General features: G+C 56.2%; 108 protein-coding genes, 1 tRNA gene, 1 pseudogene and 2 riboswitches (1 of these 112 cut by a window edge). Of the genes and pseudogenes, 55 read left to right on the top strand and 55 right to left on the bottom strand.

The genetic code is table 11. From position 1 onward, the window contains the following. Positions 1–215: the final stretch of a zinc-dependent alcohol dehydrogenase gene (locus GM154_RS09505; protein ID WP_219652056.1), read on the top strand. Its footprint begins 955 nt before the window's first position; the window shows 215 of its 1,170 coding nt (coding positions 956–1,170); its start codon lies off the left edge, out of view; it ends in the stop codon at positions 213–215. Positions 216–228: 13 nt separating this feature from the next. After that, complete coding sequence (locus tag GM154_RS09500; RefSeq protein ID WP_125889015.1) at positions 229–903, top strand: sulfite oxidase-like oxidoreductase; 675 nt, start codon at positions 229–231, stop codon at positions 901–903. A gap of 31 nt (positions 904–934) precedes the next feature. On the opposite strand, the gene GM154_RS09495 is transcribed toward GM154_RS09500, so the two are convergent. Both GM154_RS09495 and GM154_RS09490 read right to left on the bottom strand, forming a co-directional pair. Further along, positions 935–1,291, bottom strand: a complete 357-nt coding sequence (locus GM154_RS09495; RefSeq protein WP_019365010.1) for a response regulator — start codon at positions 1,289–1,291, stop codon at positions 935–937. Beyond that, positions 1,288–3,153 (bottom strand): PAS domain S-box protein, encoded by a 1,866-nt coding sequence (locus GM154_RS09490; protein WP_219652054.1) that lies wholly within the window; start codon positions 3,151–3,153, stop codon positions 1,288–1,290. The genes GM154_RS09495 and GM154_RS09490 overlap by 4 nt, the downstream gene beginning before the upstream one ends. Positions 3,154–3,308: 155 nt before the next feature. On the opposite strand from GM154_RS09490, the gene GM154_RS09485 reads away from it, so the two are divergent. The 3 genes from GM154_RS09485 to GM154_RS09475 all read left to right on the top strand — a co-directional run bounded on the left by GM154_RS09485 (position 3,309) and on the right by GM154_RS09475 (position 5,853). Beyond that, positions 3,309–4,007 carry a DUF421 domain-containing protein gene (locus tag GM154_RS09485; protein ID WP_233432144.1) on the top strand — a complete coding sequence of 233 codons (699 nt, stop codon included), beginning with the start codon at positions 3,309–3,311 and terminating at the stop codon, positions 4,005–4,007. Beyond that, on the top strand, positions 4,008–4,742 hold the full coding sequence (locus GM154_RS09480) for a DUF421 domain-containing protein (RefSeq protein WP_219652053.1): 735 nt from the start codon (positions 4,008–4,010) through the stop codon (positions 4,740–4,742). It begins immediately after the preceding gene. Positions 4,743–4,869: 127 nt separating this feature from the next. Continuing rightward, complete coding sequence (locus GM154_RS09475) at positions 4,870–5,853, top strand: NAD(P)/FAD-dependent oxidoreductase (RefSeq protein WP_258019783.1); 984 nt, start codon at positions 4,870–4,872, stop codon at positions 5,851–5,853. Between the two features lie 53 nt (positions 5,854–5,906). Here GM154_RS09475 and GM154_RS09470 read toward each other — a convergent pair whose 3' ends face one another. Beyond that, positions 5,907–6,413 (bottom strand): ferritin-like domain-containing protein, encoded by a 507-nt coding sequence (locus GM154_RS09470; RefSeq protein WP_010798096.1) that lies wholly within the window; start codon positions 6,411–6,413, stop codon positions 5,907–5,909. Positions 6,414–6,970: 557 nt separating this feature from the next. Between GM154_RS09470 and GM154_RS09465 the strand changes: the two genes are divergently transcribed. After that, positions 6,971–8,137, top strand: coding sequence for a hypothetical protein (locus GM154_RS09465; RefSeq protein ID WP_150347533.1), 1,167 nt, complete (start codon positions 6,971–6,973; stop codon positions 8,135–8,137). Between the two features lie 9 nt (positions 8,138–8,146). Then, a complete protein-coding gene (locus GM154_RS09460) occupies positions 8,147–8,884 on the top strand; it encodes a ferritin-like domain-containing protein (protein ID WP_219652052.1) in 738 nt (245 codons plus the stop codon). 52 nt (positions 8,885–8,936) lie between these two features. Here the strand turns inward: GM154_RS09460 and nadE are convergent, their stop codons facing one another. The 4 genes from nadE to GM154_RS09440 all read right to left on the bottom strand — a co-directional run bounded on the left by nadE (position 8,937) and on the right by GM154_RS09440 (position 12,001). Beyond that, positions 8,937–9,770: an ammonia-dependent NAD(+) synthetase gene (gene nadE / locus GM154_RS09455; protein ID WP_074825458.1), complete on the bottom strand. Its 834-nt coding sequence runs from the start codon at positions 9,768–9,770 to the stop codon at positions 8,937–8,939. Positions 9,771–9,774: 4 nt separating this feature from the next. After that, positions 9,775–10,278 (bottom strand): CinA family protein, encoded by a 504-nt coding sequence (locus GM154_RS09450; protein ID WP_010798092.1) that lies wholly within the window; start codon positions 10,276–10,278, stop codon positions 9,775–9,777. Between the two features lie 84 nt (positions 10,279–10,362). Further along, positions 10,363–11,010 carry an NTP transferase domain-containing protein gene (locus tag GM154_RS09445; protein ID WP_219652051.1) on the bottom strand — a complete coding sequence of 216 codons (648 nt, stop codon included), beginning with the start codon at positions 11,008–11,010 and terminating at the stop codon, positions 10,363–10,365. Position 11,011: 1 nt separating this feature from the next. Next, complete coding sequence (locus GM154_RS09440) at positions 11,012–12,001, bottom strand: XdhC family protein (RefSeq protein WP_219652050.1); 990 nt, start codon at positions 11,999–12,001, stop codon at positions 11,012–11,014. A gap of 185 nt (positions 12,002–12,186) precedes the next feature. On the opposite strand from GM154_RS09440, the gene GM154_RS09435 reads away from it, so the two are divergent. From GM154_RS09435 to GM154_RS09425, 3 genes are all read left to right on the top strand, one after another. Continuing rightward, positions 12,187–13,092: a Ku protein gene (locus tag GM154_RS09435; RefSeq protein WP_197870317.1), complete on the top strand. Its 906-nt coding sequence runs from the start codon at positions 12,187–12,189 to the stop codon at positions 13,090–13,092. Between the two features lie 11 nt (positions 13,093–13,103). After that, positions 13,104–15,671: a DNA ligase D gene (ligD, locus tag GM154_RS09430; RefSeq protein WP_219652049.1), complete on the top strand. Its 2,568-nt coding sequence runs from the start codon at positions 13,104–13,106 to the stop codon at positions 15,669–15,671. Between the two features lie 91 nt (positions 15,672–15,762). Then, a complete protein-coding gene (locus GM154_RS09425) occupies positions 15,763–16,503 on the top strand; it encodes a PIG-L deacetylase family protein (RefSeq protein ID WP_010798087.1) in 741 nt (246 codons plus the stop codon). 3 nt (positions 16,504–16,506) lie between these two features. Here the strand turns inward: GM154_RS09425 and GM154_RS09420 are convergent, their stop codons facing one another. Together GM154_RS09420 and GM154_RS09415 are read right to left on the bottom strand one after the other, a co-directional pair. Next, positions 16,507–17,133 (bottom strand): trimeric intracellular cation channel family protein, encoded by a 627-nt coding sequence (locus tag GM154_RS09420; RefSeq protein ID WP_019365025.1) that lies wholly within the window; start codon positions 17,131–17,133, stop codon positions 16,507–16,509. Positions 17,134–17,144: 11 nt separating this feature from the next. Continuing rightward, positions 17,145–17,936 carry a helix-turn-helix transcriptional regulator gene (locus GM154_RS09415; RefSeq protein WP_019365026.1) on the bottom strand — a complete coding sequence of 264 codons (792 nt, stop codon included), beginning with the start codon at positions 17,934–17,936 and terminating at the stop codon, positions 17,145–17,147. 83 nt (positions 17,937–18,019) lie between these two features. On the opposite strand from GM154_RS09415, the gene GM154_RS09410 reads away from it, so the two are divergent. Further along, entirely contained in the window at positions 18,020–19,033 is a 1,014-nt protein-coding gene (locus GM154_RS09410; RefSeq protein ID WP_219652048.1) for a bile acid:sodium symporter family protein, read from the top strand. A gap of 63 nt (positions 19,034–19,096) precedes the next feature. On the opposite strand, the gene gorA is transcribed toward GM154_RS09410, so the two are convergent. Together gorA and galU are read right to left on the bottom strand one after the other, a co-directional pair. Then, positions 19,097–20,458, bottom strand: coding sequence for a glutathione-disulfide reductase (gene gorA, locus GM154_RS09405; RefSeq protein WP_219652047.1), 1,362 nt, complete (start codon positions 20,456–20,458; stop codon positions 19,097–19,099). 130 nt (positions 20,459–20,588) lie between these two features. Further along, positions 20,589–21,419 (bottom strand): UTP--glucose-1-phosphate uridylyltransferase GalU, encoded by an 831-nt coding sequence (gene galU / locus GM154_RS09400; RefSeq protein ID WP_010798082.1) that lies wholly within the window; start codon positions 21,417–21,419, stop codon positions 20,589–20,591. Positions 21,420–21,695: 276 nt separating this feature from the next. Between galU and GM154_RS09395 the strand changes: the two genes are divergently transcribed. Then, a complete protein-coding gene (locus tag GM154_RS09395; RefSeq protein ID WP_100217730.1) occupies positions 21,696–22,217 on the top strand; it encodes a hypothetical protein in 522 nt (173 codons plus the stop codon). Here GM154_RS09395 and GM154_RS09390 read toward each other — a convergent pair. The 4 genes from GM154_RS09390 to GM154_RS09375 form a co-directional block, all read right to left on the bottom strand. Further along, a complete protein-coding gene (locus GM154_RS09390) occupies positions 22,211–22,546 on the bottom strand; it encodes a hypothetical protein (RefSeq protein WP_219652046.1) in 336 nt (111 codons plus the stop codon). The genes GM154_RS09395 and GM154_RS09390 overlap by 7 nt on opposite strands. 351 nt (positions 22,547–22,897) lie before the next feature. Next, positions 22,898–23,761, bottom strand: a complete 864-nt coding sequence (locus GM154_RS09385; protein WP_010798079.1) for a DUF3618 domain-containing protein — start codon at positions 23,759–23,761, stop codon at positions 22,898–22,900. Then, positions 23,758–24,195: a phage holin family protein gene (locus tag GM154_RS09380; protein ID WP_219652045.1), complete on the bottom strand. Its 438-nt coding sequence runs from the start codon at positions 24,193–24,195 to the stop codon at positions 23,758–23,760. The genes GM154_RS09385 and GM154_RS09380 overlap by 4 nt, the downstream gene beginning before the upstream one ends. Positions 24,196–24,197: 2 nt before the next feature. After that, positions 24,198–25,112: a hypothetical protein gene (locus GM154_RS09375; protein WP_010798077.1), complete on the bottom strand. Its 915-nt coding sequence runs from the start codon at positions 25,110–25,112 to the stop codon at positions 24,198–24,200. 318 nt (positions 25,113–25,430) lie between these two features. Here GM154_RS09375 and GM154_RS09370 point away from each other — a divergent pair, with 318 nt between their 5' ends. Together GM154_RS09370 and GM154_RS09365 are read left to right on the top strand one after the other, a co-directional pair. After that, on the top strand, positions 25,431–25,865 hold the full coding sequence (locus tag GM154_RS09370) for an NUDIX domain-containing protein (protein ID WP_125888000.1): 435 nt from the start codon (positions 25,431–25,433) through the stop codon (positions 25,863–25,865). 46 nt (positions 25,866–25,911) lie between these two features. Beyond that, positions 25,912–26,541: a DsbA family protein gene (locus GM154_RS09365; RefSeq protein WP_219652043.1), complete on the top strand. Its 630-nt coding sequence runs from the start codon at positions 25,912–25,914 to the stop codon at positions 26,539–26,541. Between the two features lie 5 nt (positions 26,542–26,546). Here GM154_RS09365 and def read toward each other — a convergent pair whose 3' ends face one another. Together def and GM154_RS09355 are read right to left on the bottom strand one after the other, a co-directional pair. Beyond that, complete coding sequence (gene def, locus GM154_RS09360) at positions 26,547–27,086, bottom strand: peptide deformylase (RefSeq protein WP_074825436.1); 540 nt, start codon at positions 27,084–27,086, stop codon at positions 26,547–26,549. Between the two features lie 34 nt (positions 27,087–27,120). Continuing rightward, complete coding sequence (locus GM154_RS09355) at positions 27,121–27,969, bottom strand: S1 RNA-binding domain-containing protein (protein ID WP_150347545.1); 849 nt, start codon at positions 27,967–27,969, stop codon at positions 27,121–27,123. 243 nt (positions 27,970–28,212) lie between these two features. Here GM154_RS09355 and GM154_RS09350 point away from each other — a divergent pair, with 243 nt between their 5' ends. The 3 genes from GM154_RS09350 (at position 28,213) to GM154_RS09340 (ending at position 29,344) form a co-directional block, all read left to right on the top strand. After that, positions 28,213–28,422, top strand: coding sequence for a cold-shock protein (locus GM154_RS09350; RefSeq protein ID WP_010798072.1), 210 nt, complete (start codon positions 28,213–28,215; stop codon positions 28,420–28,422). A gap of 78 nt (positions 28,423–28,500) precedes the next feature. Then, a complete protein-coding gene (locus GM154_RS09345) occupies positions 28,501–29,109 on the top strand; it encodes a hypothetical protein (protein ID WP_219652041.1) in 609 nt (202 codons plus the stop codon). Between the two features lie 85 nt (positions 29,110–29,194). Beyond that, entirely contained in the window at positions 29,195–29,344 is a 150-nt protein-coding gene (locus GM154_RS09340; protein WP_010798070.1) for a hypothetical protein, read from the top strand. 24 nt (positions 29,345–29,368) lie between these two features. Here the strand turns inward: GM154_RS09340 and GM154_RS09335 are convergent, their stop codons facing one another. Together GM154_RS09335 and GM154_RS09330 are read right to left on the bottom strand one after the other, a co-directional pair. Next, positions 29,369–30,508: a PQQ-dependent sugar dehydrogenase gene (locus GM154_RS09335; RefSeq protein WP_219652039.1), complete on the bottom strand. Its 1,140-nt coding sequence runs from the start codon at positions 30,506–30,508 to the stop codon at positions 29,369–29,371. 311 nt (positions 30,509–30,819) lie between these two features. Next, entirely contained in the window at positions 30,820–30,966 is a 147-nt protein-coding gene (locus GM154_RS09330) for a PA1414 family protein (RefSeq protein ID WP_010798068.1), read from the bottom strand. A gap of 210 nt (positions 30,967–31,176) precedes the next feature. Here GM154_RS09330 and GM154_RS09325 point away from each other — a divergent pair, with 210 nt between their 5' ends. Continuing rightward, positions 31,177–32,103: a DUF6279 family lipoprotein gene (locus GM154_RS09325; protein WP_219652037.1), complete on the top strand. Its 927-nt coding sequence runs from the start codon at positions 31,177–31,179 to the stop codon at positions 32,101–32,103. 327 nt (positions 32,104–32,430) lie between these two features. Then, positions 32,431–33,159 carry a TorF family putative porin gene (locus GM154_RS09320; protein ID WP_219652035.1) on the top strand — a complete coding sequence of 243 codons (729 nt, stop codon included), beginning with the start codon at positions 32,431–32,433 and terminating at the stop codon, positions 33,157–33,159. Between the two features lie 45 nt (positions 33,160–33,204). On the opposite strand, the gene GM154_RS25925 is transcribed toward GM154_RS09320, so the two are convergent. From GM154_RS25925 to GM154_RS09305, 3 genes are all read right to left on the bottom strand, one after another. Continuing rightward, positions 33,205–33,810, bottom strand: a complete 606-nt coding sequence (locus tag GM154_RS25925; RefSeq protein ID WP_374940310.1) for a methyl-accepting chemotaxis protein — start codon at positions 33,808–33,810, stop codon at positions 33,205–33,207. Positions 33,811–34,850: 1,040 nt separating this feature from the next. Further along, positions 34,851–39,221: a DEAD/DEAH box helicase gene (locus GM154_RS09310; RefSeq protein WP_219652031.1), complete on the bottom strand. Its 4,371-nt coding sequence runs from the start codon at positions 39,219–39,221 to the stop codon at positions 34,851–34,853. 116 nt (positions 39,222–39,337) lie between these two features. Further along, on the bottom strand, positions 39,338–40,831 hold the full coding sequence (locus GM154_RS09305) for an MFS transporter (protein ID WP_258019782.1): 1,494 nt from the start codon (positions 40,829–40,831) through the stop codon (positions 39,338–39,340). 202 nt (positions 40,832–41,033) lie between these two features. Between GM154_RS09305 and GM154_RS09300 the strand changes: the two genes are divergently transcribed. The 4 genes from GM154_RS09300 (at position 41,034) to GM154_RS09285 (ending at position 46,733) form a co-directional block, all read left to right on the top strand. Further along, positions 41,034–42,251 (top strand): carbohydrate porin, encoded by a 1,218-nt coding sequence (locus GM154_RS09300; RefSeq protein WP_026003839.1) that lies wholly within the window; start codon positions 41,034–41,036, stop codon positions 42,249–42,251. 198 nt (positions 42,252–42,449) lie between these two features. Beyond that, on the top strand, positions 42,450–43,733 hold the full coding sequence (gene egtB, locus GM154_RS09295) for an ergothioneine biosynthesis protein EgtB (RefSeq protein WP_374940309.1): 1,284 nt from the start codon (positions 42,450–42,452) through the stop codon (positions 43,731–43,733). A 2-nt stretch (positions 43,734–43,735) separates the two neighbouring features. Then, positions 43,736–44,695, top strand: coding sequence for an L-histidine N(alpha)-methyltransferase (egtD, locus tag GM154_RS09290; RefSeq protein ID WP_219652029.1), 960 nt, complete (start codon positions 43,736–43,738; stop codon positions 44,693–44,695). 214 nt (positions 44,696–44,909) lie between these two features. Further along, positions 44,910–46,733, top strand: a complete 1,824-nt coding sequence (locus GM154_RS09285) for a sensor domain-containing phosphodiesterase (RefSeq protein ID WP_219652027.1) — start codon at positions 44,910–44,912, stop codon at positions 46,731–46,733. Positions 46,734–46,775: 42 nt separating this feature from the next. Here GM154_RS09285 and GM154_RS09280 read toward each other — a convergent pair whose 3' ends face one another. The 5 genes from GM154_RS09280 to cobW form a co-directional block, all read right to left on the bottom strand. Continuing rightward, positions 46,776–48,095, bottom strand: a complete 1,320-nt coding sequence (locus GM154_RS09280) for a DEAD/DEAH box helicase (protein ID WP_374940308.1) — start codon at positions 48,093–48,095, stop codon at positions 46,776–46,778. 73 nt (positions 48,096–48,168) lie between these two features. After that, entirely contained in the window at positions 48,169–48,873 is a 705-nt protein-coding gene (locus tag GM154_RS09275; protein ID WP_219652023.1) for a VWA domain-containing protein, read from the bottom strand. Further along, positions 48,855–49,865 (bottom strand): ATP-binding protein, encoded by a 1,011-nt coding sequence (locus GM154_RS09270; protein WP_219652021.1) that lies wholly within the window; start codon positions 49,863–49,865, stop codon positions 48,855–48,857. The genes GM154_RS09275 and GM154_RS09270 overlap by 19 nt, the downstream gene beginning before the upstream one ends. A gap of 42 nt (positions 49,866–49,907) precedes the next feature. Beyond that, a complete protein-coding gene (cobN, locus tag GM154_RS09265; RefSeq protein ID WP_219652019.1) occupies positions 49,908–53,657 on the bottom strand; it encodes a cobaltochelatase subunit CobN in 3,750 nt (1,249 codons plus the stop codon). 4 nt (positions 53,658–53,661) lie between these two features. Further along, complete coding sequence (gene cobW, locus GM154_RS09260; protein WP_019365050.1) at positions 53,662–54,714, bottom strand: cobalamin biosynthesis protein CobW; 1,053 nt, start codon at positions 54,712–54,714, stop codon at positions 53,662–53,664. A gap of 122 nt (positions 54,715–54,836) precedes the next feature. After that, a riboswitch (cobalamin riboswitch) is annotated at positions 54,837–55,027 on the bottom strand. Positions 55,028–55,085: 58 nt separating this feature from the next. Further along, a riboswitch (cobalamin riboswitch) is annotated at positions 55,086–55,302 on the top strand. A 95-nt stretch (positions 55,303–55,397) separates the two neighbouring features. Between cobW and GM154_RS09255 the strand changes: the two genes are divergently transcribed. The 11 genes from GM154_RS09255 (at position 55,398) to GM154_RS09205 (ending at position 64,104) form a co-directional block, all read left to right on the top strand. Further along, the gene (locus GM154_RS09255) at positions 55,398–55,583 is read left to right on the top strand and encodes a CbtB-domain containing protein (protein ID WP_019365051.1); all 186 of its coding nucleotides are present in this window, start codon (positions 55,398–55,400) and stop codon (positions 55,581–55,583) included. Positions 55,584–55,592: 9 nt separating this feature from the next. After that, positions 55,593–56,279 carry a CbtA family protein gene (locus GM154_RS09250; RefSeq protein ID WP_219652017.1) on the top strand — a complete coding sequence of 229 codons (687 nt, stop codon included), beginning with the start codon at positions 55,593–55,595 and terminating at the stop codon, positions 56,277–56,279. Continuing rightward, positions 56,279–57,307 carry a sirohydrochlorin chelatase gene (locus GM154_RS09245; protein ID WP_219652015.1) on the top strand — a complete coding sequence of 343 codons (1,029 nt, stop codon included), beginning with the start codon at positions 56,279–56,281 and terminating at the stop codon, positions 57,305–57,307. The genes GM154_RS09250 and GM154_RS09245 overlap by 1 nt, the downstream gene beginning before the upstream one ends. A gap of 4 nt (positions 57,308–57,311) precedes the next feature. Beyond that, positions 57,312–57,953, top strand: a complete 642-nt coding sequence (locus GM154_RS09240; protein WP_019365054.1) for a precorrin-8X methylmutase — start codon at positions 57,312–57,314, stop codon at positions 57,951–57,953. Then, positions 57,950–59,212 (top strand): precorrin-6y C5,15-methyltransferase (decarboxylating) subunit CbiE, encoded by a 1,263-nt coding sequence (gene cbiE, locus GM154_RS09235; protein ID WP_219652013.1) that lies wholly within the window; start codon positions 57,950–57,952, stop codon positions 59,210–59,212. The genes GM154_RS09240 and cbiE overlap by 4 nt, the downstream gene beginning before the upstream one ends. After that, positions 59,209–59,907 carry a precorrin-2 C(20)-methyltransferase gene (gene cobI / locus GM154_RS09230; protein ID WP_010798046.1) on the top strand — a complete coding sequence of 233 codons (699 nt, stop codon included), beginning with the start codon at positions 59,209–59,211 and terminating at the stop codon, positions 59,905–59,907. The genes cbiE and cobI overlap by 4 nt, the downstream gene beginning before the upstream one ends. Next, positions 59,901–60,665: a cobalamin biosynthesis protein gene (locus GM154_RS09225; RefSeq protein ID WP_219652011.1), complete on the top strand. Its 765-nt coding sequence runs from the start codon at positions 59,901–59,903 to the stop codon at positions 60,663–60,665. Before cobI ends, GM154_RS09225 begins: the two co-directional genes overlap by 7 nt. Next, complete coding sequence (gene cobJ, locus GM154_RS09220; RefSeq protein WP_122042739.1) at positions 60,662–61,426, top strand: precorrin-3B C(17)-methyltransferase; 765 nt, start codon at positions 60,662–60,664, stop codon at positions 61,424–61,426. Before GM154_RS09225 ends, cobJ begins: the two co-directional genes overlap by 4 nt. Beyond that, positions 61,423–62,211 carry a precorrin-4 C(11)-methyltransferase gene (cobM, locus tag GM154_RS09215; RefSeq protein ID WP_219652009.1) on the top strand — a complete coding sequence of 263 codons (789 nt, stop codon included), beginning with the start codon at positions 61,423–61,425 and terminating at the stop codon, positions 62,209–62,211. Before cobJ ends, cobM begins: the two co-directional genes overlap by 4 nt. A gap of 79 nt (positions 62,212–62,290) precedes the next feature. Further along, a complete protein-coding gene (locus tag GM154_RS09210; RefSeq protein ID WP_219652007.1) occupies positions 62,291–63,382 on the top strand; it encodes a cobalt-precorrin-5B (C(1))-methyltransferase in 1,092 nt (363 codons plus the stop codon). After that, entirely contained in the window at positions 63,379–64,104 is a 726-nt protein-coding gene (locus tag GM154_RS09205) for a cobalt-precorrin-6A reductase (protein ID WP_219652005.1), read from the top strand. Before GM154_RS09210 ends, GM154_RS09205 begins: the two co-directional genes overlap by 4 nt. On the opposite strand, the gene GM154_RS09200 is transcribed toward GM154_RS09205, so the two are convergent. From GM154_RS09200 to GM154_RS09190, 3 genes are all read right to left on the bottom strand, one after another. Next, positions 64,105–64,839: a ScpA family protein gene (locus GM154_RS09200; protein WP_167517283.1), complete on the bottom strand. Its 735-nt coding sequence runs from the start codon at positions 64,837–64,839 to the stop codon at positions 64,105–64,107. A gap of 119 nt (positions 64,840–64,958) precedes the next feature. Next, entirely contained in the window at positions 64,959–65,591 is a 633-nt protein-coding gene (locus GM154_RS09195) for an L-threonylcarbamoyladenylate synthase (RefSeq protein WP_150347565.1), read from the bottom strand. Further along, positions 65,588–66,460: a PHP domain-containing protein gene (locus GM154_RS09190; protein WP_010798038.1), complete on the bottom strand. Its 873-nt coding sequence runs from the start codon at positions 66,458–66,460 to the stop codon at positions 65,588–65,590. Before GM154_RS09190 ends, GM154_RS09195 begins: the two co-directional genes overlap by 4 nt. 62 nt (positions 66,461–66,522) lie before the next feature. On the opposite strand from GM154_RS09190, the gene GM154_RS09185 reads away from it, so the two are divergent. The 4 genes from GM154_RS09185 (at position 66,523) to GM154_RS09170 (ending at position 69,836) form a co-directional block, all read left to right on the top strand. Next, a complete protein-coding gene (locus GM154_RS09185) occupies positions 66,523–67,107 on the top strand; it encodes a septation protein A (RefSeq protein WP_019365064.1) in 585 nt (194 codons plus the stop codon). A 78-nt stretch (positions 67,108–67,185) separates the two neighbouring features. Continuing rightward, positions 67,186–67,863 (top strand): response regulator transcription factor, encoded by a 678-nt coding sequence (locus tag GM154_RS09180; RefSeq protein WP_010798036.1) that lies wholly within the window; start codon positions 67,186–67,188, stop codon positions 67,861–67,863. 130 nt (positions 67,864–67,993) lie between these two features. Then, complete coding sequence (locus GM154_RS09175; RefSeq protein ID WP_150347567.1) at positions 67,994–68,440, top strand: Spy/CpxP family protein refolding chaperone; 447 nt, start codon at positions 67,994–67,996, stop codon at positions 68,438–68,440. A 61-nt stretch (positions 68,441–68,501) separates the two neighbouring features. Then, complete coding sequence (locus GM154_RS09170; protein WP_219652118.1) at positions 68,502–69,836, top strand: HAMP domain-containing sensor histidine kinase; 1,335 nt, start codon at positions 68,502–68,504, stop codon at positions 69,834–69,836. On the opposite strand, the gene GM154_RS09165 is transcribed toward GM154_RS09170, so the two are convergent. Next, positions 69,817–70,377: an NAD(P)H nitroreductase gene (locus GM154_RS09165; protein WP_219652003.1), complete on the bottom strand. Its 561-nt coding sequence runs from the start codon at positions 70,375–70,377 to the stop codon at positions 69,817–69,819. The two genes, GM154_RS09170 and GM154_RS09165, sit on opposite strands and share 20 nt — an antisense overlap. Before the next feature lie 223 nt (positions 70,378–70,600). Here GM154_RS09165 and GM154_RS09160 point away from each other — a divergent pair, with 223 nt between their 5' ends. Continuing rightward, positions 70,601–71,986: an adenylate/guanylate cyclase domain-containing protein gene (locus GM154_RS09160; protein ID WP_010798032.1), complete on the top strand. Its 1,386-nt coding sequence runs from the start codon at positions 70,601–70,603 to the stop codon at positions 71,984–71,986. 31 nt (positions 71,987–72,017) lie between these two features. Here GM154_RS09160 and GM154_RS09155 read toward each other — a convergent pair whose 3' ends face one another. The 3 genes and pseudogenes from GM154_RS09155 to GM154_RS09145 all read right to left on the bottom strand — a co-directional run bounded on the left by GM154_RS09155 (position 72,018) and on the right by GM154_RS09145 (position 75,462). After that, positions 72,018–72,671 (bottom strand): thiopurine S-methyltransferase, encoded by a 654-nt coding sequence (locus tag GM154_RS09155; RefSeq protein WP_019365068.1) that lies wholly within the window; start codon positions 72,669–72,671, stop codon positions 72,018–72,020. A 94-nt stretch (positions 72,672–72,765) separates the two neighbouring features. Then, positions 72,766–74,473, bottom strand: a pseudogene (locus GM154_RS09150) (DEAD/DEAH box helicase). 239 nt (positions 74,474–74,712) lie between these two features. After that, positions 74,713–75,462, bottom strand: coding sequence for a spermidine synthase (locus GM154_RS09145; RefSeq protein WP_219652002.1), 750 nt, complete (start codon positions 75,460–75,462; stop codon positions 74,713–74,715). A gap of 125 nt (positions 75,463–75,587) precedes the next feature. Between GM154_RS09145 and GM154_RS09140 the strand changes: the two genes are divergently transcribed. Continuing rightward, on the top strand, positions 75,588–76,934 hold the full coding sequence (locus GM154_RS09140) for a class II 3-deoxy-7-phosphoheptulonate synthase (RefSeq protein WP_125887972.1): 1,347 nt from the start codon (positions 75,588–75,590) through the stop codon (positions 76,932–76,934). Here GM154_RS09140 and GM154_RS09135 read toward each other — a convergent pair. Next, complete coding sequence (locus tag GM154_RS09135) at positions 76,915–78,144, bottom strand: winged helix-turn-helix domain-containing protein (RefSeq protein WP_219652000.1); 1,230 nt, start codon at positions 78,142–78,144, stop codon at positions 76,915–76,917. The two genes, GM154_RS09140 and GM154_RS09135, sit on opposite strands and share 20 nt — an antisense overlap. A gap of 52 nt (positions 78,145–78,196) precedes the next feature. Beyond that, a complete protein-coding gene (locus GM154_RS09130; protein WP_150347573.1) occupies positions 78,197–78,427 on the bottom strand; it encodes a DUF1127 domain-containing protein in 231 nt (76 codons plus the stop codon). A gap of 99 nt (positions 78,428–78,526) precedes the next feature. On the opposite strand from GM154_RS09130, the gene GM154_RS09125 reads away from it, so the two are divergent. Then, a complete protein-coding gene (locus GM154_RS09125; RefSeq protein WP_219651998.1) occupies positions 78,527–79,387 on the top strand; it encodes a LysR substrate-binding domain-containing protein in 861 nt (286 codons plus the stop codon). On the opposite strand, the gene GM154_RS09120 is transcribed toward GM154_RS09125, so the two are convergent. The 3 genes from GM154_RS09120 to earP form a co-directional block, all read right to left on the bottom strand. Then, the gene (locus GM154_RS09120; RefSeq protein WP_125887970.1) at positions 79,388–80,134 is read right to left on the bottom strand and encodes a sulfite exporter TauE/SafE family protein; all 747 of its coding nucleotides are present in this window, start codon (positions 80,132–80,134) and stop codon (positions 79,388–79,390) included. Between the two features lie 91 nt (positions 80,135–80,225). Next, on the bottom strand, positions 80,226–80,792 hold the full coding sequence (efp, locus tag GM154_RS09115; protein ID WP_010798023.1) for an elongation factor P: 567 nt from the start codon (positions 80,790–80,792) through the stop codon (positions 80,226–80,228). Between the two features lie 30 nt (positions 80,793–80,822). Further along, entirely contained in the window at positions 80,823–81,971 is a 1,149-nt protein-coding gene (earP, locus tag GM154_RS09110) for an elongation factor P maturation arginine rhamnosyltransferase EarP (RefSeq protein WP_219651996.1), read from the bottom strand. A gap of 433 nt (positions 81,972–82,404) precedes the next feature. On the opposite strand from earP, the gene bcsR reads away from it, so the two are divergent. From bcsR to GM154_RS09075, 7 genes are all read left to right on the top strand, one after another. After that, positions 82,405–82,626 carry a BcsR/BcsP family cellulose biosynthesis protein gene (bcsR, locus tag GM154_RS09105; protein WP_010798021.1) on the top strand — a complete coding sequence of 74 codons (222 nt, stop codon included), beginning with the start codon at positions 82,405–82,407 and terminating at the stop codon, positions 82,624–82,626. Between the two features lie 3 nt (positions 82,627–82,629). Then, positions 82,630–83,361 (top strand): cellulose biosynthesis protein BcsQ, encoded by a 732-nt coding sequence (gene bcsQ, locus GM154_RS09100; RefSeq protein ID WP_010798020.1) that lies wholly within the window; start codon positions 82,630–82,632, stop codon positions 83,359–83,361. Beyond that, positions 83,358–85,946 (top strand): UDP-forming cellulose synthase catalytic subunit, encoded by a 2,589-nt coding sequence (gene bcsA / locus GM154_RS09095; RefSeq protein WP_219651994.1) that lies wholly within the window; start codon positions 83,358–83,360, stop codon positions 85,944–85,946. Before bcsQ ends, bcsA begins: the two co-directional genes overlap by 4 nt. A gap of 2 nt (positions 85,947–85,948) precedes the next feature. Beyond that, a complete protein-coding gene (bcsB, locus tag GM154_RS09090) occupies positions 85,949–88,204 on the top strand; it encodes a cellulose biosynthesis cyclic di-GMP-binding regulatory protein BcsB (protein WP_219651991.1) in 2,256 nt (751 codons plus the stop codon). Positions 88,205–88,209: 5 nt separating this feature from the next. Next, positions 88,210–89,313: a cellulose synthase complex periplasmic endoglucanase BcsZ gene (gene bcsZ, locus GM154_RS09085; RefSeq protein ID WP_219651989.1), complete on the top strand. Its 1,104-nt coding sequence runs from the start codon at positions 88,210–88,212 to the stop codon at positions 89,311–89,313. After that, positions 89,301–92,756 carry a cellulose synthase complex outer membrane protein BcsC gene (gene bcsC / locus GM154_RS09080; protein WP_219651987.1) on the top strand — a complete coding sequence of 1,152 codons (3,456 nt, stop codon included), beginning with the start codon at positions 89,301–89,303 and terminating at the stop codon, positions 92,754–92,756. The genes bcsZ and bcsC overlap by 13 nt, the downstream gene beginning before the upstream one ends. A gap of 132 nt (positions 92,757–92,888) precedes the next feature. Continuing rightward, positions 92,889–93,929 carry an NADP-dependent oxidoreductase gene (locus GM154_RS09075; protein WP_150347580.1) on the top strand — a complete coding sequence of 347 codons (1,041 nt, stop codon included), beginning with the start codon at positions 92,889–92,891 and terminating at the stop codon, positions 93,927–93,929. A 48-nt stretch (positions 93,930–93,977) separates the two neighbouring features. Here the strand turns inward: GM154_RS09075 and bcsG are convergent, their stop codons facing one another. The 3 genes from bcsG to bcsE all read right to left on the bottom strand — a co-directional run bounded on the left by bcsG (position 93,978) and on the right by bcsE (position 97,511). Further along, positions 93,978–95,663, bottom strand: a complete 1,686-nt coding sequence (gene bcsG, locus GM154_RS09070; RefSeq protein WP_219651985.1) for a cellulose biosynthesis protein BcsG — start codon at positions 95,661–95,663, stop codon at positions 93,978–93,980. 89 nt (positions 95,664–95,752) lie between these two features. Continuing rightward, positions 95,753–95,956 (bottom strand): hypothetical protein, encoded by a 204-nt coding sequence (locus tag GM154_RS09065; protein WP_010798013.1) that lies wholly within the window; start codon positions 95,954–95,956, stop codon positions 95,753–95,755. Beyond that, positions 95,946–97,511 carry a cellulose biosynthesis protein BcsE gene (gene bcsE / locus GM154_RS09060; RefSeq protein ID WP_219651982.1) on the bottom strand — a complete coding sequence of 522 codons (1,566 nt, stop codon included), beginning with the start codon at positions 97,509–97,511 and terminating at the stop codon, positions 95,946–95,948. Before bcsE ends, GM154_RS09065 begins: the two co-directional genes overlap by 11 nt. 430 nt (positions 97,512–97,941) lie before the next feature. On the opposite strand from bcsE, the gene GM154_RS09055 reads away from it, so the two are divergent. Further along, positions 97,942–98,226 carry a hypothetical protein gene (locus tag GM154_RS09055; protein WP_010798011.1) on the top strand — a complete coding sequence of 95 codons (285 nt, stop codon included), beginning with the start codon at positions 97,942–97,944 and terminating at the stop codon, positions 98,224–98,226. A gap of 83 nt (positions 98,227–98,309) precedes the next feature. On the opposite strand, the gene GM154_RS09050 is transcribed toward GM154_RS09055, so the two are convergent. After that, positions 98,310–98,399 (bottom strand) — tRNA-Ser (locus tag GM154_RS09050). A 202-nt stretch (positions 98,400–98,601) separates the two neighbouring features. On the opposite strand from GM154_RS09050, the gene GM154_RS09045 reads away from it, so the two are divergent. Further along, positions 98,602–99,297, top strand: a complete 696-nt coding sequence (locus GM154_RS09045) for a crotonase/enoyl-CoA hydratase family protein (RefSeq protein ID WP_010798010.1) — start codon at positions 98,602–98,604, stop codon at positions 99,295–99,297. 356 nt (positions 99,298–99,653) lie between these two features. Here the strand turns inward: GM154_RS09045 and GM154_RS09040 are convergent, their stop codons facing one another. The 9 genes from GM154_RS09040 to aroC all read right to left on the bottom strand — a co-directional run bounded on the left by GM154_RS09040 (position 99,654) and on the right by aroC (position 106,755). Next, positions 99,654–100,541, bottom strand: a complete 888-nt coding sequence (locus tag GM154_RS09040) for an AEC family transporter (RefSeq protein WP_019365085.1) — start codon at positions 100,539–100,541, stop codon at positions 99,654–99,656. A gap of 150 nt (positions 100,542–100,691) precedes the next feature. Further along, the gene (locus GM154_RS09035) at positions 100,692–101,027 is read right to left on the bottom strand and encodes a ribonuclease E inhibitor RraB (protein ID WP_010798007.1); all 336 of its coding nucleotides are present in this window, start codon (positions 101,025–101,027) and stop codon (positions 100,692–100,694) included. 250 nt (positions 101,028–101,277) lie between these two features. Beyond that, the gene (speE, locus tag GM154_RS09030; RefSeq protein ID WP_219651980.1) at positions 101,278–102,138 is read right to left on the bottom strand and encodes a polyamine aminopropyltransferase; all 861 of its coding nucleotides are present in this window, start codon (positions 102,136–102,138) and stop codon (positions 101,278–101,280) included. Positions 102,139–102,240: 102 nt separating this feature from the next. After that, on the bottom strand, positions 102,241–102,456 hold the full coding sequence (locus tag GM154_RS09025) for a PLD nuclease N-terminal domain-containing protein (protein WP_010798005.1): 216 nt from the start codon (positions 102,454–102,456) through the stop codon (positions 102,241–102,243). Positions 102,457–102,550: 94 nt separating this feature from the next. After that, positions 102,551–103,234 carry an acireductone synthase gene (gene mtnC, locus GM154_RS09020; protein ID WP_219651978.1) on the bottom strand — a complete coding sequence of 228 codons (684 nt, stop codon included), beginning with the start codon at positions 103,232–103,234 and terminating at the stop codon, positions 102,551–102,553. Next, complete coding sequence (locus GM154_RS09015) at positions 103,231–103,782, bottom strand: acireductone dioxygenase (RefSeq protein ID WP_197870237.1); 552 nt, start codon at positions 103,780–103,782, stop codon at positions 103,231–103,233. Before GM154_RS09015 ends, mtnC begins: the two co-directional genes overlap by 4 nt. After that, entirely contained in the window at positions 103,779–104,396 is a 618-nt protein-coding gene (locus tag GM154_RS09010) for a methylthioribulose 1-phosphate dehydratase (RefSeq protein ID WP_197870235.1), read from the bottom strand. Before GM154_RS09010 ends, GM154_RS09015 begins: the two co-directional genes overlap by 4 nt. Beyond that, positions 104,356–105,537, bottom strand: coding sequence for an MFS transporter (locus tag GM154_RS09005; protein WP_019365090.1), 1,182 nt, complete (start codon positions 105,535–105,537; stop codon positions 104,356–104,358). Before GM154_RS09005 ends, GM154_RS09010 begins: the two co-directional genes overlap by 41 nt. Positions 105,538–105,663: 126 nt before the next feature. After that, on the bottom strand, positions 105,664–106,755 hold the full coding sequence (gene aroC / locus GM154_RS09000; protein WP_219651976.1) for a chorismate synthase: 1,092 nt from the start codon (positions 106,753–106,755) through the stop codon (positions 105,664–105,666). A gap of 175 nt (positions 106,756–106,930) precedes the next feature. On the opposite strand from aroC, the gene GM154_RS08995 reads away from it, so the two are divergent. After that, the gene (locus GM154_RS08995; protein ID WP_181123585.1) at positions 106,931–107,896 is read left to right on the top strand and encodes an alpha/beta hydrolase; all 966 of its coding nucleotides are present in this window, start codon (positions 106,931–106,933) and stop codon (positions 107,894–107,896) included. 57 nt (positions 107,897–107,953) lie between these two features. Beyond that, positions 107,954–108,760, top strand: a complete 807-nt coding sequence (locus GM154_RS08990; protein ID WP_219651974.1) for a hypothetical protein — start codon at positions 107,954–107,956, stop codon at positions 108,758–108,760. 182 nt (positions 108,761–108,942) lie between these two features. Here GM154_RS08990 and GM154_RS08985 read toward each other — a convergent pair whose 3' ends face one another. Further along, on the bottom strand, positions 108,943–110,436 hold the full coding sequence (locus GM154_RS08985) for a RimK family alpha-L-glutamate ligase (protein WP_019365094.1): 1,494 nt from the start codon (positions 110,434–110,436) through the stop codon (positions 108,943–108,945). A gap of 197 nt (positions 110,437–110,633) precedes the next feature. On the opposite strand from GM154_RS08985, the gene GM154_RS08980 reads away from it, so the two are divergent. Together GM154_RS08980 and GM154_RS08975 are read left to right on the top strand one after the other, a co-directional pair. Then, a complete protein-coding gene (locus GM154_RS08980) occupies positions 110,634–111,752 on the top strand; it encodes a GNAT family N-acetyltransferase/peptidase C39 family protein (RefSeq protein ID WP_219651972.1) in 1,119 nt (372 codons plus the stop codon). Between the two features lie 101 nt (positions 111,753–111,853). Beyond that, complete coding sequence (locus tag GM154_RS08975; RefSeq protein WP_010797995.1) at positions 111,854–112,033, top strand: hypothetical protein; 180 nt, start codon at positions 111,854–111,856, stop codon at positions 112,031–112,033. A 76-nt stretch (positions 112,034–112,109) separates the two neighbouring features. Here GM154_RS08975 and GM154_RS08970 read toward each other — a convergent pair whose 3' ends face one another. After that, positions 112,110–112,799 (bottom strand): CatB-related O-acetyltransferase, encoded by a 690-nt coding sequence (locus GM154_RS08970; protein WP_219651970.1) that lies wholly within the window; start codon positions 112,797–112,799, stop codon positions 112,110–112,112. 112 nt (positions 112,800–112,911) lie between these two features. Next, entirely contained in the window at positions 112,912–114,201 is a 1,290-nt protein-coding gene (locus GM154_RS08965; RefSeq protein ID WP_219651968.1) for a mechanosensitive ion channel family protein, read from the bottom strand. Positions 114,202–114,412: 211 nt separating this feature from the next. On the opposite strand from GM154_RS08965, the gene GM154_RS08960 reads away from it, so the two are divergent. Continuing rightward, complete coding sequence (locus tag GM154_RS08960; protein WP_037030876.1) at positions 114,413–115,315, top strand: AraC family transcriptional regulator; 903 nt, start codon at positions 114,413–114,415, stop codon at positions 115,313–115,315. Positions 115,316–115,343: the final 28 nt, after the last annotated feature.

Below are 115,343 nucleotides of genomic sequence, written 5' to 3'. Positions count from 1 at the left end.
CCATGGGTGCCATCGTCAACAAAGCCCTTACGGTTCGCTCCGGCCAGCAGCCAGGCCAGCGGTATGCCAATAAGCTGTTCGAGCACATTCAGAAAGGCGAGCTGGATCCGTCCTACCTGCTGACGCACCCGATGAGTCTGGAAGATTCACCGCGCGGTTATGCCATGTTCAAGGAAAAGACCGAGGACTGCATGCGCGCGGTATTCATGCCGTAAATGGGAGTTGTGCATGGACGATGAAAAGGATCACCCGCCTCCAGAACCCACCAAGCTGACCCAGTCCAAAGAGCGCTGGGTCAGTGAGGGGCGCTATCTGACAGGCCGTATTTCACGGCCTGAAGAGGAGCGTTTACCGCCCGGTCAACATTTGGTCAAGAACTGGCCCATACTGGATCTGGGCGTCAGGCCCACCGTTACTCGGGAACGTTGGCAGCTAAACGTGATCGGCGCAGTGAAAAACCCGCAGAACTGGAACTGGGACGCCTTTATGGCGCAACCCCAGTCTCGATTAGTCAGCGATATTCACTGCGTAACCAGCTGGTCTCGCTACGACAATCAATGGCAGGGTGTAACCACGCAGGACCTGCTGGATCGTGTACAGCCGCACCCGGACGCGCGTTTTGTACTGCTCTACTCCAACGACGGGTATACCACCAACCTGACGCTGGAGGATTTCGCAGCTCAGGGCGCCCTGCTTGCCCACTCCTGGGAAGGTAATCCCCTCTCAACCGAGCACGGCGGGCCGGTACGCCTGATCGTACCCCACCTGTACTTCTGGAAAAGTGCCAAGTGGATCAGGCGAATCCAGTTTCGGGTCAGCGATGTGCCCGGCTATTGGGAAGAGCGCGGGTATCACAATCGTGGTGATCCCTGGCAGGAAGAACGTTATTCCGACGATGAGTGATGCCTGAAGGCATCACTCACTCTTGTTTTCATCAAGGGAAGTTGGCCTGTAATGCCCTTTCCAAATCGTCAGGCTTGAACGGCTTGGCCAGAACCGGCCGATTTTTCCACTCTTCCGGCAACCCGTAGGCCCCATAACCAGTAGAGAACATAAAGGGGATGTCGCGCGCGGCCAGCTGCTCGGCAATCGGAAAAATTTCACGCCCACCTACATTCACATCCAGAATGGCCAGATCGAAGGTTTCTGAGCTGGCCAGCCGCATGCCTTCATCAAAATCAGCCGCGCTACCTGCCACGTCGTAGCCAAGCTCATCTAGGATATCTTCAAGCAGCATGGCGATCAGTGTTTCGTCTTCGACAAGCAGGACACGTTTACGGGTAGTGGTCAAACGAAGCTTCCTTTGGGCCTGACCTGCAGGCACAACAGCGGGATGGATAAGTGACATTCGAGGCCTTGCGGTACGAATGTGGTTACGACGCGCCCTTTCAGTTCACGCGTAATGCTGCGATCGATCAGGCGAGAGCCAAAGCCTTTGGTCTGGGGAGTCTCGACAGTGGGACCGTCGCGCTCCAGCCAGCTGAGTTCCAAGCAATCATGCCCCGTATGCTCATCTTTACCGACATACCACTCCAGCTGCAAGCGCCCTTCCGGGACGGAGAGTGCACCGTATTTTGCGGCATTGGTGATAAGTTCATGAAAGACCATGGCCAAGGCCAGTGCTTCTCGGGGCTCAAGCGCATAATCACTGCCAAAAAGCGCAATGCGGTCAGACTTTTCCTGCTCAGTATAAGGCGCAATCTCCTGCTCGATTACCGCTCGGAGTTGAGCCCCTTGCCATTGCTCATGGGTCAGCAGGTCGTGGGCCTTGCTCAAAGCCAGCAAACGGGCATCGAATGTTTCGCGGAATCGAGACTCGGCATTTGCGCTACGCAGGCTATAGGTTGCAATGGACTGCACCGTCATCAGCGTGTTTTTCACCCGGTGGTTCAACTCATTGATAAGCTCGCGCTGCTGAGCCTCCGCCTTCTTGTGCCGGCTGATATCCACACACATATTGACAGCGCCGGTGATTTCACCTTGCGCGTTACGCAAGGGGGACGGGTACGCCGCGAATGGAACACGCGAGCCATCCTGCCGCAGAATAAAGCCTTCTCCACCTTGTATGGCCTTACCATCGCTAAGTACTTCAGCCATGAAGCATTCATCATGGTTCAGCTCACGACCATCCGGCCACTGCATCTTCCAAGAGCCGCACCACTGGGCCTTACCCAATCGGGGACGATACCCCCAAAGCTCCACTGCGGCTTCGTTGTAAAAGGTCAGGTAACCCTTCGCGTCGGTGGTGTAAACGGCCACGGCAAGTCCATCGAGCAGCTCACTCAAATGCCGCTCGCTTTCGCGCACGGCTTGCTCGTCTTTTATCCGCTGGGTGATGTTATGGGTCACGGCCAGATGAACTCTACGACCATCCGGCAGGCGCAGCGGAACCGCATGGGTTTCCATGTTTACCCGGGAGCCAGCCAAGCCAATGATGTCGTAGGTCCAGCTGAGCTGCTCACCGTTGCACACGCGCAGGTGATTCGCGATCCATATCTCCCGATGCTCGGGCACGATGAGATCGAATACGCAAGACCCCTGTACCGCTTCAAGGCAGTCGGCCTCAATCATGGCAAGGCCGGCCCCGTTCATCTGCATCAGCGAGCCGTCTTCGGTTACGATCTTGATGCACTCGGGCGTTGCATCAACGATAGCTTGAAGAAAAGCCTGACTTTCCTGCAATTTCCGCTCGCTTTCCTTGCGCTCGGTAATATCCTGAAAGCAGTTGATGGCACCCTTGATCTGCCCGATCTCGTCAAAAATCGGCGAAATATTGATCAGTGCCCAACGCTCCTGCCCCACCAGGCTCTGAACTCGCAACTCATGATTGCGCACCGGAGCACCGGTGCGCAGCACGCTGGCCATGGGCGACTCTTCGGGTTGCATCACACGTCCGTCGACATGAAAAATTCGATCGATCCCGATATAGTAGGTTTCGCCAGGGACAAGCTCCCGCCCCCAGAATTCCGCTGCCTTGCGGTTATAACGAACAATGGCGCCCGTTGCGTCACAGACGAACGCAGCGGCCGGTAGAAGCTCGAACACCATATCGTTCAAGACATCTGACGACAGCGATGGCATCGGAGCAGGATCAGGGGAAGAGACTTCCAGCGTGCAGTTCATAATCCAGGAGGTGCTCAACAAGCCGGCCATAAAAGGTCGGTATTTTACAGTTTTGTGCCTTGAGCGCGTCATGCCCGTCTCGACAAACGGTCATTAATCGATCAAAGGGTTGCCGCCTCGTCGGAGCAAGCGAACCGATTTGCCATTTTCTGCTTCAAACATGGCGTATTGATGTTGAGGCCGTTATGCAAGCTAAGCAATTTTCCCTGGCAGACTGGCACCGCATTCTCATCGGCGAAACACCTTGGACGTTCCTGATAGAAGTGGTTATCCGGGCTGGGCTAACCTATGTTCTGATCATGATGGCCATGCGGCTCCTCGGGCGGCGCGTGGCTTCCCAATATACGCTCTTCGAACTCTCTGTAGTCGTTACCCTGGCCGGTGCAATTGGTGTACCGCTGCAAGCGCAGGAGCGCGGCATGTTGCCGCCTCTGATCATCATGGCAGGCGTCATTATCTTTCAGCGAGTAACTGCGCGTCTGACCATGCGCCATCCCAAGGTAAACCATGCCGTCTCGGGCAGTGTGATGACTGCCATCACCAATGGGCGACTGGAACTGGAGGTCTTGCGAAAGACTGTCCTGTCTCGGGAAAAAATCTTTGCACTACTGCGCATGCGCAACATTCAGCACCTGGGCCAGCTCAGCCGCGTCTATATCGAGCCTTCCGGCTCCATTTCCATCGTACTGACTGACCAGCCCTGCCCTGGGCTTTCTATTATTCCGGAGATCGACACCGAGTTGCGGGAAGCAGTAGCCAGCCGGGACCATTTTTCCTGTACGAGCTGCGGGTACACACTCAAGACTCAGCAAGAACCGCAATGTGCCTGCGAATACTGCAAGGCTGAGCGCTGGATGCCAGCCGCTGTAGAGCTGGAGGACTGAATGCTGAACATCACATCCTGGGATTGGCACCGTATTTTGCTGGGCGAAACACAGTGGCCGTTCATGATCGAGGTGGTGCTGCGTACCGGCGTGATCTACCTGCTTCTGCTCATGATGATGCGCATGATGGGCCGCCGTGTCGCCGCTCAGCTCAGCATCTCGGAACTGGCCGTCATGATTACGCTGGGTGCGGCGATTGGTGTGCCCCTGCAGACACCGGAAAAAGGCATCCTGCCTGCTGCTGTTCTCTTGCTGACGGCTCTGATTTTTCAGCGAGGCCTGTCGTTTCTGTCATTCAAGAGACGCTCGGTAGAAGTGGCGACCCAGGGGGACTCAACCATTCTCGTCAAGGATGGCCGTCTGGTCATCGACAACATGGTCAAGGCCCGCCTCTCGCCCGAACGTATTCACTCGGAGCTGCGCGCGCAGAATATCCAGCATCTGGGGGAGGTTCGCCGTGTCTACCTGGAGTCATCCGGCCACTTCAGCCTGATTAAATACCGTACGCCGCACTATGGACTCTGGCTGCTGCCAACGCCAGACGATGAAATGAGTGAGCGTATCCAAGTCAACAGCCACTATGCCTGCTCACGATGCGGTCACGTAACGGAGTGCAACCCTGCGCCTGAAGATCAGGAGTGCGACTGCTGCGGCAACAAGGAATGGCTACCCGCTGTGAGGCGTCTAGGAGTAAAGATGCAGGAGAAAGAAGACGACCAGAAAGCATCGGAGTAACCCTACCGCACGCCAGACAATAATAATTGTGGAGAACTTTCAAACGTGCGCAGCCTTCTACTTCTCATAGGTGGTCGACAGCCCTACTGGGTGTGATCTTAACCATACGCAACAGGGCCTCCCCATCATGAAAGATTATGAGCAGATATTTGACCAACCTGAGTCCATTACAGGTACCAGCGCAGCCGATGAGCTGGATTGCGTTATTGTGGGCGCAGGGCCAGCGGGCCTTACAGCTGCCATCTACCTGGCACGCTTTCACCGCAAGACGCTGATCGTCGACGACGGTGCCAGTCGTGCCGCCTTGATTCCCCTCTCTCATAACTATCCCGGTTTTCCACCCGGCATTTCGGGCAAAGGTCTGCTGGAGCGTTTGCGGGAGCAGGCAACGACCTATGGTGCTCGTTTTGAAAATGCCCGAGTCGATGACATCCAGCAGCGCCCGGAAGGTTTCGAAGTGTTCTTCAATGGCCAGAGCGTGTTGACCCGTCGTGTATTGCTGGCCACCGGTATACAGGATGAATTGCCCGATATGCCTAGTGTGTACGAGGCCATTGCAGCATCTTCCGTGCGCCTGTGCTCGATCTGTGATGGCTACGAGATCAATGGTGATAATGTGGCGGTGTATGGCGAGGCAGAATGCGCCATCTCACACGCTGTATTCCTGCGCACGTTTACGAATCGGGTGACCGTTGTCATACACGGAGAGCCAAAGGCCTGTGAGGAAGCGTTTGCTCTGGCCGAACATTATGACATTCGCCTGATCAGTGATCGCGTTGAAGGCATCCGCCTGCTGGAAGACCAGCAGGTAGAACTCAGGACCTGCAAGGGCGAGACTCATCGGTTCGACATCGTTTACCCGTCTTTGGGTTCTAGAGTCCGTTCCGAGCTGGCCATACGCCTGGGCGCCGAAGCCGACGATACGGGAGCATTAATTGTTGATGAACACCTGCGTACTTCCATTCCAGGCCTGTATGCGGCAGGCGATGTCGTCAAATCACTCAAGCAGATCAGCGTAGCGACCGGCCACGCCGCACTCTGCTCGACGGCCATTCACAGCAGTCTTGAGACCAATCCCTGGACAGCGCGGAACGCGGCCCCGACACAGTAAGCATGCAACAAAAAGGGCCAACCGTATGGTTGGCCCTCGATACAACAGAATACTTACTTCTTGGCAGTTTCACCGGCTTCGGAGCGCGCCATGAACGCCATGGTGACTTCCGGCAGATGCTCTCTCACCCACTCGGCCATGGCAATTTCCTGTGGCAGGATTTGCTCACATACCCGCTTGGTTTCCAGATCGCCAGCCGCTTCGGCGGCAGAGATCAGCACGGTGTACATGGCGATCTCGACGTTCTCAAAGACATAACTGGCCATGGACCCCTTGACCACTTCGTCAGTCATGAACATGCCGCCCATCGCCTGCCCCATGGCCATGAACTTACCGGTAAAGTCCTTCATGGTAGAGGGGCTGGTACCCAGACGGGTCAGGCAGCCTTCGATCAGCTGAAGCTGGGACTGGGTTTCTTCGATGTGCTGCTGAATACGGGCGGAAAGCTTAGGATAATTCTCAAGACGTTCCAGCTGGCCCTTCAGCATTTTGTCTGCCTGCTGTTCCATACCATGGGCATCTTTGAGCCAGTCGATCAGATGTTCTTGACGAGTAGTCATGTCTCTTCACCTTTTGGTCAGGGTAGAAGTTAGTTAAGCGAAGCGAGCTTTCCAACTTAAGCGGCTAAATCCGAAATACATAAGCGGCTGTTATTACTTAAAGTTTTACAACTCTTGTATTAAGTAATGCACAACGCCTTAGTTTCTTCGCTATCCACTTCTGTTTAGTCAACTGCCCTTCTCACTAAGTTCTCACCAACCATCGCATTATGACCGGCTGAAAAATACATACCCACAGACATAATACCTTCAAATCCCATTCTAGAGCGCTCTGTTAGCAATGAAGCGCCATATGTCTATAGCGAGACGACTTGAATTTATACAAGATTTATACAACAGCCTAGTCGACTCTTTAGTCATAAATGGACTAATCAAATCTAAAAATAAAGTTTCCTCAAAGTACATTCCACTGGTCAGTTATTTTGTGGCAAGAGGAATGCTATGACGCCTCAAGAGTCCATCCTCAGGTGCCACTATTGTGTGCAACCGTGACTATTACTGACGAGGCGATAAAGGGAATTAACCCTCTCCCGAAGCGATTAAACCTGGGGGACAAGATGGATACATTTGCTGGACTTCTGGATATGAAAGGCACGCCGCTGGATAAGCAGCGGTTTACCTGGCGTGAAATGGCCACTCGGCCGATCAGCAAGTTGGATGACGATGCGACGACTCGCATCCGCATCATTCTCATGAATGGCATTGAAACCGAAGCCCTTCGACTCAAGCATATCGGCGCGCGATTCCACAAGGAGCTGCAACCTCATCTGGCCCATATCCGCCGCGTAGAGCACCATCAAGCTACCGCCATCAACTGGCTGATCTCGGGTGACCACTCCCCGCTGGAAACAACCATTGCCTACGAGCAGGTGGCTATTGAAGTTACGGCGGCAGTCGCCCAGAACGAGCCTGACCCCTACCAGGCACAGTCATACCGCTTCGGACTTCTGGAAGACTTCGATCACCTGTATCGCTACTCGGCCATGTATGACCGACTGGAGGGCAAGGATCCGAACAATATCCTGCAAGGGTACACGGACATCATTCCGGGTCGTCCGACCAGCCAGCACCACCGGAATCCCAGTGACGATGTACGTGACAGCTATGACAAAACTACCGCGCAGCTGATCACTAAGATCCATGCGGCGATGATTACCAGCTCGGAATACCAGACTCACGATTATTACATGAATATCGGCAACACGTTTGCCGATCCGGTTGCACGCGCGCTGTATGCGGAAATCGCTTCGGTTGAAGAGCAGCATGTGACCCAATATGAGTCCCTCATGGATGCCAGCGAAACCTTCATGGAAAAGTGGCTGGTTCATGAGGCGATGGAAGTGTATGCCTACGCGAGCTGTGCCGAACAGGAAGAGAACCCGCGCATCAAGGCCCTGTGGGAGCGCTTCCTGGATTACGAACTGGGCCACCTGGAATTTGCCTGTGACCTGTTCAAGAAATACGAGCGTCGCGATCCGGCTGAAGTGCTGGTTGGCGAGCTGCCCAAAATGCGCCCCTTGAAGCGCAACCGCGATTTTGTACGCGAGACCCTTTCGAAAGAAATCGACCTGCGCGCCCACGGCATCCATTACGTACCAAAAGAGCAGGAAGACAGGGCTTCTCAGGATTACCGCAACCACCTGAACTCAGAAGGTATCCCTTCGGATATGGCCTCGGCAGGTTATATCTGGACACCCGGTACCGAACTCTTTCGTAAACCTTGAGGACTCGCCATGACTACTTCTGCACCCATGGGGTTGAATCGCACCGGCGCACAAATGTCCCCGGAGGACACCAAAAGACAAATTGAGGCTACTGAGCAGTTCCGCCAGGATATCCCCCCAGGCGATGCCTCGCGCATTACTGAGGAGCGCGTCAAGTTCATTCGTGAGCATGAAGCTATTGATGAGCAGGTCGGTTCCGTTCCTCCACCAGGCTCGGTGAAAGGCGTACTGAAAACCGGCCTGGACAAAATGATGGGTAAAAACCCTGAATTGCTTCTCGACAAACTAGGCGAGCGCCTAGCCTACGAGCGCACCGGGGTTCGTCTGTATGAAGCCTTCATTGCCAAGGTCGCCGCAGCACCCGATGCCCGCCCGGAGCTTCTGGAAACGCTCAGGACTATCCAGCAGCAGGAAGCCGAGCACATGCAGCTGCTACGTGACTCCATCGAAACACTGGGTGCGGACCCTACTGCCATGACGCCTTGCGCCCATGTCTCTGGCACCATGGCTCAAGGAATTATCCAGGTACTGACAGACCCCAGAACCAACATGGCGCAATGCCTCAATGCCATGCTGACCATCGAGCTGACAGACAATGCTGCATGGGAGTTGCTAATCGAGCTGGCTCGCCAGGCGAACCATCCCAATATTGCTTCCAGCTTCGAAGTGCCTATGCGCCATGAGGAAGAGCACCTCATCAAGATCAAGACGATGTTGCGTGACGAACTCAAGGCCCAGCTCAGCTGATTGAGTATTGCCTTGGCAGAAGGCCCGCATGATGCGGGCCTTTTGTTTGGTCTCAGGAATACGGCGTGACAGGTAGGGCTCGCTTATGATGCGAACCGCTGTAGTATTTGAAAATAACCTGATAGGCATGGTCACTGACCTTCTTGCCTTCAAGGAAATCATCGATTTCGGCGTAGCTAATGCCAAACGCCTCTTCGTCCGGCTTACCGGGCGACAGTGATTCCAGATCCGCCGTGGGAACCTTGTGCACAAGATTGTCAGGCGCACCCAGGTATTCGCAAATCATGCGTACACGGCGCTTGTTCAACCCATGCAGCGGAGTCAGGTCGCAGGCACCGTCGCCAAACTTCGTGTAGAACCCCATCAGTGCTTCCGCACCATGGTCAGTCCCGATGACCAGCCCCTTGCGGGCACCCGCCACCGCATACTGAGCAATCATGCGCTGACGCGCCTTGACATTGCCCATGACGAAATCCTGCTGCCCCTCATCACGAAAGGCCAGCTTGCTGTCCTGCAAGCCCTGCAGCATCCCGTCGGTAGCCGGCTTGATATTCACGGTCAGCACCTCGTCCGCCTGAATGAAGCCTAATGCGCGCTGGGCATCTTCTTCATCCTTCTGCACGCCATAGGGCAGCCGCATGGCAATGAAGCGGGCGTTGTGACCTTCACTACGAGCCTGCTCGACGGCCAACTGGGCGAGACGACCTGCAGTCGAGGAATCTACCCCTCCGCTGATACCCAGCACATACGCCTCCATGCCGGTCTTGATCAGATAGTCCTTGAGAAATTTGATACGCAGCTCGGCCTCACGCTGGGCATCGAATTCGGCGGGTATTTCGAGTGCCTTGATAATGTCACGCTGAATGGATTCGTAATCGTCTGACATGCGTTTAGCCTCTCTCTCCGCGTAATAGTCGTGCATGGAATAATGGAATATTCGTCAAACTGTAGACGGCTGCTGCCAATTGCACGTCCTCCCGGCCACCAAAGAACCGCTCGGTTCGGGAGAAGACTACCAGCTCGCCCTGATAACGAAAGCCCCAGCCAAAGCATACGGTGCCAGGAGGTATTCCATCTACTCCATCCGGGCCTGCAAGCCCCGTGTTAGAGATGGCGACCGCTGCATCACTGTCATGCAGAGCACCGATGGCCATTTCCCGCGCCACCTCTTCACTCGTCAGGTTGAACGTATCGATCGTGTACGGGTGAACGCCCAGCAAACGCTGCTTGGCAGCAGGAGAATAAACGACATAACCGGCATCAAGACAGGATCCACTGCCTGGAATTTCAGACAGCAGGTGAATAACCCGCCCTGCCGTGCAGGACTCGGCTGTCACCAGCAGCATGTCGTACTCTTTCAAATAATCGAGAACCGGTTGGATATCTGACCTCATGGATGCTCCCACGAAACGAAGTGCGCATTTTCGTTATGAAAGGCAGCCGCCGCGCAAGTTCGATTGGAAGAAGCTTACGTACCGTCAGGTGCGATTCAAATCGTCAGGCACATCCACGTCACGATAGATGCCGGGATCACTGCACTCTACCCAGCGTAGCTCACCTTGCCCAAACAGCCCTCGCCCGCCACGGTCGCCCGTGAGCGCACACAACGCCTTGAAGTAACGACGGCCAAACGCCACCGGATTGCCGGCCACCGGAGTGCCGGCCACAGGAGTGCCGTCTGGAGAATTACTGGATGCTTGTGAAACGCTGTTCTTTAGAGGGCAGAACGGCACGGCAATCACGTCCTCTGACACCGCCTCGGCTATCTGACGGAACGTCTCCGGCTGTATAAACGGCATGTCGCCCAAGGCGATCAACCAACCTCGATGATTTGGCTCGGCCGCAATCGCCTGCGCCAGTGTTTCGCCCATCCCCTGAGTTTGTACGGCCAGTACGTCAAAGCCTTCGCGTCTGGCGAGAGCCGCCACCTCTCCGTTATCCGGTCGGGTCACGACCACCCGCCGCTGCCCGATACCCTTGAGGTTGCGCAAAGTTTGCTGAAGCACGCGGGTCGACTCGCCTACCCCAGTTTCATACCTGGCCAGCAGCTTGTCAGTCCCAGCCTGGGCGCGAAAGCGACTGCTCTGCCCGGCCGCCATCACGATCACACACAGCGAATCAGCCACGTCAGGCCACTTGATCGACAACAGGCTTGGGCTGTTTCTTTTGTGTCAGCGCAACACCATTTTTTACAGCGACCACTTCGGCCAGCAGTGAAACAGCAATCTCGGCCGGCGTATGGCTACCGATATGCAGGCCAATAGGGCCGTGCAAGCGATCGATTTCATCCTCGCTCAAATCAAACAAGGCCAAGCGCTCCCGACGCTTACGACTGTTACCCAACGAGCCCAGCGCGCCGACATAGAAGGCCGAGGACTTGAGCGCAGTCAGAAGCGCCATGTCATCCAGACGCGGATCGTGAGTCAGCGCCACGATCGCCGTCCGCTCATCAGGAACAATGGAAAGCACCGCATCGTCTGGCATACCCGGGACGAAACGCGCCTTTGAAGTCTCCCAGCCGTGGTTGAATTCCTGCCGCGGATCGCAGATCAACACGTCGAAATCCAGCATGTGAGCCATTTCGGAAACGTAGCGGGACAGCTGACCTGCGCCAATCAACAGCAATCGCCAACGCGGGCCATAGACGACACGCAAGGTCTGCCCATCCAAATGCAGGGCGTCGTCCGCCTGCGCCGAAAACAACTGAACGGCTCCGCTGCCAAGCTCAAGCTGCCGGGCCACCAGCTCGTGATTGTCACAGCGGCTCAGTAGATCGGCAATCCACTGTGGATCACCTAAAGGCTCCTGCACCAAACGCAGCGTTCCGCCACAGGGAAGCCCGAACCGAGCGGCCTCCTCCTGCGTCACACCGTAGGTGATGAGTTCTATTCCAGTTTCGGGAATCCGGCCATCATGCATGCGCTCAATCAGATCATCTTCGATGCAGCCGCCAGAAACCGAGCCGGCAGCACGACCATCGTCCCGCAGAGCCAACATGGCACCCGGTGGACGCGGGGAGCTTCCCCAGGTCTGAACCACCGTAAACAACACAACGCGATGCCCTTCCCGACGCCAAGCCAAGGCGCTGCGCAACACGCTCGAATCCACACTATCCATTCAATTCACTCAATCGGTAAGCCAGAAGGCCATGCGCTGCCAGTGTATAGCAGGCGCGCTTTGCCTCGACAGTCACGGGTAGAGCCTTTGAAACGTATCTGGTTCCCCGTCCGTCATGGCGCTTTGGAACCTCGGACGCAGCGGCCAACTCAAAACTGGAAAGCACACACCTGGAGGTAACCGGTATGCCACGTTCGATTTGGAAAGGCGCCGTCAGTTTTGGACTGGTCAATATTCCGGTTTCCCTGGTATCCGCCACCTCCAGCCATGGAATCGATTTCGACTGGCTGGACAAGCGCAGCATGGACCCGGTGGGCTACAAGCGCGTCAACAAGAATACGGGCAAAGAGGTCTCGCGGGAAAACATCGTCAAAGGTATCGAGCACGAAAAAGGCGAGTATGTCGTGCTTAGCGACGAGGAGATTCACAACGCCCTGCCGGAAGCCACCCAGACGATCGATATTCTGGCATTTGTCGAGGCCAGCGAGATTTCCATCCTGCACTTCGAAAAGCCCTATTTTCTATCTCCTGAGAAACACAGCGAGAAGGTATACATCCTTTTGCGAGAGACACTCAAACGCACCGGCAAGGTTGGCGTAGCCAACGTCGTGATGCACACCAAGCAGCACCTTGCTGTAATCATGCCCTTGGGCGATACGCTCGTGCTCAACACCTTGCGCTGGGCCAACGAGGTTCGCTCAGCCGAGGACGTGGGTCTTGAAGACCTGGACGCCAAGGTGTCCAAGCGCGAGATCGACATGGCCGAGCGCCTGGTTGAAGACATGACCGAGTCGTGGGATCCGGAGCAATACCATGACACCTTCGAAGACAACGTCATGAAGCTGGTTGAGCGCAAGGTACGTGAGGGCAAGCTTGAAACGCTTGAAGCGCCTGAACAGGAAGCACCCAAACGTACGGCCGATGTCATTGACCTTACCGAGCTGCTCAAACGTAGCCTGAGAGGCACACGCACGCCGCCCGAGAACGACGACGAAAAAGCCCAACCCGCCAAGGCAAAGCCAAAGCGCACCAGCACCACCCGACGCTCGTCAGGTACCGCCTCACCCAAAGGCCGTAAAGCAGCCAAATAAGGAACCCGGCCATGGCGAACCCGCTGAGCGAGTACTCCCGTAAGCGAAACTTCAAGGTGACTGCAGAGCCTGAAGGCAATGCGCCCCACGCGCGCACCTCGCCCGAAGCGCTACAGTTCGTCATTCAGAAACATGATGCACGCCGGCTGCATTATGACTTTCGTTTGGAGCTGGACGGCACCTTGAAGAGCTGGGCCATTCCTAAAGGTCCCAGCTATGACCCCAAGGAAAAGCGCCTGGCTGTTCACGTTGAAGATCATCCGATCGAATACGGCACCTTTGAGGGCAGTATTCCAGAAGGCGAATACGGCGGTGGTGACGTCATCGTCTGGGATCATGGCATTTGGATACCCCATGGCGATGCAGCTACCGATTATGCGGCGGGCAAGCTCAAGTTCGAGCTGCAAGGCGAAAAGCTCAAGGGCAACTGGACGCTGGTGCGCACGCGCCTGCATGGCAACGGCAAAAAAGAGCAGTGGCTGCTGATCAAAGAAAAAGACGCTGACGCCAAACCTCATAGCGAATATGACGTAACCGAGGCTCTACCTGACAGCGTACTGAGCGAGAAGACATTACCGCGACTGGGTAAGACAGCGACGCCTGTTGCCAAGGCAGCGGAGCCAGCAAAACCCAGGCGGGCCCGTACCACGGCGGCAAAGGCAACATCTTCCGCTGCGCCTTTGGCACTGCCTGAAATGGTCGAAGCCCAACTGGCCACGCTGGTCGACGCGCCCCCGGCAGGCGATTGGCTCTATGAAATCAAGTTTGACGGGTATCGCCTGTTGACCCGTATTGATGATGGCAAGGTCAGCTTTATCACACGCAACGGCAAGGATTGGACCCATCGTCTGCCAGAACAGGCAAAGGCTCTCTCAGCACTTAGCCTGGATAATGGTTGGCTTGATGGCGAAATTATCGTACTCGACGACAATGGCGTCTCTGATTTCCAGGCCCTGCAAAACGCTTTCGATACCGGCCGAAACACCACCATCCTCTACTACCTGTTCGATATGCCGTTCTGTAACGGTACGGACCTGCGCAGTTATCCACTCGAAGAACGTCGTCGTGCTCTCAAAGCCGTACTGGATAACACCCAGTCTAACGTCATACGGTATTCGGAAGCCTTCGACGTACCCGCCGACAAGATACTGGAAAGTGCCTGCGCCATTGGCCTGGAAGGTGTCATTGGAAAACGTGCCGGCAGCCCGTATACCTCCAGGCGCAGCAACGACTGGATCAAGCTTAAGTGCAAGCGCCGGCAGGAGTTCGTCATTGGCGGCTATACCCAACCCCAGGGAGCAAGAAGTCATTTTGGCGCGCTGCTGATCGGCCTGCATGACAAGGACGGCTCACTACGCTTTGCAGGAAAGATCGGAACGGGATTTACCCGGGAAAGCCTGGCTGCACTCCATGAGCATATGCAGCCCTGCACAACTGACACCTCCCCCTTTAAGAACCCGCCTCGGGGTGCTCAAGCCCGCGGCGTTACGTGGCTCAAGCCGGAATTACTGTGTGAAGTAGCGTTTGCCGCCATCACCAACGACGGAATTGTACGCCAGGGTGTTTTTCATGGGTTGCGGCAAGACAAGCCGGCTCAGGATATTGGGCTTGAACAGGCGCAGGTCGTCCCGCGTAAGGCTTCGTCCCTTGCGCCAAAGAAAGCGTTAGCCTCAACGAAAAAAGAGGGTGCTGAAGTCGCAGGCGTGCGCATCAGCCACCCAGAGCGCGTTATCGATCCGTCTTCAAAAACCACCAAGCTAGACGTCGCAGAGTACTACGAGCGTATTGCGCCATGGATGTTGCCGCACCTAAAAAACCGGCCGGTTGCCTTGGTACGGACTCCTGAAGGCATCAAGGGCGAACAGATATTCCAGAAGCACAAGCAAACCCTGGCAATCCCGCATATCCGCGAATTGGACCCGGCTCTGGATCCAGGCCATGCACCGCTTATGGTGATTGATAGCCTTGAGGCACTGCTGGGCGCTACGCAGATGGGCACAGTCGAACTGCATACCTGGAACGCCAGGGCTGACCAGATCGGTAAACCGGATCGCATGATCTTCGATCTTGATCCTGATCCCAAACTGCCCTGGAAACAGATGCTGGAGGCAACGGAGCTGTTGCTGACCCTGCTGGATGAGCTGGGCTTCAAAGCCTTTATCAAGACCAGTGGCGGCAAGGGCCTGCACATTGTTGTTCCTCTGCAACGCAGAGATGACTGGGATAGCGTGAAAGACTTTGCACAGGCCATTGCTCAGCATATGGCGGCGGTTATTCCAGAGCGCTTCTCCGCCAAGATGGGCGCGCAGAACAGAGTCGGCAAGATCTTTATCGATTACCTGCGCAATCGCGAAGGTGCTACCACGGTATCGGCCTATTCGCTACGGGCACGCCCGGGTCTGGGCGTATCGGTCCCTATAGGCCGTGAGGAGCTGAAAACACTTGAACGAGGCGACCAGTGGACACTGGAAACGCTGTTCGACCATTTGGATCATCGGCAAGATGATCCTTGGGCAGATTACGCAACCGTGCGCCAGAGGATTACCGCTGCGCAGCGAAAAACGTTAGGTATGGAGTAAATGATTCGCCTGTACTGTTGATGTGCCTCAAAAGCGCCCAATATCAGTTCGGCATTATGCGAGGTAGTAGCCTCGCACGAGGAACAGCGATATGACGACGCTCAATACCCGCACCCTGGAGGAAAAAAGCGCCTCTGCGCAGGAGTGGGCCGCTTGGCCCCGATTTGCCGGAATTCCGGAAGTCGATGCCAATCATTTGGTCCCGCCAGGTCGACGGGCCGTAATTATCGCGCCCCATTCGGACGACGAAATTCTGGGCTGTGGCGGCTTATTGGCCCAGCTTGCCGAGCTGGGGCGCAAAGTTCTTTTAGTCAGCGTAACGCGCGGTGAATACAAGCAAGGGCTGGGCAGCCAACCGGTTTTCCATGTACCTACCCTGCCGGAAAGTCGTGAAGCCAGCCGACGGCTGTGCCTGGAGTCCGTCGACATCTGCCGGCTGGACTTTTCCGACGGCATTGCCAGCAATGAAGAACAACGACTTAGCGAACAACTGGCGGCACTCATCAAGTCGACCGATACGGTGTTCACCGCCTGGCGCGAGGATGGTCATGCCGATCACGAAGCGACAGGCCGTGCCGCCAGCTTTGCCTGTGTAGTCACAGGGGCTCGCTGTATTGAAGTGCCGCTTTGGGCATGGCAATGGCTCCGTCCGGGTGATGATCGCTTTCCCTGGGAGCGTGCCCGACGGCTACCGCTGGATGAGTCCAGTCTTGCCGCTAAGCGCTATGCTGTCGAGGCGTTCAACACAGCCAACGGCCCGGCGCCGGAGCCTATCCTGCCATCCCATGTATTGTCGCGCCTGTTTCGGCCCTGGGAGATCTTTCTGGTTTGAGCACTACCGGTTACGGTCAAGCAACTGCATGCGAGGCAAGGCGAAATGCCAACGGATCGCGGCAAGCCGAATGACAAGCACTACCAGCATCGCAACGCCTGTGACCAGCTCTGCCGGCAGCGCCAGGCGGCTCAGCCCGATGTATACCAGCGAGCCGAGAATACAGGGTGTAGCGTAGATCTCCTTATGAAAGATCAGTGGAATGTCATTGCAGATAATGTCTCGGATGACACCACCAGCCACACCGGTCATGACACCCATGATGACGGCTGTGCTTAAAGGTACCTGCTGACGCAGGGCGACTTCCGTTCCGATCACGGTAAACACTGCCAGACCAAATGCATCGGCGATCAGAAGCGCTTTTTCCGGTATCGGTCGCGTCAGACGTACCCACAGCACCGTACCTAAAGTGGCAAAGACAACCACTGCAATGTAGGTGTCGTCCCGTATCCAGCTTACCGGATGCAACCCCAGAATCACGTCTCGCAGGGTTCCGCCACCCAGTGCAGTTACCAAGGCCACTACCAGAACACCAAACAGATCCATTGCTTTGCGCCCGGCCATCAGGGCGCCGGTAATAGCGAAAACGGCAACGCCAAATAGATCGCACAGATAAAACAGCGAAACCATCGAGGGCTCCATCAGAGGGTAAAGAAGTCACCCGGCGTTGTTCCGAACTGCGCTCGAAACGCAGCGATAAAGGCTGACGGCGAATCATAGCCGCAACTCAAAGCTACCGCCGTGACACTGTCCCCCCGCTCAAGCAGGGTCAGTGCGCTTAGCAGACGCAGCTTCTGCCGCCAGGCTCTGAAGGTAAGACCGGTTTCCCGCTGAAAATGTCTACTCAGGGTTTTTTCGGAAGCCCCCAGCAGTAATGCCCACTCCGCCAGGGTACGCTGATCATCCGGCGCTTGCTGCAAGTGTTCACACAATCGGCGCAGTCGAGCATCTGCTGGTAATGGCAGCGACAACGCCATATGAGGCGCGATTGCCAGTTGATCGATCAGCACCTCGACCAGGCGTCCTTCGCTGCCTTCTTCATCGTACTCGACAGGAAAGGTCGTAAACGTTCGTATCAGTTCGCGCAACAGCAAACTGACGCTCAGTACCCGACACTCGGCCCCCCGGTTCGGCAATAGCTGCGGTCCTAGGTAGAGGCTGCGCATTTCAGCCTCGGCTGAAGAGCGCACCTCATGCTCCAGCCCCGCCGGAATCCACACAGCCCGCTGAGGAGGTGCGACAAAACTACCCGCGCGAGTGTGCACCGAAAGCACCCCCTTGATGGCGTAGGAGAGCTGCGCCCACGGATGACTATGCCAAGGCGTCCAGGAGCCACGTGCCAGCGACTCGGCCCGGGCATAAACCGGGCGAGGCAGCGCTTTGAGAGAAGGAATCTGCCGGCGTAACTCAGCGGATTGTCCGTTAGGCGACATTGAAAGCCTTTTTGACGTTAGTCGGAATAATCACACCACAGTAGACTGCGAAGTCAGACTCAACAACTGTTCGAGAGATGTGAATGGCTCGTCCACGCTTTTTACCCGACAACTTTACGTTGTACCTGATAGCAACCGTCACGTTGGCTAGCATCTTTCCCTGTAGCGGAACCGCTGCCGGGGTACTCAATGTGATCACCAACATCGCCATTGGCCTGTTGTTTTTTCTGCATGGCGCCAAGCTATCACGCGAGGCCATTGTAGCGGGCGTTACCCACTGGCGCCTTCATCTCCTGATCTTCTGCTGCACCTTCCTGTTATTCCCGCTGCTGGGCTGGGCGCTCAAGCCGCTGCTTTCGCCCCTTGTCACGTCTGAGCTTTACATGGGCGTACTGTATATGTGTGCCCTACCGGCAACCGTACAGTCCTCCATCGCCTTTGTTTCAATGGGCCGCGGCAACGTGCCTGCCGCCGTGTGCAGTGCCTCGGCGTCCAGCCTGATTGGTGTGTTCCTGACACCGCTCCTGGTAAGCCTGCTGCTGGACACGCAAAGCAGTGGAGACACCAATGGCATGTCCACCCTAGATGCCATTACCAAGATTTTCCTTCAGCTTCTGGTTCCCTTTATTGCGGGTCAAATCCTGCGCCGCTGGATTGGCGGATGGGTCGACAAACACAAGTCCAGCCTCAAGTTTGTCGATCAGGGCTCCATTCTGCTTGTTGTCTATACTGCGTTCAGCGCTGCCATTCTTGAAGGCCTCTGGTCATCCATTCCACTGACCGCTTTGCTGGGTCTTGCTGCAGTCTGCTCGGTAATCCTCACCCTGGCGCTGCTGATTACCCGCTATACGTCGCGCCTGTTGGGCTTTAACAAAGAAGACGAGATCGCAGTGGTGTTTTGCGGCTCCAAGAAGAGTCTGGCGACTGGCGTGCCGATGGCCAAGGTGTTATTCGCTAGTAGCAGCATGGGTGCCATTCTGCTACCCATCATGCTGTTTCATCAGATCCAGCTGATGGTGTGTGCGGTATTGGCACAGCGCTACGGGCGGCGTGAAGAGACAACCGCCAGTGAGACCAAGGTAGCCAAGGCGCACTGAATTCTTTTGCTTCACCTATAAAAAAGGCCGGTCACTACCGGCCTTTTTTATGTATTACGTAAATCAGTCTTCCCTCACTGGGGAACGCATGGTCACCCATTCTTCCGCTGCTGTCGGGTGAATACCGATGGTGTCATCAAAGCAGCTTTTGGTTGCACCGGCCTTGAGAGCCACTGCCAGACACTGGATCTGCTCGGGAGCATCGGGCCCGACCATATGGCAACCCAGCACCTTATCAGTCTCGGCGTCCACGACCAGCTTCATGAGCGTACGCTCCGTCTCATTGGTCAGGCTAAGCTTGGTAGGCTTGAAGGTCGTCTGGAAAATCCTGAGCTTGTAGCCCTTTTCACGAGCCTGCTCTTCACTCAGTCCTACCGTTCCGACGTTAGGCAAGCTGTAAACCGCGCTAGCGATGAGGTTGTAATCAAGTGGCTTGTAACTTTCAGGCTTGTACAGGCTGCGGGCCAAGGTCATGGCCTCTGCCAGGGCAACAGGCGTCAGCTGCACACGGCCAATGATATCCCCAATCGCATACACTGAGGGCTCCGTGGTCTGGAAGGCTTCATCCACCTTCACAAAGCCACGTTCATCGAGCTCGACGCCAACGTTTTCCAGGCCCAAGTTATCCAGCATGGGGCGACGGCCTGTCGCATAGAACACGCAGTCAGTTTCCTGAACACGGCCATCCTTGAGCGTAACCTTCAAACTGCCATCGCTCTGCTTGTCGATACGGGCAATTTCCGCATTAAACTGCAGATCGTGGCCTCGCTTGAGCAATTCATCTCGCAGATGCACCCGTACGCAGTCATCAAACCCGCGCAGGAATAACTCCTTGCGGTACATGAGAGTCGCCTTCACGCCCAAGCCGTGAAAGATCGATGCAAATTCGATCGCGATATAACCGCCACCCACGATGATCATTCGCTCGGGCAGCTTATCCAGATAAAAGGCTTCATTGGACGTAATGATGTGTTCACGACCAGGCAACTCGGGCACTGAGGGCCAACCGCCTGTAGCGATGAGGATTCGCTCGGTGGTGTAGCGCTTGCCCGTTACTTCGACAGTATGCGCATCAATGATTCGCGCATGGTCTTCCAGCAGTGTCACACCGCTGTTGATGAGCAGTGCACGATAGATGCCGTTCAGTCGACGAATCTCATGGTCTTTATTGGCTAGCAGATTCTGCCAATCGAACCCCTGTTCCTCGACCTTCCAACCATAACTGCGCGACTGCCTGAACTCGTCATGGAACGAAGCCCCGTAGACGAAATACTTTTTCGGCATACAGCCGACATTTACGCAGGTGCCGCCCAGGTAGCGGCTTTCCGCTACGGCCACGCGAGCACCAAAATCGGCGGAAAAACGCGCTGCACGAACACCGCCCGAACCCGCACCGATGATAAAAAGGTCAAAATCGTATGTCATGACGAATCCTGATCGGCTCAACTGCTCATCAGCTTAACGCACCTGCATCGCTGCTGACGAAAATACTGTTGCCTTAAACGACAGAAGCCACCCTAAGGTGGCTTCTGTCAAACACAGGCTAACAAGGAGATCAGAGCTCCTTGTAGACGTTCTCGAAGCAGAAGTTGGTTGCTTCAACGAAGCCTTCCGCACTACCGCAGTCGAAACGCTGACCCTTGAACTTGTAAGCCAGAACACAACCGTCCTGAGCCTGCTTCATCAGGGCATCAGTAATCTGGATTTCACCGCCCTTGCCCGGCTCGGTCTGCTCGATCAGGTCGAAAATATCAGGCGTCAGGATGTAACGGCCAATGATCGCCAGGTTGGAAGGTGCATCTTCCGGCTTGGGCTTCTCAACCATGTTGTTCACACGATAGATATCATCACGGATCATTTCGCCCGAGATCACACCGTACTTGTGTGTTTCGTTCGCAGGTACTTCCTGGATAGCCACGATGGAGCAGCGGAACTGGTTGTACAGTTTGACCATTTGCTTCAGAACGCCATCGCCTTCGAGGTTCAGGCACAGGTCGTCCGCCAGCACAACGGCGAACGGCTCGTCACCGATCAGAGGACGGCCAGTCAAAATGGCATGACCCAGACCTTTCATTTCGATCTGACGGGTATAAGAGAAGGAGCATTCGTCGATCAGGCGGCGAATCCCGGTCAGGTACTTTTCCTTCGCGGTATTCTTGATCTGGCTTTCCAGCTCGTAGCTGATATCGAAATGGTCTTCCAGAGAGCGCTTGCCACGCCCGGTGACCATAGCAATTTGCTTGAGCCCAGCGTCGAGTGCCTCTTCAACGGCGTACTGGACCAGGGGCTTGTTCACGATGGGCAGCATTTCCTTCGGCATCGCTTTGGTTGCTGGAAGAAAGCGAGTGCCGTAGCCGGCGGCCGGGAACAGACATTTGGTGATCATGGGCGTCCTTTGATCTGTGGGAGCAATACTATGGCAGTCTAAACAGCCGTTCATCGGGTTACAATGCTCAGCATGAGGCTCTCAGTGACCGATTAAATGGACGTCTAAAAGCGCTCGACCCCGAGCGTTGGGAGATCCGACCACGAAAGCGCCCAGCGGTTCGATTATAAAGCGCTTTTCCGCAGACGAGATATGATGAGTAGTGAACTCGTTGGCACCACCACCGTCGAAGACAAGCTGCTTCAGATGGCTAGACAAGGGATCAAACGATCTATTATGAAAAAATGGATTCCTCTTTTCGCTACCGCATTGCTGGTAGGCTGCGCCAGTAAATCCCCTCAACTTACTCAGGAAGAACTGCATCTGCTCACCCAGAATGACCTCCTCCAGGCAAAGATGCTTGTAGTATCCGGAGGGGAAGATGAACTCAAACTGGCTGACGCCTTGCTCAACCGCGCCTCGATGCAAACCGACAAAGCTGAAGAAGGCACCGGTGAGATCGAGTTCTACAAGGCGCTGGTAATGATCAAGCAAGGCCCGCAAGCAGATGACGTGCTGTCCCTGCTGGAAACCTCAGCCAAGAAAGAGTATCCGCTGGCCTATGCAATGCTCTATCAGGTCTATTCCAAGCCTTACCTGGTAACTGAAGCAGACCCTATTCGAGCGGAAACCTACAAGGACAGCTACAGCGATCTTGACGTTGCCAAGAGCGGCTATCCTTCTTTCGAGAAGGCATTGGTATTGGTGGAGCGTCTGAGCAGTGACAAGCCTTCCGAAACAGCGGCCATGACTCACTGACGACGTTCAAGCCGGTTGGTTGTAGAGCCCGGTGTCCGTTCAATTTCGATTCCGCCAGGGTATTCCGTGCTCTGGCGAATCGAGCCTCGCTGTTCATACTGTCCGCTGGAATAAGAGCGGTACTCCCGAACCGTTCCACGCGGGACAGCCTGGCCACCGTATAGATTATAGTGCTGGCTACGCTGCTGCGTCTCGATGCTTCCGGACGCTCCGGGGCTTATATAGGTTCGGGGTATCGCACGTCTATCAAACTCGTCTGCAATACCTGTATTGGCGGCCAACACCAACGCCAGCCCAAGCCCGCACGTTGCTATTTTAAATACACTCATTTCGATCTCCTGCCCTTCCTCCACATTAAGACCTCTACGAAAGGGCCTGTTTCAAACCATTAGTCCCGTCGCACACCTTTTCAGTTTTTCGGTGGTGCCAGGTAGGACCTGTGAAGCCAGGAGGGTGTTCGTAGACAGAGTATTCTGACAGAACTCAATAAAGTCCCAACAAAGGCTTTCTATAGACGAAAAAAGAAAGGGATACGGGGAAAAGTGGATCGTGACATATCGATGCACGTTCGTACCTCCGTTAGAGGCCGCTATACCCGATACGACTCAGGAGAATCCAATCAAAAGCTAGAGAAATTCTAGCGGCCTACCGAGCGCAGGCCGCTAGCGGGAAAGCACATATCACATGGAGCGTGATGCGCGCTGTGGCTCTTGTTCCTGATGCTTGGAAGACATGTGATCGGCTTCTTCCTTAACACGATTTGTCGCCTGATCAGCCAGATCCTGCCCTACTTCAGTTGCCTTGGCATAACCCTGCTCGGCTTTCATCTTCACTTTGTCAGTGATCCGATCACTGGTCTTGCCCATCAAGCGATTTTCACGCTCGGTTGCAGGCAAGGTCGCTCCAAGTAGCGCACCTACTGCAATCCCAATGGCACCCAGCGCCAACGGCTGCTCTTCCAGCATATACTGGAAACCACTTTTGGCCTTGGCCGTCTGGTTACGCATGGTTTCGGATGCAGTCTGAGCTTTTTCGCTTACAGTCTGACGGGCTGAACTCATGGAGTCAGACGTGCTGCTGCGCATGTCCGCAGCCTTGTCCTTAAAGCCCTGAGTTTGCGTTCTCATACTGTCTGTCTTGTCATGTACCGCGCCGGACATACTGTTGGCCTTGTCGTGTAATGTGTCGCTCAGGCCTGAAGCTTTGTCCCTTAGCGAATCGACGATACCAGTGGAGGACATGCCTGCATTGGTATAGGGCTGACTGCGATTCTGGCCCATCATCATCCACATGAGCCCAACCGAGGTAAGCAGTGTCGGCACTGGGTTCGCCTTGATGGTCGAGCCCAGGTTATTGATAAATTCGCCTCCATTGCCCTTGGCATAGGTCATTGCCTTGTCAAGCAACTCGCCGGGAGAAAGGCGGCTTTCCAGCGCATTCACGATATCGTTGATACTGTCACGCTGCTGATCGATTTCACGCTCAAGAGTCGCAGGATCTTTTTGCGATTCAGCGTCTAGTCGGCTATGGGTATCGGTACTCATGCTACTTTCCCCTTCACGGCTTCTTTATCTTTCTGCATGCTATTAATGGTTCGCTCTGGCCTGAACGCCGCAGGGTCAAGTTTTTTCTTGCCCGCAGATACCATTACCAGACCCACTACGCACACCACACCGCCCACGATCAGGGCGGCCAACCAGGGCGCCATGACCTGGCTCAGCCCAAGAACGGCTGAAAGCAGCAGCATGATAAAACCGGCCATCAAAACAATACCGCCTGATGCCATGCTGATTGTGGCAGCCTTGGTAGTATTCAAGGCTTCGGTAATCTCAGCCTTGGCTAGTGCTAATTCCTTGGTAAACAGAGAAGGCACTTCGCGTGTCAGCTGACGCACCAGACCTGCAATCGAGGTTGAATTTGAATCGATGCCAGTCTCTTCTTGATAGGTAGCATCACGTAGGTTCGGTTGTTCTTTCATGATTACAGACCTCCGTTAGTGTCCTTCTTGGTATTGCCTAGCGCTGTGGTTGATGCACGATCAGGATCAAGCGCGGGGGAACCATAGGGTGGGGTATCGCCCAAGTCGGATGTAGGCACTGGACGGACAATTGAGGTAGTGGCCGTGGTATCGCCTTTAGGCAACTGGGAGGTACTGTTTTGATAGGTGCTTTCCTGTTCGGCGATAACAGGTGTGCTGGTCTGGGATGCCGGATCTATAGTCCGCGTGCCATCTGAATGCTCAAAGCCCCCCATACCGGCATGGTTAACCGAAGATGTGGTTCCCATGGCCGCACTGGAGCCCATTACACGACAGGATGTTTCCTTGTCGCTCTCGCCCAGCGTTGGCGGTGTGGTCATGGTTTCACCCGTTGCACCTGCCCGAGCGGTATAGGACGAACCGGAGGACAGATCGGAACCTACTCCGGAGCCGCTGGTGTTCGAGGACGACATCTCCATGCCGGAGGTATTGGCTTTGCGGCTGCTGGCCTTGGCGAAGCGAGACAGTCCGAAGCCAATAGCGATGCTGCTGGTCAAAAAGAGTGCCGGGTTTTCACGGGCCAGTCGGCCTGCTTCCTGGATCAACTCATCAGCGCTTTTGCCACGTAGCGTATCAGCTAACCCGGCCATGCTTTGGGCGATATCGGAGACATAGCCTGAAAGACCGGCACGATCCTGGTCGCTCAGCTCCGACGCTGCCGCCTTGAAACTGTTAGCGACGGTTTCGATTTCATTGGCGGCTTTGTCGCTGTAACGATCAATCTGACCTTTACCTTGCACCATTGCATTGTCCGCCACACTCCGGGCCTTATCTTTCATGGCTTCGGCCTGTTCTTGGGCAGACGGCATACTCTGCTGCTGGCTTTCTCGAGTATTACTCTCGTAGGGTGATGTCATAGCTTGGTCCCACCATTTTTACGTTTTTCCGCACAATAGCGGCTGGTAAGCGCAGCGGTGACTCAAAAGACATAAAACTGCGCGTTAATAAGGTGACTTCAGCGGCACGGAGGAGTTCGTTTCGATTTTGTCAAGTAGCGCTATTCACGATAACCGGCATCGGTATACACCGCCTTTAAAGGTTTTTCTGTGAAATGTTGGAAAAATCGATTACCTCTGGTTTTCGCATCAATTCCTCATACCCAGCTGCGCATAGGGCTGGTCAGTACTGACCAAGGTGCGGACAATAGCGGCCCTCTTCCAAGACAAGGATGTGTCATGCCTATTACTCGCCTAAAAATTGCCGCCGCTTGCCTGCTCAACCCGGCAAACGAATTACTCGTGGTACGTAAACGACATACCCGATTCTTCATGTTGCCTGGCGGCAAACTGGAAGCAGGCGAAAGCGGTCTCGAAGCACTTGCACGAGAGATTCAGGAAGAATTGAATTTGCTGCTGGATACCGAGACCTGCCAGCCGCTCGGCCTCTTCCAGGCGCCCGCTGCCAACGAGCCAGACACCATGATTGAGGCAGAGCTTTTCATGGCTTATGTAGATACACCCTCGCTGGCTGTAGCGGCGGAGCTTGAGGCGCTGGCCTGGATACCGCTGACACCACCTTATGAGGTTGCTCTGGCGCCCCTGCTGTCTGAACACGTTCTACCGCTATTGCAGCGGAATACGGGCTTTTCCCCTGCGAACCGACAGGCATAACGAGAGTCAAGAGTCTACGCCTGTCGTTCCTGCAAAGGAGGGTCCTATGAGCACACTGCCTATCCACATCGACGTCTGGAGCGATTACGTCTGCCCATTCTGTTATCTGGAATTGCCGCTGCTCGATCAACTGAAGGCGCATTATGGCGACAGGCTGACCGTTACATGGCATGCCTTCGAATTGAGACCAGACCCCATCCCAACCCTTATCCCGGATAGCCATTACTTACGCAGTACATGGGCGCGAGCGGTATATCCCATGGCGGAAGAACGGGAATTGACATTGCGCCTGCCTCCCGTGCAACCCCGTAGCCGACGAGCACTGGAAGTGGCTGAACATGCCCGGCAATCTGGACAGTTCGATGCCATGCATCGAGGGATATTCAAGGCCTTTTTTGAACAAGGGCGCGACATCGGTCGTGACGACATACTGCTGGATATTGCGAACCTGCAGGGCATCGATACATTCGAATTAGGTGTGGCGCTTGAAGAAAATCGCCATACCCAGAGCGTGCTCGACGATGAAGCGCTGGCCCAGACACTGGGTATTACAGCGGTACCCACCTTACTAATCCGTCTGGAAGGCCAAGCCTACGAAGAAGCAACCCAGCTTAGCGGCGCGGTGGACTATGAGCGTCTCACACGGGCAGTCGAGACGCTCACGACTCAACGCTGAGCCTGCTAACGTTGAGCTGCCGGTGAGGTTTCCGGAAAGAGGACATCCGTGAATCCGAACCGGGAAAAGTCAGTAATACGCGACGGGTAGAGCCGCCCGATCAAATGATCGTACTCGTGCTGAACTACGCGCGCATGAAAACCCTCAGCGATCCGATCAATCGTTTCGCCTCTCGCGTCCACTGCCTCGTAACGGATACGGGCATACCGATCAACGACACCGCGCAGGCCGGGGATGGAAAGGCAGCCTTCCCACCCCTCCTCCATCTCTTGTGACAACGGCGTTATCACAGGATTGATAACAACGGTTTGGGGCACTGCCGGTGCATCCGGGTAGCGTTCGCTGCTGTCGAAGCCCATTACGAACAACTGCAGATCCACACCGATCTGCGGAGCAGCCAAACCCACACCACCAGCTTGTTTCATAGTCTCGAACATATCCGCCACCAGCGCATCCAACTCCTGGCTGCCAATCATGGATGCCGGCACAGGTTTGGCGATGCGCAACAAGCGCTCATCACCCATTCTCACCAGTTCACGAATCATTTCTGCCTCCGTCAATGTTCAGGTGAGGCGGCTATCAATCGTCCGTCTCAGGTAATTCGATCCTGTCGTCGTATATAACGATCAGCCCCTGTTTGTACAAACCGCCAATGGCCTTCTTGAACGTCCCCTTGCTGACGCCGAACAGCTTGCTGATCAGTTCTGGCGAGCTTTTGTCGCTGACTTCGAGAACGCCATTGCGGGCTTTTGCCAGCCCAAGTATCTGCTGACCCAGCGCATCGACAGCCTGACGTCCCAACGGTTGCAGGGAAAGACTGATCTTTCCATCGGGGCGCACTTCCTTGATAAAGCCCTTTTCCTGCATACCGCTACGCAGAAACTTGAAGACCTCATTTTGATGAATGAGTCCCCAATGCTTCCCTTCGATAATGGCCTTGAAGCCCATGGGCGTTTGTTCGGCCACCAGCAGATCGACTGCCTGACCGCTTGTGTAAGACGCCGGTACGGTATCCAGGTATCGATCCAGGCGCGCCGTTGCGGTAATTCGGTGGGTGCGCTGATCAATATAGACATAGACCACGCAGTAATCCCCAACCTGCAACGGGCGCTTTTCTTCGGAGTGCGGGAGCAACAGGTCCTTGGGTAGGCCCCAATCCAGAAAAATTCCGATACGGTTGACCTCGACCACTTTCAGACTGGCGAACTGCCCTACCTGAACCTTGGGCTTTTGAGTCGTCGCAATGATCCGGTCTTCACTGTCGAGATAAACGAATACATTGATCCAATCACCCGCCTCGATGGGCTGATCCTTCGGGATATAGCGGTTCGGCAACAGGATTTCACCGTCCTGCTCGGCATCCAGATATAAGCCAAAGTCCGTCCGCTTGATAATTTGCAGACTATTAAAACGCCCGATTAAAGCCATGCTAGTACCTCATTGAGAAGCCACTATCATACCTGACATATTCTGCTCAACCGATAAACCATGAAATGCCCTGGCAAAAGGGCTAGACAAAATCTTCGAAAGCGTTACAGTGCCTGCACTGTGTTGCACGTGTACCGTTTATCGGCGAGGCCATGGCCACGCTTAGCAGTGGTGACTCTTTGCACTCAGTCGCAGCCTGGGCAGTTCCAGCGCTGTCAAAAATCTTTGTTCAGGGAGCAATCCATGTCTACTCGCCAAACCGGTACCGTCAAGTGGTTCAACGATGAAAAAGGCTTCGGCTTCATCACTCCGCAGAGCGGCCCGGACGTTTTCGTACACTACCGTGCCATTCAGAGCACTGGCTTCAAGAGCCTGAAGGAAGGTCAAGCCGTTTCCTTCCTGGTCGTGCAAGGCCAGAAGGGCCTGCAGGCTGATGAGGTTCAGGTAGTCTAACTACCCCGACTTCTCGAAAAAGCCCCGCTGCAAAGCTGGGCTTTTTTTATGCCTGCACGACAGATAACAGGATGATATATGCTTCGTAAACTGGGACTCGTTCTGCTTCTGACCCTATCAGGATGTGCGGTGTTTCCAGGCGATCAGGTCGCCCCTACACCAGCGCCCATCGCTTCGCCGTCTTTCGCCCGTCCTGGATTACACGTGGAATTCAATTTCTACCGTGGCGAACCCGGCGATGGGGCTGCCCGATCCATTCCAGTAGCGCGTGAAGGTCTGGAACCGGCCCTCATCCAGGCATTGCAGGCCTCGGAGCTCTTCAGTCATTACAGCCTGGCGCCTGATCGTGCCGAGCCTGGTGATTACGTACTCAAGTTGAAGCTATACAACCACAGCGCCATGGCAGCTTCTGTTGCTAGCGGCATGCTTACCGGCGCAACGCTATTTATTGTCCCCGGCGTGGCCAAGGACAACTTTACCCTGACAGGCGAGTTATTCGACCCTAGCCTGCACCCAGTTGCCCGGCACCGTAACGATGATTCCATCAAGACCTGGATGGGTATCTGGTTTCTTCCCTTCATGGGACATACAACCGGCGAAGCGATTACCGATACCTTTACCCGGCAGGTCAACGAGCTGCTAAAGACATTGATAGCCGAGCAGCCGACGTTTCAGACACTGCAATGACCGTTAGCCGAAAACATTGAACGGGTCTGTATAAGTTCAGTCACACCTTATGAGCCATTCATAACCACGCAATGCGAGGTGAGCCATGACTGAACAAACGCGAAATGCCGAAAACGAAAAAAGAGATCAAGCAGAAAAGCCACGCCGCACAGAACATGCCCAGGTGGATTCGGAGCGTAACCCGCCCTCTCCCAACAGCCCTGATCGTATGAAAGACGGCACGGGTTATAACTGAGAAAGGGCGCGTATGCGCCCTTCTTCATTCAAGCCCTATTTTCAGCACTTCCCCTTCTGACGAATCCGTTAATACGTACAGATAACCATCAGGTCCCTGGCGAACGTCCCGGATACGTACCCCTTTTTCTTCCAGCAAACGCTCCGCATGGACAACCTTGTTGCCCTCCAGCTGCAGCCGAATCAGACTCTCTTGAGCAAGAGCGCCAATGAAGAGGCTGTTTTTCCAGGCGGGAAACTGATCGGCTGAGTAAAAGGCCATGCCGCTGACGCCCGGCGACTTCTCCCATACATACAATGGCTGCTCTGTCCCTGGTACGTCCTTGCCCTTTGCTTCCGGAATGGGTGTATAGGAGTAGTTGATCCCGTGGGTAGCCACAGGCCAACCATAATTTTTACCTGCCAGCGGAATATTGACCTCATCTCCTCCACGAGGCCCATGCTCATTCGTCCAGACCTGTCCGGTCCAGGGATTCAGGGCCGCGCCCTGCTGGTTGCGATGCCCATAGGACCAGATCTCCGGGCGAGCACCTGACTGGCCTACAAAGGGGTTATCGTTCGGAACGGTGCCATCGGCCTTGATGCGAACAAGCTTGCCCTGGAGCTTATCGAGCGCCTGCGCCGTGATACGCTGGTTGTTCTCACCCAGCGCAATGAATAGATAGCCCTGCTGATCAAACACCAGCCGCGAGCCGAAATGCGCACCGGTAGAAAGTTTGGGCTCTTGCCTGAAAATCACAGTAAAGCCTTCCACACGGGTCATGTCAGCAGAGAGCGTACCTCGCCCAACCGCCGTACCAGCCTTGTCATCCTCGCCTCCCCCTTCGGAGTAGCTGAGATAAATAAGACGATCTTCAGCAAAAGAAGGAGACAAAGCCACGTCCATCAAGCCACCCTGGCTGCGATTGTAGACAGCCGGCAAGCCTGCAATAGGGTTAGATACAGAGCCGTCGCTCTTGAGTACACGTAGGCGCCCCGGCCGCTCGGTTACCAGCATTCCCTTTTGATCAGGCAAAAAAGCCAGCCCCCACGGATGGTCCAAGCCTTTCTTAATGACCGTAACGCTCACCTTTCCTTTCTCACTGGGATAGGTAGCGACCTGTCCCTGAGCAATGACTACATCACTTAACAGCAACGCGCCTGCTGCCAACGCCCACTTAAACATAGTGTTCCCCCTTTTAACCGGAGAACTGACTGTAGCGCTTTACTTCGGTTAAAAAGGCCCACTCACATAGACAGTTACAATAAGCGAGCGCTTACAAACGTAGTCCGTTTCGGCACCTTTTAACAGGGATGGTATTACCCTATAGCAGATTAGTGCTGTGAAAGCAGTGTTAGCGATTCAGGTTGCAGGGGTTAATCAGGGAAGAGGAGCCGTGATCAGCATCGACTCCTGCATTGGACGTTGCCGTTACCGACTTGACTATACGGGCTACGGCAAAGACAAGCGTTCAATGCATAGAATTTAAGTAGGGGTTAGCGACGACGTGCGCGACGACGCTGCTCTTCTGCCAAACGCTCCCGCTCGCGGCTGCGTACAGGAATAGGCTGAAGACGCGGCTGATCAGCCAGGCCCAGCGCCTCGATCAATTTGGACGCCAGCTCTTGAATACGTTCTTTCATCACCGATCTCCTGAGATCTACTACCTGTAATACAGAGACTACGTGTTTGCCGGAAAATTGCCTGAATAACGCACTCAACAGATTATCGGCAGGCTTACCTTAATATTGAGTCAATTTTGCCCTATTCAATTCCAGAACTATTGCCCCAGCCGTAACACTATATTTCGCTCAACCCAAACGGCCTGTGCGCTACGTTGCAAACAGACAAGTATGCAACCAGAACCAGTTTTTGAAGGACTAAACAGTAGTGCTCTGGAAGAGGCAGTATTCATGCGTGTTCCGCTTTCACCCTGGCTGGTCATCTTTGCCATTGCCCTAAGCGTCGGGGCCTGTACCCGTGTCGGATTTGCCTATAAGCACCTCAATACGCTTATACCGTGGTCGATGAACGATTACCTCGATATGAACTCCGAGCAGCGTCGTTGGTTTGACGAACGGTTGGCGGACCATCTGCGTTGGCACTGTAGCCACGAGCTGCCTCGCTATCTGGAGTGGATGGATGGCATCAAGACTATGGTGCGTAACCAGCAGGTATCCCCAGTAACGATCAGGGCTCGCATGGATGAACTCAAACAGGCCGTCGATACCCTGGCGGTTGAAATCACACCGACCAGTACCGATCTGTTAAAACAGCTGACCGATCAGCAGGTCGCAGAGCTGAAGGAAGAGCTGGACCGTGACATCAGGGACCGTCGTAAAAAGTACCTCGACCCTTCCCGCGGCGAACAGATTCGAGATCGGGCCGCTCGTATGGAGGAACGCATCAGCTTCTGGACAGGCGGCTCGCTCAATCCGGCTCAGAAAGACCGAATCATGCAATGGTCGGTGCAACTTGGTGATCAAAATCAGGCCTGGGTCGGCAATCGGATTCAGTGGCAGCGAGAACTGCTTGAGGCCTTGCAACATCGCGGCGAGCCAGATTTCCCACAGCGCGTCAAACAGCTGCTGCAGGATCGGGAAAGCCTGTGGACGCCTGCTTACCGGGAAAGCTTTTCGAAAACCCAGGAGGCAGCGATTTCGCTTATTGACGACGTGTACAAAAGTACGGATGAAACACAGCGTAATCAGATCGTCAGTCGATTAACGGATATACAAAAAGACCTTGAACCTCAACGGTGCGATAGAACGAAAAATTAGCACGATCAGCGGAACTGTTGAGTAATTACCTGAGGTCTTATTTCTAAGTTTGTAATATTGGTCAAAATTTAACCGACGAATGACCTTTCCCAATTCGGCTAGATCGATATTATTTCCCTGAGCCTGTTTTACGCGCCTAAGTGCCTGGCTCCTCCTGTCAAAATAAGAACGTAGCGTGCGCCGCATAGCGACTTTTAAAACATTAACTACCTGCTCAACCACGGACGAATGTTGACGTCAGGCATTGCTTTGGCCTCTGGCTGTTTGCCTGCTAGTGCAGGCTGCTGAGCAATCGCCGCTCCTGTTAAACCTAGGGGAGTGAAACCCATGCCAAACCCTTCATGGCTTGTTTTTATTGTGGCGGCTCTTGCCTCCGGTACTGCTACAGCCCAGACGCTCTTGCAGCGTGACCTGGGTGGCTTCGATATGACACTGGGAACGACCCAGACGCGCACTATGGCCCAAGGGCTCGTCAAGCCTTCTAACGGCGCAGTAAATGGCGGTCTGGATTTCACCCATGACACTGGCTTGTATTTTGGCCAGTGGACGGCGAACAGCGGATCCTCCGCGGATAACCTGTCCATTGAAATGGATACTTATGCGGGCTACAAGCATCGCTTTGCCAGCAGCGGATACGGTTATGAATTCGGCCTGATCAATTACGATCACGTCACGCAGGACGTAGAACCCAGCCGGGAAATCTACTCCGGTATTAGCATCTTCGGTAGCCGCTTTGGCGCGGCGTTCGCCAATGATCCCGACCGTAGCAACACATCTCTTTACGCGGACCTGGGTACTACTCCGATTCTCGGAATGGGCCTTTCCATGCGTTATGGAAATTACATGCTGAACTCGCCGGTGACGCTGGCAAGTGGCGACATGGTTCGCTCGTATAATGATTGGTCGGTAAATCTGACCCGCAAATGGGCTGATACTCAGTTCAACTTTTCTTACACCGGAACCAGTCTTCAGGGACAGGATTGCTCATCCTATTCAGGACACAACGCCTACTGCGATACCGCTTTATTGCTGAGGGCGTCGCATCCTTTATTTTAGTTATGGATGAGTGACCCAGCAGTTTCCATCTGCCGGGCCGACTCATCATGCACTGACCTTGAACACACCGCTCAATTGATGGAACTGCTCTGAAAGTGTTTTCAAATGTTGGCTTTCTGCCTCCAGCCCCTTCGCTTGCTGGGCGTTTCGTTCCGTGATGGCCTGGACCGATCCCAGCTGATCACTGACTTCGGCAGTCACCTCCACCTGACGAGAGGAAGCAGCAAACACTTGAGCGTTCATATCGTTGATAAGACATATGTCGCTAGAGATAGCCTGCAGCGCCTCAGCGCTCTTTCGTACATTGTCTGCACACTGGACTGCTCGTGAGCGACTTTCACGCATGGCCTCTACAGCGCTACTGCTACCTGCCTGCAATGAGTGGATGATGTTTTCAATCTCTGCCGTCGAGGCCGCTGTTTTCTGGGCCAAGGCGCGAACCTCGTCTGCAACGACAGCAAACCCTCTACCCTGATCACCTGCTCGTGCTGCCTCGATAGCCGCATTGAGCGCCAGCAGGTTGGTCTGCTCGGCAATTGCCTTGATGACCTCAAGCACCTTGCCTATATGTTGGGAATGCTTGGCCAGGGCATGCATCTCTTCGTCGGTGCCTTCAAGATGCTTAGCCAAAAGGCTGAACTCGTTCTGCATGGTGCTCAGCTCGACGCTCCCCTGCGTTGCACGCTCAGTTGCCTGCTCAGCCACACAGGCAGCCCGTTGCGCTTGGTCAGCAGCCTCACCGATGGCACTGCTCATGGACTTTAATGCAGACGAAACCTGACCGATACGATCATGCTGAACGCGTGAACCATCGCGCATATGCAAAGTAGCCTCGGCCATATGCTCGCCTGATCTGGATAGCCCCTGGGTATTGGAAACTACGCTACCCACCACATTATCCAGAGACATCAAGAACCCATTGAACCTATTGGTCAGTTCATTGTGGAGCGATATGCGATAGCTCAGATCTACCGGTTGCCCTTTACGAGTCAAATGATTGACCGCTACTAACAAGGCCTCACCCACTTCAGCCTGAGCACGTGTTTGAAGCGACAGATAGATTAGAATTGCACTTTCCAGCACAACGTAAAAAGCATGCAGAAAAATAATGCCCCATGACTTGTGATGGTGCGTGACAAAAATGTCCCAACCGCCGACCTGCGCTGCAAAGAAACCTAGGTGATGAGCGGCAATTACACCGGCACCGACCAGAATCGGCAACCAGTCACGGTAATAAACCAGAAACGCCAGAAGCACAAAGATACCAAAGTGCATCTCTTCCATGCCTTGCAACAGGTGGATCTGCAATGCAGCAAAACCCATGAAAGCAACGGCTATAGTGCAACGCATCAGGCGTGAGCCGGGTGCAACGCTATAAAGCACTGTAGGCAAAGCAGCCAGTGCTCCACCCACAAGCAGGGCCTGCGTAAGACTTCCGTCCCAGTAGGTCAGGCAGAGCGAATAGAGGAACATGACCCAAACCACAGCCAACATCAACTTATCGGCCTTGCGGTAGTAGGTAGTTAGGGAGTAAACGGACTCGGACACAGGCATGCCCTCTACCAAGAAATAATTGTTTAATGGGGCGACACAGTCGTGTCGTAGGAGGTATCGACCTGCTGCCTGAATTTATTGAGTAAGCGTCTGATTAAACTTATCTAATCACGACAAATGGCAAAGTAATGAGCACACTATTCATAAACGCTGCGTACGCCTGTCTGTGCAAGGTAGGCGTCACCTCGAATCAGCAGCAGACGGGCCTTTTGCTCTTCCTCTGGCTCTAGGGCGATCAGCGTCTTGAACTTACCGGCCACCCAGGCCGCAATCGGTACGCCATTTCTGAACAGCAGCCTATTCCCCATGACCGCAGGAACCTTGGCTCCAGGAAGCAGTGTACCGGCAAGATTGAGTGGGTCTACGGCGGCAATACGCACATAGCGTTCAGTTGCGGCACGTGTTCGTACGGCGCGTAGTAGCGCAACAGCTTCCGGCAAGGCGAACTGCTCACCGGAAAGACCCGCTATGAAACACCCACCGCGTATGTCTCCTCGCGCTTCGAGACGGTGATAGATGCGCAGCAGTTCGCGCCAGGGCGGCAAGGCGTCTGCCTCCCGTGCCAGCAGGTGCCAGCTGATGACGCCATATCGCCTCAGCAACACCCAGGCAATGTGCTCCATGACGTCATCACTCCAGCGTGGGGTTTTGGATACCTGCTGCACGGCTTCTGCTGCAGGCCGCCGAATCAATGCCCAGCGGCCTGCATCGTCCATCCCGCCATACAGAGGCACCCTCCCCCGACGACTCGTGGTACGGCTGCCTCGCTTGGCGGCTGGCAGTAATAACGCCCTCAATCCGGCAAAGCTGTCTGCGTTGACCATCCCTGTATTGACCAACTCGCCCAGGGCATTTTCCAGCTCTGTCCGCAACAAACGAGCTTCGCTCATCAGTTCGTCAAAAAACAGCGCGCCGCGACAGGACAGGGCATCCATGACCTTTTGTGCCTTAGGTGAAAGCTCCGGCTCGGCCGAATGAGCAGACAGCGCACTCCAGACAGCCAAGTCGCGTCTGGGCAATAAAACAATGGGAGAAGCTCGTACAGGTCCGCCAGCAGCCTTGCTTACGGGATCCAGGCGCATCCACACCATACGCCCGCTACGACACAGATCATCCAGCCAATGAAAGCCATAACCCGGCAGGCGCGCAGGTAATATCTCACTTTCCCAGCCTGCAGCAGCCACCTGATACCCTTCCAGCTGGGTCAGTACCGCTGACAAGGCTTCGATCCCTCTGGCCTGGGTCTCAGGTGTGACGTGCTGCCAGTCAAACAGGAACTGCATGAAATCCGTACAACTCACCGGCTCAATCTCACGACGTAGCCGGTTGACGGTATAGCGGTGAATGCGAGCCAGCAGATGACGCTCACACCATTCCTCTTCAGCAGCGACAGGCGTGAAACGCCCCCGCAAGACATAACCTTCCCGCTCCAGTGCAGCAAGTGCCACCATGAGCTCTGAGGCTGAAAGCCCCATGTGCTGGCTCAGCGTTGTTAACGTCAGCGGACCAAAGCCTGTCAGCCGGGCACGTATGAGCTCCACCAGCGCCTCTTCCCGAGTGCATATCTCATCAAGTTCGACAGGCAGTGAGCCATCAGGATCACGTGTCATTCCCGGATAAACCAGTTCCAAAAGGCGTACACGCTCAACCGGGGCCCAAAAGACCTGATGCGGCGTAACAACACGGCATACCCGCCCTGCCTTGAGTAACTTGGCCAGAAACGGTTTCCAGCTGTTTTGCGCAGACATCTCTTTTTCAGTCATGCACACCAGTCCTGTGAGCGCTTCGTGCAGCTCATCGGCATCACGTGCCTGCGGCCAGGCCTGCTCCCGTACTGAGTCAATCGCCTCGGCATCGAGCGCACCCAGATCATCGCCAGTCGCGGAATCCAACCAACGCCGATTCATCACAGCCAGCGTTCTGCGCTCCTCTAAAGGAGCATCGTCCAGAAAGGCATAGGGGCGTGCGGTAAGAATTTCGGCTGCAAGGGGTGACGGTGCAGGCAGATCGCAGACCTTTGTCGCGACCGTACCCGCCTCGATATTCCCGAGCAGCTCCAGCCAGGCGCGGCTATTCATGGATACCTGTAGGCAGTCATGCAGGGTCTGTTTGACCAGCGGATGCTCAGGAACCTCACGCTCGCCAACAATGTTTTCCAGACAAGCCACCTGATCGGGAAAGACGGTTGCCAGCAGATCATCGCTGCGCATCCGCTGGACCTGAGTCGCGACCTTCCGACCTGCCGTGAACCGCGGCAAGGCCAATGCGGTGGTGGCATTCCAGCGCCAGCGAATGCCAAAAAGCGGTGCCTCAAGCAGCGCCTGTATAAGAATGTGCTCCGCACTTGCTGAGTGCAGGTACCGCCACACCTCTTCCAGCGGAAAACTATAGCTCGTAGAGAGCGAAAGGATCAGGGCATCCTCTGTCGCCGCCGCTTGCAGCTCCACATTGAAACGGCGGCAGAACCGCTTGCGCAGCGCCAGTCCCCAGGCTCGGTTGACACGGCTTCCATAAATCGAATGGATGACAAGCTGCATGCCGCCTGCCTCATCGAAAAACCGTTCCATTACCAACGTCTGCCGGGTCGGTAACGCACCCAGCATCTGTCGAGCACGTCCCAGATAATCGACGATCTGCTCAGCCGCCGCCGCTGGAAGCTCTTTTTCTACTTTCAGCCATTCGATGACCGACGCCGTATCGGATAAGCGTAGCTCCAGCTCATGACGCAAGCGCGAAACACCGTGTGAGAGCTCATCTGTTCTCCCAGGTGCTTCGCCGTGCCAAAATGGAATAGTGGGCGGCTGACCCTGTGCGTCCTCAACGCGGACACGTCCACTTTCGATCTTGAGAATTCGATAGGACGTATTGCCCAGCTGAAAGATATCGCCAACTAGGCTCTCGACCGCGAAGTCCTCATTGACCGTCCCGATCCCATGCCCCTGCGGCTCCAGCACGACAGAATAATCGCCAGTTTCAGGAATGGTCCCACCGCTCATGACCGCAGTCATCTTGCCACCACGACGACCGCGCAAGAGCCCGTTCACGGCGTCGCGGTGCACATAGGCGGTCTGAAAACCTCGCCGATGGCTATAGCCTTCACACAGCATCGTCACTACCGCGTTGAAGTCAATACGTGACAGTGCCGCATAGGGCTCGGCACATCGGACCAGCGTAAACAAGGCGTCCTCGTCCCACTCACGGCATGCGGTTTCCGCTACGACCTGTTGTGCCAGCACATCCAGCGGCTGCCTAGGAATAACCAACGTATCCATTTCGCCACGTCGGATGCAATCAAGCAGCGCTGCACATTCGATCAGATCATCCCGAGACGTTGGGAACAGTCGCCCTTTCGGAATCCCTTCGACATGGTGACCCGAGCGGCCTACACGCTGAAGAAAAGCGGCAATGGAGCGAGGTGACCCGATCTGGCAGACCAGATCAACCTCACCAATATCGATGCCCAATTCCAGCGATGCGGTTGCTACAAGCACCTTGAGTTCGCCACGCTTGAGGCGCTGTTCGGCGTCGAGGCGCTGCTCCTTGGCCAGACTGCCATGGTGGGCGGCCACTGCCCGACTGCCGAGCCGGTCCGTCAGATGTCTGGCCATGCGCTCGGCCATACGCCGCGTATTGACGAAAATCAGCGTCGTTCGATGGGCCTCAGCCTGCTCGGCCAGACGATCATAAAGCCCTTCCCACGCTTCATTGGACATCACAGGCTGCAGCGGAGCGGGCGGTACTTCAAGAGCAAGATCCCGAACACGATCATGGCCGATATCAACGACCGCACAAGGTCTTTCCTGCCCTGTTCTATCGCACCCCACCAGGAAGCGCGCGACGGCGCCGATAGGCTTTTGTGTAGCCGACAATCCAATACGCACCAGTGACCGCTCGCATAAGGCCTCCAGGCGCGCAAGAGAAAGGCTCAGATGACTACCCCGCTTTCCGTCAGCAATGGCATGGATCTCATCCACAATGACGCTGCGGACTGTACGTAGAAGCGCGCGTCCAGAGTCTGAACCCAGCAATACATAAAGCGATTCTGGCGTCGTCACCAGGATGTGTGGCGGCCGTTTACGCATGGCATTACGCTCGCGCTGCGGTGTATCGCCTGTTCTGACGGCCGTTCGGATCGCTACAGGCGGCAAACCACACTGTTCAAGCTCAGCCGTGATACCTGCGAGCGGCTTTTCCAGATTGATTCGAATATCATTCGATAACGCCTTGAGCGGTGAAACGTAAACAACCCAGGTCTCATCCGGCAAGGCACCGTTGTGTTCAACACCCAGGCGTACCAGTTCATCGATTGCTGCCATAAAGGCTGTCAGGGTCTTGCCAGAGCCGGTAGGCGCTGCGACCAACGTCGACTGTCCTGCCCTGATGGCAGGCCAGGCATGCTGCTGGGCTTGGGTGGGATAGGCGAAGGTACGCGAGAACCAGGACTGCACGGCAGGATGAAAACCTGCCAGAGTCTCTTGGCTGGAAGCGGGACGTAAAGGATAAGTCATGACCCCACTATGGGAGCGACTTCGATAACAGACAAGGCGGTATAAACGAAGCCGGACGAGTGGGTTTCTCCACTTCGTCCGGCTTAGTAACAGACGATTGCATCAAGCCTTCTGACTCAATTGTCTGCCAGCGACAGCGGTCGCGCGACTGACTCGAGTGACTTGCGTTCGGCTGCCACGCCCCAGATCGACTGCACTATCCCTGCTGCAATCATGAGGCTGGCGCCAATGGCGTAACCATAGAAAACGTTGACTCGGCTACCACTCTCAATCAGTTGTCCAAACAGGGTTGGGCCAATGATTCCGCCAAGCCCGGTACCAAAGGCGTAGAACACTGCAATCGCCAAGGCGCGGATTTCCAGCGGGAACGTTTCAGCAACGGTCAGATAAGCCGAGCTGGCTGCGGCTGAGGCAAAGAAGAAGATAACCATCCAGGCAATCGTCTGAGTCGTTGCATCCAGCATACCCTGCTGGAACATATAGCCTGTGATGATGAGCAGGACACCCGAAATAGCGTAGGTAGAGCTGATCATGATCCGGCAACCAACCACGTCGAACAGTCGCCCCAGGAGCAGTGGACCACAGAAATTACCGAGCGCAAATGGCAGTACATACCAGCCGACATTTTCTGAGGGTACATCATAGAAATCCGTCAGTACCAACGCATAGGTAAAGAAGATTGCATTGTAGAAAAAGGCCTGAGCTGTCAGTAGGGTCATGCCTACCAATGCGCGTTGGCGATGCACGACAAACAAGCTCTGAAAGACCTCCTTGAGTGGCGTATGGTCCCGACCGCGCATGCGCAAATGGAATTTGGGATCGACCGGCTCAAGCTTGTAGCCTTCGGCTTCGAAGCGTTTTTCGATGTTATCGACAATGCGCTTGGCCTCTTCCGGCTCATTATGAATCATGAGCCAGCGCGGGCTTTCGGGTATCCACATGCGCATGAATAGAATGATCAACCCGAGCGCCGCTCCAATGCCAAAGCACATTCTCCACCCCAGGTCGCCTGGAAGCAGTTCGGGGTCCAGAAACACAATGGAGCCCATGGCACCCAAGGCTGCACCCACCCAGAACGAGCCGTTGATCGTCAGGTCAACCCAGCCGCGATAACGCGCTGGCGTGAATTCCTGAATGGTGGAATTGATGGCCGTGTACTCGCCTCCAATGCCTGCGCCTGTCAGGAAGCGGAACAGCAGAAAGCTCCACAGGTTCCAGGAAAACGCCGTCAGAAACGTTGCACCTACATAGAGAAACAGTGTGATGAAAAAGAGCTTGCGACGCCCTAGCCGGTCCGTCAGCCAGCCAAAAAATAACGCCCCCAGAACTGCACCGGCGATGTAAACGCCACCTGCCAATCCAACATCAGCATTGGTCAACTGAAGCGCGGGACTCGCCTTCAAGGCGCCGGCTACCGAACCCGCCAATGTTACTTCAAGACCATCGAGAATCCAGGTAATACCCAAAGCCATGACCAACAGGGTATGAAAGCGCCCCCAGGGCAGGCGGTCGAGCCGGGCCGGAAGGTTGGTTTCGTAAATGTGCTCGTGCAGTTTTTTGCCAGAAGGGGAATCCGTCTCTTGGACAGCGGAAACATCTGAGGCCGCCATATTTCTTGTCCTCACTATTTTTATAAAGGGGCCGCACAGCGATGCGACTGGCACTTTTGTACAGCTCGTCTACAAATTGAGAGCTAGGTCATACAAAAGTAGTTCAGCGAGGCGCTACGCAACTCGTCGAGAAACAGCGAGTCCGAGAAAAGCTTTTTTTAAAAAAAGAACTATTGCGCTATCGGGATAGAGAAAATAACTAATGAAAACAATGATTCGCGGCACCTCTGCGGCTTTTTTAGCATGCATCTTTCCGCTCACAGGGCAGGCATTCGAATTTGATGGGTACGGACGTGTTGGTATAGGGGGTGCCGATGCAGGCGGTAAGCAGTCCTGCTTTCAGCTTCCAGGAGCACCTGCCAAATACCGCTTGGGTAACGAGTGCGAGACCTACTGGGAGCTAGAGGGTCACCAGGAACTGTACAAGGGCGCTGACGGGACGCTCTGGAAATTGCACGGCATGGCAAGCCTTTACAATGTCTATGACCAGTCACCCACGTTTAGCGGCGACAATGGCAATGTCCGCTTGCCACAAATCTGGACCAGTCTGGCGTTGCCCGAACTGAACGGCGGTGGCCTCTGGTTCGGTCGCCGCTACTACAAGCGTCACGACATTCACATCAATGACTTCTACTACTGGAACCCAAGCGGCACAGGCGCGGGTATCGAGGACTATGGCCTGGGTGACACAGGACTACGCCTGAGCTATGCCTTCTCCCGAGAAGACAATATCGAACAGAAGCACAAGGCCAACCGACACGACATCAACCTGGGCGGCATCAAGGCTAACAAGGACGCCGAGATTGAAATTGGCCTGAGCTACATTCAGAAAGCCGGACATGTTGAAGACTCGCACAGCGGCTGGTCCATCTCGGCCGAACATAAGCAGGTGAATTTCTTTGGTGGCGAAAACCGGTTTACGGTTCAATACGGCGAAGGTCCCGGTATCGGGCTTGGCCAGACCGGTAACGTACAAGCCGACAAGGATGTAAAGAGCATAAGGGTTCTGGAATCGCCCCGCTGGCAGATTACCCCGCGCTTTGGCGGAATGCTGCTGGCATTGGTACAGCGTGACCGCGCGCCTAACAACGCTGGCCAGACGTGGTACTCCTTTGGTGTCCGCCCATCCTATGCGTTCAGCGAGCATTTCAAGCTTCTGGTAGAAGCAGGCCACGATCAGATCGACCCTGAAGAAGGCGGCACACGCAAATTGACCAAGTTCACCGTGGCGCCCACCCTTGCGTTAGGCGGGATGGGCCTGATGGATCGTCCCGAAATCCGATTCTACTGGACTTATGCGCAGTGGAACCGTGCCGCTCAGCTAAGCGCAGCGCAAGACACCGCGCTGTCTGACTCAGGGGCATTCGGCTCTCAGCGTCACGGTTCAAACTTCGGCGTGCAATTGGAAACCTGGTGGTAAAGCGGTAGCATTATAGCCGTATTCTGACATCAGCCCCGATACGGCTATAAGCCTTCGACCATCCAGAAGCAATCGATCTTAGTCGGCTCTATTCTAGAAAGAACTTTAAGTTTATCTCCGGGTCCGTTCTACGAAGCCCACCTCCGGCATCTGTCGGAACGACCTGGAGATAATGCCATGAGCCATCTCGCCCGCGAGATGAACACTGTGGATGCCTTCGCTCTCGACACCCCTGGCTGCCTCATCGAACGCTTTACACAGGTTCGATCCGCTACTGAAAAGCTTTGTGCTCCCCTTCAGACCGAAGACTACCTGATTCAAAGCATGCCAGACGTCAGTCCGCCCAAATGGCATCTGGCCCACGTGACCTGGTTTTTCGAAGCGTTCATTCTCAAGCCCTTCCTGCCGGGCTACAAGACGCTAGATCCCGCTTACGATTACCTGTTCAACTCCTATTACGAAACCCATGGCACCCCATTCCCACGAGCCAAGCGCGGGCTGATCTCCCGTCCAACCGTTGCAGAGGTCTATGGCTTTCGCCAATGGGTCGATCAGGCCATGCTCGAACTGCTAAACCATCTGCCGGAACAGCATGCTGAAGAAATCGCCCGTCGGACAGAACTCGGGCTACACCATGAGCAGCAACATCAGGAGCTGCTGCTCATGGACATCAAGCATATCCTGGCCCAGAACCCTCTCCATCCGGTGTATCGGCACGATCTCAAGCCAGCCACACACGCTGATTCCACTCCGCTGACATGGCATTCATATCCGGCTGGCGTACGCCACATAGGCCATAGCGGTGACGGTTTTGCCTTTGATTGCGAGACACCACGCCACCGCGTCTTTGTCGATGAGTTCCAGTTGGCGAATCGCCTGGTCACCAACGGTGAGTACATGGCCTTTATCGAAGATCAGGGCTATAGCCGCAGTGATCTCTGGCTGTCCGATGGCTTCAGCCAAGTGCGGCAGGCCGGCTGGCAAGCACCCCTCTACTGGGAGAACGTAGACGGCCGCTGGTACGCCATGGGCTTGGGCGGCCTGCAACCTGTCGATGAGCAGGCTCCCGTCTGTCATCTGAGCTTTTACGAGGCGGATGCATACGCCAGTTGGGCCGGCGCCCGCCTGCCAACCGAAGCCGAATGGGAAGTGGCCGCCGCCGGTCTTTCGCGTACAGGCAACTTTGTCGAGCAGGACCATCTCTCGCCTGTGGCCTGTAGGACTCACACGCCCGATCAACCCTGCCAGCTGTTTGGAGACGTTTGGGAATGGACCGGCAGCGCCTATCGCCCCTACCCCGGCTTCAAGCCGCTGGATGGCAGTCTGGGCGAGTACAACGGCAAATTCATGTCCGGGCAGATGGTCTTGCGGGGCGGCTGTTGCGCTACCCCTGCCGATCATATTCGCGCGACCTACCGTAACTTCTTCTACCCAGCCATGCGTTGGCAATTTGCCGGCCTTCGCCTTGCCAAGGAGATATGATCATGGCTCTAGCGGTTCGCTTCTACGATCAACAACCGGACGTCGCCAGCGACTCCCTACGTGAAGACGTCCTGAATGGTTTGGCAACCGAACCCAAGGCCATTCCGCCCAAGTACTTCTATGATCAGCGCGGCTCCGAACTGTTCGAAGCCATTACCGGTACACCAGAGTACTACCCGACTCGTACTGAAGAGCGCATCCTGACCGAAGCGGCTGGCGATATCGCTGCTATTGCAGGCTCCGGCATGACGCTCATGGAACTGGGCAGTGGTGCCAGCCGCAAGATTCGGCTCCTGCTGGAAGCCCTGCGTCCTCAAAGCTACCTGGGTGTGGACATTTCCCGAGACTTTCTTCTGTCCAGCACACACCGCCTGGCCGCTGACTACCCCTGGCTGGACGTAAGTGCGCTGTGCACGGATTTCACACAGCCGATGGAGCTTCCACAAACGCTGGGAAAAGCGCCTGTACTGGCCTTCTTTCCCGGTTCGAGCATCGGCAACTTCACGCCAACAGAAGCACGCTCCTTTCTGCGCAACCTTCACCGATTACTACCACCGGGCAGCGGACTGTTGATCGGTGTGGATCTGGTCAAGAGCAAGGCCCGCCTGGAGGCGGCCTATAACGATGCCGAGGGCATTACCGCGGCGTTTAACCTCAATCTGCTGGAGCGTATCCGTCGCGAGATGGATACCGACCTTGATCCTTCGCGCTTCAGCCACTACGCCTTTTACAATGAACAGCAGTCTCGCATTGAAATGCATCTGGTCAGCCGCCGCGCCCAGACGATTCGTGTCGAAGACCAGCGCTTCATGTTTCGTCAGGGCGAAACGCTGCACACCGAAAACTCTTATAAATACAGTTTGAAAGGATTTGAAACCTTGAGCCGGGAAGCTGGCTTTTCCCCAATAGCCGTATGGAAAGATCCCGCGGCACTCTTTAGCGTGCACTATCTGGGACGATAGCGCCCAAGCAGCGGTCAGCCGCGTCGTTAAGGGCTGACCGTTAGGGTACTCATGATGCCGATGCGCCACTCTGGCGCAGATGCCAAGGCTAAGCTATTCCTATAGTTGTACTAAACCGTTGCGATTACTAACTGTTTAGTGGAAATGAGCTGTAGAGCGCTCATGCGAAAGTATGGGTGTGTTATTTAGCAGACATGTCTGCAGGATTTAGCTTATGAGTAACGGCGCTGCCCTTCCGCCTAATGAAACAGAGCGCTTGGCTGCTTTGCGCAGTTCAAACTTGCTGGACAGCCCAGCTGACCCCGCATTTGACCACATAGCCGAAATTGCTACCGAACTCTTCGACGTGCCTATCGCCATCGTTTCGCTGGTGGATGAGCATCGACAATGGTTCAAGTCTATCCGCGGACTCGACGCGCAGGAAACGCCTCGGGATATCTCGTTTTGCTCTCATGCCATCCTGGATGAAAACATCATGCAGGTGCGTGATGCCCAAACCGATCCACGGTTCAAGGATAACCCGCTAGTGACCGGCAACCCTGGCATCCGCTTCTATGCCGGCATCCCGCTAAGGACACACGAAGGCCTGGCTTTGGGCACCCTGTGTTTGGTAGATACCAATCCACGACCGGAGCTCAACACCTCTCAGGTACGGCTCCTCAGTAAATTGCGCGATATGCTGATGGAGCGCATCGAGACGCTGCGTTCACTCAGCTACGTAGACCCTATTACCCAGCTGCCTAACCGCAGCCGTCTGCTGGAAGATGCCGAATCGATGCTGCGCAGCTCCGAAGAGCTGCTGGCCGTCTCCATGGATGTGTTCGACCCGTTCTATCTCAATGGCCTGCTCAATGCGCTGGGCCAGGACCACTACGAAGGACTGCTCCAGTCCATCAAGGAGCGACTGCTTTCCCTGCTGCCCTCGGGGATACGGCTGTACTCCATCGGTACGGCCCGCTTTGCATTTCTGGTCCACGGCATGACCGATCTGCAAGGCAAGGAAGTGCTTGATTGCATCGAGCGCGGCATGACAGGGCTTATCGACTACAACGGCATCCCGATTGAAACCCGTCCCGGTCTGGGGATTCTCAAGCTCAAGCCCGGCGACACCCGCGACTGGCTGAGGGCGCTGATCTCGACGGCCGATGTAGCCCGCGAACGTCGAATGGGAAGCCGTTATTACGACTCCGCCCACGATCTTGCCCAGCAACGGGCCTTTGCGTTGCTAAGCAGCCTGCCGGTTGCTCTGCATAGTGAGGGCCAACTTTCCCTGTTTTATCAGCCTCGCGTAGACCTCAAGTCGGGTACCTGCCGCTGCGTGGAAGCCCTGTTGCGCTGGGCTCATCCCAAGCTAGGCGCCATTGGGCCTACCGAATTCATAGCACTGGCTGAAAAAACGGCCCTGATTCGCTCCATCAGTTACTGGGTCATTGATGCTGTCTTGAGCCAGTATGCGCTTTGGAAAGCAGACGGCCATTGTTTCAATGTGTCGATCAACATTTCGTCCCACGACCTGGACGATCCAGATTTTGCCGAGCGGGTAGCGGAAAAAATGGCCAAACATGGCGTACCGCCCTCCTGCGTGGAGTTCGAGGTGACGGAAAATTCTCTCATGTGCAATTTTGAGAACGCTCGCATCCAGTTGGATGCGCTTCGGCATCTAGGAGCTTCTATCTCAATCGATGACTTTGGAACGGGATACAACAACCTGATCTATCTCCGCCAGATACCAACGGATTACATCAAGATCGATCAGAGTTTCATTCGCTGCCTGCCAGGCGACGACAAGGACGCACTGATCGTTCGCACCATGGTGGAACTGGCACACGGCCTGGGATACGAAGTTACCGCGGAAGGCGTGGAAACACCCGAGATTCTGGACACCGTGCTGGCGCTAGGATGCGATGAAGGTCAGGGCTACCACATTGCCAAACCCATGGGTGCGCTTGAGCTTGAGCACTGGCTCAGGCGACCCGTAACGCCTCAGACCTCTGGCCAGGGCGGCTCGCCTTTCTCCTCGTCTTACGCAACGAACTAGCCTTGAGACGAAATTGGCCCTGTAAAAACAGGGCCAACTCGTTTATTCCGCGTCCGTCTTCTTACGCCGCAGAGGTGCCATGCCATCCTGGCTGACCACCTTGGAAGCGCTGGGACGCTTGGGCCGTGGCGATGTCTTGGCTTTCGTCACTGGCCTCTTGGTGTCGGTCTTTTTCTTCTTGGTGCTGGCAGCCTTGCCAGACGCCTTGAGCTTCTTCGGCCCTTGATAGGTGCCTTTAAGCGGTTGCACCACGCGCCGCTCGAAACGCAGTTTCAGGTAGCGTTCGATGCTGGACATCAGGTTCCAGTCGGTATGGCAGATCAACGAAATTGCCATGCCCGCCTCGCCGGCACGTCCGGTACGGCCAATACGGTGGACATACTCATCCCCGCTGCGCGGCATATCAAAGTTAATGACCAGATCCATGCCTTCCACATCCAGGCCACGGGCCGCTACATCCGTAGCAACCAGCACGGACACGGCGCCCTGCTTCAAGCGCTCCATCGCCAGCTTGCGGTCTTTCTGGTCCTTTTCGCCATGCAGAACGAAAACCTTGATGTTGCTGGCGGTCAACACGCCACCCAGGCGGTCGGCCTGTACACGGGTATTGGTAAAGACAATGGCCTTGCGATAGGTCTCGTGGGCCAGCAACCATTGCAGCAGGCGCTCCTTGTGAGCCACGTCATCGGCAGTGATGATCTGCTGGGCGACCGCCTCGTTGAGTTCCCCGGTGCGATCAAGCATGAGCACTTCCGGCTCACGCAGGACATGTTCTATGACAGTACGCAGGGAGCTACCGCCGCTGGTAGCCGAGAACAGCAACGTTTGTCGGGACTCTGAAGTGCACGCGTCGGCCAGTTTAAGCACATCTTCAGAGAAGCCCATGTCAAGCATCCGGTCGGCTTCGTCCAGGACGAGAAAATCGACATCGTCCAACTCAAGGCTACCGCCATTCAGATGCTCGATCAGCCGTCCGGGCGTTCCGATAAGAATCTCGGGATTCTTGCGCATCGCCGCGGCCTGCTCCTTGAACCCCTCACCTCCGGTAATGAGTCCGGCCTTTAGAAACGTGAACTGGGCAAACCGCTCGACTTCCTTGAGCGTCTGCTGGGCCAGCTCGCGGGTAGGCAGCAATATCAACACCCGAGCACCCACTTGGGGTTTGGGCTCGGACAACAGACGATGCAAAATCGGCAGGACAAAGGCAGCCGTCTTGCCACTGCCGGTACGGGCAGTCACACGCAGGTCTCGCCCATCCAGTGCCGGGCCGATGGCGGCCTCCTGAACCGGCGTGGGCTTTTTGAATTTCAGCGTGTCCAGTGCCTTGAGCAGACGCTCGTGCAGGTCGAAATCGGAAAACAAGGACGCATACCTCAAAGAAAATCGTAGTTCTGCTGTATAGCCTACCGGTTACGCAACAAAATCGCTGCCTTATTTAGCGCAGCGGATGTTTCAGCTTCCCAATGGGTAGCTCATCGACGTGGCAGTAGACGGCTTGTAGATCAGCTGCCAGCTGACGCGCACGTCCAACGCGAACCGGAGCACGCTCGGTATCGATGACAAGGACAGACGCATCAAGACGAGGCAATGAGGTCCAGGCGCGTACACGGCCATCGGTCATCACAACGATACTTACCGGCTCATTGCCGAGACGACGTTGGTGTTGCTTTAGCCACTCATGTGCGTGCTTCAGGGATTCAAGCAAGGGAGTACCGCCCCCTGCACCCAGGTCTGCAAGCCAACCCGGAACCTGTTGACTGGCTCGACGAGCCTGGGCAAGCCAGTGCGGCTGTACACCTGTTGCCCCTAGCACCGCTACGCTTGCCCGCGCGCGGTAAGCCTGCTCGAGAAAACCCAGCAATACGCCCTTGGCTTGAACCAGGGCGCCATGACGTCGCATGGACGCCGAGGCATCGACAATGAACAACCAATGCTCTCGTGGCGACTGAGAGCGAGGCTGGCGTATCAGGTCAGCCTCACGTCGAGGAAGCCCCCTCAGTAAGGTGGGTACCCAGGCAACTGCCCCTGCCTCACCTGTGCGAGAAGCACCGTGCCGACCGCTACTGGCCTTCCCCGGTAAAGGTCGAGCATCCGCCACTTGGGTTACACGCGGGCGAATGCTCAGCGCTTTTTTGGCCAACCCTCACCTGAGCGCTTTTCTCCAATCGCCGTCGCCTGAGGCGGTAGCTCACCCCATTGCCCTTCACTCTTCGAATGGCTTGAAGAGGGTTCGGAGACGGGACGATCAGAAGATGGCGGTGGCGGTAACTCCGAAGGGGGTTGCTGTCGTCGGCGATGACGCAACGCGAACTCTTCCACCGCATCGATATCATCTTCAGTAATCTTTTCGTTACCGCGCCAAGCCGCATGGGCGCGTGCTGCCCTTAGCCATACCAGGTCCGCACGCATGCCATCCACTGCCGCTGCAAAACAGCGCTCGGCAATACGCGACAGCGACAGATCATCCAGTGCGACCCCTGCCAACCGGCTACGTGCAGCCTGGCAGCGCTTGACAAGGTCCGCCTGGCTTCCGGCCCAACTGGCAATAAAGCCGGGCGGATCAAGGTCGAACGCCAGCCGACGACGCATGATTTCGGCTCGCTCTGCTGGCGCAGGATGGGCATTCAGCGCCACATTGAAACCAAACCGATCCAGTAATTGGGGGCGTAACTCCCCCTCCTCGGGGTTCATGGTGCCAATCAGTATAAAGCGCGCCGGATGCCGATGGGAAATCCCGTCGCGCTCCACGGTGTTTACACCACTGGCGGCTACGTCCAACAACAGGTCAACCAGATGATCCGGCAGCAGATTGACCTCATCCACATACAACACTCCGCCATCCGCCTTGGCCAACACGCCAGGTGAAAATGCAGCGCGCTTTTCACCCAGGGCGGCGTTCAGGTCGAGTGTGCCGGTAATACGCTCTTCGCTGGCCCCCAATGGCAAGGTCACGAATGAACCACCCGGCATCAGGGCGGCCACGCCGCGTGCCAGGGTGGACTTCGCCATACCGCGCGGGCCTTCGATCAATACCCCACCGATACCCGGATCAATGGCATTGAGGCAAAGCGCCAACTTCAAGGAGTCAGCTCCTACAATGGCAGCCAAAGGAAATTGCGGAGTATCAGTCATAGAGAGCTCATTAATGGGCTGGTATTATGAGGAAACATCTACTTAGCTTTCCTCGCTGTCCATCAGAACGTTTTCCAGCGCTTCCCGATAATGCCCAGGCTCTTGCCAGAGCCCGCGCTGCTGGGCCTCCAGCAATCGCTCTGTCATTTCTCGCAAGGCATCAGGGTTGTGTTGCTGAATGAATTCACGGGTAGCCGGATCGAGTACATAGGCATCGGCCAACAGTGCATACTGATGGTCATCGATCAATGCTGTCGTGGCATCGAAGGCAAACAGATAATCCACCGTGGCCGCCAGCTCAAAAGCACCTTTATATCCATGCCGCTTCACGCCATCGATCCATTTGGGATTAGCAGCCCGGGAACGAATGACGCGGTTGAGCTCTTCCTTGAGTGTACGGATACGAGGCGACTCCGGCTGACTGTGGTCGCCGTGATAAGACGCTACTGCCTCGCCCTGCAATGTCTCTGCGGCGGCCAGCATGCCACCCTGGAATTGATAGTAGTCGTCCGAATCCAGCAGATCGTGCTCACGGTTATCCTGGTTATGCAAGACAGCCTGTAAATGGCCGAGCCGCTCGACGAAGCGCTCCCGTGCAGGCGTGCCTGGGTCATCTGCGCCATAGGCGTAGCCGCCCCAATTAAGGTATACCTCCGCCAGATCATCGCGAGATTGCCACTGACGCTCATCGATCGGGCCTTGCAGACCCGCCCCATAGGCGCCGGGCTTGGAACCAAATACCCGCCAGCCAGCTTGGCGCCGCGCCTCGTCAGTCGCCAACCCCTTCGCTTCGAGGACACGCTGCTCATCACGGACCCGGGCGGCCAATGGATTCATATCGTCCGGCTCGTCCAGCGCTGCCACCGCCTGCACCGCAGCATCAAATAGCCTAATCAGGTTGGCGAAGGCATCACGGAAAAAACCCGAAACCCGCAACGTGACGTCTACACGCGGCCGGTCCAGGATTGTCAAAGGCAGGATCTCGAAATCACTGACACGCTGGCTACCCGCTTGCCAGACGGGGCGCACGCCCAGCAATGCCATGGCCTGGGCGATATCGTCGCCACCTGTTCGCATGGTTGCGGTTCCCCAAACGGACAGCCCCAACTGCCGCAGGTAATCGCCATAATCCTGCAAATGACGCTCCAGCAAGAGATTGGCTGATTGCCAACCGATTCGCCATGCCGTTTGGGTTGGCAGATTACGAACGTCTACCGAATAGAAGTTGCGGCCCGTAGGCAACACATCCAGACGGCCTCGACTGGGTGCTCCGCTGGCGCCTGCCGGGACAAACCGTCCTGCCAATGCACTGATGATTCCTGCGATTTCCGCCGGACCGCAGGCGTCAAGAAGCGGTGCTATATGGCTTTTGAGCTGGGCCAGCACCAGCCCCGCATAGGGCCACTGCGCCTCATTCAACTCACCGCCCAGTGCCTGCTCAATCAGTCGACCGGCCAGTAATTCCAGGCGCTCACGCGTGTCACCGGCGATACGCCAAGGCTCCGTACTGACTGCCCGTAACGCTTCAGGGTACGGCCCAGGCCAGGGCTCTCCCAACGCAGCATCAAGGGGATCAATATTCAGGCTCAGGTCTTTAGCCAATGCCTGAAGCAGGCTGGCATTACCGCCCTGCCCGTTACCGCGGGGAATACGAACCAACGCCAGCAAGGTATCAAGCCGCAGGCGCTCCTGAGGAGACTCACCAAAGATATGGAGCCCGTCGCGGATTTGCGATTCCTTCAGCTCGCACAGGTAGGCGTCTACCTTGGGTAACCAGTCTTCGGGCGCTTCGGTATCCGAGAGTTTCAGCTCCTGGTCCAGGCTGGAGCGGCGTAACAGCTGTGCGATATCGCCTTGCAGCTCGCGGGCGCGACGCGGATCAAGCAGTTGCGCTTCATAGAACTCATCGGCAAGCCGCTCAAGATCGCGCAAAGGTCCATAGCTCTCGGCGCGCGTCAGCGGAGGCATCAGATGATCGATGATAACCGCCTGGGTACGACGCTTGGCCTGCGCCCCTTCGCCCGGATCATTGACAATGAAAGGATAAATGTTGGGCGTCGGGCCAAGCACGGCATCCGGCCAACAGGTTTCAGACAGACCAACACCCTTCCCTGGAAGCCACTCAAGGTTGCCATGCTTGCCGACATGCACCAGCACATGGGCGCGATAGACGTGCCTCAGCCAAAAATAGAACGCCAGATACCCATGCGGCGGTACAAGGTCCGGATCGTGGTAAACCGCACTGGGATCAAGGTGATAGCCCCGCGCCGGCTGGATACCTACAAACGTCAGTCCGAACCGCAGCCCGGCAACCATCATGCGGCCGCAGCGAAACATGGGGTCCTGCTCGGGATCGCCCCAGCGTTCCCGCACCGCGTCCTGGTTCACCTGCGGCAATTCGGCGAAAAAGCGCAGGTAGTCCTCCATCCCCAGGCTTTGATGGCACGGCCGTAAATCCAGGTTTCCCAGATCATTCGTCACGCCGCCCAATAGGGAATGGACCAAGGCCGTTCCGCTCTCGGGCAGGCCTTCGACCGGATATCCTTCGGTCTCCAGCGCTTTGAGAATATTGAGTGCAGCGGCAGGCGTATCCAGTCCTACACCATTACCAATCCGGCCGTCCCGGGTCGGGTAATTGGCCAGGATCAAGGCGGTACGCTTTTCACTATTTGGCAATCGAGCCAACATGATCCAGCGCCGAGCCAGTTCAGCCACAAACGCCATTCGCTCATGAACGGGCTGATAACACACCACATCGCTCTGGCTGCGCTCATCTCGCCAGGCCAGGCCCTTAAAACTGACGGGGCGCGTGATGATCCGCCCATCCAGTTCCGGTAAGGCAATGTGCATCGCCAGGTCGCGTGGACCAAGCCCTTGGGCGTTCTCCCGCCATCCCGGTTCGTTATCCTGGGCACAAATAGCCTGCAGTACCGGCACATCGCGACGAAACGGGCGGAGATGAGGGGAATCCGGGTTGGACTGGGCAAAACCTGTCGTATTGATGATCAGCTCGGTCTCTGTCGCCTCCAGCAGTGCCTCGACCTCAGCAAGGCACTCCGGCTCCTTGAGACTGGCTACGGCAACAGGTAACGGATTAATCCCTTGAGCTATCAATGCTTCGCAGAACGTATCGATGAACCCTGTATTGGCCGCTTGTAGATGACTGCGGTAGAACAACAGGGCTGCTACCGGCCCATCCTCCTGCCAACGCTGCTGCCACGAGCCCAGCGCCTTATCTTTATCACGCTCTGGCGCATACACCGCAACACGCGGTAGCGGCTGAGGCTCGACCCACATCGTCTCACGTCCAAACCATCGCTGGCCGATGAAGCGATACAGCATGCGGGCATTATCCATGCCGCCCTGTCGCAGGTACTGCCAGATCCGCTCGGCATCCTCAACGGAAGAGTTACCCAACGCCATTAGCTCAGGATCGGGTTTGTCATCTCCGGGTACAAGAATCAGCCTGGCACCTTGTGCGGCCAGCTGGGCCAATTGATCTACACCGTAGCGCCAGTACGCCGCCCCGCCCAGCAACGAGACAATGATGACCTTGGCATGCTGAAGCACCTCATCGACATACAGATCAACCGAGGCGTGATTCATCAGCTGCATGGGGTTGGCCAGGCGCAGGCTTGGAAAGTCCTCAGGCAGCCCGCGCGCCGCTTCGGCCAGCAGCGCTAGATGAGAATCGGCACTGCACAGGATCACCAGGTCGCCCGGGGTCTGTGCAAGATGAGCGATTCCGTCGTCGGGAGTAAAGCCGCCGGGCTGAGTCCTGAGGAGATGCATCGTATTAAGCCAGTACGCTGCGGAGTTCAGCGCTGATGGCAGCCTGATCCAGATCCTGGCCAATCACGACCAGACGTGTCTGCCGAACCTCATCCGCCTTCCAGGCACGATCGAAGTGCTTGTCGAAGCGGGTACCTACCCCTTGCACCAGCAGGCGCATCGGCTTGGCCTTGATGGCGACGAAGCCCTTGATACGCAGGATGCCGTGGCGCTGCACCAGCCCGGTCAATGCGTCCAGCAAGACACTTTCCTCTACCTCTGGCAGATCGACCGCAAACGAGTCGAATTCGTCATGATCATGCTCCTCATGAGGCTCATGGTCGTGATGCGTCTTTCGCGCGTCGATATGCAGCTCGGCCTCGGCATTCAGCCCCAGCAGGACAGACAACGGCAGCTGCCCATTGCTCGCTTCGATGATTTTCACGGACGCTGGCAATTCGCTCTCGATCTGGCTACGCACGGCCGCCAGGGCCATTTGCGGCATCTGGTCGACCTTGTTCAGGATGACCAGATCGGCGCTTGCCAGTTGATCCTCGAACAGCTCATGCAGTGGGGACTCGTGATCCAGGTTGGGGTCCAGCTGACGCTGGGCATCGACTTTTTCGGGATAGGCCGCAAACGTACCCAGGGCAACCGCCGGGCTATCCACCACGGTGACAACGGCATCCACGGTGCATGCATTACGGATTTCCGGCCACTGGAAGGCTTGTACGAGCGGCTTGGGCAGCGCCAGGCCAGACGTCTCGATCAGGATGTGGTCGATATCGGCACGTCGGGCCACCAGGTCGCGCATCACCGGAAAGAACTCTTCCTGCACGGTACAGCACAGACAGCCGTTAGCCAGCTCGAATACCCGGCCTGCGGCTTCTTCTTCGGTACATCCGATGCTGCACTGCTTCAGGATTTCACCGTCGATACCCAGCTCACCGAATTCATTCACAATGACGGCGATGCGCCGCCCTTGGGCATTTTCCAGAATATGGCGCAGCAATGTGGTTTTGCCGGCGCCGAGAAAGCCGGTAATGATTGTGACAGGAATCTTGGCCAAGGTTTTCATGAGCTGCCTTATGAAAAAGGGACAGGCAGGCATGACGAAGACGCGCTCATACGCAGTCCAGACGCCACACCGGATCACCCCGCCCGGTTGTCGGAAAGAATACGGCTCACACGTGCAGCCGCATTCTGAAATGTGTTCAAGGCAGGTCTCCTGGCTCACGGCAACGCTTCTCGCCTTCCCGCCCAAGAGCAGTGGCTTCCTGAAAAGCATCGATTAAACAACCGTTTACAGTTGCGGGGGCAGCTGCGGTCTCGCACCGCATTCCCTCTTAGCTTTGGTCATGTGCCAAAGCACCCTGAAGGCGCAAAGGCTACGAGCGACACTCTGGAGTGTCAATCGATGAAGTTGACGCTTCGCCCGTGTTCGTGGTCTGCTTGCGCCTGATTTCAGGTGTCGCCACGCGGTTCGTGGCGGTGAAACGGGAAGCCGGTTCAAGTCCGGCACTGCCCCCGCAACGGTACGTGAGTGTAGATCGATATCCACTGTGCTCGGCTGTAGAGCATGGGAAGGCCGATCTTGCAGGCGTTGGAGCCCCTTGCTCCACCCCCTTCACAAGTCCGGAGACCGGCCTGATTGACGATTGAGCAACCCGCGGTGGGCGGGCGCAGCTGAATGGCGTGGCGCGCAAGCGACCGCGCCTTCGTGCGTTCCCTCATCCTCGCCACACTCCTAGGAGGGAATCCATGAATAGCCAATCCCTGTCTCATGTGCCTACGGCATCCGGCACCCTGACTCAACGCCTGACTGCCGCCGCCCTGGCGTGCGTGTTGGGAGCAGGCCTGGTCTTTCTAGCCGGCTTCTCACACATCGACGCCCTTCATAATGGCGCTCATGACACCCGTCATAGTGAAGGCTTCCCCTGCCATTGAGGCTGTGACATGTACAAACGGATTGCCTTTACAGCCAGCTTTGCCGGACTACTGGCGGCACTGCTCCTGAGCGTGCTGCAGGGTCTTTGGATCACGCCGCTTATCCTGGAAGCCGAAACCTATGAGGTAGCGGGTGAAGCGCACGCGCATGCCGCTGACACGCCTGCTCACCACCATGACGACGAGGCCTGGGCGCCTGAAGACGGCTGGCAACGAACGCTTTCGACACTCGGCGGCAACCTAGTCGTTGCGGTTGGATTCAGCCTGATATTGGCAGGCCTGTTTACGCTACGAGCCCCACGCCACGCCTGGCATGGCTTGCTTTGGGGCGCTACCGGCTATCTGACCTTTTGTCTTGCGCCCTCCCTGGGGCTGCCACCGGAACTGCCCGGCACCGCAGCGGCTGAACTGACCGCACGGCAAGGCTGGTGGGTCGGCACCGCGGCTGCCACAGCCTGCGCCCTGGCCCTGCTATTTCTCACCCGCCATAGGGTGTTGCGTCTGGCCGCATTGGCCCTTTTGGCGCTGCCCCATATAATTGGCGCACCACAACCTGCCGAACAGGCAAGCCTGGCCCCTGAATCCCTGCAGCAACATTTCCAGTTGGCAGCACTTGTTTCCAATGCCGTTTTCTGGATTGTGCTGGGCTGGCTGAGCGCCTGGTTCTACACCCGTGATACAGCTGAGAATACCTGATGACATTAAGTAACAGCGCACCCGCCATTCTCGTCGTGGGGCATGGCACTCGCAGCAGGCCGGGCGTCGAAGAGTTCTTCCGCCTCGCCGAACACCTCAAGAGCCGCTTTCCGGATCGTCTGTGCACCACAGGCTTTCTCGAATTCGCCCGCCCGACCATTGCTGAAGGCCTTAACAAGCTGATCGCAGAAGGTGCTCGCAACATTACCGCCATTCCTGGCATGCTGATGGCCGCCGGCCATGCCAAGAACGACATTCCCAGCGAACTCAACGAGTTCATGGCCGCGAACCCGGAAGTCAAGATCACCTACGGAGTGGAACTGGGCGTCAACGCCAAGATGATGCGCGCTGCACGCGATCGTATCGAGGCGGCCGAAGCGCAGTTTGGCGATGATTACCGTCGCGATGAAACCCTTCTGGTCGTTGTCGGGCGAGGCGCGTCCGATGCTGACGCCAACTCCAACATCACCAAGATCACACGCTTCCTGTGGGAAGGCATGGGCTTCGCTTGGGCCGAGACCTGCTATTCAGGCGTAACCAAGCCGCTGGTAGCCGACGCGCTGCCTGTCGTGCATCGCCTGGGCTACCGCAATGTCATCGTATTCCCCTACTTCCTTTTCACAGGACGCCTGATCGATCGCATCTATGCAGACGTAGATGCCTATGCCGAGGCGCATCCCGAGGTACGGGTTGTCAAGGCCGGTTATCTCAACGACCATCCCTTGGTCATCGAGGCGTTGGTGGACAAACTCCATGAAACCGAGGAAGGCACTGGCAACATGAACTGCCAGCTTTGCCATTACCGCGAGCAGATCATCGGCTTCGAAGACCGTGTCGGTGCTCCCCAGTTCGGACACCACCATCATGTGCGCGGTATTGGCACCGATGCCGATCATGACCACCACCATCATCACCATCATGGTCATCACCACCACGATCATGACCATGGCCACAGTCATGATCATGCTCTGTCACCTGCCCAGGCAGCGCCGCTCAAAGGTGTTCAGAAACTGACCCCGGCGGATTGATTGCATGCCCTTCGATTATCAGCGCGACCCGGAGGCCATCGAGCGTCAGTCCTTTGAACAGATCAGGACATTGACCGACCTCAGCCGCTTCGACCCTGACCAGGCGCAGATTGCCATGCGCCTGGTGCATACCTGTGGCGAACCGGAGATTGTGGAAGCGCTGCACTTCAGCCCACATGCCATGGAAGCCGGTCTTGCCGCCGTGGAGGCGCAGGCCTCTATCCTCTGTGATGTCGAAATGGTCAGGCACGGCCTGACCCGACGCCTGTTCGGTGAACGTCCCTTATGCTTTCTGAATGACGAGCGTGTCCCGGCGCTGGCAAAAGCAACGGGTGAAACGCGCAGCATGGCGGCGCTGTCGCTGTGGGAGCCCTATCTGCCCGGCAGCATTGTAGTCATTGGCAACGCCCCGACAGCCCTGTTCAGACTGCTTGAGCACTTGGAAACGGGTGGCCCCAGGCCCGCCCTTATCATCGGGATGCCGGTTGGCTTCATTGGTGCAGCAGAATCCAAGGATGCGCTCATGGCTCATGGGCAAGCACTCGGCATCGAGTGGATAGCACTCAGTGGCCGACGGGGCGGCAGCGCGTTGGCCGCCGCTACGCTCAATGCACTGGCACGTGTGCAGCAAGGGATACGCTGGTGAGCGAACGAACCTGGAATGGCCCTACGCTGGAGGTCATCGGCCTTGGGCTCGCAGGCGAAGCCCTTTCGGCCGAAGCGCGGCAGGCACTGGACTCGGCTGAACTGGTTATTGGTGCACCGCGTCATTTCGAAGCGCTTGAGCAGCAAGGCCTCAATGTTCCTCGCCGAGCCCATTTCCCTAACCCGTTTTCAGCGCTCTGGTCGCTTCTGGCAGAGCACTCCGGCCAGCGCATCGTCCTGCTTGCCTCTGGCGACCCGCTTTTTTATGGCCTTGGCGGACATCTGCGCAAGCACCTCACCGCTGAAAAGCTTCGCTTTTATCCGGCAGTGTCCAGTATCCAGGCCGCCTTTGCCCGGATCGGCCAACCCTGGCAAGAGGCTGAAGTGGTCAGCCTGCATGGTCGTCCCCTTTCCAGTCTGCGCGCCGCCCTGAAGGTCAACCGCTGGTTTGCAACGCTCACCGATGCCCACAGCCATCCTGCCGCGATCGCAGACGAGCTGGTTGCCGGAGGCTTTGGTGATTCCACCGTTTGGGTAGCAGAAAACCTGGGTACCCATGAGGAACGTGTGTCCACTCATACGGCCAGCCTTCTCAGTGAGTCGACTGAAGTCTTTTCTCCCTTGAACGTCGTGATCTTCAGGACTCAAGGTGCAGGTGGCGTACTGCCTGAATTCCCGGGCATCACCGACGCCGCGTTCAGCACAGACGGTGACGAGGCCGGCAGAGGTCTGCTGACCAAGCGCGAGGTACGGCTGTGTGTTCTTTCGCTGCTTGAGCCCCGTGCAGGTGATATCGGCTGGGATATTGGTGCAGGGTGTGGTGGCGTAGCGGTGGAATGGGCCCGATGGAACCCCTATGGGCAGGTTCAGGCCCTGGAGTATCACGCCGAGCGACTCACCCATCTTGCTACGAACCGTGACCGCTTCGGCGTCGTCAAGAATCTGCATATTCATGAAGGCCGTGCGCCTGAGCATATCGCTAAACTGCCATCGCCGACCGTCGTATTTGTAGGCGGTGGCGGCCGTGATCTGGCTGCGATTCTTGAAGCATGCTGGGCTCGACTCCCGTCAGGAGGACGCCTGATTGCCAGTGCCGTCACCGAGGATGCGCGTATGGCTTTGCATGGCTTTTCACAAATTGAGCCTGCCCAGGACGACGAATGGATCCAGTTGGCCGTTTCCAGAGGCGACCGTCTCGCCGGTCAACGCCTCATGCGCCCGCACCTGCCTGTACTTCTTTTCAAGCGAATCAAACCATGACTGGTACACTTTATGGCATCGGTGTCGGCCCCGGCGACCCCGAACTGCTTACCTTCAAGGCTGCCCGCCTGATCCGGCAGTGTCCGGTAGTAGCCTATATTGCCAATCAGCAAGGTGCCTCCCAGGCGCGGGTCATCGCCCAGGAACATCTGATCGATCAGCTGGAGCTGCCTATCTACATGCCGTTCGAGCGTCAGCGCGATGCGGCGCTCTCTGTCTATGATCAAGCTGCTGCCGATATTGCCCACCGGCTTGAGCATGGACAGGACGTGGCGGTTCTATGCGAAGGCGATCCTCTACTGTTCGGCAGCTTCATCTATCTACATGATCGGCTGGGCGAGCGGTTTCCCTGTCAGATTGTGCCGGGCATCAGTTCGATCATGGCCGCCGCCGCTGCAGCGCGTCACCCGCTGACGCGACTCGAACAAAGCCTGCGCATCCTGCCCGCTACTGCCGGCCCGGAGCGGCTGGCCAGCGCCCTGCATGAGCCCGGACCGCTCGTGATCATGAAACCCGGCCGCCAGTATGGTGAAATCCTGCGCTTGCTGCGACGTACCGGACGTGACGCTGATAGCGTTTATGTCGAATACGCCAGCCGTGACACACAGCGGATCATTCGATGCCATGAAGCGATGCCTGATGGAGAACAAGGCCCCTACTTTGCCTTGTTCCTAATCGGGGCACAGCCATGCTGACCATCGTCAGTCTGACGGATGCCGGTGCTGCGCTCGCTCAACGCTTGCAGTTACTGGATCGAAGTGCCGAGTGGCTGCATCGTCCTCAGCCTTTTATCGAAACCGTACAGCAACGCTTCCAGGCCGGACATCGGCTGGCATTGATCTGCGCCAGCGGTATCGCCGTACGCACCCTGGCGCCAGTGTTGCAAGACAAGTACCGCGACCCGCCGGTGCTGGTGTTGGATGAAGCCGGTCGGTTCATCATTCCCCTGCTGTCCGGCCATGAAGGCGGCGCCAACGCCTGGGCGCAGGAATGGTCGGAGCAGCTGCAGGCTCAATGCGTTATCACCAGTGCCCGGCGCTACACCCGTCCTCTCTACATTGCTGGCCTGGGATGCGAGCGAGGTTGCCCGGAATCAGTTCTGCATACACTGATGACAGAAACCCTGGCTGCCCATTCGCTGACCGTAGCCGACATCAATGGCTTCGCCAGCATCGCATTGAAACACGACGAAGTCGGCATGCTGGCATTGGCTGAAACATTAAATGTACCTATTCGGTTTTTTGGGGCCGACACGCTCAACCGGTACGAAAACCAGCTCACTCAACGCTCCGCTATCGTTTTTCGCGAAACGGGCTGCTATGGCGTGGCAGAGGCAGCGGCCCTTGCAATGGCCGAGCAGGTAACGGGCGGTCCGGCCGAGCTGATCATTCCCAAACACAAGAACGCCCGTGCGACCTTTGCTCTTGCACGCGCCTATCAGGATCCTTCATGACTGGACGTTTAGTTATCATCGGTACCGGCCCAGGCGGGCTGGAGCACTTGAGCCCCGCTGCCAGCCGCGCGCTGGAAGGCGCTACAGACCTGGTTGCCTACCCGCTCTACGTCGACCTGCTCGGCGAGATCGTGGCCGGTAAGGCACGTCACGATAGCCCGCTGGGTGATGAAATCGGCCGTGCCCGCCGCTCCCTGGAGCTGGCCGCCGAAGGCCGAAGCGTGGCGCTGATTTCCAGCGGAGATGCAGGCATCTATGCCATGGCGACTCTGGTGTTCGAGCTACTGGAGCACGAGGCGCTGCCCGCCTGGCACGAGGTGGAGATTGCCGTAGTGCCCGGCATTTCAGCCCTGCAAGCCTGCGCCAGCCGTGTGGGCGCCCCACTGGCCCACGATTTCTGCACTATCTCGCTTTCAGACTTGCTCACTCCTTGGGAAACCATCGAGACACGCATCCGTGCGGCAGGCCTGGGAGATTTTGTGGTGGCCTTCTACAACCCGGTCTCCCAAAAGCGTACCTGGCAGTTGGCACGTGCCCGTGAGCTGTTACTGGAAAAACGCCCAGCAGACACGCCTGTCATTATCGGTCGCAACGTTACCCGGGCAACAGAGCAGATCACTGTCACTACACTAGGCGAACTTGACCCAGCTCAGGTCGATATGCTGACTATTGTGCTGGTGGGCAACAGCGAAACCCGCCGAGTTGGCCAATGGGTATACACGCCCCGCGGCTATGCCAAAAAACTGGGAGCCGATGCATGACGGTTTATTTCATCGGCGCCGGTCCTGGCGACCCTGAGCTGATCACCATCAAAGGCCAGCGACTGATTCACAGCTGCCCGGTCATTCTCTATGCAGGCTCTCTGGTCCCCGAGGCTGTTCTCCAAGGCAACACCGCCGAACAAGTCATCAATACTGCCGAGCTTCATCTGGCGGAAATCATGACGCTGATCGAAGCTGCCCATGCCAAGGGCCAGGATATAGCACGCGTGCATTCAGGCGACCCGTCACTCTATGGCGCAATTGGCGAACAGATTCGCCGTTTACGTGAGCTGGACATTCCTTTCGAAGTGATACCGGGCGTCACAGCCACGTCTGCGTGCGCTGCCTTGCTCGGTACAGAGCTGACGCTTCCGGATATCTCTCAAACCATTATTCTCACGCGCTATACAGGCAAGACAGCTATGCCCGAAGGTGAGCAACTGCCGGACCTTGCTCGGCATGGCGCAACCCTTGCCATACACCTGGGAATCAACCGACTGCACAAGATTGTCGAGGACCTGATCCCGCACTATGGCGCCGATTGCCCCGTGGCTGTGGTGCACCGGGCTACGTGGCCGGATCAGGACTGGGTAATGGGTACGCTGGAAGACATCCTGGCTAAGGTTCGGGCCAAAGGCTTCCACCGCACGGCGCTGATTCTTGTCGGGCGTGTGCTGGCACCAGATGATTTTTCCGAATCCTTTCTTTACCGGGAGGACAAGGCTCATGTATATCGTCCGGCATACAAGCGTCGCAAGAAAGCCAGCGAGGAGCCGCCTGCATGAGACCGTTCACCTGCCCGTTCGTCCACTCCAAACCTGACGCACTCATGTCAGTGGTGGGCTGAAGGACGACTCAACGCCCATGCGCGAGGAATCTCCCGAGCGTAAAGGTCCGCTGCGCAGCGGCTTTACAACAGGCAGCTGCGCCACGGCCACAAGCCTGGCAGCGGCACGCCTGCTCTTGCGTGGCGAAACCTGTGATGCCTTGACCATCGATCTGCCCAAGGGCGGGAAAACCCTTCTGCTTCGCATCGAGCATTGCGAGCGTAGTGCTACGGGTGCCACCGCCTCGATCATCAAGGATGCTGGAGATGACCCGGACGTTACCCATGGCGCACGGGTTTTCGCTCAGGTCGAGCTGACAGCCGAGCCCGGTATTACCTTTCTAGCAGGTCCTGGTGTTGGCACAGTAACCCGACCAGGTCTGGTACTGGAGGTTGGTGAGCCCGCTATCAACCCGGTACCCCGGCAGATGATGCGCCACCATCTGGAGCGGCTCGCCCTTGAGGCTGGCTACCCTGGCGGGTTCCGAGTGACTATCGGCGTTGAAAAGGGTGAAGTATTGGCGCAAAAGACTATGAATGCCCGCCTGGGCATCCTGGGAGGGCTGTCGATTCTGGGTACCAGCGGCATCGTTCGTCCCTTTTCCTGCGCAGCCTATATCGCCTCAATTCAGCAGGCTATTGATGTTGCCCGCGCCAATGGAGAGTCTCACTTGGCTGCGTGTACCGGCAATGCCAGCGAGGCGGCCATGCGGACCCACTTCGGCCTGCCTGAAATTGCCTTGATCGAGATGGGAGATTTTGTCGGCGCGGTCTTAAAACATACCAAGCGCGTTCCAGTGCCACGATTGTCTCTCTGTGGCGGTTTTGGCAAGATCAGCAAATTGGCAGCCGGACACATGGATCTCCACAGCCGTAGCTCCAGCATAGACCTGCCCTGGCTGGCTGAGCAGGCGGCAGCTCTCGGCGCAGGTGCCTCCCTGCAAGCGGCTATTGCTTCCTGCACTACCAGTCAACAAGCGCTCAAGCTTTCCCATGAGGCCGGTTTCCTCCTGGCTGACCATATCTGCCGACTCGCCCGTAATGTGGCGCTCAGTAAACTGCCCGATGCCACGGCACTGGACGTTTTTGCCATCGACCGCGCCGGCAATCTGATGGGGAGCGCGTCTTGAAGAAGATTCTGCTGCTGGGCGGCACTCGCGAAGGTCTGTGTCTTGCCTATCAGCTTCCCGCTAATGCCATCTATAGCCTGGCTGGCCTGGGTCAGATACCCGATGACTTACCCTGCCGCTGCCACGTAGGTGGCCTTGGCGGTACCGATGGGCTAGTCCGTTTCATTCATGAACAACGAATTGATTTGCTGCTCGATCTAACCCATCCGTACGCTGAACAGATCAGCCGACATGCTCAGAAAGCCGCTAGACAAACAGGTATCCCATACTGGATGCTGCATCGTCCGGCCTGGCATCCTTGCGCGGGTGATGAGTGGCGGGAATGGCATCACTGGCCCGAGCTGACGGCCCAGCTTTATCCCTTTGCCCGCGTCCTGATGGCGCTCGGACGAGAGCCTCTAACCCATATCGATGAGATACCCCCTCACCAGCGCTGGTGGGTTCGCTGCCTGGTCACTTCGGAGCAGAGTCGTTCCAACGTTACGCTCCTGAACGCACGAGGACCATTCCGGATAGAAGACGAATACACCTTGTTGAAAGATCAAGAGATCGAGGTGATTGTATGCAAGAACAGCGGCAGCAGCGCCACCGAGGCTAAACTGATCGCTGCGCGCGACTTGAAAATCCCTGTCCTGATGCGTGCTCGCCCCCCATTACCACAGGCGGACCAGACATTTACTGCAATCGATTCCCTGATGACGGCGCTAGGCCTAGGCCGGTAGTCAGGACTGGGCAATATCTGCATCGGCAACAGGCGCGTCTTCGCCTCGGGCCCGTACATGAATCGCTGCAAAGGGCTCGTTCTGTACCAATTCGATCAGCGATTCCTTTACCAACTCCAAGATAGCCATGAATGTCACCACCACACCTAAACGGCCTTCTTCGACGGTAAACAAGGCAATAAAGGGTACGAACTGCCCCCCCTTGAGGCGTTCGAGCACATCGCTCATGCGCTCACGAGTCGATAAGACTTCCCGTGATACCTGATGGCTCTCGAAGAGATCCGCCCGCCGCATAACCTCACTCATGGCCAGCATCAGCTCGTTCAGCCCCACATCCGGCAGGAGTTTGCGCGCCTTGGCGTCAGGTGCCGGTAAAGTGGGTACGGTAATGTCACGCCCTACCCGAGGCAAAGTATCTATATCCTCAGCAGCTTTTTTGAAGCGCTCGTACTCCTGCAACCGGCGAATCAATTCAGCTCGAGGGTCATCCTCTTCCTCTTCCACCTCCGAAGAGCGAGGCAGCAACATGCGCGACTTGATCTCCGCCAGCATGGCTGCCATGACCAGATACTCTGCAGCAAGCTCCAGACGAACCGATTTCATGAGTTCGACATAACCCATGTACTGCCGCGTGATCTCAGCCACTGGAATATCGAGAATATCGATATTCTGTTTGCGGATCAGGTAAAGCAGCAGGTCAAGCGGTCCCTCAAAGGCTTCGAGGAAGACCTCCAGCGCATCTGGCGGGATATACAAGTCCTGTGGCAGCTCGGTAAAAGCCTGCCCGTAAACCAGCGGTACTGCCGCCTCTATGCGTGCCGAAGGCTCGTTCACGTCAGGACTGCCTGGCTCGCTCATGCACGCTCACGCTCAAACGGCTCTGGATCACCAGCACCAACACGTAGAACTTCCGGCTCGCTGTCGGTCAGGCTGACCACCGTAGAGGGCTCAAGTCCCCCCATTCCACCATCAATGATCAGGTCAACGAGATGGTCCAGCTGGTCTCTCATCTCATAAGGGTCGGATAGCGACTCTTTCTCGCCGGGCATGATAAGGCTGACACTCATCAGCGGCTCCCCCAGCTCTTCCAGAAGCGCCTGAGTGATGGGATGTTCGGGCACCCGCACACCAATGGTACGTCGCTTGGGATGCAGCAGAATGCGTGGCACCTCACGGGTGGCGTTGAGAATAAAGGTATAAGGTCCTGGCGTATGCGCCTTGATCAGTCGAAAGGTGCTCGTGTCGACCTTGGCATACAAACCAAGCTCGGAAAGATCGCGGCATACCAGAGTGAAGTTGTGCTTATCGTCCAGCTGGCGAATTCGCCGGATGCGTTCTACGGCATTTTTCTCACCGATCCGACAGCCCAATGCATAAGACGAGTCGGTGGGATAAGCGATCACGCCGCCGCTTTGAATGATATCCACGGCTTGACGGATCAGCCTCGGCTGGGGATTTTCCGGATGTATCTCGATGTACTGGCTCACGTTGGCTCCTGACTGGCTGGGTAGATGGCATGACCGAACCGTGCCCACAGCGGAGGTAGGTCTTCAGGGACCGGGCGGTACATGCCCAGGTCAGACCAGTCACTCGGTGTATGGAAATCACTTCCGGCACTAACCATCAGACCGAACTCACGCGCCAGAATTGCCAACATGCCAACCTGTTCGGCTGGCTGGACCCCATTGACCACTTCCAGGGCATGCCCGCCGGCCATGATGAAGTCACCGATCAGCTTGCGCCGTTTAGTCCGTGTAAAGTCATAAGCCAATGGATGAGCCAGACTGATCCACGCCTTGGCCGCACGCAGGGTTGTGACTGTTTCCTCCAGGGTCGGCCAGTGCTGCTTGACATCACCGATCTTGCCTCCGCCCAGCCATTTGCGGAATGCTTCGCCCCTGTCCTTAACATAACCTGCCTGCACTAGAAACTCAGCGAAATGAGGGCGGGAAGGCGCATTACGGCTATCACCCAGCGCCTGCTGAATAGCCTGAGCGCCTTCAAGCGCCCCCGGCATGCCCTTGGCAGCCAAACGTCGATCAATTTCTTCGGCCCGCGCCCAACGCCCCGTGTAAAGGGCCTCCAGCGCCTGCTTCAAATCTGGAGAGTCGCTGTCAAAGCCGTAGCCCAATACATGGATGGTCGCGCCGCCCCAGGTACAGGAGAGCTCAACGCCTGTCAGCAACGTCAATCCCAGCTTATCGGCCGTCTGTCGCGCCTCGGCAAATCCTTCCAAGGTGTCATGATCGGTCAGGGCCAGTAACCGAACGCCCCGCTCATAGGCGCGTGCAACCACCTCGGCCGGGGCCAATGTCCCATCGGAAGCCGTACTGTGGCAGTGCAGATCGACACGCATCCTGGTTCCTCGTCTTGATTCGTCTGTTATTATGCCCGGATGTCTTGGCTCCGGCTGCTTAAATGAAACAACTTATCGATTTCATCCCCCTGCTTCTGTTCTTCATCGTCTTCAAGCTTGAACCTCGAACCGTCGAGTTCGCAGGTCATGCTTTCTCACTGGGCGGCATCTTTAGTGCAACAGCGGTTCTGATCATTGCGTCAGTCATCGTCTATGGCATCCTTTTCATCCAGCAGCGACGTCTGGAGAAAGGCCAGTGGCTGACGCTGGTGGCCTGTCTGGTGTTTGGTGGCATGACCCTGGCGTTCCACAGCGAAACTTTCCTGAAATGGAAAGCGCCTGTGGTCAACTGGCTGTTTGCCCTGGCCTTCATCGGCAGTCATTTCATTGGTGATAAACCGCTGATCGAGCGGATGCTGGGCCATGCCATGACCCTGCCCCATGCGATCTGGGTACGCCTCAACATTGCCTGGATCATCTTCTTCTTGGTCTGCGGCTTTGCCAATTTGTTCGTTGCCTTTACGTTCGAGAGCATCTGGGTGGACTTCAAGGTGTTTGGCAGCCTGGGCATGACGCTGCTCTTCATGATTGGTCAGGGCATTTACCTGTCCAGGCATCTGCATGACAGCGACTCCAAGAAATCCTAGAACCGCTGAAGTCTTCATACAACTGCCGGCCTGTCATACGTCGGCAGCCTGCTTCCGGTTCCCGACGAGCCTAACGTAATGAGCCAAATTCTTCTGATCGATGACGATCGTGAGCTTTGCGATCTGCTAAGTGCCTGGTTGCAGCAGGAAGGATTCGAAGTACGCGCCAGCCACGATGGCGTGACTGCACGCCAGGAACTGGCTGCCCACACCCCTTCTGCAGTGGTACTCGACGTCATGCTGCCCGATGGAAGTGGTCTAGAGCTGCTCAAGCAGCTACGCAGCGACTACCCCGAGCTACCTGTCGTGATGCTGTCCGGCCGTGGCGAACCCCTGGATCGCATCCTGGGCTTGGAGCTGGGCGCGGATGACTATCTGGCCAAACCCTGCGACCCACGAGAGCTGACTGCGCGCCTGCGCGCCGTTCTACGCCGCAGCCACCCGGCGCAGCCCGCAGCCCGTTTACAGCTGGGCGATCTGTCGTTGAGCGTTGCCCGAGGCGTCGCTAACATCGGCGAGCACGAGGTCAACCTGACACTTACCGAGAGCCGCATTCTGGAAGCCCTACTTCGCCAACCCAGTGACCCTCTGGATAAACAGGCTCTGGCCCAGATTGCCCTGGGACGTAAGCTTACGCTTTACGATCGCAGCCTCGATATGCATGTCAGCAATCTGCGCAAGAAACTGGGTGCCCATGCGGATGGCAGACCCCGCATCATGGCTATTAGAGGCCGCGGCTATTATTATAGTGAATAGGCGGCACGGTACTGACACAGTTTACTGACTGCGTATTTACCCAAGCTTTACCTTGATTGACGGCGCCTGACCTTGCCTCCGCTAAAGTGGACTCATCCGGTCGATACCGGCTCTCAAAAAGGAGAACCTTATGCGTAAGATGATTCCCGCCCTGCTGTTCGCTTCCCTGCTGCCTACCTTGTCTTTTGCAGCACCTGCGCCAGCCGATGACATGCCGCCATCCCCGCCCGGCATGCATATGGACGGTCCCAAGGGACATCGCGACATGATGGGCGGCCCGTTCCGGGAACTTGATCTGACGCCTGAGCAGCACCGTACTATCGGTAAGCTGATGGGTCAGGAGATGCACGATCGCCAGGACATCATTCACAAGTACCTGGACAAGTTGCCAGAAAAAGAGCGCCAGGCCATGAAGGATGAGCTCAAGGCCAACCGCGAAAAGACGCAGAAGACCATTCGCGATCAGCTCACGCCTGATCAGCGCAAAAAGTTCGACGAGCTGGCCAAGAAGCAGGAACAGCGCAAAGCGGAATGGGCTGAATTCCAGCAGTGGAAGAAAGAACACAAATCCAATTGATGCCTAAAACTGCCCAGCCCAGCTGGGCAGTTTTCCATCCAAACCAGGGTTCCACATGGTATTGAGAACATTGTTCTGGCGAATATTCGGTACCTTCTGGCTGGCAATCCTGTCGGCAGTCGGCCTGACCATGCTCCTGGGGCATATTCTCGATCAGGATTCCTGGATCCTTTCCCGCCATCCCGGCCTTCAACAGCTGCCCGCCAAGTGGGTCGAGCGCTACGAGCATGAAGGCGAGGACGCGGCCCAACGATTGCTCGAACACCGTAAGCGCCGCTTTGGCGTCGATATACAGGTACTGGGCGAGAACGGGACGCCACTGGTGCCCGGCACCCTCCCCCCGCACGTCATGGAAATGGAAAAACGCGGCCCCAGAAGACCGCCGCCCTGGCGCCGGATTACTACGGAATATACCAGCAGCGAAAGCGGGCGCAGTTACCTGTTCATTTACCATATCCCACTGCCCGAGCTGAACGCCTGGCGGCGCGATTCAGTGCTCTTCCCTATCAGTGTATTGGTCATTGCCTTTGTAGTTCTGACGCTGTTCAGTCTGCTGTTAACGCTGGCGATTACCCGACCCTTGAACCGCCTGCGCAGCGCTGTGCATGATCTGGGACGTACGGCCTATCAGCAGGACAGCCTTGCCAAGCTTTCTCGGCGAAGAGACGAGTTTGGCGTACTGGCGCAGGACTTCAACCGAATGGGCGACCGCCTGCAAAGTCTCATAGTCAGCCAGCGTCAACTGCTTCGAGACGTCTCTCACGAGTTACGCTCGCCTCTTGCCCGACTTCGCATTGCCCTTGCGCTGGCCGAGCGCGCGACCCCTGAAGATCGCGCCGCCATGTGGCCCAGACTGGAACAGGAATGCAATCGTCTGGAAACGCTAATCGGTGAGATCCTGGCGCTGGCCCGCCTGGACGGCGAATCTGGCGACAGAGCAGACATCCCTCTGAATGCACTCATCGAACACCTGTGCGATGACGCTCAGCTGACCGCACCCGAGCAGCGGATCGAGGTAAGTGTGCCCGCCACCCTGATGCTGCACGGATGGCCTGACCTGCTCGAACGCGCCATCGATAACCTGATCCGTAATGCACTGCGCTTCAATCCACCTGAAACGCCTCTGGAAATTACAGCCCACCAGACCGGGGGAACACTGACTATCGCAGTGCGCGATCACGGCTCAGGGGTGGCGAATGAAGACCTACCACGGTTGGGCGAACCCTTCTATCGTGCGGCCAACCAGACGAGTCAGGGTTACGGCCTGGGCCTGGCCATCGCCCGGCGCGCGGTCGAGCGACATGGGGGAAAGCTCGTGTTCGCCAACCATCCCGAGGGTGGGTTCGTCGCCACACTGGAGCTTCCCGCAAGCCTGATTACGCCGGCCAAGTCTTGACGAATTGCTTCGTTTCCAACGCTACCGGCTTGCGCGGAGTAACTTCCGGCGTCCCCAGGTAAATGAAACCGACGATTTCCTCGTGAGCATCAATGCCCAGCCCTTCGCGTACGACAGGATCATGCGTGAGATCGCCGGAGCGCCATATAGCGCCTAACCCCATGGCATAAGCTGCCAGCTCCAGAGCGTGAGCGGCACATCCTGCTGCCAGGATCTGCTCCTGCGCAGGTACTTTAGGGTGCTCTTGAATGCAGGCCACAGCCACCACCAGCAAAGGCGCACGCATAGGCATGTTGCGCGCCTTGGCCAAGGCTTCGGGCGGGCTCTCTGGGCGTTGAGCCAGAACCGCCCTTGAAAACAACTCGCCCAGCGCCCGGCGCCCTTCCCCCTGAATCGTCAGGAAGCGCCAAGGGCGCAGCTGCTTATGATCGGGCGCCCTTAACGCGGCAGCAAAGAGGGTTTCCAACTGCTCTGCCGTAGGGGCAGGCTCGGTCAAGCGAGCAACGGAAACGCGGTTGAGCAGCACATCGAGTGCATCCATGAACACCTCTTTTCATCAAAACGATCGTTGTTGTACAGACCGGCTGAATTGTGCCATTACTCCATGCCAAACTTCTGCTCATCGGTAACAAGTAAAGACTTTGGACGAGAATAACGACCTCAGATAAGATCGCGCTCGCCAGCGACGCTATTCTGGCACAGCTCTTTGCAAGACTTTTGAGGGTTACTATGGCATCACTTTTTCTTCCAGATGGTTCGACTCTATGAAGTTTCTGACCCATCGACACGCCAACAGCCCATCCGAGTACCTAGGCGAATACTATTCTCGCGCATTGGCCTACCTTGCCCTGGCAGCCACCATTGCCGCAGGCGCCTATGCCCACCACTTCGCATACAACATTTTGTGGCTGGTGCCTTACACGCTGCTGTATCCCCATGTGGCTCAACAGGTCAGCATACGCTTCCGCCGCAACCGCAACCAGGAAACCGACCTGATCTTGCTGTTCATCGACTCGGTGCATGCGGGTATCAGCATTCTGCTGCTGGGCTTTTCGCTGGTACCCAGCTTCATGGTCCTGCTGCTATTGACGTTTACCTCCCTGCTGATGGGAGGGGGTCGCTATGCTGCTATTGCATTGCTGACAGCCTTCAGCGCTCTACTGGCGACCAGTGCGGTCGCGCTGGAGCACATCGAACCGCACACACCGCTTCTGGTTACCTTTGTCAGTATCGTAGGCACCAGTCTGCACCTCTGCATGACAGCGTACTTCATGTATGAACAGCGGCTTCGCCTGCGCCAGGCGCAGGAAGAACTCAAGCTTGAACATGAAAAAGCCGCGAACCTAGCCCACAATCTTTCCAAGTACCTGCCTTCTCAAGTATGGGAGTCGATCTTTACCGGCAAAAAGAACGTCATTCTGGAGACCCAGCGTAAAAAGCTCACCGTGTTCTTTTCCGACATCAAAGGCTTTACGGAGCTGTCCGAAGAGCTTGAAGCCGAAGCGCTGACGGACATGCTCAACAACTACCTCAACGAGATGTCGAAAATTGCCATCAAGTACGGTGGTACGATCGACAAATTCGTAGGGGACTGCGTCATGGTGTTCTTTGGTGATCCCAATACCCAAGGCGCGAAGAAGGACGCGGTTGCAGCGGTATCCATGGCCATCGCCATGCGCAAGCACATGAAAGTTCTCAGGCAGCAGTGGCGTAGCCAGGGCATTACCAAGCCTCTGGAAATCCGAATGGGCCTCAATACGGGTTACTGCACGGTCGGTAACTTCGGTGCCAGCACACGGATGGACTACACAATCATCGGCCGTGAAGTAAACCTTGCCAGCCGACTTGAAAGTGCGGCCGATGCCGGGGAAATTCTGATCAGCCACGAAACCTACTCGTTGATCAAGGACGTCATCATGTGCCGGGATAAAAGCCAGATCAGCGTAAAGGGCTTCAGCCGTCCAGTTCAGATCTATCAGGTTGTGGACTTCCGCCGTGATCTGGGCGCTTCACCCAGTTACATGGAGCATGAAGCCCCAGGCTTTTCCATGTACTTGGATACCAATAGCATCCAGAATTATGACAAGGAAAAAGTCATCCAGGCCTTGCAGCAGGCTGCTGAAAAGCTGCGAGACAAAGTCATTCTCTGACTCAGGGGCAGCGCATTGCTGCCCCCCTTTCCTACCGACTGATTCGGTACACCACCTCATCAAGCCGGATCACCCCCTGCCGGGCGAATTTGGCGTTTTCCGCCAGTACATCATTGCGCTCCAGACAGGTCAGCCCCCAAGCAGAGCCATACAAGGCATGGAGTTCGTGCTCCGACACTGAAAACGGCGGGCCCGCGCGCTGGTCCTGGTCATATTCAAGAGTTACGAGGAGTCCCTTCGCCTTGGCTGGCATAAGCCTGCCCATCTGCTTAACGTAAGAAGGTCTCATGTTTTCCGGCAAGGCAATCAAGGCTGCTCGGTCATAGAAGCCAGCGCATGCCGCCACTTGCTCTGCGCCTACCTTGAAGAAATCACCTTGCACAATTTCATAAGGTCCCGCCTTGTAGAGCACCAGATCACCGCGCTTTTCCTGCATCGGGCTTAGTCCCTGCTCGGCAAAGAATGACTCGACCGCCACCTGGGAGAGTTCAATGCCCACGACCTGATAGCCCTGCTCTGCCAGCCAGACCATATCCAGTGTTTTTCCACAAAGCGGAACCAGTACACGCGACCCGGCAGCTAGCTCCAGTGACGCCCAGTTTCGTGTGAGATAAGCACTGACTTCAGGCACGTGAAAACCGATCTCGTTGCGCTCCCACTTGGATATCCAGAATGCTGCTTCCACATGACCTCCTTGCTGATAACTAGACAGTAGGCATCCAACACCCGAAAACAAAAAGCCCCGGCACAAGGCCAGGGCTTTTTGCAGATCACACTGCTTAGTCTTCGCGATAACGACGCAGACGCAGCGGCTTGCCACCTACACGCGTATCTTTCAGACGATTCAGCAGCCCTTCGAGTCCCTCTTCCGGCAACTCGATCAGGCTGAAGGATTCACGGATCTGAATACGACCAATCGCCTCGCGTTGAACACCACCCTCATTAAGGATAGCACCCAGCAGGTTTTTGGCAGCGATGCCATCACGTGCACCAAGGGCTGTACGGCAACGTACGCGACCCTCCGGCAGTGGCGCCATCGGACGACGATCACGTGGCTCGCCACGCTCACTGCGACCACCACTGCTCTGACGCTCGCCACGATCGGAGCGAGGCGCCGGTGTCAGCGGCTGCTCACGGCGAACCGTGTCGATATCCAGCGCACGGCCAGCAGTCAGCTTGGCCAATACCGCAGCGGCCAATGTTGTCGGATCACACTGCAGACGCTCGCACAGCTCGTCACGCAGCGCACCGCGGTTTTCTTCTGCGTCCGCGAGTAGCGCACCCAGACTGTCCGCCAGGCGGGAAATGCGGGCTTCCAGTACCGCTTCGGCATCAGGCAGGCGAATCTCGCCAACCTTCTGACCTGTTACACGCTCGATGACCTGCAGCATGCGACGCTCACGCGGCGTTACTAGCAGCAGCGCACGACCTTCACGACCGGCACGACCTGTACGACCGATACGGTGTACGTAGGACTCTGGGTCATAGGGCATGTCGATGTTCAGTACGTGCGTGATACGAGACACGTCCAGACCCCGCGCAGCAACGTCTGTTGCAACCACGATGTCCAGCGATCCGTCCTTGAGCGACTCGATCACTTTTTCTCGCTGAGCCTGGGGCATGTCGCCGTTCAAGGCACTGACGCGATAGCCTTGACGCTCGAGCATTTCAGCCATGTCCAGCGTGGCTTGCTTGGTACGCACGAAAGCAATCAGGGCATCGAAGTTTTCCACTTCCAGCAGACGCAGCACGGAGGCTGGCTTCTGATCAGCGTGAACCATCAGGTGAGCCTGTTCGATACGGGCAACTGTCTGGGTCTTGGCTGCAATGCGGATGTGCTTGGGCTCTTTCAGATGACGCTCAGCGATCGCACGGATCGACGGCGGCAGCGTAGCGGAGAACAGCACGGTCTGACGCGACTCAGGCATCGCTTCGAAAATGAATTCGAGATCGTCCATGAAGCCCAGCTTGAGCATTTCATCCGCCTCGTCGAGTACAAGACGTCCAACAGTGGACAGTATCTTGTCATCCCGACGAAGGTGATCACACAGGCGGCCTGGCGTAGCAACCAGAACCTGAGCGCCCAAACGCAGCGTGCGCAGTTGTGGGCCCATGGGCGCGCCACCGTATAAGGCAACGACCTTAACGCCCGGCATTTCTGTTGAGTAGGTTTCGCAGGCTGTTGCCACTTGCAGGGCCAGCTCACGGGTTGGCACCAATATCAGGACTTGTGGCTCACGGCGAGCAGGGTCGATACGGGACAGCAACGGAAGCGCAAAAGCGGCTGTCTTGCCAGTACCCGTTTGAGCCTGGCCGATCATGTCGTGGCCAGCCAGAATGACTGGAATCGACTGGGCCTGAATAGGAGAAGGTTCTTCGTAGCCAACGGACTTGATTGCCGCCAGTACGTTAGGATTAAGATCGAGAGCGGCGAAACCGCCGATTTCCTGGGTCATTGTCTTGCCTCTGTACATCGCAAAGACCCAAGACCTAGTGCTGCTAATTTCCGATAGACCGAAGTCACCCAGGCAGACGAGGTGAGGATTTGCGAATGAGTAAATTACGTGGTGTTACATCTGGAATAGTTCGCACTGCAAGGCTATGGCCGGTGCGAACCGGGAAAATGCAGTTCCTGAACGGAAAGGTCTGAAAAGACCGAGGCGTATCATACCGGAAAACTCAGGATTAGCCCAGCCTTTCTCAAAAATGCTTTCGAGGCTAAGCATTTAGCTCGCCGGACGAATCAGATCGACCAGATGGCCCAGTGAGTAACCAGTCTTCTTCTCCATGGCACCGACACGTACCGCCAGTCCGCTCCGGTCCAGGGTTTGCTCGAAGCTGGCTGGCACCAGAATGATGACATTGCCCTCAGGCACCGGGCACTCCCAATAGTGGTGCCTGAACATGCCACGCAGGAATGCAGATCCCAGGGGCTTGTCGTCGGTACTGCTCCACTGATTGATGATGAGCCAGCCACCAGGATTGAGACGGCTCTGGCAGCCTGTCAGAAACCCCCATGCCAAATGAGCGGCTGAGGGGCCTACATCCGTATAGAGGTCGACGAAAATCAGATCGGCTGGCTCGCAGCTGTCCAGCAGATCCATCGCATCGCCAATGCGGATATGCAGGCGCGGATCATCACCAAGACCGAAATACTGTCGAGCCAGCGGCGGTACCGCTTCGCGCAGCTCGATTGCCTCGACATCCTGCAATGGCAGATGGTCAAGGCAGGCACGCGTCAGTGTTCCGGCACCCAAGCCCATGAATACCGCCCGCCGTGGTTCAGGATGGCAAAGCGCGCCTATCAGCATGGCCCGGCCATACTCATATTCCAGCCAGCCGGGATTGGCAGTCGATACGCAACTCTGCTCGATTTCGTCTCCAAACTCGAGAAAGCGGTATTCTCCTGCTTCCACGACTCGAATACGACCATGTTCGTCGTGTACTTCCGCCAGTAACCGCTCCTGAGTGTCCATGTCGACTCCTTTATACAGAGCACACCATCTTAGGCAGACTGATATAGCACGTCTATCAGCGCCAAAGGCTATTAATCGGTTAACATGCCTGCCCAATTGGATAATCTGTAAAGCAAGTAGCCATCATGACTCAACCCTGGAGCCCTGACAGCTGGAGAGCACTGCCCATCCAGCAACAACCCGTCTACCCCGATGCCAAGCGTCTAAACGACGTCGAGCGCACCCTGGCCGGCTTTCCACCGCTTGTATTTGCAGGTGAAGCCCGTGAATTGCGTCGCCAGTTTGCCGAAGTTACCCATGGCCGGGCGTTTCTGCTTCAGGGCGGTGATTGCGCGGAGAGCTTTGCGGAGTTCTCTGCCGGCAAGATCCGCGATACGTTCAAGGTGCTGCTACAGATGGCCGTGGTGATGACCTTTGCCGCCGGGTGCCCTGTGGTCAAGGTAGGTCGCATGGCCGGCCAGTTCGCCAAGCCTCGCTCTTCGGGTGAAGAAACCCAGGATGGCGTCACGCTGCCAGCCTATCGCGGCGATATCGTTAATGGCATCACCTTTGATGAAGCCAACCGCGTACCGGATCCTCAGCGTCTGCTGCAGGCCTATCACCAGGCGACGGCAACCCTGAACCTGTTGCGTGCCTTCGCCCAGGGCGGCTTTGCCGACTTGCATCAGGTACATAAATGGAACCTGGACTTCATTGCGAACTCGGCTTTGGCCGAGCGCTACCATCAACTGGCGGACCGCATTGACGAAACTCTCGCCTTCATGCGTGCCTGCGGACTGGAAAGCGCACCGCAGCTTAAGGAAACCAGCTTCTTTACCGCTCACGAAGCCCTGCTGCTCAATTATGAAGAGGCGTTTGTCCGTCGTGACAGCCTGACGGGTGACTGGTACGACTGCTCTGCGCACATGCTCTGGATTGGCGACCGTACCCGCCAGCCCGACGGCGCGCATGTGGAGTTCCTGCGGGGTGTCAATAACCCGATCGGCGTAAAGGTTGGACCGACGACGTCAACGGAAGACCTGATACGCCTCATCGATACGCTGAACCCGGACAACGATCCTGGCCGTCTGAATTTGATCGTACGGATGGGCGCCAACAAGGTGGGTGATCACCTGCCCCGCCTGATTCAGGCTGTACAAAAAGAGGGCCGCCTGGTGCTCTGGAGTTCGGACCCGATGCATGGCAACACGATCAAGGCTTCCAGTGGCTACAAGACGCGTGACTTTGCCAGCGTTCTATCGGAAGTTCGTGAGTTCTTCCAGGTGCATCAAGCCGAAGGCAGTTACGCGGGCGGCATTCATATCGAGATGACCGGCCAGAACGTGACTGAGTGCATTGGGGGTGCGCGACCTATTACCGAGGCCGGCCTGTGCGACCGCTACCATACCCACTGTGACCCACGTCTGAATGCCGACCAGTCTCTGGAACTGGCCTTCATGATTGCGGAAACCCTCAAGCAGGTCCGCCGCTGACCTCAGCCAGTGGTGCCTTGAGCACCGCTGCACTGCCATGCAGACTGATCTCCGCCAGGCCAAGCCAGTTGGCCAACTGGCGGAGATTGGTTGCCAGCGAACGACTAGCCTCCTCGCTCAAACGTCCCTCCTCACCATGCAGGGCATGTACCGCCAGCCGGTCATGGGCGCGCTCAGCCCGCAGGTCTACCCGTGCAACCAGGTGCTCATTGAAGAGAAAAGGCAAGACATAGTAGCCATACACTCGCTTATGAGCAGGCGTATAGAGTTCCAGCCGATACCTGAAATTGAACAATCGCTCCGTACGGGCGCGCTCCCAAATGAGCGAATCAAAAGGTGATAACAGCGCGCTCACGTGTCGCGCGCGCAGGGATTGCTGCGGTTCGCCAAGGCTAAAGGCCGGCTTTTTCCAGCCCTCTACAGTCAGCATTAGTAGCTCGCCGGATTCCACCAATTCTGCGATACGCACCTTGGCATCAGCAGGATCGAGCCGGTAATAATCTCTTAGGTCCTTTTCGGCCGCCACACCCATGGCTGCTGCGCTTCGGCGGATCAACTCGCGCTGGGCCTCCGCCTCACTCAGTGGCGGCTTTTCTCGTATGGCCTTCGGAATCACCCTTTCAGGCAAATCGTATAGACGTTCAAAGCCACGCCTGCCTGCCACCGTTACTTCTCCAGCCGCAAATAACCATTCGAGTGCCTTTTTTTCGACGCTCCAGTCCCACCAGGGTCCCGCCTTGCCGACTCGGGTCGCCAGGCTTCCCGCGCCAAGCGCGCCCCGTTCCCGTACCGCCTGTAGCACCGCTTCAATCACGGCGCGCTGCTCACGCCCAACCCGTGCCAGCTCCCGATAGATGCCTTGCCCCTGAGCGGCCCGCTCCATGCGCCAGCGCATCAGCGGATAATCCTCCATAGGCATCAGGGAGGCTTCATGCCCCCAACACTCGAACAGCTGGTGCGGTTTATCCAATGACCACGCCATCTCATCCAGAAGCTTTCGGGGATAGAACCCAAGCCGGGAAAATAATGGCAGGTAATGTGACCGCACGAGCGCATTGACCGAGTCGATCTGCAGGATGCACAAGCGTTTCATTAACGCCTCGATATGCCGATGCCGCACCTCGCCCCTGGGCTTGAAGCCGTAAAAGCCTTGGGCCGTCAGGGCGAGTCGGCGAGCATCTTTCAACGACAGGGACAAAGGGACAGACATGATGAATTCCAAGGGCCAGGTACGGACACCCTAGTCAACCCTCTGCCAGACATCAACGCGAAAACGGCCCCTCCCAGAACCATTTGGAACCCTCCCGCTCTGCATCCGCCCGGCTCAAGCCCAGATCCTTCAAGGCGTCATCACTTAACATCGCCAGGGTTTGGCGTTGCCTGGCCTGCTCACGCCAAGCCCTGATGACTCCATGTGTTTTCTGCCAGAACAAGAGAGCCGATATTTTGCGGCGCGCACTATCGGAAGCCTGGATAACCTCATGAGCGTTCATACTGATACCTCCTCTTCATGTAGTGGCATCATTCTTGGCCCGCGTCTAAGATCAATCTAACGAATAGTTCTGATGCCTTGCATTCAGGAGATTGATGCTTTGAGCCTTTTCCCCAGCATTGACAGTGAACTCTTGCGCACCTTTATCGCCATTGCTGACAGCGGTGGCTTCACGCGTGCGGCCGAGGTCGTCAACCGAACCCAATCTGCCGTTAGCATGCAGATGAAACGTCTCGAGGAGGATATCGTTCAACGTCAGCTGTTCGATCGAGAGGGACGCCAGGTTCGCCTCACGGCTGAGGGTCAGGTGCTGCTGGGATACGCTCGCCGTATCATGGCGTTGCACAGTGAGGTGCTGAATACGCTACGCGAGCCCCATATGGTAGGTACCGTTCGCATCGGGACTCCCGATGATTACGTTATGCGCTTTCTGCCCGGCATTTTGTCACGCTTTGCTCAGACCTATCCGCTTGTGCAAGTCGAAGTTCAGTGCGAGACATCAGCGCAGCTGTTGCAGCGGCATGACCTTGATCTGAGCATCGTGACCTGCGAGCCCGGCCACGAAATCGGTCAGTTCCTTAGAGAAGAGCCCGTTCGCTGGATGCAGGCCATTGGCAGCTCCGCTCTTGAGCGAAGCCCGTTGCCTGTAGCGGTCTTCAATCATGGCTGTTTTTGCCGTCTATGGATGTGCAATGCCCTGGAGACAGCCGGCATCGATTACCGGGTTGCCTATAGCAGCCACAGCCTGTCGGCCATCCTGGCCATGACCGGCACCGGCCTTGCCGTAACAGCGCAATTGCACAGCCTGGCTACGCCAGAACTGGAAATCATCAACGAGGAAGAAGCCGGTCTGCCCCGCCTGCCCTCCGCCCGGATCATGCTGGTTCGTAATTCGAACACTGAGTCCCAAGTTACGGAGGCCTTCGCAAACTTCATTGTCGAAGGCTTCCGTCTTGGCTGATCATTTGAGCGCAAGCAATATGGCGCATACCAGAAGAAAACCGCAAAACAGCCCACGCAGCAGACGCTCCGGCAAGGCGTGGGCCATTCTTACACCCCACCCGACGCTGAAGAAACCACCAATTGCCAGTGGTATGCCAATAAGCCAGTCGACCTCATGATGAATCGCATAGGTTGCCAGCGTAATGCTGGTGGCCGGGAGCGCCATGGTTAGCGAGAGCCCCTGCGCTACGACTTGGGACAGGCCGAAGACACTCGTCAACATGGGGGTCGCAATCACCGCGCCGCCTACGCCGAAGAGGCCTCCTACCAGACCGGCAAACACGCCCAGCACTGCCAACCAGGCGACTCCAGGTGGATTGGTCACCGTATGGCTCTTCATGCGCAGCTGCCAGAGATTGTAGGCCACAAGAAACAGCAGGAAGACTACAAAGCCTTTTCTCATCAGGTCTGCATCCAGCCCTACCGCCAGCATCGCTCCTGCAATGGCTGACAGGATACCCGCTCCCGAGAGAATACCTGCACGACGCCAATCGATGCGATTGCGTTGGTTGTACTTGATGATTGACACCAGCACATTAGGAACGACCATGACCAACGCTGTGCCTTGTGCCAACTGCTGATCGAGCCCGAAGAGCAGCCCCAGCACAGGGATCGCAATCAGACCACCCCCAATTCCAAAAAGACCACCCACTACGCCCAGAACACTACCCAGCAGGATATCAAGCACAATCGCCGTTACATCCATACATCATCCTGTCCATCACTGTGCTTTGGGCCAACGAAACACGGCCCACAAAAAAGCCCGGCATCAGCCGGGCTCTTGTGACACTCGCCGATCAAACCTTGGCGCGTGACTTGTACTCGTTGGTACGAGTATCGATTTCGATATGGTCGCCGATATCGCAGAACTCGGAAACTTTCAGTTCGAAACCGGTGTTCAGACGAGCAGTCTTCATCACCTTGCCAGACGTATCACCACGAACAGCCGGCTCGGTGTAAGCGATCTGACGAACGATAGTGGTCGGCATCTCGATAGAGATTACACGATCATTGTAGAAAACAGCTTCGCAGACGTCAGTCATGCCGTCTTCGATGTAGTTAACCGCATCGCCCAGGTCGTCTTTTTCGATCTCGTACTGGTTGTATTCATTGTCCATGAACACGTACAGCGGATCGGCGAAGTAGGAGTACGTTACTTCCTTGCGATCCAGAATGACTGGTTCCAGCTTGTCGTCAGCACGGAATACCGTTTCGGTACTGCTGCCGGAAAGCAGGCTCTTCAGCTTCATCTTGACCACTGCAGCGTTACGGCCGGACTTGTTGTACTCAGCCTTCTGGATGACCCAGGGAGCGTTGTCGATCATGGCCACTTGGCCGGCACGGAACTCTTGTGCGGTTTTCATGCGGTTATCCGTTTGGAAGAAGATAGAAAATCAAGCGCCGTATAATAGCCGCTCTGTATGGAATTGTACTAGCGTTGACGCCAAGTCATTGAGTTCACTCTGTCGGGCACACCAGTTTTCCGCATGAGCGGTCATTTCGGCTTCATGTTTTGACCATTCACGCCACGCCTGCCCAAGAGATCCTTCTCCGTTCCATGCGTGCCATAGCGTACGCGTAGCTACCTGCGCAGCCGGGCTTGCTCCGACGAGATACCGGTCCAGGAACGCATCCAGCTTGAGCATATGGGCACGCTCTTCCTGCGGATAGATATGCCAGATGAAGGGGCGGCCAGCCCACTGCGCTCGAATGAATGACTCCTCGCCCCGTGCAGCATTGAAGTCGCAGCACCATAAGAGCAGGTCATAGTCATCCTGCTGGCGGAACGGAACAATGCAGAGCCGCAATGCGCCTCGGTGGTATTCCTCGCCTGCCTTTAACTCTTCAGCCTCCAGCCAATGGGCCACGTTACTTAATACACGGCCTTCAGGAATGAGCAGCAAGGTGGGCTCAGCGCCCTGGGCCAGTTCATCCAACCACTCCGATAGTGCTGGAATCTCATAGCTGAACAATGAAAGGATGCGCTCGCCAGGCGTCTGGGTAACGCCCAGGGCAGTCAGAAACCGTGCTTGTGCGTCAGTAGACGCCTGAAAATGCAAACGCTTGTCGAGCAGATCCTGTTCTCTGAGCAGCCCTCCCGTTTCCTCAGTGAAGCCGGGAAAGAAAAAGTATTTCTGCATCCCCTGCTGCGGCGATGGAAGGCGATGGCAGCTCTCCACCCAGGCTTCGGCGCTCAGGTATTCAAGGTTGATCCAGAGGGGATGGGAGGCACGTCGAGCCATTGCGTCGATATAGGGAGCCGGCAATGGACAGCCAAACGCTTCGACAACGACATCTGCCGGAACGACATCGTCGAGCCAGACGGCTGTCCAATGATGTACTTCGACGCCCAGATGACGCTGGACAGGATCATCACTGGTGCCTGCGGCTGGATGAATACGTGCAAAGGACGACCAGTCATCCACCCACAAGCGTACCTGCTGACCATGCTCGGCTACCAGCTGACGCGCAAGGCGCCATGTCACACCAATGTCGCCATAATTATCGACGACACTGCAAAAGATATCCCACGAAGCGTTCATTCACCCTCACTGCTCAGCGGATGACGCACTCAGCGTCACAACCGGACGGCATTTAGCCAGACACAGCGCTCAGGTCAACTAGAAATAAGGGAAACAGACAGATGCCATCAAAACGCCATTTGTCCTGAGAAAAAATCGTTCGGTCAGAAGGCGCCAGAGAGACCTTTAAGCAGTGGGAATAGCCGCCGATAATTTGCACTGGCTCACAAAATGAATCGAGTGGATTAAGGAAATCAAATTCAAGGCATGGCTGCGACCGGACAGACTGTACTCAAGACACGGATCGCAGGCGGTAGTGGGGCAACTCTATTATGGCGGCCCTTGATGACGCTTTTATTTCCAAGTGCCTTATCCATTGCACCTTACGCCGCTGGGTGCACTAGAAATAAACGCGGCAAAGCCCAGATGCTTTGCAAACAGGAGCAATACCAGAATGGCTACCCTGCCCGTTACTGAGATCGTTGCCACAGGCAACAGTGGTCGTGAAGACGTTTCCACGCTAATTCGTCATTATGATTTGCAAAATTTCCGCTACGCTGAGATTCAGACTGTACAGAATCTGAATAAAGCGTTGGCCGAATGGCCTCTTCTCCTGGAGACGCTTCAGGTCGTACTACCGACTCAAGAGCAAGCCAAACTGAAGAATGCCTCATAAAATATGCACGTTATAGCCGTCCAGGGAATACGGGGCGGCTGTGGAACCACCTCAGTAGCCGCAGGCCTGGCGGCCAGTCTAGCCACCTTACAGAAGCATGTTCTGCTGATTGATCTTTGCCCCAGCAATCTATTGGGACTGCACTTTGGCTTATCCGTTACAGAGGATGCCGGATGGGCACAGGCTCTCGCCGAAGGCTACCCCTGGCAAAGCACCGCTTTCCTTTATAAGGAGCACATCTGGCTGCTGCCCTTTGGTCGTCCGACCTCGCTTTCCCATCTACATGAGCTGGCTGCAGACTGGTTGCCCACATCCTTGCGCGCACTTGCGATGCCGGACGATACCTATGTGATTTTCGACGTGCCACAGCACTCGAGCTTTCGCGAGGCACTAGGTCAGATTACGGACCTGCAATGGATTCAAATCGTGCAGGCCGATCCCGCCTGCCATGCCCTGATTAATCAGCAATCACTGGTCGGCCAGCTGAATACACCCAACCGCTTCTGGCTGGTGAACCGTTACCAACCCGCTTACAAGCTCTCTCGGGATCTCATACAACTCTGGCGCCTGGTCCTGGGCAAGACACTGATTTCAACCATCATCCACGAGGATGAAGCTGTACGCGAGGCCCTGGCCCTGAAGCGGCCGCTAGCAGATAGCGCTCCGGCCTCTCTGGCCAGCCACAATTTCCTCTCGCTGGCTACGTGGAGCGTGGCACAGGCAGGCGCCACATGATCCTGGCACCGGCTGCCAAATCCTGGCTTTCGCTGTACTACCACAAAAGCCGCGAGCGCCATCGCGCGCCGGTTGCCTTACTGATGACGGCATTGTGGCTACTGGGCTGGACATTCCTGCGATTCGAGCGCCCCACCTGGCAATGGGTCGCCATCAACTGGCGTGCGCTGTACCCTCAGTTATCCACGCGGCGCCTGGGCAATCCTCTCAGAACTGTCATGCAAAGTATCTGGCTGATTCTGGTCAGGCCCGTCAATGGCAAAGGTCCCGATTACCTGGCTGCTCTCTCCAAGGGTTTCCAACGTTTTCCTGCCCTGCTTGAACATCGGCGTCGCCTCTATCGTTCAGCCGCACGTCTGCCGGAACGTTTGCCACTCGCTACGCTGAAAGAAGAGACCTGGTCGTCTCTTTCGGTTAGAGCGAAATGTATCTTAGGTGGTGCCTTTGCGCTTATTGCCACGCCGCTTTTGCTGCTTTGCGTAACGCAGCCATTCGAGATAGGCCAGCAGATCGTTTTTATCGCCATGCTATGGGCGCTGGCAATGGTCATTCGCAAGATGCCGGGGCGCTTCCCGACGTTAGCGCTTATCATCCTTTCACTGCTCGTATCGTGTCGGTATTTCTGGTGGCGCTATACGCAGACGCTAAACTGGGAAAATCCGCTGGATGTCATCTGCGGCCTGCTCCTGTTGCTGGCAGAAACCTATTCCTGGCTGGTACTGATCCTTGGGTACTTCCAGACAATCTGGCCGCTGGATCGCAAGCCCTATCCGCTCCCCCTCAACATTGCCGAATGGCCTTCGGTCGATATTTATATTCCCACCTATAACGAAGACCTGTCCGTCGTTCGGTCGACGGTACTGGCCTCCCTGGGTATCGACTGGCCAAAAGACAAGCTGAACATCTACATTCTTGATGACGGTAAACGGGAGTCATTTCGCCAGTTTGCCGCGGAAGTTGGGGTGCACTATCTGATTCGCTCGGATAATCGCCACGCCAAGGCAGGCAATCTGAATGCGGCCATGAAAGTCACCAAAGGTGATTTCCTGGTGATCTTTGACTGCGACCATATTCCGACCAGCTCTTTTCTACAGATGACCATGGGCTGGTTCCTGAAAAGCCCAAAGTTGGGCGTTATGCAGACGCCTCACCATTTTCTGTCGCCAGACCCCTTCGAGCGCAACCTGGGTAACTTCCGGCGTACGCCGAACGAGAACACCCTGTTTTACGGTCTGGTCCAGAACGGAAACGACATGTGGGACGCCACGTTCTTCTGCGGCTCCTGCGCCATTTTGCGGCGCACCGCCGTGGAAAGCATTGGTGGTTTCGCCGTGGAAACCGTAACCGAGGATGCTCACACGTCCCTGCGTCTGCACCGCAACGGCTGGACGTCCGCTTATATTCGTATTCCCCAGGCAGCCGGCCTCGCCACCGAAAGCCTTTCAGCCCATATCGGCCAGCGAATTCGCTGGGCGCGGGGCATGGTGCAGATCTTCCGCCTGGACAATCCGCTGATGGGCAAAGGCCTCTCGCTTCCCCAGCGACTCTGCTACTGCAACGCAATGCTGCATTTTCTCGCTGGCGTACCCAGGCTCATCTACCTGCTTTCACCATTGGCTTTCCTGATCCTGCATGCGTATATCCTGTATGCCCCGGCGCTGCTGATTCTGCTGTTCGTTCTGCCTCACATCGCCCATGCCAGCATTACCAATTCGCGCATCCAGGGTCGGTACCGTTATTCCTTCTGGAGCGAGATCTACGAGACGGTGCTGTCCTGGTACATCGCCCGGCCTACCACAGTGGCGCTGATCAATCCGCACAAGGGTAAATTCAACGTAACGGCTAAAGGGGGACTGGTTGAGGAAAACGTCTTTGACTGGACGATCTCGAAGTCCTTTCTGTTCCTGGCTGGATTGAATGTGGTAGGCCTGCTGTTTGGTGTCTATCGTTACGTTACCGGCCCAGCCGTCGAACAAGGCACTGTCATCATCAGCATGCTCTGGACCGTCTATAACCTGATTATCCTCGGAGGCGCCATTGCAGTTGCCGCAGAGGTTCGTCAGGTTCGTCGCACCCATCGCGTCGACTTGAGACTACCTGCCGCCATACGCATGACGGGCGGCCACGTTTATGCGTGTACGCTGACGGACTACTCCGACGGCGGTGTGGGCCTGGAGCTGCCGCCAGAGCTGGACCTCAAGTCGGACGAGCAGATCTTTTTGCAACTAAAGCGCGGCCTTGAGGAGTACAGCTTTGCCACTCGCGTTCGGAACCAGCGAGGCCGGGTGGCAGGGCTAGAGCTTGAACCGATGGATGTTCAGACACGCATTAATTTTGTGCAGTGTACGTTTGCACGTGCCGACACTTGGGCCCAATGGCAGGAAAGTTTTGTGCAAGACAGCCCGCTACGCAGCATCCTGGCCATTATCCGGGTCGGATTATCAGGTTATAAACGCATGTTGCAGCACTCCCCCAGGCTTTCCCGTCCGTTTATCAAGGGCTCGGTGTGGCTGGTGGAGAAACTCGTGTCGTTCATACCTGTAACCCCTGTCCTACCGCCAAAACGAACACAACAGCAAGGATAAGCATGAAAGGCGTAATCCGCTTTCTCATCGCAGCGGCTCTGCTGGCCTGCGCCCCCTGGACTACCGCGGCGCCTACGGTTGCGCCTGGTCCCAACACGACACCCGTTGCCCCACCGGTACAGGAGCGGCAGCTGGGCTTCAATCAGATCTCATCAGCGGGAAACCTGACGACCCGTAATGTCTTGAGAAATCTCTACGCATCGTTCGGGTTACGTAGCGATGAGGTCGTCACAGGCGCTCGACTCCATCTGGTGTATACCCCCTCGCCGGCGCTGATTCCGGTGCAGTCGCACCTGAAGGTCTATCTGAACAATGAATTGATGGGGGTATTGCCTATCAATCAGGCGGATCTGGGCAAGGAAATTACTCGGGATCTACCGCTCGATGCCCAGTTTATTTCTGATTACAACAACGTGCGCTTTGAGTTGGTTGGCCACTATGCCCCCATTTGCGAAGACCCGCTGCACTCCAGCCTATGGGTTGACTTCAGCGCGAAAAGCCAGCTGATCCTGAGCACTCAGGCATTAAAGATCCAGAATGACTTATCCAAATTACCAGAGCCCTTTTTCGATCAGCGCGACCCGGCGGCCCTGAGCGTTCCATTCATCTTTGCAGATCGTCCCAACAGTGCCGAGCAGACTGCTGGGGCAGTAATGGCGTCCTGGTTTGGAACGCTGAGTGGCTGGCGCGGTGCCAGCTTCCCAACTTCATTTGGACGCCTGCCCTCCCAAGGTAATGCCGTTGTGTTTGCAACGAATGCACAATTGCCCACGTTGATCGAAGGCCATGCGGAGGTGACAGCACCGACTATTGAGATTGTCGAGAATCCGCAAAATCCCTACGGGAAGCTGTTACTAATCCTTGGGCGCGACGACAACGACCTGCTGACCGCAGCGAAAGCTGTCGCCCTGGGCGCTGTTACGCTACGAGGGCAATCCACCACCGTGGACTCTCTGCAAACCCTGGCACCCCGCCAACCCTACGATGCCCCAAATTGGGTTTCACTGGATCGCCCTACTCGATTGGGCGAGCTAATGGATTATCCCAATCAGCTGGAAGTCACCGGCATGGTGCCGCGACCGATTACGCTAGCGTTCAATATTCCGCCGGACCTCTTCGTGTGGCGTAATCGCGGTATCCCGCTGGATCTTAAATACCGCTACACGCCCCCGCTCCGTGACGATACGGCCCTATTGACGGTCAACGCCAACAACCAGTTCATCAAGGCCTTTACGCTGAGCAAGAATGCCAACCAGAGCATGGGCGGTGTTAATCTGCCGATTCTTAACGAAAATCTGCTAGGGACCAGTACCGGCTTTCAAGTGCCGTCACTCAAGCTAGGGGCTCGCAATGAGCTGCGTTTTGATTTTTCTTTCGGCGCCTTCCCGGCCAATGGCGACAATACCAGCTGTACCACGACGCTTCCACTCAATGTTCAGGCCGCAATCGATCCGGACTCGACCATTGATTTTTCTTCGCTCTATCACTACAAGGCTATGCCCGATCTACGCGCCTTTGTCAGTGCCGGATATCCCTTTACTCGCCTTGCCGATCTATCCCAGACGCAGGTAATGATGCCCTCGCAGCCAACGCCGGAACAGACAGGCCTTTTGTTTACGTTGATGGGACGCATGGGGGCCATTACAGGCTATCCCGCGACACAGGTCTTCATTGGTGATGACTGGTCAACCATAAAGAAAGGCGAACGCGACGTTCTGATAATAGGTGAAATTCCCGAGCAGGCTCGGACCGAGCTGGACAAGAATATGACAGCGTTCGTGGATGAGACCCGAACGTCGCTCATGCTGCCCAACCGCAAGACATCCCGACTTGAGTCACCGCTACAGGACACTGGGTCTGCCATGGCAGACACACAGTTGCAGACGTTGTCGTCGGGGCCGATCTCGGCGCTGGTCGGATTTGAATCCCCATACGCCAGCTCGCGTAGCGTAGTCGCTCTGATGGGTTATGGCGAAAACAGCTATCAGCAGCTGCAAGAGGCCTTGAGCCAGAATACCGGGCTTGAGAATGTCACCGGGTCTGTCAGTCTTTTCCGAGGAGACCGGATCGACAGTCATATCGTAGGAGAGCCTTACTACGTAGGTAGCCTGCCCTGGTGGCTGCTTCTCTGGTATCACCTGTCCGCACATCCGCTACTACTGGCATTCATTGCAATCGTGACCACACTGATATTGGCTGCCCTGCTCTGGAATGTCCTCCGCTGGCTGGCGCGCCGTCGCCTGCAGGAACAGGAGTAACCTTCATGAAAAAAGTGCTTGCCTCCCTCTGTCTGATCAGCCTTGCCAGTCCTGCCTCGGCTGCCTGCCAGTGGCCGGCTTGGGAAAGTTTCAAGCGCGGGTTCATCGAAAATGGCAGGGTGATCGATCGCAGCGACGAGCGCGCAATCACAACATCGGAGGGACAATCCTACGCGCTCTTTTTCGCCCTGGTAGCAGGTGACCGAACCACGTTTCAGCGTTTAGTCAACTGGACACAGGGCAACCTGAGCCAGGGAGACTTTTCCAAACACCTGCCTGCCTGGCTCTGGGGGCGTGCGGAAAACGGCAACTTTCAAATACTGGATGACAACGCAGCTTCCGATGCCGACCTCTGGATTGCCTACAGCCTTCAGGAAGCCTCGCGCCTCTGGCGGATTCACAATTACCAGACGTTATCCAATCGGCTTCTGCAGCAGATCGAAAAGCAGGAAGTCGCGCGGGTTGAGGGGCTTGGTCCGGTGCTTCTGCCCGCCCCGGTCGGTTTTACCAACGAGGACAGCTGGACGCTAAACCCCAGCTACACGCCGCTCTTTTTGCTCAGCAGCTTCGCATACAAGCATCCGGAAGGCCCCTGGCAAGGCATGATTGCTCCTACGCTGCGACTGCTGAACGAAACCGCGCCCAAAGGCTTTGCACCTGACTGGATTGATTGGCGCTCAGGTGCCTGGCATGGCTCCGAGCGGAGCGGCTGGCAAGGCAGTTATAACGCCATTCGTGTTTACCTGTGGGCAGGTATGCAGGCACCTGGATCAGCCGGCCGGGATAGCCTGCTTTCGCGCTTTCAGCCCATGCAGACTTATATCTCGCAACGGGGGTACCTGCCCGAAGAGGTCAATGCCGAGACAGGGACTACTCAAAACCGCGGGCCTTTAGGCTTCTCGGCGGCTGTACTTCCGCTTCTGGCAAGCCTGGGTGACAAGGCGGCTCTCGACGCTCAGCTAACCCGTCTGAAGCAGGAGCCGCTCGAGGCAGATGCCTATTATGGCAATGTCCTGTCGCTGTTTGGACGAGGCTGGCAAGAAGGTCGCTTCCGCTTCAACGTTCATAGTGAATTGCAGTTGCCGGATAACGCTGCATGCCCACGCTGATTGTTCTGCTGTCTCTTCTATTGGTTAGCCTGTCGGCCCAGGCCGAGGGGCCCGTTACGCCGGAGGATCGGCTAATGGCACAGGTCAGGGCTGGCGAGGCGCGTAACAAAGATGACCTGATCGAAGACAGCCTTTACCGCCTTTTCAAAGTGGCACCTGATCATCCGGAAGGCTTGGCTGCCCTCGCCCGCCTAAGACTAAGGCAGAACAAGCCTCAGGAAGCGCAGTCTGCACTGGAGCATCTGGAAAAGGTTGCTCCGGGTTCGCAGGCATTGAGTCTGGTACGGCTTGATATCGAGCTTGATCAGCCAAAGAAAAAATCGCAGCTTCTTCAAGCCAGGCTGCTCGCACGGGCGGGTCGCTATGACGAAGCCCTGAAGCTATACGATGAGCTATTCAAGCCAGGCCTGCCGTCGCCGGAATACGAGCTGGAATACTGGCAAGCGGTTGCCAATACGCCGCAGGGACATACCAGAGCCCTACAGGGAATTCAGTCGCTGGTAAATCGCTATCCGCAAAGTGGCAACTATCGACTGGCGCTGGTCAGACAGCGCCTCGATTTGAATCGTTATGATCCAGAAGCCTACAAGGATCTGGAAAAGCTCAGCCAAGACCCCTATGCCCGCCAGGGCGCTTCTGCTGTATGGCTGGACCAGCTCCAGCGAATGCCGGTTGAAGATCGAGCTGTCACGCTCTGGAAGCGTTACCTTGAGTCCTACCCGGATGCAGCTCCTATCGCCCACGAGGGATTAGCCGCGCAGCAGCAACTGCTGGCAAACCCGACTTTCAGAGCCAAGCAAAGGGCTCAGCAGCTTCTGGAGCAAGACTCACAGGACTATGCTGCTATCGAGCGCGCCCTGCAGCAGGCCCTTAAGGGCTTCCCCAATGATTCTGACGCTTTAGGCAACCTGGGAAGACTACGGCAACGGGAAGGCAGGCATCAGGACGCGTTAGCCTTTTACCAGCGAGCCCTGGCCAGCGAGCAGAACATCGACCAGCGAGCCAAGTGGCAAAGCCTGATCAACACAGCCCAATTCTGGGCAACCCTCAATGACGGGGATACTGCACTGCGTGCAGGCAATTACACTGCAGCAACAAAGGCCTACCAGAACGCTGCCAGACTGCAACCTCGCGCCGTAGAGCCCTTGACGGGCCTTGCCGATGTCTATGCAGCGCAGGGTGATACGAACAGAGCCGAGCAGACCTACAAGCGGGCGCTGGCCTATGACCGTCGAAACGGTCCAGCACTACGGGGCCTCATCAACCTTTATCTTCAGCAAAACCAGATCGACACGGCCAAATCTCTTATCGCCTCCCTTCCCCAGGATCAGCGTCAACGTTATACACCTGAGTTGAACCGGATTCAGGCGAACATCTTGTCGCGCGAGGCCGATGCCCATGCCGCCAAAGGTCAATGGGCAACCGCTGAGCACAAGCTGACAGAAGCCCTTGAGCTGCAGCCGCAGGATCCCTGGCTGGCCTATAACCTTGCTAGAGCGCGCGCAGCACTGGGTAATCCAAAGGCAGAAGACGCCTTTGCAAATCAGCTGCGTCAGCGCTCCACTGATCCGGTCCTGCGGTACGCCCACGCGCTCTTTCTAGACAGTCAGGACCAGGCGCAACGGGCGCTTGGTAGCCTGCGACAAGTCCCTGCCAACCAGTGGAGTGAGGATATGCACAGCCTTGCCTATCGACTGGATTACGGCCTGACCCTGGCTCAAGCGCGCGATTTAAACAATCAGGGCCGCACCCAGGATGCGACCGCCCTGCTTGAAAAGGCACGTACGCGCTTTCCCAAGGAAGCGGGTATTCCTCTCCTGCTGGGCGAGTGGTCGGTATTAGGTGGACATCCTGGCGAGGCCAAACGTTATTACCGTGCAGCTCAGGTACTTGAGCCCGACAATATAGAAGCCGGACTCAGCCTGGCAGAGCTTGCCCATCAGCAGAGCCTTGATATCCAGGCACGGCGCCAACTGGCCGAGCTGTCTTCCAAGGCAGCCACGGCGGGACAGCAACGTCGGATGGCCAATCTCTGGTCGGAATTGGGAGAGCCGGAGAAAGCCGCTGCCTACATGAATGCCGCGCTGGAGGTCGAGACCCGTGATCCGCTCCTATGGCGCGACGCGGCGCGGTTCGCCAGACGCAATCAACAGCCGGACCTGGCGCTTGATCGCTATCGCCAGGCCATGCGCACAAGCAACATGGGCGATCCGGGCCAAAACGATGCGCAGTTCACCCGGCAAACCCGAGTACAACCTGATGACGACTGGCTCAACCGCAGCATTCGCAGCGATACCGCTGAGCTTTATCAACAGCAGACCGCTACTGCGACACTGCAATATGACGCATGGGACAGTTCAGGCACACCGGGTATATCGGACCTCAAGGCCCATGATCTACGCTTTGAAGCTGATCATCCCCTCAGGGATGGCAAAGGCTTTTTCCGGGCGGAAACCATTACGATGGATAATGGCAGCCTGGGAAACATTATTGAGCAGAACAACTTTGGAAGTGTCGCCCTCTGCCAAACCCGTGAGGAATGCAGTCGCGGGCCTGTCAACCAACGCGCCCAAGGTACTAGCCTGGCTGTTGGCTGGCGTGGGCAAGACACCCAATGGGACGTAGGTACTACGCCCCTGGGGTTTCCAGTACAGGATATCGTGGGAGGCGTACGCCTGAGCGGTGATCTTGAGTCCCTTGGCTGGACAATGGATATCTCCCGCCGCGCCCTGTCCACGTCCTTATTGGCCTATGCAGGTACTGAAGACCCTCGCACAGGCAAAACCTGGGGTGGCGTCCGTACCAATGGGGTATCGCTTGGTTTAAGCTACGACCAGGGCGGCTTCTACGGCATCTGGTCGAGCCTGCAGGCCCATCGCCTGGCTGGTAAAAATGTGGAAAGCAATGATCGCCTGCGCCTGATGAGCGGAATCTATTTTCGCCTGATCGACGAGCCCAATCGACGCCTGCGGGTTGGCAGTAACGTCATGTACTGGCACTTCAAGGAAAACCTGAGCGGTTATACGTTCGGCCAGGGAGGCTATTACAGCCCACAGCAATACCTGTCCTACTCTGTCCCGATCAACTTTGCGCAACGCTGGGATGCTTGGTCGTTTTACGCCGAAGCATCAGCCAGCTACTCGTGGGTGAAAGAGGATGATGCGGATTACTTCCCGACAAAGTCCGCCTGGCAGCGCGAAGCAGGAAATCCTGTACTGACGGGAGGCCGCAGCAAAGGCCTTGGCTATCGAGCCAGCTTTTCGCTGGAGCGTCGTCTTTCGCCCAACTGGTTCATCGGTACGTCTGCCGGAATCGAGCGCTCCGTGGGGAGCGACTACAAACCCAACCAGGCACTCGTGTACCTGCGCTACAGTTTTGCTCCCTGGGAAGGCGATCTCAGGATGCCGCCCGAGCCACTTCAGGAATATGCACAGTTCAATTAAACCCAGGCCAGCCTGAAAGAGATTTTCAGGAACCCTGGGCATCTGGGTCAGTCCCTTCCCTGTAACCAACAGCCCGCCTGCTCTCGTTGAACAGGCACAGCGCTGACCCTGGATGATCCACAGGAGTGAGACATGACCCAATCCCAAAACGAAAATCGCCGCATCGTAATGGCCTCGCGCCCGCAAGGCGCACCGACGCAAGAGAACTTTCGCCTGGAGCGCGAGCCTCGCCCTGAGCCCAAAGACGGTGAAGTATTGCTGCGCACGGTCTACCTGTCTCTCGACCCCTACATGAGGGGCCGGATGAGCGATGCGAAATCTTATGCCGATCCGATGCAAGTGGGCGATGTGATGGTAGGAGGCACGGTTTGCCGCGTGGAAAGCTCCCGACATCCGGATTACAAGGAAGGCGAATGGGTATTAGCTGCTAATGGCTGGCAGGATTATGCCGTCTCCAATGGCGATGGTCTCAACAAGCTCGGCGATAACCCGGAGCATCCCTCCTGGTCATTGGGCGTTCTTGGAATGCCTGGTTTTACTGCTTACATGGGGCTGCTTGATATCGGACAGCCCAAGGAGGGTGAAACCGTTGTGGTTGCCGCGGCCACCGGTCCCGTTGGCTCGACGGTAGGGCAGATTGCCAAGCTCAAGGGCTGCCGCGTTGTAGGCATCGCGGGCGGAGCCGAAAAATGCCAGCATGCCGTAGAAGCCCTGGGCTTTGATGAATGCATCGACCACCGGAGTGAGCATTTTGCCGAGGCACTGGCCAAGGCCTGCCCCAAAGGCATTGATGTATATTTCGAAAACGTAGGCGGCAAGGTATTCGATGCGGTTCTGCCTCTCCTGAACACCAAGGCACGCGTACCGGTGTGCGGTCTGATCGCCACTTACAACAAAGATCCAAAGGATCTGCCTGACGGCAAGGATCGCCTCCCGATGCTGGAGGCTACGTTCCTGCACAAGCGCATTCGCATGCAAGGGTTCATCATCACCATGGACTATGGCGACCGTTACGGTGAGTTCCTGGAAAACATGACGCCCTGGATAAGCGAAGGCAAGATCAAGTACCGCGAGCAGATCGTAGACGGTCTGGAAAACGCCCCTGACGCGTTTACGGGCCTCCTGGAAGGCAAGAACTTTGGCAAGCTGGTCGTCCGGGTCGGCAACGACTGAAGCTAGCGCCAGAAAGGCCAGCCGTACATTACGACTGGCCTTTCTCGCTTACTTCCCCCGCTCCGGATACTTGATCCAGCTTTTACCATCCAGCCTCAAATAATGCGTGCTGTTGAAACGCATCATCACACTGCCTTCGTTTTCCGCCACCACATGATCCAGCTGCGGCAGGCTGGTAATAACGGCATTCAGGTCGAAATTCGGATTTTTCCAGGCAGCGCCATCCACCAAGTGATTGATCAATTCCGACAACGCAAAGTAGCTGGCAGGCGTACGGATATGAACAGGCGCCCCACTCAACGTCGCCTTGGCATTGATGAGTTTGACGCCGGCCGGAATGTGCGTCACGGTAGGGCTTGGAATTTCTCGCATTCCCTTGATCTGCATGAGATCGCCTCGCAATGCGGCGCCATGCTCGGACACGATCACCAGCAGAACCGGCTTTCCAGAAGCCTGGAGGCGATCAATAAATCCGCTCAGGTCATCTAGTACGTTTTGCAGACGCGGCTTGTATTCTGCCGTGACCGTCTTGCCGGACGTTGGATCAATGACCCGATTCCCGTCGTGCAACGAGATTGTGTTATAGAACATCGCCTCGCGCGCTGACGCATTGTCTAGTCGCTGTTGCCACCATTTGGAGAGCACTTGTCCATCACGGTAAATGGGCGAGCCATCAAAGCCCGTCATGACGGGCCGCAAGTCCCCAAACGGGAAAAGAGTCGCCTGCATATCACCGTTGTCTTTGACCTGCCCGATCAGATTATCGAAGCGACCGGTATGGTTCATGACCATGGCCTCGTCAAAACCCAACTGCTTGAGATTTTCGAAGAGAAAGCACTGCTTGCTGGCAGGCTGATACAACCCGGCATTAGGCAACTGGCCGCAGCTCGCTCGAAGCAGCCTCAATACAGCTGGTCCGCTGTAAGTAGCGGCCGAATTGAAGTCATCAAACAGCACGTCCATCTTGTTCCAGAGCGGATGCTGACTGAGTCCGACATCCTCCATGTCGTCCCAGGCCAACGAGCAGATATTCAGGATCAGCACGTCAAAGGGGGCCGCGTCGTTACCTAGAGCTGGAGGGAACTGGCTGACCAGAGTGCTCTGATGGGTATAAAAATCACTGAGTGTTGCATTGAGATTGGCATCGGTTGGTTCTACCGTTCCGCCCGCCACTGGCCTGGGCACAGGCGACGCCTGTCCTCCAGGCTGTACAGCCGTGGTTGGGACGTCTACAAGTGTTGGTCCCGCGGCAGGGTTTGATGAACGCCAGAAGGTTGTCTGGCCAGCAATCAGAATCGCTACCAAGGCTACAACCGTTACCGCCGTGAAACGTATCCACTGACTGAAGAACAGGTACCCCACCAACAGAACGAGACCTGCGGCCAGCCAGGAAGTATTAATGAACCGCCCTACCAGCTCAAGGATATAGTCAAAGCTGAACGCCGATATCTCAGCAGACTGGGCAAAGAGCCGGCTAACAGGGGGTAGCCAGGTGTCATATAGATAAAGCGACACGCCAATGGGAATCGCCACGACATGCCTCAGACGGTGCAGCCATACCGGCGGCAGCGGCACCAACAGAAAAGCCGCAAAGGCCAAATTCTCCAACGCATGAAAATTTAGCAGGCCTTGCCAGACCAGCACGAATTTGGTGAGGAAGTAATAATTCCAGAAGCCCAACCCTCGCCAGTATTGAAGCGCGGTGGGTGGCGGCAGCAGTGGTCTATCGGTCATAAACACATCTTCAATCAAGGCGTCCTGCCCGCTCAAGGCGATAGCGAGGCGTAGTCGAATGGATGACGGAGCATAAATGTCCGTCAGGTTTACTGATTACCCCGCCCTTTTGTCTCGCCATCACGAATCTTGCCCCCTTTAAGCTCTATCGAGGGTTTCAGGTAACGAGGCCTTTGTGTCTTGTGAAATATCCAATCCAGTATGGCCTTCCAAGCCGAGCGCAGCAAAAAACCCGCCAGAAAGGCCAGAATGCCGGTCAGAATGATGGCGTAGTGAAACAGCTCATCGCTCATGGGTTGCAGTCCTCTTTACCATAAGCGAAACACGCCTCAATACAGGCTGTGGCTCACCCGATTCGGGAGAGACATCTTTGATGTCAGCCGGCTCGGCAATACCTTTGAGCCGGAAGGCAAGGTTATCCGTATAGTCATGCTGGGCCGGTAGCGCATTCATTCGACTCAGCTCCAGCCCCAACCGCTCGGCGCTGTCATAAATCTCGATACTCGATGCCAGCGTATCGACAGAAACACGAAAAATATTTCGCAAGGCCGGTTCGATATCGTTAAGGCGACACGCAAACAGATACAGGTACAAGCTTTGCTCGACCACCGTCACGAAATCGCCACGACGCTTCATGTCGCACTGTGCCAATAGATCCAGAGCGGTCAGACCATGGGCGGGCTTGAGCTTTAATACCATGCCGGGCAGCTCATCCTGTACGATGCGCTCCAGTTCGGCCTGTACACTGCCAATAAAGGTCTCTGCAGCCACATAGCCACGCATGAACTGGGGACGTAATGCCTGCAGGAGCTTATCGAAGTCCGTATCGCCCGTTCGCCGATAAATCTGTCCTTGTACACTTTGCAACTGACTAAAGAAACGGGATACATCGTTCAGGTACGGCACAACGAGGTTGGTACCCGCTGAAAAGAACAGCCGTTCATCCACGTGGCGAAGACACTGACTGATTTCACGAATCACAATCTTGAGCCGATTGCCTCGGGCAGCGCGTAAGCCATGGATCTGTCTTGCCAGCTCCTCTACCTTGCCCGCAGTTGCAATGCCCAGCACTACCGTAGCGGCATGTGCGCCATGGGCTGCATTAAGCAGATCTTCCAGTGAGTCAAACAGCTGCCAATGCCGGGAGGGTGCCTGTCGGCCTGCCAGGCATTCTCGCCAGGCCAGAACCACCTCGTCATCACGGTTACTGGTAGACACTTCCACATCAGCGGCATTGGCCAGTCGCAGGCCGGACTCACTCAGCTCAAGTGAGAAGTCAGCATGAAAAACGCCACCTTCCCCGCTACGCCAGTGATCAATATGGTAATGCACATGAAAGGCATGACGCTCCATTTCACCCAGGCCGGATAACTCATCACTTAGTGGCGCCAGACGTGTCCGCTGCTGGACACCATCTCCTACCCCAATCATGAGCCATGTAGCCTTGTGCTTACGGATCCATCCGGCCAGATGAGCCAGCCGCTTTTTCAGCGCAGCCTCGGTCAGACTGTCCAATTGGCGAACATCGTACTGCACCACGATCAGCCGGCCGGCCAACCTGCCATACCATTCAAGCTCTTCGGTCAACCGCTCCAGCCAGCGCTCATGGTTCTGTTCAGCTAGCGTATAAAACCGGACGTTAGTTTTATGAGCCAGCAGAACGTCGATCCAGCTGTCCTTGGGCCGGTCAGGCAATACGCAAATTGACGATACGTCCGAAGCCTGCTCATGGAGGGTTGACAGCAGCAACGTATCGGCCACCAGAGCCTGGTTAACCAACAACCAGTACAGGCCAGGCTGGCGCATATGGCCATATTGTTGAGGTAGGGAATGAATAGCGATGTGCAAACTGTTCGCCTTTGCCTGAAGATAAACACAGCATTGCAGACAACCCAGCGAACATCCAGTTGGCCACACGCCACAATCCCGGTTTTTGACAGTACCCAGGGGAGAAAGTCAGCCTAGCCCTTCAATAGCCAGCAACTTGGCAAACAACAGTCGAGCGATTAAGCAGCGACCTTATAACCGCACCTACCACCATCCTTCCCGTACAGCCTTCAGGCCATCAGAAGTTTTGGCCATAAAAGGCAAGTCGCGGCGGACATGTCGCCACGACACGCTGCGGCTTGAGTCAACAGCGTCGGTGAAACAACCTCTTTCTTGATCTAAATCAAGACGTAAGACAGGAAAAGAAGATCTGACAAACGGTCAAGCCGTGCGGGAATGTTTGGGAAATTCCGTATCTAATACTCATCACGGAAAACGCTGCTCTTTGATCATGAAGTCACTTCTTCACCTGTCGGATCTCTCGCTTGGACGCTACCAGGTCAACACTGTGGTCGATTGCGATGGTAGCCTGACCATTACTGCAGCTCCCGTAACGGGGAATTCTCCGCTCACCTGGAAGCTGACCTCAGCGCAAGTCCAGAACCCTTTGCTGATGGACACTGTGCTAACGGACATAGAGCGCGAACTTCGCAAACCAACGTCTTTCAGCGAACCCTGCCTGCCGGATCTGACACTCGCAACTTACGCCCCAAGCGCTCGGTATCTAAAACGCTGACATCCTGCCCGTATATTCGGCAGAAATTTCACCCAGAATGCACAAAACCCCTGGAGCTTTCGCTCTCAGGGGTTTTGTTAATCTGGCGGTGAGGGTGGGATTCGAACCCACGATACGATTTCTCGTATACACACTTTCCAGGCGTGCTCCTTCAACCGCTCGGACACCTCACCAGAGTTTTTCTCAACGTCTGCGTCGTTGAGGTGCGCTACTATATCCATGTAGTTTTGAAATGGCAAATTTTTTTTAATGTATTCATGCATTTAAATCAGAAAGCCCAGTTCATGCGTGACCAGGCAGTCAACCAAACGGCTTTACGTGACTCGAAACAGTCGTTACGTTCACCGCAATATTAATAACGACAACGGCTCACTCATGAACGCACTTGTTTCTTATCGCTATGAATCCCCTGTGGCAACGCTTACGCTGAACAACGGCAAGGTCAATGCGCTCTCGCCAGCTGTTATCGATGCGCTGAACGAGGCCCTCGATCAGGCCGAAAAGGACAAAGCCATTGTGGTCATTACAGGCCAACCGGGAATCCTCTCCGGGGGCTTCGATCTGAAGGTCATGATGAGCGGCCCGCAGCAGGCGATCGACCTAGTCACAATGGGGTCTCGTCTGTCACGTCGTCTGTTGTCCCACCCCTTCCCCGTGATAGTTGCATGCGGTGGTCATGCCGTTGCCAAAGGTGCCTTCCTGTTACTGTCGGCGGACTACCGGATTGGCGTCAAAGGCGCCTTTACCATAGGGCTGAATGAAGTCGCCATTGGTATGACAATGCATCAGGCGGGTATTGAAATCGCACGCGACCGGTTGCCCCGTCCCGCCTTTCAACGAGCCGTGATTGGTGCTGAAATGTTTTCACCTGAAGCGGCTGTCGAAGCAGGCTTTCTGGATGAAGTCGTAGCGCCAGAAGCGTTGGAAGACGCTGTTCACCGCGCCGCTATGCGCCTGAGCAAGCTCAACATGTCAGCCCATGGGAACACGAAGGTAAAGGCCAGAGCGCCATTACTGTCCGCACTGGATGAGGCTATCGCCCTGGACGCCCAACACTTCGGCCGCGCCTGACAATCATCAGACAAACGGCACGCTGTCACGAAACCTCTGTGAAACGCGTCTATAACAGTGAAAAGACGCTGTACAGCGCTCCTTTTAATCGCTAAACACCATTAAGTAGGAGATTTAGAAAAGCTTTAGATCTAAACAGGCTGTAACTTGCGACCTAGTCTCGACTCAATGTGATATGGCCCTTGCGAGGGCCATAATAAATGCCGACAGAGCAATCGAGCTTCTCCCTATAAGAAGAAAGGGCTTGAATCATGTTAAGAGAACCGACACCCAAGTGGCGGCAAGCGAGCCTTGTGCTGATTATCACCACCATCGTACTTGTACTTCCCAACCTGACTCGCCTGTTGGGAGGCTGATTATCCTGTGGCAGGCAGCCACCATGCCAGCATCAGCGGCAAGAACCCAAACGCCAGTATGGTTGAACACAATACGAGACTGGCTACTTCCTGGGGAGACCGGTTAGCGCGTAGGGCATAGAGATAGTTGAAAACCGCTACGGGCATGGATGACTGGGTGACGAGGACAGCATGGGCCAGAGGTGGCAGATGTAGCGCCCAACCCACCAGCCAGCCCACAAGAGCACCCAGACATAGCCGGATTCCACCGAATAGGAAGCCGGACCCCAGGTGTTGTGGCCGTATGCTGGCCAGTGACACGCCCAGCGTAATAAGCATGAGCGGAATGGCAAGGCCGGACATGAGGTCGACGGTATTGGCAATCCAGCGCGGCAGTTGGGCATCAAGCATCATGAGTGATAATGCAATCGCTACGCTGATCATGATGGGATTTCCCAGCAGCATCTTGAGCGAGCGCTCGCCGGACATCCAGAAGATCCCTAAACTGAAATTACCGATCGACAAGACCAGATAAAATGCCACGGCCAGCGTCATGCCTTGCTCGCCAAACGCATACAGGCACACCGGCAAGCCCATGTTGCCTACATTGGGAAACATGAATGCCGGGGCCAATACCTTCCAGTCTCGCTTGAAGACTCGGGCAAGCCCATAGGCTGCCAACCCCATGACTGCGCAGATAACCACGCAGGCCAGGGCCATTTGCCCAAAGCTGTGCTTGTCGATGTGTGCATGCCCCAGTGTCGCCAGAACCAGACAGGGAGAGGCTACGTTGAAGACCAGGCGGGAGATGAAGTCAGTGGGATATTCATAGCCCCAGCGCTTCCAGAAATAGCCGATACCTGCGCCAATGAGCACAGGCGCCATGACCGCGAATAACTCTGACAGCATGCCTTTCTCCCCTGAATCAAGGGTTCATTATGCCCTCTTGGGCAGGAACGGGGAGTAGTAAATCGGTATCGCAGGACGTGAGATCAAACGGAGCATGTGGCAGAAACTAAAATGAGGCATGACATGAACGGCCATGCCTCGACGTCAGGATCAGGTCCTCCTGATTTCCTGGGTTACGCCCCAGCCATCCAACGTTCCGCCAAGAGGACTGACGACGGCCTCAAGATCAGACTCGAAATCGTCAATTGTCGTATAGGTAGCAAACATGACCTTACTGACCTGTAAGTGCCACCCACCCTCTTCGTGCGGTATTATCTGAGCGTTCAACGACTCTCCCTTGAATTGACATGCAGCCTCTCGGGCCTGTTTTTCATCAGGAAAAATAGCGAAGAAATCGATGGGATGTATGCGTGAGAAGTCGAAACCACCCTCCTTCATCTGCCGGAGCACAGTAAGGCTTACATCATCGGAGATGTTTAAAGGCATAGGGCACCTCCTGCTCATTGAATGGGATTTTTAGTTAATGCGATAGAGCGTGATAGAGGCGTTGCAACGGTGATCGCCGGTATCAGCGAAGCCACCCGCAGAGCCCTTTCAACTAAAAGAACGCCAACACAAACGCCTGACGTATAGCATTGCACACAACTAAAAGAGAGCTTTGAGGCGGCACCGGTTCCTTGGATAGCGACGAGTGGTGCGTGCCCTGCAAATGATCACGGGGCACCTTCCGAAAGTATCAGGCGTTGGAAGTCTTGCCAATGGCGCCTAGTACATATTGAGGCAGCGCAAAGGCACCAATATGGATGTCGGCATTGTAATAGCGCGTAACAATGCCGGAGACTGCGAGCCGTTCGCGTAGGGTATCTACCGGCACAAAACGTTTGCCAGCGTCTCGGCTGCCCCAGGCAAAGGTCATCGCGCCGCCAATGTAGGTCGGTACGGCAGCCTGATAGAAATGCCAGTCAGCAAAGAGCCCGTTGACCCGGCTTGCTGTGGTCTTCACTTCGTCAAGCTGCATGAAGGGCGTGCCGTTCTGCGTGACCAGGATTCCACCTTCATTCAGGCAGCGATGGCAGGCCTGATAAAAGTTTTCCGAGAACAGTACTTCACCCGGACCGATGGGATCGGTCGAGTCGGAAATGATCACGTCGAAACGGTCAGTGGTATTTGCCACGAAGCGCATACCGTCATCGATGACAAGGTTGAGACGCGAGTCGTCAAATGCGCCATTGGAGTGATTGGGCAGATAGGTTTTGCACATGTCGACCACGGCCGCATCGATTTCCACCATGGTGATGTGCTCGACACTCTTGTGCTTGGCCACTTCCCGCAGGATGCCGCCGTCACCGCCACCGATGATCAGGACACGCTTGGCCTGACCATGGGCAAACAACGGCACATGGGTAAGCATCTCGTGGTAAATGAACTCATCGGCTTCGGTCGTCTGGATTACGCCGTCCAGCGCCATGACGCGTCCCATGCGGGCATTCTTGAAAATAACGAGTTGCTGATGCTCGGTACGAACTTCATGGAGCAGCTCGTCCATGCGAAAGCGTTGACCATAGCCGTCATACAGGGTTTCTAGATAATCTTTCATTGAGAGGTCTCCCGTTCCTCGGATGGGCGGAACGGAAAACGCCCGCCCTGGAAAAGGCGGGCATTGTAAGGGCAATGCGTGACGGTCTCCAGACGCGTTCTACTACCCTTTATGCGTTGGCGCCGATACGGACGTACTTCCGCGAGGACCCGCAAGCCCCCAGGCAATCAGCCCCACGACTGGCAGAATGATGATAAGCAGTGTCCAGAAGATCTTCTTGTTACTGGTGCTGTCGCTGCGAATGACGCTGACGATAGCCCAGATATCCAGCAAGAAGACGATGAAACCGATGACACCGCCTATAGTTGAGTTAATCATGGGTGCTCTCCAATTCAGTTCCGGTAAAATTGGGACTGCGCACCCGAGGCGGTAGTTCGCCTTAAACGACCGAATGTCGCTGATACCCCTTTTGTCAGAGCGTCAGAGGGTCGATTTCAGCAAAGCTTTTCACGCAAGGGTGACCGGCCAGCTCGCCGCCCTCGCGAACCAGGCCACAGGTTTTCATACCGGCAGACCGGGCAGCATCAAGCTCCTCGATAACATCCGATAAGAAGAGAATTTCATCTGCCTGATGCGTGGTTGCGCTGGCGATACGGCTATAGGAAGCGGCTTCACGCTTGCCTCCGGTCATCGTATCGAAGTAGCCGGAAAACAGCGGCGTCAGGTCTCCAGCCTCGGAACAACCGAAGATGAGCTTTTGCGCCTGCACAGAGCCGGAAGAATAGACGTAAAGCGCAATCCCCAGCGCATGCCAGCGCCGAAGGGCTCCGACGGCATCCGGATAGACGTGCCCTTTCAGCTCGCCGGCCTTGTAGCCCTGTGCCCAGATCATGCCCTGCAAGGCCTTGAGCGGTGTAACCTTACGATCCTCAGCGATCCAGCCCAGCAGAATCTCGATGACGCGCTCGGTATCGGCAGTCAACTCCCCGGCCTCGGCGCGCACCGCATCCAGCTGCTCTGCCACTGCCACCTCCTGAGCATGCTCACGCACATAGCCCGGCAGATGCTTGGCCGCAAAAGGAAACAGGACATCAAAGACAAAGCTGACCGCGCTGGTCGTGCCCTCGATATCGGTCAGGATAGCGCGAATGGTCATGCATCTGCCTCCAGGCGTGGAAAACGGGAAGCAATGTCTTCCCCAGTGAACTGGGCGATCCATCCCTCAGGATTATTAAACAGCCGGATCGCAACGAAGTTGGGCTCTTCGCTCATATCGAACCAGTGCGGTGTACCGGCGGGCACTGAAATCAGGTCATTCTTCTCGCACAGTACGGCATAGATATATTCGCCGACATGCAAGGTAAAGAGGCCACGCCCGGCCACGAAAAAGCGGACCTCATCCTCTGCATGACGATGCTCGTCCAGAAACTTGGCGCGCAGCTCGGCTTTCTGAGGATGATCAGCCTTCATGCTGATCACATCCACGGTCTGATAGCCGCGTTCCTGGATAAGACGATCGATCTCGGGACGATAGGCGGCAATCACTTCTTCCTGGCTCGCCCCCGGCGCTACAGGCGCCGTGGCCTGCCAGCGTTCGAATCGAACGCCTACTTCGGCCAGCGTTGCCGCGATATGATCACCCTGGGTAAGCACCTTGTTGGGCTGCTCGGGATGGGACTCATGGTAGACAGTCAGGCGGCTCATGTCCGGATACTCAATATTTTAAGTTCACATTCGAAAAGAAACTCGAACGCCTCGATCTGGCGCAAGGCATCGCTCATACGAGTCCCCCAAGTATAGAGACCATGACCACGAATCAAATACCCCACGCAGTCTGGATGCGTGTCGAGCCATGTCTGAACATGCGTGGCAAGCCGGGCGATGTCCTGATCGTTTTCAAAGATCGGTACCAGTACCCTGCCCTCGTGGGTCGTGATACCGCTGAAGGCTTTCTGCAGCTCATAGTCATGCAGTACCAGCGCCTCGTCGGCAACCATCCGGGACAGAACCGTGGCATTAACCGAATGCGTATGCAGCACCGCGCCAATCTCCGGCTTCCATCGATACAGCTGGGTATGCAGCAGCGTTTCGGCCGACGGCTTCTTGCCGGGCTCCAAGCTGTTACCTTCCAGGTCCGTTACGAGCACATCATCCAGGCCTAACTGTCCCTTGTGCTTGCCTGAGACTGTAAGCAACGCGCGGGTCTCGGACAGCCGGGCAGAGTAATTGCTACTGGTTGCTGGAGACCATCCCCGACTGTAGAGAAACTGACCCGCCTCAATGATTTGCTGCGCCAGCAGCTCCCGATGATTCATCATGATGTCGATCTTCCAAACGCGTAATGATCATGCATGCCCCCACCAGCGCTGCCAGGCTGGCGAAGCCGAATGTCCAGGCAGGACCCAACACCTGCCAGCTATAACCGGAGTAAAACGCCCCCAAGGCGCCTCCGGTTCCCGACAGTGCAGCATACAGTGCCTGCCCCTGCCCTTGATGTCTGTTTCCGAAACGGCGCTGGATGAAATGGATCGCCGATGCATGAAAACAACCAAATGTAGCCGCATGAATGACCTGGGCAAAGAGCAGAACCCCCAGGTGATCGGCAAGATGCCCCAACAGCAGCCAGCGCAGCGCTGCAAGCAGAAAGCTGGCCGCAAGTACCTGTCTCAGGCTGAACAGGGTCAGCAAACGAGGCATGACCAAAAAGATCAGCACCTCCGCCACAACCCCTACTGCCCACAAGAGACCGATCGTGCCGCGAGCATAACCCAGGTTTTCCAGGTGTATCGTTAGAAAGGTGTAATAAGGCCCATGGGAGAGCTGCATGAGGCAGGCCCCCAAATAAAAAGCCATGACGCCCGGTTGACGCAGACAACCCATGAGTCCGCCTTCGCTTCCGCTGTTTTCCAGTTTTACCGCAAGAGGCGACGGAACCCAGATACTGCCTATGACAATACCGGCCATGATGACCAGCAGGCCGGCTGGGTACAGATCAAGACTGAAATGCTCGAACAGCTTGCCCAGCCCTACCACTGCTGCAATAAACCCGACGGATCCCCAGAGGCGAACGCGGCTATACAGCGAAGCCTGTTCACGCAGGTGTGCCAGGGTAATGGCTTCAAACTGTGGCAGCACCGCGTGCCAGAAGAACGCATGGGCCGCCATGACCAGGGCGAGCCAGGCGTAGCTATGACTGAGGTAAATCCCCGCAAAGCAGATGAGCGTGCAGCAGGCGCCGAAACGAACAATGGTCAACCGCTTACCGGTACGGTCGCCCAGCCACCCCCACAGATTAGGTGCCAGGCAGCGCATCAGCATGGGAATAGCGACCAGTTGACCGATATGCTCGCTGGAAAACCCCAAATGATGAAAGTAGAGCGACAGAAACGGCGCCGTTGCGCCCAGCAAGGCGAAGTAGAAGAAATAGAAGCTGGACAGACGCCAATAAGGAATCGGCATTGACTCATGTGTATTCATGCAGTGCCTGAGTAGGCCGGTACAGCTGATCAGCGGCGTGCCTATTCATGCAGCTGCCCTCCACGGGCAGCTGCAGTTGAACCTGTCTATAGGCTGATAAGCCCGCAATCAGAGCTGACCCAGGACAGGCGTTCCTACGTGTACATCCGCATTCTGGGCACGATGTCGCAGGTAGTGATCTATCAGGACGAGCGCCATCATCGCCTCGGCAATGGGGGTGGCCCGAATACCAACGCAAGGATCGTGGCGGCCCTTGGTTATCACATCAACGGGCTGGCCATTCACATCGATGGAGCGGCCAGACGTGGTAATGCTTGAGGTAGGCTTGAGCGCCAGATGCGCTACGATCGGCTGCCCGGAGGAAATGCCTCCCAGTACACCGCCGGCGTTGTTGCTGAGAAAACCTTCGGGGGTCAGCTCATCGCGGTGCTCGGTGCCCCGCTGCGCCACACTGGCAAATCCGGCACCAATCTCAACGCCTTTCACGGCGTTGACGCTCATGAGTGCATAAGCCAGCTCGGCATCCAGGCGATCGAAAATCGGCTCACCCAGGCCCGGCGGAACGCCGTCGGCCACGACCGTGACCCGGGCACCTACCGAGTCCTGATCGCGACGCAGCTGATCCATGTAAGCTTCCAGCTCCGGCACCTTGGCTGGATCAGGACAGAAGAACGCATTCTCCTCCACACTATCCCAGGTCTTGAACGGAATTTCGATAGGACCGAGCTGGCTCATGTAGCCCCGGACACGGATGCCCTTGGTCGCCAGAAACTTCTTGGCAATGGCGCCAGCCGCAACCCGCATGGATGTTTCACGAGCAGAGCTGCGGCCACCGCCACGGTAGTCACGCAACCCGTATTTATGGTGATAGGTATAGTCCGCGTGAGCTGGGCGGAACAGGTCCTTGATGGCAGAGTAGTCCTTTGACTTCTGGTCGGTGTTGCGAATCAGCAAAGCGATAGGCGTACCCGTGGTGACACCTTCGAACACGCCAGACAGGATCTCGACCTCATCCGGCTCCTGGCGCTGGGTAGTATGCCGACTGGTGCCCGGCTTGCGACGGTCCAGATCATGTTGAAGGTCAGCCAACGCCAACGGCAGCCCCGGTGGGCATCCGTCTACAATCGCGACCAACCCGGGCCCATGGCTCTCGCCAGCCGTGGTAACAGTGAACAATGTGCCAAAGGTATTGCCGGACATGTCGCAAAGCTCCGCAGAATCGATGGACCGGAGCCTATCCAGCGCCGGCACAGAAAGCGAACGAGTATACCTTCTGGCTTTCCCGAGTTCATCTTTAGAACCCTAACCGTTACGCTGCGTCCAATTACGGGTTACCGGAACCGTTCGGTGCCCTTTGTTTATGGTCATGAGTGTTGTGATGTCCCGTCTGCTTGTTCTGCTGTGTTGCCTTCTGACGCTACCCGCATTCGCGGCCAGGGGGCCGATCCTATATCACCCTATCAACCTTGAGACGGCCAACGGAACGCTGTATGGCAGCTTGGTCATGCCGGAAAGTCACAAGCCACAGCCGGTAGCTCTTATCATTGCAGGTTCCGGGCCTACAGACCGTGACGGCAATAACCCCATGGCGCGTAACTTTGCCTTGAAACGCCTGGCCGAGGCCCTGGCTGAGAACGGTATTGCCAGCGTTCGCTATGACAAGCGTGGCGTTGCACAAAGTACGCCTGCTGCGCCACGGGAAGAAGACTTGAGCGTCCCACGCTATGTTGCAGATATCGTCGCATGGTCGAAAAAGCTCCACTCAGACCCGCGTTTTACAAAACTGATCCTGATCGGCCATAGCGAAGGCGCCCTCATGGCCAGCCTCGCTGCCAACGATGCAGGTGCCGATGCCCTGATTACCTTGTCGGGAAGTGGCCGCCCCATCGACGACGTGTTGCGCGAGCAATTGGCAACCAAGCTGTCCCCTCCGCTGCTGGCCAGCGCACAATGGATCATGGATCAGCTGGATAAAGGCCAGATGCAGCTTCAGGTACCGGAGCCCCTGATGGTGCTGTTTCGCCCTAGCGTTCAGCCTTACCTGATCACCCTCTTCCGGGAGAATCCCGCCCAGGCCTTCGCTCAGGTCAAGGCTCCGGCATTGATCATCCAGGGCAAGCATGACATTCAGGTAGACATCAAGGATGCCGAGGCGCTTAAACGGGCAAGGCCCGAGGCCGAGCTGGCACTGATTCCCGGTATGAATCATATGCTCAGAATCACGCCAGCCAATGTCGAAGCTCAGCTTTCCACCTACAACAACCCGGATCTTCCATTAGCGGGCGAATTGGTGGAGCGAATGACCGCCTTCATTCAGGAAAAAGTCTCTAGTCCACGCTGATTTGGCCGATATAGCGATTTGAATTACCCCATGCGGAGGTAGAAAAGGATCGCGGCCATGACTGAAACCGATATTGAAGAACCCACTACCGCCGAGGAAACCGCCCCTGAGAAGCAGACGCATCCCTGGGCCGAGCTCGGACCGGAACATTTTTACCTGCTGCGTCTGACACCGTTGCCCACGGATCGTATTACCGGGCCTCGCCCGCTGCGCTTTGTGCAGTTTGGCAAGGCCGAACGGCATGGAGACGATCTGAGCGTTTTATCGTTGAGCATTCAGCTGCCCGGACAGCGCGTTCACCGTGATCAAAATTTCCTGAATATCTGGGCTGATCACGAGAACAAGGAGATCCGCTTCACCGCCGAACCCGGCGGACTTGAAGGCGGACTGTTGCAAGTCGAGCCATCCAATCGTGGCCTGGGCCGCTTTCTGTTAGCTCAGGGCATTGCATGGGCCAAGACCAAGTGGGGCCACTACAAGGTAGCCAACCTTGATCTGCCAGCCCGTGATGGATTTGTCGAGGAGATGCGCAAGCGCCGCGACCATGCACTGGAAGCTCAGGGTTTTACCCTTACCTATATTGAGGGGCAAACCCTCAAGGCCATCTGTAGCGCGCCCAAGGCCAGCGAGCTTAAAAGCGAATGGAACATGGATAAGGTGCAGGTGCTTTCCCTGCTGGATGTAGGCAGCATGCTGGAACAGGCGGACAAGAACCTGCATGAGCGTGACCTCAGCCTGTTCAAGCTGCAGGAGCAGATTGCCGCCTACCGTCGTGACGACGCGGGCCTGAAGTTCACCATGGCATGCCTGATGGCGTTCTGCCTCTTCGAGGCCGGGCTGCTGATCTGGATGGTGTTTCATTGAGCCAAAAGGCTTCAGGCGTTACAGCTACGCCTGAAGCCGATGCTTTAGGCACATGCTTACCGGGGATTGAAAACCCTCTTTCCACGGCGGGCCGATCCAGGGATAAAAGCTATGCTTTGGTTAAATCTCCGACCGCATTGCGGGGCACTTTAGCGTCCAAGTGTTTTCATGAGCATCAGCAATCACCAACGCTGACCGTTGCGCTGCAACTCCAACCGGCGGATGAACTCCTCCAGGATCAACGCATACAGATCATCCTTCAGGACGGCATCCTCGATCCCTGAGTCGATATTGGGATTGTCGTTGACCTCGATGACCGCCATTCGCTCGCCCGCCTGCTTGAGATCAACTCCGTACAGGCCGTCGCCGATAAGGTTGGCAGTACGAACCGCCAGCTCGACCACTTCATGAGGTGCCTCCTGAATGGGTACGGTACGAAAGTCACCACTGCTCTCGACCGCACCGGCGCTGTGATCGTAGATCTGCCAATGCCCTTTCGACATGAAGTACTGACAGGCAAAGATCGGCTCCTGGTTGAGCACGCCTATGCGCCAGTCATAGTCGGTATAAAAGAACTCCTGGGCCAGGAGCAGCACGGAGCGCTCGAACAACTCGGCGCTCGCCTTGTTCAACTCCTCCTGATTGGAGACCTTCATAACGCCACGCGAGAACGAACCATCCGGAATCTTTAGCACCAGCGGAAAGCCCAGCCGCTCCCCTACCGTTGCCAACTGGGCGGCATTGTCCTTGTACAGAATTTCCGTCTTGGGCATGTCCAGCTTGTGTGCTTTAAGCAAATCCGCCAGATAGACTTTATTGGTGCATCGCAGGATCGAGCGGGGATCATCCATTACCACCAACCCCTCGCTTTCCGCTTTTTTGGCGAAACGATACGTGTGATGATCGATGGCAGTTGTCTCACGGATAAACAGCGCATCGAACTCCGAAAGGCGTGAGTAATCCTTTTTCTCGATCAACTCGACATCAATTCCCAGGCGCTTGCCAATCCGGACAAAGCTTTTCAGAGCCTTGGCATCAGAAGGCGGAAACGCTTCTTTCGGGTCATGCAGGATAGCCATTTCGAAGCGATATTTTTCGCGTACGCGCGGCTTGAGCCAGACCTGTCGACTAAAACCATCCAAGGCATTTGCAAAAAGGTCTTCCTGAGCTTCGTGCAGCTTGTGTATGGCTCCCAGCTTGACGCCCCCAATATGCCAGCCCTCACGATTGCGGCGAAAATCCACGAGCAACAGTGGACTGGGGAAAGCTTCAAACAGCTGGCGGGCCAGATCCTGCAAGGCTTCGATATCGGTTCGCCCAAAGTACAGGGTCAACGTGAACCCATCAGCACTGGCGTAGGGATGGCCCTTCAAGGCCTTGCTCAGTAACCTGTCGAGATCTTCCAGAGCCAGGTTATAGATGGATTTACGGGAGAGCTCACTGATCGTGCGAACGGAGGGAATTACCTTGTGACCCCGGGCCTCTGCCAGTAATGAGCAGTAATACCCGTGCCCTAGGTACTTCTGGTTACGGCACAGGTTGATGACCTGCACACGCTTGCCGTTATCTTGCTCATTTGACTGCTCAAGGTATTCCTGGGCAGTGATAACGTCTTCGCTCGGATAATAGGATGACCAATCCTCCTTGCGCTCGACGATGATATACAGCTTGCTCACAACACCTCCTCGGTGCAGATAATCGCCTTGGGAGCCTATTACCAACGTTCCTGTCAAACGACTCAGGTTCGGTCTGTACCAATTGATGGACAGACGAAAACTACGTAACACAGCCTCCATTAACCGCGGCTTAACCGCACTGCTGAGGACCGAGCGACTGTCTTTGAGGCGCTTGACCTGGCTAGGGATTCACACAAATGAATTTCACGCTACGCCCTGCTGTTCACGAGGACCTCAACGCACTGGTTGAGTTAGAGAAACGGTGCTTTGAATACGACCGCCTTTCGCGGCGCAATTTCCAATGGATGCTGACTCGAGCCAATGCCTCTCTCACGCTGGTGGAAGAGGCTGGAAATACCCTGGGGTACGCCTTGGTTCTGTTTCACCAAAACACCTCCTTGGCGCGGCTGTATTCCATTGCCATCGACCCGGCAGCTCGGGGGCGCAAGCTTGGGCAGCACCTGCTCGAGGCGGCGGAGGCCTGCGCCATTGAGCGGGACTGTGCGTACATGCGTCTGGAGGTACGCCCGGACAATATTGCAGCCATTGCCCTGTATGAACGCAATGGCTATCTCCCCTTTGCAACCGTCGATGACTACTACGAAGATCACAGTCAGGCGCTGCGCTTCGAGAAACGTATCCGTCAGCCCGGTGAAGGCCGGCTACGCAAGGTACCCTTCTATAGACAGACCACAGATTTCACCTGCGGCCCGGCCTCGCTTCTGATGGCAATGGGCGCGCTGGAGCCTGGACGCCCGCTGGAGCGCTGGGAAGAGTTACGCCTCTGGCGTGAGGCTACCACCATTTACATGACCGCCGGCCACGGTGGCTGCGGGCCACACGGCTTGGCCCTGGCCGCCCGACGCCGCGGTTTTCGTGTGAAGTTACAGGTTAACACCCGCGGCCCTCTTTTCCTGGAAGGCGTACGCAGCGAAGAAAAACGTGACGTGATGCGGCTGGTGCATGAGGACTTCAGCCGGGAACTCAAACAGACTGATATTGAACGCCTGATTCGAACAAAGCTGGATATCCCGCAAATCATTGCCGACGGTGGTCTGCCATTGGTGTTGATCAGCAGCTTTCGCCTTATCCAGACCAAAGGCCCTCACTGGATCGCTGTAACCGGTTGCGACGAAGACTTCATTTACTTCCACGACCCAGACGTAGACCATAGCCAACATCGTCGGGAGCTGGACTGCCAACACATTCCGGTCAGCCATGCCGAGTTCGACAAACTCAGCCGCTTCGGCAAGAGCAAGCTGCGGGCTGCGGTGATCCTGTATCCTCCAGCCCCAGTGAAAAAGCTGGCAGCGTAAGGCAGTAGCGTACCGCTTCAGCGCCATAAGCCGGCTTCAATTTTAAGGTAGAAAAAGACGCTTGGTAACAACACTGACGCTGTTTCTAAAACGGAGCTCCTATGAGCACTTGGGTTCTTCTTGTGGTGACCCTTCTGAATACAACCAATCCTCATACCGATAAAGGCAGCTCGCCCATGGTCGCCATGCAGGAGTTCAATTCTCAGAAAACCTGCATGGATGCGCGGACCCAGCTGATAAAAATGAATCCCTCCATCAGTGCGTCCTGCGTTCTCAAGTAACCGGCCCCTCTGACATAGCATGGCAAGCTGCCCAAAAGCGGCTAGGACGCCTGTCAGACGAGCTCTGGCAAATGAGTCAGCACACTCGACACCCTTTTCGGGTAATTTCCACCGTTTTGTATGCTGCTGGCGGTACGCTGCCGGATACATGCTGCACGAAACGCTCTGGATCATCGAAAGGAAGCTGCCTGAGCGCCTCCGGGCTGAGCGTCCACCATTGAGACGCCAATAATCGTTCAATAAGCTCAGGCGCAAAGCGGTATCGAATGATCCTGGCCGGAGAACCCCCTACGATGGCATAAGGCGGCACATCCTTAGTAACCAGTGCTCGGGCAGCGATAACCGCACCGGTACCCACCGAGAGCCCATCCATAATCATGGCATCACGGCCAATCCATACATCATGGCCAATGACGCTCATCTTCTGCTTGCCTTGGTAAGGTAGCCCCGCCTCATCGGACGCGAACGGATGAGAAGTTGCCCAGTGAACGGGATGGGTATCCCGCTCCTGTCCGATCAGAACGTTGTTGCCAATCGAGCAAAAACGCCCGATAGACTGGACCAGATATAGCTCGCTGCCGCCTCGAATATAGGTATAGGCTCCAACAGAAAGATGACGGGCAGCCACATCCACAGGACCGATCGAAACATGCTCTTCCAGTAGCAATGTGGTTCCGCTACTGAGGCCAAGAGGTCCGTTCGACAGCTTGCAGCCCTGCTTTCTGAGCCAGCGTTTCCAGTAGGCATTTCTGAATTCTTTTATCACGGCACCTTCTCAACCACCCGACACGCAATCTGGAGCGTTGGCTTGACCCAGACGCTCCGTCGCTAGCTAGTATTACCCAGGTTGCACCGTCAAAGGTAAAAAGCGTCCCGGCCTATCGTATGGTCAGATGCTTGTCATCCAGCGAAGTTACCGCGTTGATCGGATGATCCGACGTCAGAAAGGCACGCATGTCCGCCCCGCTGGGCTGTTGATAGATACGAAGCCCAAACTCCGGCAGGATCGCCAGCAAATGATCGAAAATATCGCTCTGGATATTTTCGTACTGCGCCCAGATCACCGTATTGGTAAAGCAGTACACCTCCAGGGGTAAACCGCTGGAAGTAGGATCAAGCTGGCGAACCAGTAGGGTCATGTCCTGCCGAAGGCCGGGATGGCTGCGCAGGTAACGCTCCACATATACCCTGAAGGTACCCAGGTTGGTGATGCGACGTGTGTTGACAGGTTCCTGCCCGCGCTCAGCCAGCTTTTCGTTCCATTCATTCAACTCCTTCTGCTTATTATCTAAATAGTCCGCCAGCAAACTGAAACGATGCAGATGCCGATACTCATCACCATCGATGAAATGCACGCTCTGCTGGTCCAAGAACAGACTGCGCTTGATGCGGCGACCTCCGGATTCCTGCATACCGCGGTAGTTCTTGAACGCATCGGAGATGAAGCGCTTGGTAGGAATCGTGGTAATCGTCTTGTCGAAGTTCTGCACTTTGACCGTGTGCAAAGCGATATCGATGACATCCCCACTGGCGTTGAGCTGGGGCATCTCTATCCAGTCACCGATGCGCACGATGTCCCCGGATGAGATCTGTACGCTGGCCACCAGTGACAAGAGCGTATCCTGGAAGATCAATAGCAGCACAGCAGCCATCGCGCCCAGTCCGGACAGGAGAATCAATGGCGAGCGATCAATCAGCGTGGCGATGATCAGAATGGATGCCAGGCAGAATATGCCGATCTTGAGGACCTGAATGTAACCCTTGATCGGCCGGAATCGCGCATCGGGACGGCGCTGGTAAACCGCATTGACAATATCGAGCAGATTACTGATCGCCAACACGATAGTAAGGATAATGAACGCGCTACACACGTTCCCAACTACTGTGACCAACGCCTCCGGCAGGCCGGGCACTGCGAGTATACCCGTCGAAAGGATCAAGGCTGGCACGACATTAGCCAGGCGCGCGATCATCGGGGTATTGGTGACCTCGCTTTTAAGACCCAGCGAAGCACTGCTTAATAGCCGGTAAACACCCTTCACTAGAATACGCTTCACAATCCAGTTACATAACCAGGCAGCCAGCAGCAGCAAGGTCACGCAGAACAGCGTGTAGAGCTCGGGATAGTTCCTGAGCCAGTTTAACGAGGCATCTAAATAAGTAGTCATAATCTTTGCTTTTTAGAGTCGCACCATCCTGATCCGGACGGCGGGGAGGCGTTACGGTAGCAAAATGCAACCGGCTTCTGTATGACCGGCGACAAACCGGCGTTACCTGACCCGGCATGGCCGTATCGTTGAGTCGCTAAAGACATTTCGGAGGAAGCGGACTATGCTGCGGTGGCCTTTTCCGTATAACCACAACACCACGGACCCGGCCATGACTCGACCTTTGCGCAAACGCGATCCGTCGTATGAACTGATGGACGATCTTAGCGGCCATTCGGTGATCTACCGCGAGCACGGTTTCCCCTGCCCTCTGGTTCGCTGGCATTTTCACAAGGAATACGAGCTGCATCTGATCATAGCCAGCTCGGGCACAGCCTTCATTGGCGACTATATCGGCAGCTTTTATCCTTACAGCCTGTTCTTGACCGGTCCTAACCTGCCCCATAACTGGATCAGCCAAGTAGCGGAAGGTGAGGTCGTCGACAAGCGCGACATGCTGGTTAACTTTACCGATGAGACGCTTGAAAACGCGGCGACAGTCTTTCCTGAACTCAATGCACTGAACCCGCTGCTTGAGCGCGCCCGTTTCGGCATTCAGTTCCACTGTTCGCGCACCATCAATGAATCGGCAGATCTTCTGCAGCGTATTGCCGAGACGCGGGGTGCCAGCCGTCTGGGTCACTTTTTCGTACTGATGGAACTGCTGGCGACCTGTGAGGATTATCACCTGCTGAGCGGCGCGCCGATTCGTTCGGAAGACGACGAACATACGCTGGACCGTACCAACAAGGCGCTTAACTTCATCTTCGAACGCTACACCAGTGAGCTCACGCTTGAGGAAGCAGCAGAGCACCTGGGCATGACGCCTACCTATTTTTCCCGCTTCTTTCGCAAGGCTACCGGGCGGTGCTTTATTGAATTTGTGAACAGCCTGCGTATCAGCAAATCCTGCGAGCTGTTATCGCAAAGCGAAAAGGCCGTGACAGACGTCTGTTTCGAGTCAGGCTTCAATAACATTTCCAATTTCAATCGCCGCTTCCAGCAAATGAAAGGCATGACGCCTACGCATTATCGGCGCCTCACGGTAAAACGCTTGACCGAGCAGAACGTATAAACCGGGTCCGGGCGACTGCTCATTGCCT

It is taken from the genome of Pseudomonas sp. MAG002Y (genome assembly GCF_019400845.1).
Lineage (GTDB): Bacteria > Pseudomonadota > Gammaproteobacteria > Pseudomonadales > Pseudomonadaceae > Chryseomonas > Chryseomonas luteola.
The sequence above is the reverse complement of the archived record's forward strand: the minus strand, read 5'-3'. Positions and strand labels throughout refer to the sequence as shown.

Excerpts from the sequence above, each read along its gene's own strand:
- bcsC (WP_219651987.1), top strand. The coding sequence starts at position 89,301 with ATGCCCACGCTGATTGTTCTGCTGTCTCTTCTATTGGTTAGCCTGTCG.
- GM154_RS09500 (WP_125889015.1), top strand. The coding sequence starts at position 229 with ATGGACGATGAAAAGGATCACCCGCCTCCAGAACCCACCAAGCTGACC.
- GM154_RS09055 (WP_010798011.1), top strand. The coding sequence starts at position 97,942 with ATGAAGTCACTTCTTCACCTGTCGGATCTCTCGCTTGGACGCTACCAG.
- GM154_RS09420 (WP_019365025.1), bottom strand. The coding sequence starts at position 17,133 with ATGGTTTCGCTGTTTTATCTGTGCGATCTATTTGGCGTTGCCGTTTTC.
- speE (WP_219651980.1), bottom strand. The coding sequence starts at position 102,138 with ATGAAAGATTATCTAGAAACCCTGTATGACGGCTATGGTCAACGCTTT.
- GM154_RS09140 (WP_125887972.1), top strand. The coding sequence starts at position 75,588 with ATGACTCAACCCTGGAGCCCTGACAGCTGGAGAGCACTGCCCATCCAG.
- cobW (WP_019365050.1), bottom strand. The coding sequence starts at position 54,714 with ATGAAAACCTTGGCCAAGATTCCTGTCACAATCATTACCGGCTTTCTC.
- GM154_RS09320 (WP_219652035.1), top strand. The coding sequence starts at position 32,431 with ATGCCAAACCCTTCATGGCTTGTTTTTATTGTGGCGGCTCTTGCCTCC.
- GM154_RS09015 (WP_197870237.1), bottom strand. The coding sequence starts at position 103,782 with ATGAGCCGCCTGACTGTCTACCATGAGTCCCATCCCGAGCAGCCCAAC.
- GM154_RS09475 (WP_258019783.1), top strand. The coding sequence starts at position 4,870 with ATGAAAGATTATGAGCAGATATTTGACCAACCTGAGTCCATTACAGGT.
- GM154_RS09270 (WP_219652021.1), bottom strand. The coding sequence starts at position 49,865 with ATGACTGATACTCCGCAATTTCCTTTGGCTGCCATTGTAGGAGCTGAC.
- GM154_RS08965 (WP_219651968.1), bottom strand. The coding sequence starts at position 114,201 with ATGACTACTTATTTAGATGCCTCGTTAAACTGGCTCAGGAACTATCCC.
- GM154_RS09135 (WP_219652000.1), bottom strand. The coding sequence starts at position 78,144 with ATGTCTGTCCCTTTGTCCCTGTCGTTGAAAGATGCTCGCCGACTCGCC.
- GM154_RS09005 (WP_019365090.1), bottom strand. The coding sequence starts at position 105,537 with ATGCCGATTCCTTATTGGCGTCTGTCCAGCTTCTATTTCTTCTACTTC.
- GM154_RS09355 (WP_150347545.1), bottom strand. The coding sequence starts at position 27,969 with ATGGCTTTAATCGGGCGTTTTAATAGTCTGCAAATTATCAAGCGGACG.
- GM154_RS09065 (WP_010798013.1), bottom strand. The coding sequence starts at position 95,956 with ATGAGCGATGAGCTGTTTCACTACGCCATCATTCTGACCGGCATTCTG.
- GM154_RS09460 (WP_219652052.1), top strand. The coding sequence starts at position 8,147 with ATGACTACTTCTGCACCCATGGGGTTGAATCGCACCGGCGCACAAATG.
- GM154_RS09375 (WP_010798077.1), bottom strand. The coding sequence starts at position 25,112 with ATGACATCACCCTACGAGAGTAATACTCGAGAAAGCCAGCAGCAGAGT.
- GM154_RS09145 (WP_219652002.1), bottom strand. The coding sequence starts at position 75,462 with ATGGACACTCAGGAGCGGTTACTGGCGGAAGTACACGACGAACATGGT.
- bcsR (WP_010798021.1), top strand. The coding sequence starts at position 82,405 with ATGGCTACCCTGCCCGTTACTGAGATCGTTGCCACAGGCAACAGTGGT.
- GM154_RS09305 (WP_258019782.1), bottom strand. The coding sequence starts at position 40,831 with ATGGCGGCCTCAGATGTTTCCGCTGTCCAAGAGACGGATTCCCCTTCT.
- nadE (WP_074825458.1), bottom strand. The coding sequence starts at position 9,770 with ATGTCAGACGATTACGAATCCATTCAGCGTGACATTATCAAGGCACTC.
- mtnC (WP_219651978.1), bottom strand. The coding sequence starts at position 103,234 with ATGACCATTCGCGCTATCCTGACCGATATCGAGGGCACGACCAGCGCG.
- GM154_RS09450 (WP_010798092.1), bottom strand. The coding sequence starts at position 10,278 with ATGAGGTCAGATATCCAACCGGTTCTCGATTATTTGAAAGAGTACGAC.
- GM154_RS09480 (WP_219652053.1), top strand. The coding sequence starts at position 4,008 with ATGCTGAACATCACATCCTGGGATTGGCACCGTATTTTGCTGGGCGAA.
- cobN (WP_219652019.1), bottom strand. The coding sequence starts at position 53,657 with ATGCATCTCCTCAGGACTCAGCCCGGCGGCTTTACTCCCGACGACGGA.
- GM154_RS09470 (WP_010798096.1), bottom strand. The coding sequence starts at position 6,413 with ATGACTACTCGTCAAGAACATCTGATCGACTGGCTCAAAGATGCCCAT.
- efp (WP_010798023.1), bottom strand. The coding sequence starts at position 80,792 with ATGAAAACCGCACAAGAGTTCCGTGCCGGCCAAGTGGCCATGATCGAC.
- GM154_RS09165 (WP_219652003.1), bottom strand. The coding sequence starts at position 70,377 with ATGGATGCACTCGATGTGCTGCTCAACCGCGTTTCCGTTGCTCGCTTG.
- GM154_RS09380 (WP_219652045.1), bottom strand. The coding sequence starts at position 24,195 with ATGAAAGAACAACCGAACCTACGTGATGCTACCTATCAAGAAGAGACT.
- GM154_RS08990 (WP_219651974.1), top strand. The coding sequence starts at position 107,954 with ATGACTGAAACCGATATTGAAGAACCCACTACCGCCGAGGAAACCGCC.
- GM154_RS09045 (WP_010798010.1), top strand. The coding sequence starts at position 98,602 with ATGAACGCACTTGTTTCTTATCGCTATGAATCCCCTGTGGCAACGCTT.
- cobM (WP_219652009.1), top strand. The coding sequence starts at position 61,423 with ATGACGGTTTATTTCATCGGCGCCGGTCCTGGCGACCCTGAGCTGATC.
- GM154_RS09345 (WP_219652041.1), top strand. The coding sequence starts at position 28,501 with ATGCTTCGTAAACTGGGACTCGTTCTGCTTCTGACCCTATCAGGATGT.
- GM154_RS09390 (WP_219652046.1), bottom strand. The coding sequence starts at position 22,546 with ATGAGTGTATTTAAAATAGCAACGTGCGGGCTTGGGCTGGCGTTGGTG.
- bcsG (WP_219651985.1), bottom strand. The coding sequence starts at position 95,663 with ATGACCGATAGACCACTGCTGCCGCCACCCACCGCGCTTCAATACTGG.
- GM154_RS09040 (WP_019365085.1), bottom strand. The coding sequence starts at position 100,541 with ATGCTGTCAGAGTTATTCGCGGTCATGGCGCCTGTGCTCATTGGCGCA.
- GM154_RS09435 (WP_197870317.1), top strand. The coding sequence starts at position 12,187 with ATGCCACGTTCGATTTGGAAAGGCGCCGTCAGTTTTGGACTGGTCAAT.
- GM154_RS09225 (WP_219652011.1), top strand. The coding sequence starts at position 59,901 with ATGCTGACCATCGTCAGTCTGACGGATGCCGGTGCTGCGCTCGCTCAA.
- GM154_RS09325 (WP_219652037.1), top strand. The coding sequence starts at position 31,177 with ATGCAACCAGAACCAGTTTTTGAAGGACTAAACAGTAGTGCTCTGGAA.
- GM154_RS09190 (WP_010798038.1), bottom strand. The coding sequence starts at position 66,460 with ATGCGTGTCGATCTGCACTGCCACAGTACGGCTTCCGATGGGACATTG.
- GM154_RS09240 (WP_019365054.1), top strand. The coding sequence starts at position 57,312 with ATGCCCTTCGATTATCAGCGCGACCCGGAGGCCATCGAGCGTCAGTCC.
- GM154_RS09340 (WP_010798070.1), top strand. The coding sequence starts at position 29,195 with ATGACTGAACAAACGCGAAATGCCGAAAACGAAAAAAGAGATCAAGCA.
- GM154_RS08960 (WP_037030876.1), top strand. The coding sequence starts at position 114,413 with ATGACTCGACCTTTGCGCAAACGCGATCCGTCGTATGAACTGATGGAC.
- GM154_RS09425 (WP_010798087.1), top strand. The coding sequence starts at position 15,763 with ATGACGACGCTCAATACCCGCACCCTGGAGGAAAAAAGCGCCTCTGCG.
- GM154_RS09335 (WP_219652039.1), bottom strand. The coding sequence starts at position 30,508 with ATGTTTAAGTGGGCGTTGGCAGCAGGCGCGTTGCTGTTAAGTGATGTA.
- GM154_RS09250 (WP_219652017.1), top strand. The coding sequence starts at position 55,593 with ATGTACAAACGGATTGCCTTTACAGCCAGCTTTGCCGGACTACTGGCG.
- GM154_RS09035 (WP_010798007.1), bottom strand. The coding sequence starts at position 101,027 with ATGCCTTTAAACATCTCCGATGATGTAAGCCTTACTGTGCTCCGGCAG.
- ligD (WP_219652049.1), top strand. The coding sequence starts at position 13,104 with ATGGCGAACCCGCTGAGCGAGTACTCCCGTAAGCGAAACTTCAAGGTG.
- GM154_RS09410 (WP_219652048.1), top strand. The coding sequence starts at position 18,020 with ATGGCTCGTCCACGCTTTTTACCCGACAACTTTACGTTGTACCTGATA.
- def (WP_074825436.1), bottom strand. The coding sequence starts at position 27,086 with ATGATTCGTGAACTGGTGAGAATGGGTGATGAGCGCTTGTTGCGCATC.
- GM154_RS09490 (WP_219652054.1), bottom strand. The coding sequence starts at position 3,153 with ATGGCCGGCTTGTTGAGCACCTCCTGGATTATGAACTGCACGCTGGAA.
- GM154_RS09130 (WP_150347573.1), bottom strand. The coding sequence starts at position 78,427 with ATGAACGCTCATGAGGTTATCCAGGCTTCCGATAGTGCGCGCCGCAAA.
- GM154_RS09185 (WP_019365064.1), top strand. The coding sequence starts at position 66,523 with ATGAAACAACTTATCGATTTCATCCCCCTGCTTCTGTTCTTCATCGTC.
- cobI (WP_010798046.1), top strand. The coding sequence starts at position 59,209 with ATGACTGGTACACTTTATGGCATCGGTGTCGGCCCCGGCGACCCCGAA.
- GM154_RS09385 (WP_010798079.1), bottom strand. The coding sequence starts at position 23,761 with ATGAGTACCGATACCCATAGCCGACTAGACGCTGAATCGCAAAAAGAT.
- GM154_RS09075 (WP_150347580.1), top strand. The coding sequence starts at position 92,889 with ATGACCCAATCCCAAAACGAAAATCGCCGCATCGTAATGGCCTCGCGC.
- GM154_RS09370 (WP_125888000.1), top strand. The coding sequence starts at position 25,431 with ATGCCTATTACTCGCCTAAAAATTGCCGCCGCTTGCCTGCTCAACCCG.
- GM154_RS25925 (WP_374940310.1), bottom strand. The coding sequence starts at position 33,810 with ATGCAGAACGAGTTCAGCCTTTTGGCTAAGCATCTTGAAGGCACCGAC.
- GM154_RS09350 (WP_010798072.1), top strand. The coding sequence starts at position 28,213 with ATGTCTACTCGCCAAACCGGTACCGTCAAGTGGTTCAACGATGAAAAA.
- GM154_RS09160 (WP_010798032.1), top strand. The coding sequence starts at position 70,601 with ATGAAGTTTCTGACCCATCGACACGCCAACAGCCCATCCGAGTACCTA.
- aroC (WP_219651976.1), bottom strand. The coding sequence starts at position 106,755 with ATGTCCGGCAATACCTTTGGCACATTGTTCACTGTTACCACGGCTGGC.
- GM154_RS09180 (WP_010798036.1), top strand. The coding sequence starts at position 67,186 with ATGAGCCAAATTCTTCTGATCGATGACGATCGTGAGCTTTGCGATCTG.
- GM154_RS09415 (WP_019365026.1), bottom strand. The coding sequence starts at position 17,936 with ATGTCGCCTAACGGACAATCCGCTGAGTTACGCCGGCAGATTCCTTCT.
- GM154_RS09485 (WP_233432144.1), top strand. The coding sequence starts at position 3,309 with ATGCAAGCTAAGCAATTTTCCCTGGCAGACTGGCACCGCATTCTCATC.
- earP (WP_219651996.1), bottom strand. The coding sequence starts at position 81,971 with ATGAACGCTTCGTGGGATATCTTTTGCAGTGTCGTCGATAATTATGGC.
- egtD (WP_219652029.1), top strand. The coding sequence starts at position 43,736 with ATGGCTCTAGCGGTTCGCTTCTACGATCAACAACCGGACGTCGCCAGC.
- GM154_RS09210 (WP_219652007.1), top strand. The coding sequence starts at position 62,291 with ATGCGCGAGGAATCTCCCGAGCGTAAAGGTCCGCTGCGCAGCGGCTTT.
- GM154_RS09395 (WP_100217730.1), top strand. The coding sequence starts at position 21,696 with ATGAAAAAATGGATTCCTCTTTTCGCTACCGCATTGCTGGTAGGCTGC.
- GM154_RS09300 (WP_026003839.1), top strand. The coding sequence starts at position 41,034 with ATGAAAACAATGATTCGCGGCACCTCTGCGGCTTTTTTAGCATGCATC.
- GM154_RS09330 (WP_010798068.1), bottom strand. The coding sequence starts at position 30,966 with ATGAAAGAACGTATTCAAGAGCTGGCGTCCAAATTGATCGAGGCGCTG.
- gorA (WP_219652047.1), bottom strand. The coding sequence starts at position 20,458 with ATGACATACGATTTTGACCTTTTTATCATCGGTGCGGGTTCGGGCGGT.
- GM154_RS09025 (WP_010798005.1), bottom strand. The coding sequence starts at position 102,456 with ATGATTAACTCAACTATAGGCGGTGTCATCGGTTTCATCGTCTTCTTG.
- GM154_RS08980 (WP_219651972.1), top strand. The coding sequence starts at position 110,634 with ATGAATTTCACGCTACGCCCTGCTGTTCACGAGGACCTCAACGCACTG.
- GM154_RS09465 (WP_150347533.1), top strand. The coding sequence starts at position 6,971 with ATGGATACATTTGCTGGACTTCTGGATATGAAAGGCACGCCGCTGGAT.
- bcsA (WP_219651994.1), top strand. The coding sequence starts at position 83,358 with ATGATCCTGGCACCGGCTGCCAAATCCTGGCTTTCGCTGTACTACCAC.
- bcsQ (WP_010798020.1), top strand. The coding sequence starts at position 82,630 with ATGCACGTTATAGCCGTCCAGGGAATACGGGGCGGCTGTGGAACCACC.
- GM154_RS09310 (WP_219652031.1), bottom strand. The coding sequence starts at position 39,221 with ATGACTTATCCTTTACGTCCCGCTTCCAGCCAAGAGACTCTGGCAGGT.
- GM154_RS09175 (WP_150347567.1), top strand. The coding sequence starts at position 67,994 with ATGCGTAAGATGATTCCCGCCCTGCTGTTCGCTTCCCTGCTGCCTACC.
- GM154_RS09120 (WP_125887970.1), bottom strand. The coding sequence starts at position 80,134 with ATGGATGTAACGGCGATTGTGCTTGATATCCTGCTGGGTAGTGTTCTG.
- GM154_RS09365 (WP_219652043.1), top strand. The coding sequence starts at position 25,912 with ATGAGCACACTGCCTATCCACATCGACGTCTGGAGCGATTACGTCTGC.
- GM154_RS09440 (WP_219652050.1), bottom strand. The coding sequence starts at position 12,001 with ATGGATAGTGTGGATTCGAGCGTGTTGCGCAGCGCCTTGGCTTGGCGT.
- GM154_RS08975 (WP_010797995.1), top strand. The coding sequence starts at position 111,854 with ATGAGCACTTGGGTTCTTCTTGTGGTGACCCTTCTGAATACAACCAAT.
- GM154_RS09255 (WP_019365051.1), top strand. The coding sequence starts at position 55,398 with ATGAATAGCCAATCCCTGTCTCATGTGCCTACGGCATCCGGCACCCTG.
- GM154_RS09285 (WP_219652027.1), top strand. The coding sequence starts at position 44,910 with ATGAGTAACGGCGCTGCCCTTCCGCCTAATGAAACAGAGCGCTTGGCT.
- bcsZ (WP_219651989.1), top strand. The coding sequence starts at position 88,210 with ATGAAAAAAGTGCTTGCCTCCCTCTGTCTGATCAGCCTTGCCAGTCCT.
- galU (WP_010798082.1), bottom strand. The coding sequence starts at position 21,419 with ATGATCACCAAATGTCTGTTCCCGGCCGCCGGCTACGGCACTCGCTTT.
- cobJ (WP_122042739.1), top strand. The coding sequence starts at position 60,662 with ATGACTGGACGTTTAGTTATCATCGGTACCGGCCCAGGCGGGCTGGAG.
- GM154_RS09245 (WP_219652015.1), top strand. The coding sequence starts at position 56,279 with ATGACATTAAGTAACAGCGCACCCGCCATTCTCGTCGTGGGGCATGGC.
- bcsB (WP_219651991.1), top strand. The coding sequence starts at position 85,949 with ATGAAAGGCGTAATCCGCTTTCTCATCGCAGCGGCTCTGCTGGCCTGC.
- egtB (WP_374940309.1), top strand. The coding sequence starts at position 42,450 with ATGAACACTGTGGATGCCTTCGCTCTCGACACCCCTGGCTGCCTCATC.
- GM154_RS09010 (WP_197870235.1), bottom strand. The coding sequence starts at position 104,396 with ATGATGAATCATCGGGAGCTGCTGGCGCAGCAAATCATTGAGGCGGGT.